Annotated in this window: 98 protein-coding genes, 3 tRNA genes and 2 pseudogenes (1 of these 103 cut by a window edge); 54 read left to right on the top strand and 49 right to left on the bottom strand. The window is 44.6% G+C overall.

Annotated features, from left to right (window positions below; all coding sequences use genetic code 11):
- Nucleotides 1-194: 194 nt before the first annotated feature.
- Nucleotides 195-434 (bottom strand): DUF2171 domain-containing protein, encoded by a 240-nt coding sequence (locus FTU90_RS02870; protein ID WP_005095591.1) that lies wholly within the window; start codon nucleotides 432-434, stop codon nucleotides 195-197.
- A 690-nt stretch (nucleotides 435-1,124) separates the two neighbouring features.
- Between FTU90_RS02870 and FTU90_RS02865 the strand changes: the two genes are divergently transcribed.
- Nucleotides 1,125-2,651 (top strand): fumarate hydratase, encoded by a 1,527-nt coding sequence (locus tag FTU90_RS02865; RefSeq protein ID WP_180049874.1) that lies wholly within the window; start codon nucleotides 1,125-1,127, stop codon nucleotides 2,649-2,651.
- A gap of 431 nt (nucleotides 2,652-3,082) precedes the next feature.
- Here the strand turns inward: FTU90_RS02865 and FTU90_RS02860 are convergent, their stop codons facing one another.
- The 4 genes from FTU90_RS02860 to tig form a co-directional block, all read right to left on the bottom strand.
- A complete protein-coding gene (locus FTU90_RS02860; RefSeq protein WP_100357538.1) occupies nucleotides 3,083-3,799 on the bottom strand; it encodes a DUF2846 domain-containing protein in 717 nt (238 codons plus the stop codon).
- A 170-nt stretch (nucleotides 3,800-3,969) separates the two neighbouring features.
- Nucleotides 3,970-5,280: an ATP-dependent protease ATP-binding subunit ClpX gene (gene clpX / locus FTU90_RS02855; protein ID WP_005095585.1), complete on the bottom strand. Its 1,311-nt coding sequence runs from the start codon at nucleotides 5,278-5,280 to the stop codon at nucleotides 3,970-3,972.
- 29 nt (nucleotides 5,281-5,309) lie between these two features.
- A complete protein-coding gene (gene clpP, locus FTU90_RS02850; protein ID WP_005095582.1) occupies nucleotides 5,310-5,915 on the bottom strand; it encodes an ATP-dependent Clp endopeptidase proteolytic subunit ClpP in 606 nt (201 codons plus the stop codon).
- 195 nt (nucleotides 5,916-6,110) lie between these two features.
- Nucleotides 6,111-7,442, bottom strand: coding sequence for a trigger factor (tig, locus tag FTU90_RS02845; protein ID WP_005095580.1), 1,332 nt, complete (start codon nucleotides 7,440-7,442; stop codon nucleotides 6,111-6,113).
- Between the two features lie 265 nt (nucleotides 7,443-7,707).
- Between tig and FTU90_RS02840 the strand changes: the two genes are divergently transcribed.
- The 8 genes from FTU90_RS02840 to rdgB all read left to right on the top strand — a co-directional run bounded on the left by FTU90_RS02840 (nucleotide 7,708) and on the right by rdgB (nucleotide 18,667).
- A complete protein-coding gene (locus FTU90_RS02840) occupies nucleotides 7,708-9,957 on the top strand; it encodes a TonB-dependent receptor domain-containing protein (RefSeq protein WP_180071922.1) in 2,250 nt (749 codons plus the stop codon).
- 314 nt (nucleotides 9,958-10,271) lie between these two features.
- Complete coding sequence (locus FTU90_RS02835) at nucleotides 10,272-12,602, top strand: TonB-dependent siderophore receptor (RefSeq protein WP_180049872.1); 2,331 nt, start codon at nucleotides 10,272-10,274, stop codon at nucleotides 12,600-12,602.
- A 72-nt stretch (nucleotides 12,603-12,674) separates the two neighbouring features.
- Entirely contained in the window at nucleotides 12,675-13,358 is a 684-nt protein-coding gene (locus tag FTU90_RS02830) for a Fe2+-dependent dioxygenase (protein WP_100357541.1), read from the top strand.
- A 428-nt stretch (nucleotides 13,359-13,786) separates the two neighbouring features.
- A complete protein-coding gene (gene leuA / locus FTU90_RS02825; protein ID WP_180071921.1) occupies nucleotides 13,787-15,484 on the top strand; it encodes a 2-isopropylmalate synthase in 1,698 nt (565 codons plus the stop codon).
- Between the two features lie 113 nt (nucleotides 15,485-15,597).
- Nucleotides 15,598-16,758 (top strand): homoserine O-acetyltransferase, encoded by a 1,161-nt coding sequence (locus FTU90_RS02820; RefSeq protein ID WP_180071920.1) that lies wholly within the window; start codon nucleotides 15,598-15,600, stop codon nucleotides 16,756-16,758.
- Nucleotides 16,758-17,351: a methionine biosynthesis protein MetW gene (metW, locus tag FTU90_RS02815; protein ID WP_005095565.1), complete on the top strand. Its 594-nt coding sequence runs from the start codon at nucleotides 16,758-16,760 to the stop codon at nucleotides 17,349-17,351. The genes FTU90_RS02820 and metW overlap by 1 nt, the downstream gene beginning before the upstream one ends.
- Nucleotides 17,348-17,938, top strand: a complete 591-nt coding sequence (locus tag FTU90_RS02810; RefSeq protein WP_100534625.1) for a tetratricopeptide repeat protein — start codon at nucleotides 17,348-17,350, stop codon at nucleotides 17,936-17,938. Before metW ends, FTU90_RS02810 begins: the two co-directional genes overlap by 4 nt.
- 102 nt (nucleotides 17,939-18,040) lie before the next feature.
- Nucleotides 18,041-18,667, top strand: a complete 627-nt coding sequence (rdgB, locus tag FTU90_RS02805) for an RdgB/HAM1 family non-canonical purine NTP pyrophosphatase (protein ID WP_180001633.1) — start codon at nucleotides 18,041-18,043, stop codon at nucleotides 18,665-18,667.
- Between the two features lie 141 nt (nucleotides 18,668-18,808).
- Here rdgB and FTU90_RS02800 read toward each other — a convergent pair whose 3' ends face one another.
- Nucleotides 18,809-19,690 (bottom strand): permease, encoded by an 882-nt coding sequence (locus tag FTU90_RS02800; RefSeq protein WP_180071919.1) that lies wholly within the window; start codon nucleotides 19,688-19,690, stop codon nucleotides 18,809-18,811.
- Between the two features lie 185 nt (nucleotides 19,691-19,875).
- Between FTU90_RS02800 and tatA the strand changes: the two genes are divergently transcribed.
- The 4 genes from tatA to FTU90_RS02780 all read left to right on the top strand — a co-directional run bounded on the left by tatA (nucleotide 19,876) and on the right by FTU90_RS02780 (nucleotide 23,746).
- The gene (gene tatA, locus FTU90_RS02795; protein ID WP_100355649.1) at nucleotides 19,876-20,094 is read left to right on the top strand and encodes a Sec-independent protein translocase subunit TatA; all 219 of its coding nucleotides are present in this window, start codon (nucleotides 19,876-19,878) and stop codon (nucleotides 20,092-20,094) included.
- Nucleotides 20,095-20,103: 9 nt separating this feature from the next.
- A complete protein-coding gene (gene tatB, locus FTU90_RS02790; protein WP_180071918.1) occupies nucleotides 20,104-20,526 on the top strand; it encodes a Sec-independent protein translocase protein TatB in 423 nt (140 codons plus the stop codon).
- Nucleotides 20,523-21,299: a twin-arginine translocase subunit TatC gene (tatC, locus tag FTU90_RS02785; RefSeq protein ID WP_100355647.1), complete on the top strand. Its 777-nt coding sequence runs from the start codon at nucleotides 20,523-20,525 to the stop codon at nucleotides 21,297-21,299. The genes tatB and tatC overlap by 4 nt, the downstream gene beginning before the upstream one ends.
- Nucleotides 21,300-21,493: 194 nt before the next feature.
- Nucleotides 21,494-23,746, top strand: coding sequence for a PhoX family phosphatase (locus FTU90_RS02780; RefSeq protein WP_180071917.1), 2,253 nt, complete (start codon nucleotides 21,494-21,496; stop codon nucleotides 23,744-23,746).
- Between the two features lie 50 nt (nucleotides 23,747-23,796).
- Here FTU90_RS02780 and FTU90_RS02775 read toward each other — a convergent pair whose 3' ends face one another.
- Nucleotides 23,797-24,579, bottom strand: coding sequence for an NRDE family protein (locus FTU90_RS02775; RefSeq protein ID WP_180071916.1), 783 nt, complete (start codon nucleotides 24,577-24,579; stop codon nucleotides 23,797-23,799).
- A gap of 93 nt (nucleotides 24,580-24,672) precedes the next feature.
- Between FTU90_RS02775 and lgt the strand changes: the two genes are divergently transcribed.
- From lgt to FTU90_RS02760, 3 genes are all read left to right on the top strand, one after another.
- Nucleotides 24,673-25,482 carry a prolipoprotein diacylglyceryl transferase gene (lgt, locus tag FTU90_RS02770; RefSeq protein WP_005095548.1) on the top strand — a complete coding sequence of 270 codons (810 nt, stop codon included), beginning with the start codon at nucleotides 24,673-24,675 and terminating at the stop codon, nucleotides 25,480-25,482.
- A 90-nt stretch (nucleotides 25,483-25,572) separates the two neighbouring features.
- Nucleotides 25,573-25,965, top strand: coding sequence for a hypothetical protein (locus FTU90_RS02765; RefSeq protein WP_004729514.1), 393 nt, complete (start codon nucleotides 25,573-25,575; stop codon nucleotides 25,963-25,965).
- The gene (locus tag FTU90_RS02760; protein WP_100355644.1) at nucleotides 25,958-26,344 is read left to right on the top strand and encodes a hypothetical protein; all 387 of its coding nucleotides are present in this window, start codon (nucleotides 25,958-25,960) and stop codon (nucleotides 26,342-26,344) included. The genes FTU90_RS02765 and FTU90_RS02760 overlap by 8 nt, the downstream gene beginning before the upstream one ends.
- Nucleotides 26,345-26,362: 18 nt before the next feature.
- On the opposite strand, the gene FTU90_RS02755 is transcribed toward FTU90_RS02760, so the two are convergent.
- The gene (locus FTU90_RS02755; protein WP_005172772.1) at nucleotides 26,363-26,878 is read right to left on the bottom strand and encodes a hypothetical protein; all 516 of its coding nucleotides are present in this window, start codon (nucleotides 26,876-26,878) and stop codon (nucleotides 26,363-26,365) included.
- Between the two features lie 407 nt (nucleotides 26,879-27,285).
- Here FTU90_RS02755 and FTU90_RS02750 point away from each other — a divergent pair.
- The 6 genes and pseudogenes from FTU90_RS02750 (at nucleotide 27,286) to msrA (ending at nucleotide 31,675) form a co-directional block, all read left to right on the top strand.
- Nucleotides 27,286-27,777, top strand: a pseudogene (locus FTU90_RS02750) (lipocalin family protein).
- 182 nt (nucleotides 27,778-27,959) lie between these two features.
- Complete coding sequence (gene thyA, locus FTU90_RS02745; RefSeq protein ID WP_180071915.1) at nucleotides 27,960-28,802, top strand: thymidylate synthase; 843 nt, start codon at nucleotides 27,960-27,962, stop codon at nucleotides 28,800-28,802.
- 97 nt (nucleotides 28,803-28,899) lie between these two features.
- On the top strand, nucleotides 28,900-29,412 hold the full coding sequence (locus tag FTU90_RS02740) for a dihydrofolate reductase (protein WP_005095538.1): 513 nt from the start codon (nucleotides 28,900-28,902) through the stop codon (nucleotides 29,410-29,412).
- 26 nt (nucleotides 29,413-29,438) lie between these two features.
- Nucleotides 29,439-30,485, top strand: a complete 1,047-nt coding sequence (locus tag FTU90_RS02735; protein WP_005095536.1) for a DUF4105 domain-containing protein — start codon at nucleotides 29,439-29,441, stop codon at nucleotides 30,483-30,485.
- Between the two features lie 101 nt (nucleotides 30,486-30,586).
- Nucleotides 30,587-31,048 carry an META domain-containing protein gene (locus FTU90_RS02730; protein WP_180071914.1) on the top strand — a complete coding sequence of 154 codons (462 nt, stop codon included), beginning with the start codon at nucleotides 30,587-30,589 and terminating at the stop codon, nucleotides 31,046-31,048.
- Nucleotides 31,049-31,150: 102 nt separating this feature from the next.
- Nucleotides 31,151-31,675, top strand: a complete 525-nt coding sequence (gene msrA, locus FTU90_RS02725; protein WP_005095533.1) for a peptide-methionine (S)-S-oxide reductase MsrA — start codon at nucleotides 31,151-31,153, stop codon at nucleotides 31,673-31,675.
- 65 nt (nucleotides 31,676-31,740) lie between these two features.
- On the opposite strand, the gene FTU90_RS02720 is transcribed toward msrA, so the two are convergent.
- From FTU90_RS02720 to FTU90_RS02700, 5 genes are all read right to left on the bottom strand, one after another.
- A complete protein-coding gene (locus tag FTU90_RS02720) occupies nucleotides 31,741-32,145 on the bottom strand; it encodes a biopolymer transporter ExbD (protein WP_005172785.1) in 405 nt (134 codons plus the stop codon).
- A complete protein-coding gene (locus tag FTU90_RS02715; protein WP_005095531.1) occupies nucleotides 32,145-32,768 on the bottom strand; it encodes a MotA/TolQ/ExbB proton channel family protein in 624 nt (207 codons plus the stop codon). The genes FTU90_RS02720 and FTU90_RS02715 overlap by 1 nt, the downstream gene beginning before the upstream one ends.
- 25 nt (nucleotides 32,769-32,793) lie before the next feature.
- Nucleotides 32,794-33,561, bottom strand: a complete 768-nt coding sequence (locus tag FTU90_RS02710; RefSeq protein ID WP_180071913.1) for a TonB-dependent receptor — start codon at nucleotides 33,559-33,561, stop codon at nucleotides 32,794-32,796.
- 192 nt (nucleotides 33,562-33,753) lie between these two features.
- The gene (gene purU / locus FTU90_RS02705; protein ID WP_005095527.1) at nucleotides 33,754-34,620 is read right to left on the bottom strand and encodes a formyltetrahydrofolate deformylase; all 867 of its coding nucleotides are present in this window, start codon (nucleotides 34,618-34,620) and stop codon (nucleotides 33,754-33,756) included.
- Nucleotides 34,621-34,668: 48 nt separating this feature from the next.
- Nucleotides 34,669-35,400 carry a TetR/AcrR family transcriptional regulator gene (locus FTU90_RS02700; protein ID WP_034608773.1) on the bottom strand — a complete coding sequence of 244 codons (732 nt, stop codon included), beginning with the start codon at nucleotides 35,398-35,400 and terminating at the stop codon, nucleotides 34,669-34,671.
- Nucleotides 35,401-35,515: 115 nt separating this feature from the next.
- Between FTU90_RS02700 and FTU90_RS02695 the strand changes: the two genes are divergently transcribed.
- The 4 genes from FTU90_RS02695 (at nucleotide 35,516) to FTU90_RS02680 (ending at nucleotide 39,389) form a co-directional block, all read left to right on the top strand.
- A complete protein-coding gene (locus FTU90_RS02695) occupies nucleotides 35,516-36,964 on the top strand; it encodes a coniferyl aldehyde dehydrogenase (protein ID WP_005172791.1) in 1,449 nt (482 codons plus the stop codon).
- Between the two features lie 165 nt (nucleotides 36,965-37,129).
- Nucleotides 37,130-37,366: a 50S ribosomal protein L28 gene (gene rpmB, locus FTU90_RS02690; protein ID WP_004813275.1), complete on the top strand. Its 237-nt coding sequence runs from the start codon at nucleotides 37,130-37,132 to the stop codon at nucleotides 37,364-37,366.
- Between the two features lie 16 nt (nucleotides 37,367-37,382).
- Complete coding sequence (gene rpmG, locus FTU90_RS02685) at nucleotides 37,383-37,538, top strand: 50S ribosomal protein L33 (RefSeq protein ID WP_001205031.1); 156 nt, start codon at nucleotides 37,383-37,385, stop codon at nucleotides 37,536-37,538.
- Between the two features lie 135 nt (nucleotides 37,539-37,673).
- A complete protein-coding gene (locus FTU90_RS02680) occupies nucleotides 37,674-39,389 on the top strand; it encodes a cation:proton antiporter (protein WP_180071912.1) in 1,716 nt (571 codons plus the stop codon).
- A 221-nt stretch (nucleotides 39,390-39,610) separates the two neighbouring features.
- On the opposite strand, the gene FTU90_RS02675 is transcribed toward FTU90_RS02680, so the two are convergent.
- The 10 genes from FTU90_RS02675 to FTU90_RS02630 form a co-directional block, all read right to left on the bottom strand.
- Entirely contained in the window at nucleotides 39,611-39,889 is a 279-nt protein-coding gene (locus FTU90_RS02675) for a hypothetical protein (RefSeq protein WP_004278462.1), read from the bottom strand.
- A 105-nt stretch (nucleotides 39,890-39,994) separates the two neighbouring features.
- A complete protein-coding gene (locus FTU90_RS02670) occupies nucleotides 39,995-40,498 on the bottom strand; it encodes a DUF6586 family protein (RefSeq protein WP_074383987.1) in 504 nt (167 codons plus the stop codon).
- 204 nt (nucleotides 40,499-40,702) lie between these two features.
- On the bottom strand, nucleotides 40,703-40,954 hold the full coding sequence (locus tag FTU90_RS02665) for an RNA-binding protein (protein WP_005095517.1): 252 nt from the start codon (nucleotides 40,952-40,954) through the stop codon (nucleotides 40,703-40,705).
- 83 nt (nucleotides 40,955-41,037) lie between these two features.
- Nucleotides 41,038-43,026, bottom strand: coding sequence for an ATP-dependent helicase (locus tag FTU90_RS02660; RefSeq protein WP_180071911.1), 1,989 nt, complete (start codon nucleotides 43,024-43,026; stop codon nucleotides 41,038-41,040).
- 152 nt (nucleotides 43,027-43,178) lie between these two features.
- Nucleotides 43,179-44,318 (bottom strand): glycerate kinase, encoded by a 1,140-nt coding sequence (locus FTU90_RS02655; RefSeq protein WP_180071910.1) that lies wholly within the window; start codon nucleotides 44,316-44,318, stop codon nucleotides 43,179-43,181.
- Nucleotides 44,319-44,383: 65 nt separating this feature from the next.
- Nucleotides 44,384-45,139, bottom strand: a complete 756-nt coding sequence (locus FTU90_RS02650) for a hypothetical protein (protein WP_005172813.1) — start codon at nucleotides 45,137-45,139, stop codon at nucleotides 44,384-44,386.
- A gap of 97 nt (nucleotides 45,140-45,236) precedes the next feature.
- Nucleotides 45,237-47,879 carry a type I DNA topoisomerase gene (gene topA, locus FTU90_RS02645; protein WP_180071909.1) on the bottom strand — a complete coding sequence of 881 codons (2,643 nt, stop codon included), beginning with the start codon at nucleotides 47,877-47,879 and terminating at the stop codon, nucleotides 45,237-45,239.
- A gap of 30 nt (nucleotides 47,880-47,909) precedes the next feature.
- Nucleotides 47,910-48,359, bottom strand: coding sequence for an ammonium transporter (locus FTU90_RS02640; RefSeq protein WP_005095506.1), 450 nt, complete (start codon nucleotides 48,357-48,359; stop codon nucleotides 47,910-47,912).
- A gap of 70 nt (nucleotides 48,360-48,429) precedes the next feature.
- Nucleotides 48,430-49,428: a hypothetical protein gene (locus FTU90_RS02635; protein ID WP_180071908.1), complete on the bottom strand. Its 999-nt coding sequence runs from the start codon at nucleotides 49,426-49,428 to the stop codon at nucleotides 48,430-48,432.
- A gap of 273 nt (nucleotides 49,429-49,701) precedes the next feature.
- The gene (locus tag FTU90_RS02630) at nucleotides 49,702-49,947 is read right to left on the bottom strand and encodes a SlyX family protein (protein ID WP_005095502.1); all 246 of its coding nucleotides are present in this window, start codon (nucleotides 49,945-49,947) and stop codon (nucleotides 49,702-49,704) included.
- A gap of 33 nt (nucleotides 49,948-49,980) precedes the next feature.
- On the opposite strand from FTU90_RS02630, the gene FTU90_RS02625 reads away from it, so the two are divergent.
- Both FTU90_RS02625 and FTU90_RS02620 read left to right on the top strand, forming a co-directional pair.
- Nucleotides 49,981-51,879: an ATP-binding cassette domain-containing protein gene (locus FTU90_RS02625; protein WP_005095500.1), complete on the top strand. Its 1,899-nt coding sequence runs from the start codon at nucleotides 49,981-49,983 to the stop codon at nucleotides 51,877-51,879.
- A 108-nt stretch (nucleotides 51,880-51,987) separates the two neighbouring features.
- Complete coding sequence (locus FTU90_RS02620) at nucleotides 51,988-52,923, top strand: hypothetical protein (protein WP_005095497.1); 936 nt, start codon at nucleotides 51,988-51,990, stop codon at nucleotides 52,921-52,923.
- 195 nt (nucleotides 52,924-53,118) lie between these two features.
- On the opposite strand, the gene FTU90_RS16030 is transcribed toward FTU90_RS02620, so the two are convergent.
- Both FTU90_RS16030 and FTU90_RS02610 read right to left on the bottom strand, forming a co-directional pair.
- On the bottom strand, nucleotides 53,119-53,298 hold the full coding sequence (locus FTU90_RS16030) for a GNAT family N-acetyltransferase (RefSeq protein WP_228730805.1): 180 nt from the start codon (nucleotides 53,296-53,298) through the stop codon (nucleotides 53,119-53,121).
- A 377-nt stretch (nucleotides 53,299-53,675) separates the two neighbouring features.
- Nucleotides 53,676-54,806, bottom strand: a complete 1,131-nt coding sequence (locus tag FTU90_RS02610) for an endonuclease/exonuclease/phosphatase family protein (RefSeq protein WP_100357555.1) — start codon at nucleotides 54,804-54,806, stop codon at nucleotides 53,676-53,678.
- Between the two features lie 188 nt (nucleotides 54,807-54,994).
- Here FTU90_RS02610 and asd point away from each other — a divergent pair, with 188 nt between their 5' ends.
- The 5 genes from asd to truA all read left to right on the top strand — a co-directional run bounded on the left by asd (nucleotide 54,995) and on the right by truA (nucleotide 61,099).
- Nucleotides 54,995-56,113 carry an aspartate-semialdehyde dehydrogenase gene (gene asd / locus FTU90_RS02605; protein WP_180071907.1) on the top strand — a complete coding sequence of 373 codons (1,119 nt, stop codon included), beginning with the start codon at nucleotides 54,995-54,997 and terminating at the stop codon, nucleotides 56,111-56,113.
- A 120-nt stretch (nucleotides 56,114-56,233) separates the two neighbouring features.
- Nucleotides 56,234-57,820 (top strand): hypothetical protein, encoded by a 1,587-nt coding sequence (locus tag FTU90_RS02600; protein ID WP_180049841.1) that lies wholly within the window; start codon nucleotides 56,234-56,236, stop codon nucleotides 57,818-57,820.
- A gap of 67 nt (nucleotides 57,821-57,887) precedes the next feature.
- Nucleotides 57,888-59,270, top strand: a complete 1,383-nt coding sequence (locus tag FTU90_RS02595) for a fimbrial protein FimV (protein WP_180071906.1) — start codon at nucleotides 57,888-57,890, stop codon at nucleotides 59,268-59,270.
- 47 nt (nucleotides 59,271-59,317) lie between these two features.
- Nucleotides 59,318-60,286, top strand: a complete 969-nt coding sequence (locus FTU90_RS02590) for an asparaginase (RefSeq protein WP_100355814.1) — start codon at nucleotides 59,318-59,320, stop codon at nucleotides 60,284-60,286.
- A gap of 15 nt (nucleotides 60,287-60,301) precedes the next feature.
- A complete protein-coding gene (truA, locus tag FTU90_RS02585) occupies nucleotides 60,302-61,099 on the top strand; it encodes a tRNA pseudouridine(38-40) synthase TruA (RefSeq protein ID WP_180071905.1) in 798 nt (265 codons plus the stop codon).
- Between the two features lie 90 nt (nucleotides 61,100-61,189).
- On the opposite strand, the gene FTU90_RS02580 is transcribed toward truA, so the two are convergent.
- Nucleotides 61,190-62,197, bottom strand: coding sequence for an AraC family transcriptional regulator (locus FTU90_RS02580; RefSeq protein WP_005172840.1), 1,008 nt, complete (start codon nucleotides 62,195-62,197; stop codon nucleotides 61,190-61,192).
- Between the two features lie 231 nt (nucleotides 62,198-62,428).
- Here FTU90_RS02580 and infA point away from each other — a divergent pair, with 231 nt between their 5' ends.
- From infA to FTU90_RS02565, 3 genes are all read left to right on the top strand, one after another.
- Complete coding sequence (gene infA / locus FTU90_RS02575) at nucleotides 62,429-62,650, top strand: translation initiation factor IF-1 (RefSeq protein WP_001284370.1); 222 nt, start codon at nucleotides 62,429-62,431, stop codon at nucleotides 62,648-62,650.
- A gap of 134 nt (nucleotides 62,651-62,784) precedes the next feature.
- The gene (locus FTU90_RS02570) at nucleotides 62,785-63,165 is read left to right on the top strand and encodes a hypothetical protein (protein WP_180049831.1); all 381 of its coding nucleotides are present in this window, start codon (nucleotides 62,785-62,787) and stop codon (nucleotides 63,163-63,165) included.
- A 144-nt stretch (nucleotides 63,166-63,309) separates the two neighbouring features.
- Nucleotides 63,310-63,708: a hypothetical protein gene (locus FTU90_RS02565; protein WP_180071904.1), complete on the top strand. Its 399-nt coding sequence runs from the start codon at nucleotides 63,310-63,312 to the stop codon at nucleotides 63,706-63,708.
- 83 nt (nucleotides 63,709-63,791) lie between these two features.
- Here the strand turns inward: FTU90_RS02565 and leuB are convergent, their stop codons facing one another.
- The 4 genes from leuB to leuC all read right to left on the bottom strand — a co-directional run bounded on the left by leuB (nucleotide 63,792) and on the right by leuC (nucleotide 67,754).
- Nucleotides 63,792-64,871, bottom strand: coding sequence for a 3-isopropylmalate dehydrogenase (gene leuB, locus FTU90_RS02560; RefSeq protein WP_100329280.1), 1,080 nt, complete (start codon nucleotides 64,869-64,871; stop codon nucleotides 63,792-63,794).
- Nucleotides 64,872-64,913: 42 nt separating this feature from the next.
- A complete protein-coding gene (locus FTU90_RS02555; protein WP_180071903.1) occupies nucleotides 64,914-65,477 on the bottom strand; it encodes a hypothetical protein in 564 nt (187 codons plus the stop codon).
- Between the two features lie 87 nt (nucleotides 65,478-65,564).
- Nucleotides 65,565-66,215, bottom strand: a complete 651-nt coding sequence (gene leuD / locus FTU90_RS02550) for a 3-isopropylmalate dehydratase small subunit (protein ID WP_005172848.1) — start codon at nucleotides 66,213-66,215, stop codon at nucleotides 65,565-65,567.
- Between the two features lie 105 nt (nucleotides 66,216-66,320).
- Nucleotides 66,321-67,754, bottom strand: coding sequence for a 3-isopropylmalate dehydratase large subunit (gene leuC / locus FTU90_RS02545; protein WP_100329282.1), 1,434 nt, complete (start codon nucleotides 67,752-67,754; stop codon nucleotides 66,321-66,323).
- A 261-nt stretch (nucleotides 67,755-68,015) separates the two neighbouring features.
- On the opposite strand from leuC, the gene FTU90_RS02540 reads away from it, so the two are divergent.
- The 3 genes from FTU90_RS02540 (at nucleotide 68,016) to ovoA (ending at nucleotide 71,646) form a co-directional block, all read left to right on the top strand.
- Nucleotides 68,016-68,252 carry a DUF2061 domain-containing protein gene (locus FTU90_RS02540; protein WP_005172852.1) on the top strand — a complete coding sequence of 79 codons (237 nt, stop codon included), beginning with the start codon at nucleotides 68,016-68,018 and terminating at the stop codon, nucleotides 68,250-68,252.
- A 194-nt stretch (nucleotides 68,253-68,446) separates the two neighbouring features.
- Entirely contained in the window at nucleotides 68,447-69,322 is an 876-nt protein-coding gene (locus FTU90_RS02535; protein ID WP_005095462.1) for a LysR family transcriptional regulator, read from the top strand.
- A 149-nt stretch (nucleotides 69,323-69,471) separates the two neighbouring features.
- Nucleotides 69,472-71,646 carry a 5-histidylcysteine sulfoxide synthase gene (ovoA, locus tag FTU90_RS02530; protein WP_180071902.1) on the top strand — a complete coding sequence of 725 codons (2,175 nt, stop codon included), beginning with the start codon at nucleotides 69,472-69,474 and terminating at the stop codon, nucleotides 71,644-71,646.
- Between the two features lie 43 nt (nucleotides 71,647-71,689).
- Here the strand turns inward: ovoA and FTU90_RS02525 are convergent, their stop codons facing one another.
- Together FTU90_RS02525 and FTU90_RS02520 are read right to left on the bottom strand one after the other, a co-directional pair.
- Nucleotides 71,690-71,938, bottom strand: a complete 249-nt coding sequence (locus FTU90_RS02525) for a DUF2789 family protein (protein ID WP_005095458.1) — start codon at nucleotides 71,936-71,938, stop codon at nucleotides 71,690-71,692.
- Nucleotides 71,939-72,107: 169 nt separating this feature from the next.
- Nucleotides 72,108-72,758, bottom strand: a complete 651-nt coding sequence (locus tag FTU90_RS02520) for an HAD family phosphatase (protein WP_005095456.1) — start codon at nucleotides 72,756-72,758, stop codon at nucleotides 72,108-72,110.
- A gap of 182 nt (nucleotides 72,759-72,940) precedes the next feature.
- Between FTU90_RS02520 and FTU90_RS02515 the strand changes: the two genes are divergently transcribed.
- From FTU90_RS02515 to FTU90_RS02505, 3 genes are all read left to right on the top strand, one after another.
- Nucleotides 72,941-73,423, top strand: a complete 483-nt coding sequence (locus FTU90_RS02515) for an RNA pyrophosphohydrolase (protein WP_005095455.1) — start codon at nucleotides 72,941-72,943, stop codon at nucleotides 73,421-73,423.
- Nucleotides 73,424-73,511: 88 nt separating this feature from the next.
- Nucleotides 73,512-75,809 carry a phosphoenolpyruvate--protein phosphotransferase gene (gene ptsP / locus FTU90_RS02510; RefSeq protein WP_005172856.1) on the top strand — a complete coding sequence of 766 codons (2,298 nt, stop codon included), beginning with the start codon at nucleotides 73,512-73,514 and terminating at the stop codon, nucleotides 75,807-75,809.
- A 41-nt stretch (nucleotides 75,810-75,850) separates the two neighbouring features.
- Entirely contained in the window at nucleotides 75,851-76,339 is a 489-nt protein-coding gene (locus tag FTU90_RS02505) for a hypothetical protein (protein WP_005095451.1), read from the top strand.
- On the opposite strand, the gene FTU90_RS02500 is transcribed toward FTU90_RS02505, so the two are convergent.
- Complete coding sequence (locus tag FTU90_RS02500; protein ID WP_005095450.1) at nucleotides 76,336-76,515, bottom strand: hypothetical protein; 180 nt, start codon at nucleotides 76,513-76,515, stop codon at nucleotides 76,336-76,338. The genes FTU90_RS02505 and FTU90_RS02500 overlap by 4 nt on opposite strands.
- A gap of 642 nt (nucleotides 76,516-77,157) precedes the next feature.
- Between FTU90_RS02500 and FTU90_RS02495 the strand changes: the two genes are divergently transcribed.
- The 3 genes and pseudogenes from FTU90_RS02495 to FTU90_RS16230 form a co-directional block, all read left to right on the top strand.
- On the top strand, nucleotides 77,158-78,678 hold the full coding sequence (locus FTU90_RS02495) for a catalase (RefSeq protein ID WP_180071901.1): 1,521 nt from the start codon (nucleotides 77,158-77,160) through the stop codon (nucleotides 78,676-78,678).
- A gap of 96 nt (nucleotides 78,679-78,774) precedes the next feature.
- Nucleotides 78,775-79,218 carry a thiol-disulfide oxidoreductase DCC family protein gene (locus tag FTU90_RS02490; RefSeq protein ID WP_180071900.1) on the top strand — a complete coding sequence of 148 codons (444 nt, stop codon included), beginning with the start codon at nucleotides 78,775-78,777 and terminating at the stop codon, nucleotides 79,216-79,218.
- Nucleotides 79,208-79,408, top strand: a pseudogene (locus FTU90_RS16230) (DoxX-like family protein); the annotation flags it as partial. The gene FTU90_RS02490 and the pseudogene FTU90_RS16230, both read left to right, overlap by 11 nt.
- Nucleotides 79,409-79,462: 54 nt before the next feature.
- Here the strand turns inward: FTU90_RS16230 and FTU90_RS02480 are convergent.
- The 8 genes from FTU90_RS02480 to hcaE form a co-directional block, all read right to left on the bottom strand.
- The gene (locus FTU90_RS02480) at nucleotides 79,463-80,518 is read right to left on the bottom strand and encodes an MBL fold metallo-hydrolase (RefSeq protein ID WP_074383975.1); all 1,056 of its coding nucleotides are present in this window, start codon (nucleotides 80,516-80,518) and stop codon (nucleotides 79,463-79,465) included.
- Nucleotides 80,519-81,017: 499 nt separating this feature from the next.
- Nucleotides 81,018-81,926 (bottom strand): DMT family transporter, encoded by a 909-nt coding sequence (locus tag FTU90_RS02475; protein ID WP_100534656.1) that lies wholly within the window; start codon nucleotides 81,924-81,926, stop codon nucleotides 81,018-81,020.
- A 311-nt stretch (nucleotides 81,927-82,237) separates the two neighbouring features.
- Nucleotides 82,238-83,464 carry a 3-phenylpropionate/cinnamic acid dioxygenase ferredoxin--NAD(+) reductase subunit gene (gene hcaD, locus FTU90_RS02470; protein ID WP_005172868.1) on the bottom strand — a complete coding sequence of 409 codons (1,227 nt, stop codon included), beginning with the start codon at nucleotides 83,462-83,464 and terminating at the stop codon, nucleotides 82,238-82,240.
- Between the two features lie 5 nt (nucleotides 83,465-83,469).
- Nucleotides 83,470-84,435: a 3-carboxyethylcatechol 2,3-dioxygenase gene (locus FTU90_RS02465; protein ID WP_074383973.1), complete on the bottom strand. Its 966-nt coding sequence runs from the start codon at nucleotides 84,433-84,435 to the stop codon at nucleotides 83,470-83,472.
- Nucleotides 84,436-84,548: 113 nt separating this feature from the next.
- Entirely contained in the window at nucleotides 84,549-85,364 is an 816-nt protein-coding gene (hcaB, locus tag FTU90_RS02460) for a 3-phenylpropionate-dihydrodiol/cinnamic acid-dihydrodiol dehydrogenase (RefSeq protein WP_005095434.1), read from the bottom strand.
- A gap of 2 nt (nucleotides 85,365-85,366) precedes the next feature.
- The gene (gene hcaC, locus FTU90_RS02455; protein WP_005095433.1) at nucleotides 85,367-85,693 is read right to left on the bottom strand and encodes a 3-phenylpropionate/cinnamic acid dioxygenase ferredoxin subunit; all 327 of its coding nucleotides are present in this window, start codon (nucleotides 85,691-85,693) and stop codon (nucleotides 85,367-85,369) included.
- A complete protein-coding gene (hcaF, locus tag FTU90_RS02450) occupies nucleotides 85,693-86,211 on the bottom strand; it encodes a 3-phenylpropionate/cinnamic acid dioxygenase subunit beta (RefSeq protein ID WP_180071899.1) in 519 nt (172 codons plus the stop codon). The genes hcaC and hcaF overlap by 1 nt, the downstream gene beginning before the upstream one ends.
- Entirely contained in the window at nucleotides 86,208-87,575 is a 1,368-nt protein-coding gene (gene hcaE, locus FTU90_RS02445) for a 3-phenylpropionate/cinnamic acid dioxygenase subunit alpha (RefSeq protein WP_005095430.1), read from the bottom strand. The genes hcaF and hcaE overlap by 4 nt, the downstream gene beginning before the upstream one ends.
- A gap of 280 nt (nucleotides 87,576-87,855) precedes the next feature.
- Here hcaE and hcaR point away from each other — a divergent pair, with 280 nt between their 5' ends.
- Nucleotides 87,856-88,764 (top strand): DNA-binding transcriptional regulator HcaR, encoded by a 909-nt coding sequence (gene hcaR, locus FTU90_RS02440; protein WP_005172878.1) that lies wholly within the window; start codon nucleotides 87,856-87,858, stop codon nucleotides 88,762-88,764.
- Nucleotides 88,765-89,143: 379 nt separating this feature from the next.
- Here the strand turns inward: hcaR and FTU90_RS02435 are convergent, their stop codons facing one another.
- The 7 genes from FTU90_RS02435 to FTU90_RS02405 form a co-directional block, all read right to left on the bottom strand.
- Nucleotides 89,144-90,004, bottom strand: a complete 861-nt coding sequence (locus tag FTU90_RS02435) for an alpha/beta fold hydrolase (RefSeq protein ID WP_005095425.1) — start codon at nucleotides 90,002-90,004, stop codon at nucleotides 89,144-89,146.
- Between the two features lie 284 nt (nucleotides 90,005-90,288).
- On the bottom strand, nucleotides 90,289-91,548 hold the full coding sequence (locus tag FTU90_RS02430; RefSeq protein WP_180071923.1) for an OprD family outer membrane porin: 1,260 nt from the start codon (nucleotides 91,546-91,548) through the stop codon (nucleotides 90,289-90,291).
- Between the two features lie 429 nt (nucleotides 91,549-91,977).
- A complete protein-coding gene (dmpG, locus tag FTU90_RS02425) occupies nucleotides 91,978-92,997 on the bottom strand; it encodes a 4-hydroxy-2-oxovalerate aldolase (protein WP_004278525.1) in 1,020 nt (339 codons plus the stop codon).
- An 11-nt stretch (nucleotides 92,998-93,008) separates the two neighbouring features.
- Nucleotides 93,009-93,902: an acetaldehyde dehydrogenase (acetylating) gene (locus FTU90_RS02420; RefSeq protein ID WP_004278526.1), complete on the bottom strand. Its 894-nt coding sequence runs from the start codon at nucleotides 93,900-93,902 to the stop codon at nucleotides 93,009-93,011.
- Nucleotides 93,903-93,926: 24 nt separating this feature from the next.
- Nucleotides 93,927-94,724, bottom strand: a complete 798-nt coding sequence (locus FTU90_RS02415) for a 2-keto-4-pentenoate hydratase (protein ID WP_005095421.1) — start codon at nucleotides 94,722-94,724, stop codon at nucleotides 93,927-93,929.
- Between the two features lie 406 nt (nucleotides 94,725-95,130).
- Complete coding sequence (locus FTU90_RS02410) at nucleotides 95,131-95,799, bottom strand: HAD-IA family hydrolase (RefSeq protein ID WP_180071898.1); 669 nt, start codon at nucleotides 95,797-95,799, stop codon at nucleotides 95,131-95,133.
- Nucleotides 95,800-95,994: 195 nt separating this feature from the next.
- Nucleotides 95,995-96,951 (bottom strand): RluA family pseudouridine synthase, encoded by a 957-nt coding sequence (locus tag FTU90_RS02405; RefSeq protein WP_005095416.1) that lies wholly within the window; start codon nucleotides 96,949-96,951, stop codon nucleotides 95,995-95,997.
- A 766-nt stretch (nucleotides 96,952-97,717) separates the two neighbouring features.
- Here FTU90_RS02405 and FTU90_RS02400 point away from each other — a divergent pair.
- From FTU90_RS02400 to FTU90_RS02380, 5 genes are all read left to right on the top strand, one after another.
- Nucleotides 97,718-101,203 (top strand): Rne/Rng family ribonuclease, encoded by a 3,486-nt coding sequence (locus tag FTU90_RS02400; protein WP_180071897.1) that lies wholly within the window; start codon nucleotides 97,718-97,720, stop codon nucleotides 101,201-101,203.
- Between the two features lie 173 nt (nucleotides 101,204-101,376).
- Nucleotides 101,377-103,218, top strand: coding sequence for a long-chain-acyl-CoA synthetase (locus tag FTU90_RS02395; RefSeq protein WP_180071896.1), 1,842 nt, complete (start codon nucleotides 101,377-101,379; stop codon nucleotides 103,216-103,218).
- A gap of 195 nt (nucleotides 103,219-103,413) precedes the next feature.
- Nucleotides 103,414-103,489: transfer RNA gene (locus FTU90_RS02390), tRNA-Lys, on the top strand.
- A gap of 20 nt (nucleotides 103,490-103,509) precedes the next feature.
- A tRNA-Lys gene (locus FTU90_RS02385) sits at nucleotides 103,510-103,585 on the top strand.
- A gap of 58 nt (nucleotides 103,586-103,643) precedes the next feature.
- Nucleotides 103,644-103,719, top strand: a tRNA-Lys gene (locus tag FTU90_RS02380).
- Nucleotides 103,720-103,899: 180 nt separating this feature from the next.
- Here FTU90_RS02380 and FTU90_RS02375 read toward each other — a convergent pair.
- Entirely contained in the window at nucleotides 103,900-104,592 is a 693-nt protein-coding gene (locus FTU90_RS02375; RefSeq protein ID WP_180049814.1) for a hypothetical protein, read from the bottom strand.
- 243 nt (nucleotides 104,593-104,835) lie between these two features.
- Between FTU90_RS02375 and FTU90_RS02370 the strand changes: the two genes are divergently transcribed.
- The 3 genes from FTU90_RS02370 to FTU90_RS02360 form a co-directional block, all read left to right on the top strand.
- Nucleotides 104,836-105,111, top strand: coding sequence for a PspC domain-containing protein (locus FTU90_RS02370; protein ID WP_005172901.1), 276 nt, complete (start codon nucleotides 104,836-104,838; stop codon nucleotides 105,109-105,111).
- Nucleotides 105,112-105,327: 216 nt separating this feature from the next.
- Nucleotides 105,328-106,113 (top strand): sulfite exporter TauE/SafE family protein, encoded by a 786-nt coding sequence (locus FTU90_RS02365; protein ID WP_100329294.1) that lies wholly within the window; start codon nucleotides 105,328-105,330, stop codon nucleotides 106,111-106,113.
- Nucleotides 106,114-106,196: 83 nt separating this feature from the next.
- A protein-coding gene (locus tag FTU90_RS02360; RefSeq protein ID WP_005172903.1) for a DASS family sodium-coupled anion symporter crosses the window boundary here: on the top strand, nucleotides 106,197-106,310 show its beginning. The gene runs 1,299 nt beyond the window's last position; the window shows 114 of its 1,413 coding nt (coding positions 1-114); the start codon lies at nucleotides 106,197-106,199; its stop codon lies off the right edge, out of view.

Below are 106,310 nucleotides of genomic sequence, written 5' to 3'. Positions count from 1 at the left end.
CTTGAATTTGCTGCCAGATATCATCGGTGAGAAGAGTACGTGCCATTGAAAAAATATAGAAATCAAAAGAGCTTAAAGGAGGATTTTAAGTATTTAAAACCAATTTTTCAAATGAGGACACGCCCTAATAAAGTCTGTGACATAAAAAATTAAGCTGAGACAGCCCTGCTTTTCAGTCCATTGACTTTAATTTTTTATAAGGTGGTCCACTCTTTACGCACATCTTCTGCTGTTTTATTGAGCACTACGCTATCGTCTTTGATTTCGCTTACCCAACTCAAGGGAATCAGATGATGCTCATTATTTTCATCATCACTTCTTGTCAATTTAATTGAATCCTGACCTTCTAAATGGTCTACCTTCCCGACTTGAGTACCACATGAAGCAATGACTGAAGCATGTTCTTTAATATCACTTGCATTAAAATTGTTCATTCTATTTGCCTGTTTCTAGAAGTTGAGAGGAACAGTCTAAGCAATAAAAAACGCCACATGTGTAAGGGTTTTCAGGCTTTGGGTTTTGAAGGGTTAAGAATGTAAACGCTTAGCACGGTTTAACCCACTACATAACAAAAATGCTTTTTGAAGTTGAGTATTCAGATATTTTTATAGCTTGATGAATTGGATGTGAAGATGTGAAGATGTGAAGATGTGAAGATGTGAAGAAAGGTTAATTATTTAATGCCTGAAAATAAAGAAAGAAGATGAAGCTTAGGCTTGATCTTCTTTCTGACCATACATCCAAGTTGCAGCGATATATACACAAAAACCACTTGCCATTAAAATACCTGTAACCATTGTTAAGATCTCCCGTTTCAATATCTGCATTATGTAAAAGTTTTATGACAGTTATATGACAATCCGGTTTTTTATTAATTTTTAAATAATAATTAAAATTCAACTACTTAATCAAAAATAATAATAAATATGACTATTTTTAGTCTGAAATATGACACTAAATATGACCAATTACTGTCATATTTGACCCGTTGAGCAGCTAAAGTCCTCCTTTAAATTGCCTAAACTATAAACTTTCGGCCAATGCTCGCCCAAAATGCCCACAACCCGATTCTTTTGTCTTATAATTTAGCCCGCTAGCTATCAGCCCGCTCAAGAGATATTTGTATGACAACTATTATCAAGCAAGATGACTTAATCACATCGGTTAAAGATGCGCTTCAGTTCATTTCTTACTATCACCCACAAGACTTTATCCAAGCGATGAGCCGTGCGTATGATCGTGAAGAGAACAAAGCTGCTAAAGATGCGATCGCGCAAATCTTAATTAACTCACGCATGTGTGCAGAAGGCCACCGCCCAATCTGTCAAGATACCGGTATCGTCAACGTATTTGTTGAAGTGGGCATGGATGTTAAATTCGATTTAACCATGGGCCTGGATGATGCAATCAATGAAGGCGTACGTCAGGGTTATTTAGAAAACTCCAACGTGCTTCGTGCATCAGTTCTGGCCGATCCTGCTTTTGGTCGTAAGAATACCAAAGACAACACTCCTGCCGTGATTTACCACAAGCTTGTGCCTGGTAATAAAGTAGATATCACTGTAGCAGCCAAAGGTGGCGGTTCAGAAAATAAATCTAAACTCGCAATGTTGAACCCATCTGATTCAATCGTAGATTGGGTACTGAAAACTGTTCCAACGATGGGTGCAGGCTGGTGTCCACCAGGTATGCTAGGGATTGGGATCGGTGGTACTGCTGAAAAAGCCATGATGCTTGCCAAAGAAGCTTTGATGGAAGAGATCAACATGGACGAATTACTTCGTCGTGGTCCACAATCTAAACTTGAAGAACTTCGTATCGAAATCTTCGAAAAAGTGAATGCTTTGGGTATTGGTGCACAAGGTCTTGGCGGTTTAACCACTGTACTTGATATTAAAATCAAAGATTATCCTTGTCATGCTGCAGGTAAACCAGTCGGTATGATCCCGAACTGTGCTGCGACTCGTCATGCACACTTCACACTTGATGGTTCAGGTGTTGCACATATTCAGGCACCAAAACTTGAAGACTACCCATCTGTGACTTGGGATTCTTCAACGTCTAAACGCGTTGATCTGGACAACATCACGCAAGAAGAAATGAACTCTTGGAAACCAGGCGATACGCTGCTTCTTAACGGTACAATTTACACTGGCCGTGACGCTGCGCACAAACGCATGGTGGACATGCTGAACAATGGTGAAGAACTTCCTGTTGATCTTAAAGGCAAGTTCATCTACTACGTAGGTCCAGTCGATCCAGTTGGTGATGAAGTCGTTGGTCCTGCAGGTCCTACCACTGCAACGCGTATGGACAAATTCACACGTCAAGTTCTTGAAGCGACCGGCATGTTTGGCATGATCGGTAAAGCGGATCGTGGTCCTGCTGCCGTTGAAGCAATCAAAGACAATAAAGCGACTTATTTAATGGCTGTAGGTGGCGCTGCGTACCTCGTGTCTAAAGCGATCCGTGAAGCTGAAGTGGTTGCCTTTGCTGACCTGGGTATGGAAGCGATCTACAAGTTTGTGGTGAAAGATATGCCGGTCTCTGTCGCGGTTGATGTGAATGGTACTTCTATTCACGCGACTGCACCGAAAATCTGGCAAGCTAAAATTGGCAAGATTCCAGTCGTGGACGCTGCTGCAGGCTAATTTTGACTGCAATAACAAAGCACCCTCTATCGGTAATGCCAGTCAGTTAAGGAATTGACTGGCATTTTCTTCTTGAAATTCATGATTATATCTGATAGATAGAAAAGTCATCTGCAACTGTTTGAGGCATGAGGTGTATTGCACCGCAAGATTTAAAAATGATTGTTTCTGCGACAAACTTACTAGTCGATGGTGGCTGACGAGTTTTGCGGATGAGGAGTGTTGCTCCGCAAGATGCCTTCCTTGCGAAGCTTCGCTTCTCATTTGGGCGAAACCAAAGTAACAAATAATTTACAAGAATTTGATTTATAAAATTAATACTCCGCTGTGAATGACTAAAAAATTAAAGAGTCTATTTCTAAACTCCTTAACTGATCAACATTACCCTCTATCGGTGCTTTTTTATTATATTTATTCTGGGAAATGTTCCATTACCAAGTACGCGGATCCCAAAGTTTAAAAGGTGCCTTCAACTGTACATCTAATGATGGATCATAAGCAGTTGGTTCAATTTTCTGGGCTTTTTTGCGAATCTGGCCAGTTTCCTGATCTTGCGCCACAAAGTTAAAACTGTGAGATTTAAGCTGAGTAAAAGCAATTTCATTCAGACCGACCTTTTCCGGCATGAGCATGAAGGGCCCCGAGACACTACGCCGCGTGCTGATATTTTCTTCATCATATTTAATAAAATAGGATTGTCCTGCTTCCACACTAAAATCCAGATATTTAGGCTTCTGAAAATGCAAAGCACCCAACGGTCGACTGGTACTTAAACGATATGTTCCTGTAGGAACTTCAATCCAGTAATAATGATTATGCAAAAGACTTGGAATATGTTCTTGATTGATAAACAGGCTGGCAGCGACAATTTCCTGACGGTTCCATCTGGAATCAGGACGGTATAAATACACGATGGCGGCTTGATCATGTTGTGGTTTCACCGTTTGAAACTGATTGCCCTGCTTTTGATTGACCCAGCCACCAATAGTAAACATACCAATACGATGCTGTTCCACAAAGCCCGGTTTTTTTTCAAGATCAATATTTTTTAGAGTGCTGAGTGACTGTGTAGGCTCAACGACGGCTTTCTTACCATGACACCCCAGCAATGCCAAACTGCTGATGAGTACAATTGCGACTCCACGCATGCTTATCCCTCACTGCGTCTTTATTCTTTTATATGCAAGTGCTTTGCGATTTATTTTTTATAAGTTTTAGGCATCCACGCCTAGTCAATCAGATTAACATCCAGCTTTATTTTTGGAAATAAAAAACCTGCGAAAACACGGAGTTTTCGCAGGTTTCGGATGAATAGCAGTTAAGCAGATTTGCTATTCACCACTTTTAAATCTATTTTTGTCGCTGTCTCTTGCTGCTCATGCGGTTGACGCTCGGCACGATATTCTGGCTCTGCTTCACCTTTAATCACCGCTTCATTGACGACTACTGTACCGACATCGCTGCGGCTTGGCAGGTCATACATAGTTTCGAGTAATGAATTTTCCAGGATCGAACGTAGACCACGCGCACCAGTATTACGCTCAACCGCTTTTTTTGCCACGGCACGTAATGCGGATTCTTCAAAGACCAGATCCACGTCTTCCATATCAAACAAATGTTGATACTGACGGGTTAATGCATTCTTCGGTTCAGTCAGAATCTGCATCAATGCTTCTTCATCTAACTCATCCAAAGTAGCAATCACCGGCAAACGACCAATAAATTCTGGAATCAAACCAAATTTTACCAGGTCAGTTGCTTCAACTTGACGGAACAGATCAGACAGCTTCTTGGTTTCATCTTTTTTACGCACTTCTGCGGTAAATCCGATGCCACCTTTTTCCTGACGCTGCTGCACAATTTTCTCAAGTCCAGAGAATGCACCACCACAGATAAACAGAATGTTGGATGTATCAATCTGAATGAATTCTTGCTGCGGATGCTTACGGCCACCTTGGGGCGGAATCGAAGCAACCGTACCTTCGATCATTTTCAATAAAGCCTGCTGTACGCCTTCACCCGATACATCACGCGTAATCGATGGATTTTCAGACTTGCGGGTAATCTTGTCGATCTCGTCGATATAGATAATGCCCTTCTGTGCTTTCTCGACATCATAATCGGCTTTTTGCAAAAGCTTCTGTACAATATTTTCTACATCTTCACCCACATAACCTGCTTCGGTCAGTGTGGTTGCATCTGCCATGGCAAAGGGTACATCAAGAAGGCGCGCAAGCGTTTGTGCAAGCAAGGTTTTGCCTGAGCCCGTCGGGCCGACCAGCATGATATTACTTTTTGAAAGTTCAACTGAATCGTCAGCTTTTTTGCCATTATTCTGCACTTTCAGGCGCTTGTAATGGTTATACACTGCAACCGACAAGGTCTTTTTTGCGATATCCTGACCAATGACATATTGATCCAAGGCCGCACGGATTTCCTGTGGTTTCGGCAAAGGACGATTGGCCCAGTCATTGGTTTCCACCTGTTGACTGGTTTGAACCAAATCTAAGCATACGTCCACACATTCGTTACAAATGTATGCGTCCTCGCCTGCAATCAGCTTCCCGACTTCAGACTGCGTTTTACCGCAAAATGAACAATGCTTTTGTCCTTGAGGATGTTCGGACATATTTACTCCACTATCTGAATCTTTAAAACTTATGGACGTTTAGTTAAAACTTCGTCCACAAGACCGTATTCTTTCGCTTGCTGAGCAGTCATAAAGTTATCACGGTCTGTATCGCGTGCTACTTTCTCGTATTCCTGACCGCTGTGTTCAGCCATTAAACGATTTAAACGTTCTTTAATAAATAGAATTTCACGGGCATGAATTTCAATATCCGAAGCCTGACCACGGAAACCACCGAGTGGCTGATGAATCATAACACGGGCATTTTCTAAGCAGTAACGCTTACCTTTAGTTCCGGCATTGAGCAGGAAGGCACCCATAGATGCTGCCTGCCCCATACAATAGGTCACCACGTCAGGTTTGATAAACTGCATGGTGTCATAAATTGCCATACCTGCAGTCACTGAACCACCTGGCGAGTTGATATATAAATGAATATCTTTATCTGGATTTTCAGCCTCTAAAAACAACATTTGCGCAACGATAAGGTTCGCCATATTGTCTTCAACTTCGCCCGTCATAAAAATTACACGTTCACGCAAAAGGCGTGAATAAATATCAAAAGAACGCTCACCACGAGAGGATTGTTCTACCACCATTGGCACTAAAGCGTTTTCAATCGTTGGAACATACATACGTTTATTTATTCCTAAATTTTTTGTGACCTGACCCATAATCACAATATGAGGGATAATCACTGAAATTGCAAAAAATTCGCCAATAAATCCATCATATTTTTTGCATTAGTTTTGTGAAAATCAGAAATGCTTTTTTCAGGCATCAATATGAAAAAAAGGCGCATCAAGCGCCTTTTTTATGGAAAGCTAAAATTAAGCTTGTTGACGAGCTTGCTGCTCTTTCAATAAGTCTTCATAGCTTACAGTCGCATCAGTTACTTTAGCAGAAGCCAAAATGTAATCAACAACTTGGTCTTCTAGTACAACAGCTTCGATTTGTTGACGTTGTTGCGCATCGTTTTTGAAGTATTCGATCACTTCGTTTGGATCTTCATAAGAAGACGCCATGTCTTGGATATACGCTTCAACACGTGCAGCATCTACTTCGATTTTCGCATCAGCTAAAACACGGCTAACCAATACGCCAAGTTTTACAGATTTTTCAGCTTGTTCTTTGAATAATTCGTCTGGAAGCATGCTTGAATCAAATGCTTGCGCACCTTGAGCACCAAACTGTTGAGTGAACTGCTGAATCATTTGTTGACGTTGACGGTCAATTTCTTGAGCAAGCATAGCCGCTGGAAGTTCAACTTCGTTTGCAGCAACAAGCGCATCAAAAGTCGCACCTTTTACCTGGTTACGCAGGCCGTTTTTCACTTCACGTTCCATGTTTTTACGAACGTCAGCTTTCAACTTCTCAACGCCTTCTTCTTCAGACACACCGAAGATTTCCAGAAATTCAGCATCAATTTCTGGAAGTTTTTGTTTTTCAACAAGCTTCACAGTGATTTTGAATTGAGCTTGTTTACCAGCAAGGTTTTCAGCTTGGTAATCTTCAGGGAAAGTTACATCAATCACTTTCTCTTCGCCTTTCTTCATACCAACGATGCCGTCTTCGAAGCCAGGAATCATACGGCCAGAACCGAGTACAAGCTTGAAGTCTTCAGCAGCGCCGCCTTCAAATTTCTCGCCATCAACCGTACCTTCAAAATCGAAAGTCACTTGCATGTCTTTTTTAGCCATGCCTTTGGTTTCAGCCCAAGCAGCACGTTGTTTTTGAAGATTTTCGATCATCTTCTCAACGTCTTTATCGTTGACTTCAGTTGCTTTACGTTCAACTTCCAGACCTTCGAATTTCACTTCAACTTCTGGATAAACTTCAACAGTCGCTGTATATACCAGCGCGTCGTCTTTCATTTCAGTTTTTTCGATGTTTGGCATGCCCACAGCATTAATTTTCTCTTGCTGGATTGCTTCGAAAACTGTGTCACGAATAATATCGTTTACCACTTCTTGGTAGATACCCGCGCCGTATTCACGACGAACTACGTTTACAGGCACTTTACCTGGACGGAAGCCGTTGATCTTCGCAGTTTTAGCAGTGCGTTTTAAACGAGCTTCAAATTGCTCATTAATACGGCTCGTCGGTACAGAAACATTTAAACGACGGGCAACGCCCGAAACCGCTTCAGAAGTTACTTGCATGGCTTCCTCTATATATTAGGTTATAACAGGTTTATAAAAATGTGCCACATTATATGACAACATTTAAGGATATACAAAAAATACGCGCGAGTTCCAGTTTTTAAACCCTTTTTTTACTTGAATTGGCATCTTTTCAAATATTCAGGCGATTAAATTGAAATGAAGGAATTGTATATTTTTATTGCAAATGATAAATATTATCACTAGTATTCACTTTCAAATTTGATACAAAACTCTGAACTCTCTCCATATTGGAATTTTGGTTATGCGTGATTTTAATCTTCGACCTTTAGCTGTGGCTATTCTTGGGGTTACAACAGCTGCTGCACATGCTGAAACAACAAGCACAACATCTGTTCCGACAACTCAACTTTCCACGATTGTGGTGTCAGCGACTGGCTTTGAACAAGAATTAAAAAATGCACCTGCCTCTATTAGTGTGGTCACTGCTGAAGACCTAAAGAAAAAGGGCATTACCAGCATTGCTGATGCACTTACAGAAGTTCCTGGTGTTGACGTACGTAATGGTCAAGGTAAAACAGGCGGCCTTAATATCCAAATGCGTGGTTTAAATCAAAGCTACACCCTTATTTTAATTGATGGTCAACGTCAAAATACCTCTGGCTCAATTGGCCCAAACGGTTTTGGTGAATTCTCTACCAGTTTTATGCCACCTTTAGCTTCTATTGAACGTATTGAAGTGATTCGTGGTCCAATGTCTACACTATATGGCTCAGATGCAATGGGCGGTATTATCAACATCATTACCAAAAAGGTCTCTTCTGAGTGGAATGGTAATGTTTCTGTTGAGCAAAATATTCAAGAAAATTCTGAGATTGGCAATAACTGGAAAACTAGCGCAGTCGTAAATGGTCCATTGATTCAAGATAAGCTTGGCATTCAAGTACGCGGTGAGTTTTTCCATCGTGACGAATCAGATCGACTTGTGACACCTGCAAAAACTATTGATGAAGGTAGTCAAGGACGAGATCCTCGTACTGTAGAAGCAAATAATTATGCTGTTGGTACGAAATTGACCTATAATCTGAATGATAATGTGTCTACTTGGGTTGATTTCGATCATTCTGAACAACGTTTCAATAATAGCGATGCTCGCTTAGGCGAACTTTACGAATTCAACCGCACGACAGGTTTACCATCTGGCCCAGGCTCATATAAAGATGAAATCAAATTTTTAAGAGATCGTATTTCTGCTGGTGTCGATACTGAGTTAAATTTCGGTCAATGGAAAACGTTTGCAAGCTATGTAACTTCTGAACAAGAAGGTCGTCGCTTACCTAAAGGTAATGTTCCTGAATACAACTATTTCTCTGATGGTACCCAAGATCGTATCTTAGAAAATAAAGACTTAACTGTTGATTCTCGTATAATTTCAACGCTTGGCAATCATAAAGTTACTGCTGGTGTTGAATATAAAGATGGTGAAACCATTGACAATTCAGCAGGTAATAGTGTTGCATTTGAGCAAGACTCTTGGTCTATATTTGCTGAAGATGAATGGAATCTAACTGATTCACTTGCGCTCACTTTCGGTGGTCGCTACGAAGACCATAGCGCTTTTGGTGGCCACTTCACACCTCGTGCTTACTTAGTTTGGAATACGAATGATCAATGGACATTAAAAGGTGGCGTGAGCACAGGCTATAAAGTTCCAACAGCCAATGATCTCCATAGCGGCATTAACGGATTTAGCTCTCAAGGTCGAAACGTGACCTTGGGTAATCCAGATCTTAAGCCTGAAGAAACCACAAACTATGAGCTTGGTTTCGTTTACGATAACTTATCTAATTTCTCTTTAACGGCTACGGCATTCTTTACTCAATTTAAAGACATTATTGTCAGCGATGCACGTGTGTTTGAAAACTGTTTATGGGCAGGTCGCCCAGCAGGACAAGCGCCTGCGAGTGACTGTATGACTGTAGGTAGTTTCGATAATCAACAAAACTTCGGCTTTAAAGGTAATGCTGATAAAGCTGAAAGCTATGGTGTTGAGCTAAGTGCAAAATACGATATCTCTCCAAGCTTTGATGTAAAAGCAAACTATACGTGGTTAGAATCTGAAATTACCGAAGGTGAAAACAAAGGTAATCCTATTGAAAATACACCTCGTCATGCTTTGAACTTCACAGGAACTTGGTATGTTAATGATAAGTTCACCACATGGTTAGAAGCTGAATATAAATCTGATCGTGTTCGCTTCACGAATCCTAATCTTAATGATGTAAATATAAGTCGCGAGATTGATGCCGTTGGTAATAAATTAAAAGCATATGAGTTATTCAATTTAGGTGCTTCTTATAAAGTAAGTAACCAAGTGACGGTTTCAGGTCGAGTGAATAACTTATTGAACAAAGACTTTGGCGACTACAAAACGTTCATCAACAGTGATAATGATGTAGAAAATGCCTTTCTTTATACTAAAACTACAAGTGGTTTAGCAGGAACATATATTCCTGATCGCAACTACTGGTTATCTCTGTCTTATGACTTCTAAAACTTAAAGTAATTGCAATAAAAAACCCTGCCCTAGCAGGGTTTTTTATTGTCGCTAGACCAGCACCTTCCGAAACCTTTTTAATTCATGCCCTTCCATATACATCACTATTATCAATAAAAATTTAACAATCCAATTTATTTTTCAATATTAATTAAAAACAAATACTTAAATAACTATTGTTACATCATTACATTTAAGAACTCATTTAACATTTTCTTAAAGATCATGAATTCCCATGATAAAAAGATCAAAGTAAAAACAAGAATCATTATTATTCGCATACATTTTCAAATTCATTTCTTAGGTTTAACATGACCTTTATTAAAACACGTAAAAAAATCGTTTCCTCTGCAATTGTTTCGTCTTTATCAATTGTCGGAACACATGCAATTGCTGAAGAAAATGTAGTTCGACTTGACACCATTCATCAAGAAGTCAAAGCTGAACAAGCACCCAGCTTAAAAGTAGATCAATCTGCAAACAGCAAATTTGTTGCTCCTTTACTCGACACACCAAAATCAGTATCCGTTATTTCAAAACAGCTGATTGCAGATACGCAAGTGACGACTTTAAGTGATGCTTTACGTACTGTGCCGGGTATTACCCTAGGTGCAGGTGAAGGGGGCAATCCAAACGGCGATCGTCCGTTTATTCGTGGTTATAACTCTGAAAGCTCCATGTATGTAGACGGCGTTCGTAATGCCACTTCACAAAACCGTGAAATGTTTGCTGTCGAACAGGTCGAAGTGACTAAAGGTTCTGCGTCTGCCATGGGCGGCGCAGGAGCGACCGGTGGTAGCATCAACATGATTTCTAAAGTTGCGAAGAAAGGTGACTTTTTAGAAGGCTCGGTCGCTGGCGGCACAGATAACTATCAACGTATTACTTTAGATGGCAATAAAGATTTCGGAAATGGTATCGCAGCACGTGTTGCGGTAATGGGCCATCATAATGAAAAAGCTGGCCAGAAAGATGGTGCGGAATATAAACGTGCCGGTATTGCGCCAAGTATTAGCTTTGGTCTGGACACCCCTACTCGCGCGACTTTGGGCTATTACTACTTAAAGTCTGATGATACGCCTGATGCTGGTGTACCTTACGGGACACTTGGAACTGCTGATACTATTGGTAAACCCATTGATGTAAAACAAGGCATTTACTACGGATGGCTTAATCGTGACTTCCAAAAACAAGAAAATCAAATTGGTACATTTAAGTTAGAACATGATTTAAATGAAAATTTAACACTTTCTAACATTGCAAGTTATACCCGATCAAAAAATGATTATGTATGGACTCAACCTGACGATAGTCAAAAAAATATTGCCAATGATGAAGTTTGGCGCCGTGCCAATACGCGTATTACCGACACAGAAGGCTATAGCGATCAGCTAAGCTTACGCGGCAAGTTTAATACAGGTGCTTTACAACATAGCTTTAACATCGGTGCTGAATATAGTTATCTAGAATCAGATAAAGGCAATTATACAGTTAACAATTCTGGCAATGTTGAACCTGTTCAAACAGTTGATGCTGCTGGCAACCCAGTCTTTGATAAAGATGGTAAACCTGTAATGACCAACCCAATTGGAGGTAACCCTGCATCTGGTGCATGTTCTACAAATTACGGTTATGGACAAGGTGCTGCATCTGAATACTGGTGTACTTCTGCTCTCAACCCTAATTCACGAGATCCATGGTTAGGCAGTATTACTGTAAATAAAGCCGTCACCACAACAACTGCAGAAACAACATCTATCTATTTATTAGACAGCATCGAAATCAATCCTCAATGGATAGTCGATCTAGGTGCACGTTGGGATAAATTCGATACGGAACTTAAAACCAATGCAACCGGTGTAAAAATTGAAAACAATACGGACTTTTTCTCATATCAAGCAGGCTTAACATTTAAACCTGTAGAAAATGGTTCGATCTATGCGAGTTATTCGACTTCTGCAAACCCAGTAGGGATTGATGCAGGTGATGGCTCTGAAGGAACAGTCAATGCCAACAATAAAGACCTTGACCCTGAAGAAGCTCGTACTTTTGAAATCGGAACAAAATGGGACTTATTAAATGAAAAACTGAATTTAACTGCTGCCATTTTCCGAACAGAAAAACAAAATACGCGGATTCAACTGGATGCTAGTACATATACTAATGGCGGTGAAACCCAAGTTGATGGTATCGAATTGGGCTTAAACGGTAACATTACCGATAAATGGGCAGTTTCAGCTGGCTATACTTATCTAGACAGCGAAACTGTGAATCCAGGCCCATCTTGTAACCGTCAAGGCGTGTGTACACCGGATAACCCTGCCAAAGGTAAACAAATGCAGAATGTGCCTAAAAACTCTGCAACCCTGTGGACAACTTATGCAATAACTCCAGCTTTAACTTTAGGTGCGGGTGCTGTGGCAATGGATAAAGTCTATGGCGATGCTGCGAATACAAAATATGTTCCGGGCTATGTACGTTACGACGCGATGGCACGTTATAACGTAAATAAAAATGTTGATTTACAATTGAACGTCAACAACCTGTCTGATGAACGTTACTTTACCAAAGCTTATGCATCTCACTATGCCACTGAAGCAGAAGGCCGTAGCGCAGTATTGGCAATCAACTTTAAATATTAATTCAATGTAAGCGCATAGCCTCCTTATGGGGGCTATGCTATTTTCAATATAAAATATTCAGGAAAAGTCTTCGTGCTGCATCATATTCCAAACGTACTGAGCAAAGAACAAGTGCAATATTTCCGTGAGGAGATGAATAAAATCGAGTGGGTGAATGGCAAGGTTACGGCTGGTACGCTCTCTGCAACGGTGAAACAGAATCAGCAATTGCCTGAAGATCATCCCCTGACCCATCATTTAAGTCATATTATTCTTGAATCATTGGGTCAACATCCGCTATTTCTATCGGCTGCGATTCCACTCGATATCATTCCCCCACTGTTCAACCGTTATGAAAATAACGAAGCTTTTGGCTTTCATGTCGACAACTCCATTCGCCGTATTCGTGGCACGAATGAACGTCTCAGAACCGACTTATCCTGTACGGTTTTTTTGAGTGAACCTGAAGAATATGCCGGTGGTGAACTGGTGGTTGAAGACACCTATGGCTATCACGAAGTAAAACTGCCTGCCGGGGATATGATTCTGTATCCATCCACCAGTTTGCATGAAGTCACCCCAATCACCTCAGGTTGCCGAATTGCCTCATTTTTCTGGGTACAAAGCATGATTCGTGATGATGCTGAACGGCATATGCTGTTTAATCTGGATCAAAGCATTCAAAACTTGAGAATGCAATTGGGCGATCAGCATGCAGAAGTTATGAAACTGACCAATTTGTATCACAACCTCATGCGCAAATGGGCCGAGCTTTAAAATTTTGCCCGGATTAAATGCCTTTAGCCATCTAGGGCTATCTTTTCTAAAAATATAGGCTGATATGGCATGATTGGGTGTAAAAAATAACGGCTTATTTCAAAATCAAGAAAATATAAAACACTATACTTAAAATATATGGGAATATTTTTCAAAACTTAAAGCTTATAAGAAAATCTTTATTAAGATACGACTAAAATCTATTAAAAAAGCAAAAACTTTTCGGTTTAACTGGATTAAACTTAAAGTTATAAGTTGATCATGCAGGTTTTTTGATTAAAACTAAATCCCAAATATTCCAGAAGATTTTTAGTTTTAATGCTGGTTCCAATCTGTATGTAGACGATTATAGACACAATCTATTCGGTAACCTTTGCCAGTGCTTCAACCAAGCGCAGACTCTATCAGGTTACACAAGGAGCTCTCTCATGATGTTGGCTGATCCAAGTAAAAAATACCGTCGCATGTATCAACGTGTGGACTTACCAGACCGTCAATGGCCGAACAATGAAATCAACAAAGCGCCAATCTGGATGAGTACTGACCTGCGTGATGGTAACCAGGCGATCTTCGAGCCAATGAACATGGAGCAAAAATTCAAGATGTTCCAGATGTTGGTGAAAATCGGTTTCAAGCATATTGAAATTGGTTTCCCTTCAGCATCGCAAATTGACTTTGATTTCACTCGTAAATTGATTGAAGAAGATCATATTCCTGAAGATGTTTATATCGAAGTTTTGGTTCAAGCTCGTGATCATTTAATTGCTCGTACCTTTGAATCTTTACAGGGTGCAAAACGTGCCATTGTGCATATCTACAACTCCAATTCACCGACTTTCCGCGAGAAAGTCTTAAATGTAGATGTAGCGGGCGCAAAACAATTAGCCGTCAATGCAGCACAAAAAGTCAAAGAATATGCCGCAAAACAGCCTGAAACTGAATTTGTCTTCCAGTACAGCCCGGAATGTTTCACTGCGACTGAATTAGAAGTTGCAAAAGATGTCTGTGATGCTGTGACTGAAATCTGGGAAGCATCACCGACCAATAAAGTGATCTTGAACTTGCCAGCAACGGTAGAAGTTTCAGGTCCACATATCTATGCCGATCAAATCGAATGGATGCACCGCAATATTCAGCGTCGTGATGGTGTAATCATTTCAGTGCACTGTCATAATGACCGTGGTTGCGGCATCGCGGCATCTGAATTGGCGATTATGGCTGGTGCCGATCGTGTTGAAGGTTGTGTGTTTGGGAACGGTGAACGTACCGGTAATGTCGATGTGGCAGCAATCGCATTGAACATGTATACCCAAGGTGTTGCGCCAAACCTGGATTTCTCCAATATCAATGAAATTATCGCGACTGTAGAAGAATGTACCGGTTTGCCAGTACATCCACGTCATCCATACGCAGGTGATTTGGTCTTTACTGCATTCTCCGGCTCACATCAGGATGCGATCAAAAAAGGTTTCGAATTCCAGAAAGACCAAGAAATGTGGGATATGCCATATTTACCAATCGATCCAAAAGACTTGGGCCGTGACTATGATGCGGTGATTCGCGTTAACTCACAGTCAGGTAAAGGCGGTATCGCCTACTTGTTAGAATCGAATTACAACGTGACTTTACCACGTCGTTTACAAATCGAGTTCTCGCAAATTGTACAAAAACGTACCGATGAACAAGGCACTGAAATTTCTGCAACCGAGATCTGGAAGTTGTTTAAAGAGACTTATGTCGATGTTAAACATGTACATTACTCGACCAAGAACTACAAGTTATCGGATGACAATGGCAATCAGGTGATTGAGCTGGATCTTGAAGTTGAGGGTCTGTCCCGCCGTGTTCGCGGTGAAGGCAATGGTCCAATTTCTGCAATCTTGGATGCACTTCAGTTACCGATTGATGTGGTGAACTATGAAGAGCGCAGCATCAGTTCAGGTGCGCATGCCAAAGCCTTGGCCTTGATTGAACTGCAAGTCAAAGGCACTGGCAAGTCTGCCTTTGGTGCGGGTGTGCATGACAACATCGTGACCTCTTCGATCGAAGCAATTCTTGCATCGACCAACCGTCTGATTGATCAAGGTGTATTAAGCACTGATCAGGTAATCGCTGCTGCGGTCTAACCGGCTGTATTAGAATTAGCGATAATTCATAGCACTAAAATGACTTTAGAAGGATATCCGCTAGTGGTATCCTTTTATTATTCATACTCAAGATTTTAAGGCGAATCCTCCCCGTGTCTTTTCCAGCTGACTCAGTGGGCATTGTTGTCCCACAAAAGTTCCAATTTGAAGAGCCGTTAGAGCTTGAATGCGGTCGCATCCTCCCACGTTTTGAACTGATGCTTGAAACTTACGGCAGTTTAAATGCCGATAAGTCGAATGCCATCCTGATTTGTCATGCCCTTTCTGGCCATCACCATGCCGCAGGTTATCATCATGAAGATGACAAAAAAGCCGGCTGGTGGGACGCCTGTATTGGTCCCGGCAAAGCCATCGATACCTCAAAATTCTTTGTGGTGTCTTTAAATAATATTGGGGGTTGTAACGGCTCTACCGGCCCGACTTCACCCAATCCTGAAAATGAAAACCGTCCTTATGGTCCGGATTTTCCGCTGGTCACGGTCCGCGACTGGGTTAAAACTCAGGCTTTATTGTCCGATCGTTTAGGCATTCAGACTTGGGATGCCATCATTGGCGGTTCTCTGGGTGGCATGCAGGCCTTGCAATGGTCAGTGGATTATCCCGACCGTTTAAGAAAATGCGTGATCATTGCCAGCGCTCCCAAACTTTCGGCCCAGAATATTGCCTTTAACGAAGTGGCACGACAGTCGATTTTGTCAGACCCGGATTTCCATAATGGCCGTTATCTGGAAAATGACAGCTATCCCAAACGTGGCCTGATCCTGGCGCGTATGGTCGGTCATATTACCTACCTGTCCGAAGAAGCCATGAAGCAGAAATTTGGCCGTGATCTGAAATCTGGCAAATTTATGTATGGTTTTGATGTCGAATTCCAGGTCGAAAGTTATTTGCGTTATCAGGGTGAACAGTTCAGCCGTAACTTTGATGCCAATACCTATCTGATCATGACCAAAGCACTGGATTATTTTGATCCGTCACGTGAATATGAGCAGTCACTGAAAAAAGCCATGGCCCATACCCAGTGCAAATTTTTGGTGGTGTCCTTCACGACTGACTGGCGTTTTACCCCTGCCCGCTCGCAGGAAATTGTGGATGCATTAATTAGCAACCATAAACCGGTGAGCTATTTAGATATTGATGCCGAACAGGGTCATGATTCCTTCCTGTTCCCGATTCCCCTGTATGTAAAATCTTTGCGTGCATTCCTGGGTGGTGAAGAACACCTGAAAGCCACACCGAAGGAGGCCGTATAATGCGTATCGATCAACAACTCGCTGAAAAGTGGATTAAGCCCGGTTCTAGCGTACTTGACCTGGGTTGTGGCGATGGTGAACTGCTGGCACAAATGAGTAAAAAACACGATATTCGCGCATACGGATTAGAAATTGATCAGGAAAAGATTGCAATTGCGGTCAGTCGCGGGTTAAATATCATCCAACAAGACTTAAACCTCGGTTTAAGCCGCTTTGCCGATCAGTCTTTTGACAATGTGGTCATGGCACAAGCTTTGCAGGCTGTAGATGCACCTGACGTATTATTGCGTGATATGGTGCGTGTAGGGAAACAGGCCATTATTACCTTTCCGAACTTTGCCCACTGGAAGACCCGTTCTTTCTTGGCAATTAAAGGAAAAATGCCGGTTTCTGAAGCCTTGCCTTATATGTGGTATAACACCCCGAATATCCACTTATGTACATTCCGTGACTTTGAAGCACTCTGTGCGGAAAATAACATCAAAATTATTAATCGACTCGCTGTGAACGGGAATCAAGAAGATAGTTTGCTGAGCAAACATCTCCCTAATCTATTTGGTGAAGTCGCAATTTATCGAGTGAGCGCGCTATGAAAAAATTATTATTAGGTACGACGCTACTGGCTGGACTTTTTGGCATGCAAGCCCATGCCGACTATGTTGCTCCAAGTCCTTCTGTTGCCAGTCAAGCGGCTCAGTATTCAGTAATGGATATCAACAGTCTGATCAAAGCAGCTAAAGCAGGTCAGGCCGGTGCACAGTTTTATCTGGCCACCAAATACCAGTATGGCAAAGACATTCAAAAAGATGAACGACAGGCCTTTGCCTGGTACAAAGCTGCTGCCGATCAAGGTTTAGCCGTGGCGCAGTTAAATGTCGGCCGTATGCTGGCAGATGGCATGGGCACCCGAAAAGATGAAGCGCTGGCACGTCAGTATTTTGAAAAAGCAGCCAGCCGTGGTGATAACCGTGCCAGCTTTAACCTGGCCATGATGGAAGAGAAAAAGAAAAACTACATGGGTGCTTATCAGTGGTATGAACTGTCTACCCGTGATGGCATGCTCGACAATAAAGTGATTACCCTTTCTGAAGGCAAGAAAACAGCATTGGCGGCAAACTTGACCCAGGAACAGATCCGTCAGGCGCGTGACCGTGCCGACAGATGGATTCAGGCACAATAAAGCTGAATGGTATAAATAGCACCTTCGGGTGCTTTTTTATTGCCTACAAACCCGCAATGGCAGTTAAAATAGCACGATTGATATTTAGAGAATGAGTGACACATGGCTTCTACAGATTGGTTATCCCAAGGCACACTGGTATTGGCAAGTAATAACAAAGGTAAAATTGCCGAGTTTGAGAAAATGTTTGCTGAATTACAATTACCTGTTGAAGTCGTGGCGCAAGGTAAATTGAATATCGAAGATGCCATCGAAGATGGCTTAAGCTTTGTTGAAAATGCCATTATCAAGGCACGTCATGCCTCTAAAATCTCAGGTAAACCTGCGATTGCCGATGACTCAGGCATTTGTGTGCCAGTTCTTGGCGGAGCTCCTGGGATCTACTCAGCACGTTATGCCGGTGAACATGGCAATGATGCCGCCAACAATAAGAAACTGCTGGCAGATTTGAAACCATTGCGTAAAGATAGCGAAGCGATTGAAGGCATGTTTGTCTGTGTACTGGCACTGGTTCAACATGCTGAAGATCCACTGCCACAAATTTTCCAGGGCATCTGGACGGGTGAAATTTTAGAAGCAGCACGCGGTGAAAATGGCTTCGGTTATGACCCGCTGTTCTGGTTGCCGGAACTCGGTATTTCCAGTGCAGAAATGAGCAAAGAAGAAAAGAATAAAATCAGTCATCGTGGTCAGGCCATGCAGCTGTTTAAAGCCAGTTTGGCGAAATAATTTGTTTTACCCCTCCCTTTTCCAAAGGGAGGTCGGGAGGGATTCAAATTTACCTCTTATCAAGAATCCCCCTAAATCCCCATTTTTCAAAGGGGGGGGACTTTATAACTCTTTCTAGCCTTCTCTCCAAAAAAGGAAACTTTATAGCGTAGGCATCACCGCATGCAACACCAGCCCATAGACCCCAATCAAAATTGCACTCGCAATCGTCCCCGAAGCAATATATTTGGCAGAATGCCCTGTGCCCTGATAATGGGTTTCTAAAGCCACGATGTTCGCTGCCGGTGGCAATAAGAAATACATCATCATTACACTATAAGTCAGGAGCTGATGTGGAATCGGCAAGAATATATAGGCAATACCAGCCAAGCCTAATGCAAAAATAAAGCGCCCGCTGATCAGCACCAGACTGCGCTTTAAATCCCTCAGCTGAATACGGACATGACGAAGCCACATGCCCAAAATGCACATTCCTGCAAAAGTGACTAAAAATTTATTGGCTGCATATGCCCATTGAAGGGTGGGATGAAACTCATAATGACTAAAGTCCCAAAATGATAAAACCCCTGCAATACTGAGTGCGATCACCGGTGGCGATTGCAGGATATTTTTCAGAATAAATGTCCAATCTTGGCGAGTTTGGCTCACGGCAATGACAGCACTGACATTCCCAAATAATGAGCCACCAATATAAAGTGCAATCATGGTCGACATTGCGTCAGTGCCAAACACTGCTAAGGCAAATGGCAGACCGAGCCATACGCCATTCAAATAGCTAAAACACAGCGCACGCAATTTATCTTTGGCAAAATAATAAAACAGGCTAAACAGCACAATTGAACTAAAAATACTAAAGCCCATCAGCCACAGACTGCCCGCTTTATAAAACACCATATTGTAAATAATCAGCACAGGAATCAGAACACGTGCCAGTAAAGCCGCCAAGACAGGTCGAACCGGTTTTAAATATTGCACGCCCCAATAACCAATCAAAAAAGACAGCAGGGGAAGAATCAAGGCCATGACAGTGCTGCTGAGATTTCCATATCAGGTTATATGCTAGCACAGCATCCTTTTCATCTAATGATAGATTTTTCATATGAATTACTCATTACCCTGCTGCCGTGTCGGCAAACTGTCATTAAAGCGTCACTGCATTGTCATACAAGCCTGCTGAGATAGGGGCATGAAATATAGAGGATAAAATAATGGCAGGATTATCAATTTGGCATGTGCTGATTTTTGCAATTGTGGTGATTTTATTGTTTGGTACATCGAAGCTGAAAAACCTGGGTAAAGATGTCGGCGGTGCAATTAAAGACTTTAAAAAATCAGTCAAAGATGAAGAAGCAGAAATGGCCAAGCTGCAAGAACCGCGAACGATTGATGCACAAGTCAAAACCCCTGAAACCTCGATCAAGAGTTAAGAGTCCGCTATGCTCAATATCGGAATGACCGAGCTGCTGATTTTCGGGATTATTGCACTTCTGGTGCTTGGGCCAGACAAGTTGCCTGAGGCAGTCCGTTTTGTCGGAACATGGTATGGCAAGATCAAGCGCATGGTCAGCAATGTTCAGAACGATCTGGATCGTGAATTACGCTTGTCCGAACTGCGAGAACAGATGCAGGCCGAAATGCAGCGGATCCAGCAACTGGAAGCCAAGATGCAGGCACAAATGGCAGATTTGCAGCAGCCGATTGCAACTGATGAATTAAAAATAAAGCCTCAGGCTGCCCAGCCCGTGCTTCGCTATCAGCCTATGGTACAGCCCGTATCAGCGGTGTATTTACCTCAGCCTGCACAAACTCAAGCAGTGATTTCCCAACAACGCTATACAGAAATGAAGGTGGCCGTATGACGTCTTTACCGACCACACCTGCCTCAAATGATGCTGCAGCGCTGAACCTTGAAGAGATGCCGATTACCCAGCATTTGGTGGTGTTAAGAAAACATCTGTTTAAAGTGGTTGCTGTCCTGATTGGCCTGTTTTTCTGTTTGCTGCCCTTTGCCAATCAGACCTATCAATGGTTATCTGAACCTTTACGGGCACAATTGCCTGCCAGCTCGACCATGATTGCCACGGATGTGACGGCAACATTCATGGCTCCGTTCAAGCTGAATTTCTTTGTGGCGCTGATGATCACAATGCCGTTTATTCTGTATCAGCTCTGGACATTTGTTAAACCGGCGTTATATGCCAAAGAAAAGAGTCTGGCACTGCCGCTTTTGATCGGCAGTATTGTGCTGTTTTATACCGGGATCAGCTTTGCCTACTTTGTGGCCTTACCTTCGATCCTGCATTTTTTTATCAGTGTCTCGCCGGAAACTGTGGCACCGATGACCGACATTAACAGTTATCTTAGCTTCTGTTTAAAGCTGTTTCTGGTCTTTGGTTTTACCTTTGAAATCCCGATTATTACCTTGGTTTTAATCCTGATTGGGGCAGTTTCAACACAAACCCTGGTGGAGAAACGGCGCTTTATTATTGTCGGCTGTTTCTTTGTCGCGATGTTCGTGACACCACCAGATGCACTGTCGATGATCATGTTGGCTGTACCGATGTGGTTGCTGTTTGAACTGGGTTTGCTGGCCGGAAAACTGATCGAAAAACGGCGTTTAAAAGCGCAATAAGAACAATCAGCCAAAACAAAAATCATGCTTTAACTCAGGCAGCTCCGGCTGTCTTTTTATTTTCAAAATATTATCAAAATACTGATTTATTTAACTTTAATGCAACATTTCCTTAAGATTAGTGTCATATCCCAAGCTTAAGGTATTGAAAACTTCTACACCACCAAGCACTTATTTTTACTTGAGACTTTAAAATGAAAAACGAAGACATGATACCTTGCCAGGATCTGGTTGAAGACAGTAATAATTCAAACAATAGCCACTTTCAAACAATTCTGGATCAATACACCAGTCGCCGTAGTTTTATTGCAAAAACCACCAGTGGGGCAATGGCCTTAGCCTTTGCAGCAACAGTAAGTGGTTGTTCAGATGATGATAATGATTCTGGCACGCCTGACACTAACCCCACCACACCACCAGACACCACGAACCCAGATCAACATACATGGAGTGACCTGAAAGCGCGCCCGAATAAATTGACCTTTGAGCCGGTTCGCAAAAATACGCAAAACTTCTTTAGCGTGCCTGAAGGCTATGAACTGAAAGTGCTATATGCGGTCGGTGATCCAATTAACCCTGCATATTCAGAAAAGACAGATGTAACATTAGCTTCAGGTGCTTCTTATCAGTTCCGTGCAGGCGATAACCATGACGGCATGAGCTTTTTCGGTATGCATCCAAGCAACAAAAACTATGCGGCCAAAGAGTCCACCCAAGGTTTACTGGTTTTAAATCACGAATACCTGCAACAAGCTCAACTCCATACGCCAGAAGGCCCGATTACGATCGACGGTGTACGTCCAGAAGATCAGGTCCTTCGTGAAGTGAATGCGCATGGGGTTTCGGTAATTGAGATTAGCAAAGATGCCAATACACAAGAGGTTAAAATTAACTTAAATTCTAAGTTTAACCGTCGTATCACGGCAGCAACCGAGATGGAAATTCATGGACCGGCTCGCGGTTCTGACTTGGTCAAAACGATTTTCTCACCCGATGGAACGTTGACGCGCGGCACCTTTGCCAACTGTGGTAATGGGTATACACCTTGGGGCACTTACTTAACCGCGGAAGAAAACTGGAGTGGTTATTTTGCCCGTCAAGCCAATGACACCCGCGCGATTGCAAAAGAAGAAATTGCCTTGTCACGTTATGGTCGTGGCGGTAGTGAGGCCCGTTCATCTCAATACCGCTGGAATACTCCGGTTGCTGAATTAACCGGTGATAAAGGACTGTATGATCGTTGGGATATTTCAGTAAAAGGCGCCAGTGCTTTAGCTGATTATCGTAATGTCATGAATACCTGCGGATTCATTGTCGAGATTGATCCATTTAGCGCGAACACACGTCCGGTTAAACGTACTGCATTGGGCCGCTTTGCCCATGAAGACTGCCGCTGTAGTAATCCGATTCCGGGTCAGCCATTAGCCTTCTATATGGGGGATGATGCAACAGGCGAATATATCTATAAATTTGTTTCTGATGCAGTCTGGGATCCGAAAGATGTCAATGGGGGTTATACCGCTGGTGATAAATACATGGATAAAGGCACATTATATGTCGCTAAATTCAATGATGATGGTACTGGTGAATGGTTAGAACTTAGCTATGGTAAAAATGGTTTAACTGCTGCCAACGAAATTTATCCATTTGCAGGCCAAGATGATATCGTCATTAATCTCCGTCTTGCTGCCGACCATGTCGGCGCGACCAAAATGGACCGTCCGGAATGGGTTGCCGTCAATCCGGAAAATGGTGAAGTCTATGTCACTCTCACCAATAACGGTAACCGCGGACGCGCCTACCCGACCGATGCAGCAAACCCACGTAGCTATATCGACTTCAAAGATTCAAATGCCAGTAATTCAGGCAATATGAATGGTCACATTATCCGTTTTAGTGAAAATGAGAATAATGTCAAAGCAACGACATTTGCCTGGGATATCTTCCTGTTCGGTGCAGAAGCACGAGCTGCCTCTAACATCAACCTGTCAGGTCTGGATGATTTAAATGACTTCTCTAGCCCGGACGGGATGTGGTTCGATCCACGTGGAATTTTGTGGATCCAGACGGATGATGGCCAGTACACCGATGAAACCAACTGCATGATGCTGGCAGCCCTGCCAGGTACAGTCGGTGATGGCAGAAAAGCATTGGCAGCCAGTACCAAAGCTGAAGGACAGGAAACCTTTGTCGGCGCCAAGCTGAATAATGATCGGGTTCGCCGCTTCCTCACAGGTCCATCGGGCTGTGAAATTACCGGTGTGACGATTACGCCGGACTACAAAGCAATTTTCGTCAATGTGCAGCATCCAGGCGGTGCATGGCCAGCCAATCAAAGCGAGCGTTATAGCCGTTTAGGCAAAGTGCCTCGCTCTGCTACTGTGGTCATTACCCGTAAAGACGGTGGTGCGATTGCCGGTGAAGCCTTGGAACAAGCGACAGCATAAAAATCAGTGACTCAAAAATGCCGGCAGATGTCGGCATTTTTTATCTGGGATTATTGTTGTAGCATCATGATTTTCTCGACCAATTGCCCTGCAGTCACACCTTGTTGTGACTTCTCGATCCAGTGCCATTGTCCTCGCTGCATTCTTAGAAAATTCGAGCAACGGGTGCCGTAAGTCGGGCTTTGAATAAAAGTCGAGGACAGCAGATGTTCCATTTCAACCGAGATCCCTGTTTCCGGCAGCAGTTCAGGAATCACCTTGCGTTCATCTTCCAGAATATCCCAAACCGCATGACACAGATCAGTTTCTGGCATGGCTGGTTGTTGCAGCATGGGTAAAAATTCCTGGGTAAAGCGTTTACGCAAATGCCGGGTCTTGTACCAGTCTTCGCTCATCAGGCCGTTGGAGACTACATAGACACCTTGTGCCAGCACTTGCGGTGCTTCGCCGCGATTGCTCATATACACCGCCTGCTGTTGGTCTCCAACGAACAGGTTAAAACCGGCATAGTCACACTGCCGTTGTTCCAGATCTTGTGCGAAACGAATCGGCGTTAAGTCCGAATTTAAAAAATCCTGGATGATATGACCACGTGAAGTCGGATAATCTGTCCGATCTTGCCCGTTGCGAAAATTGGTAATCACTGCCCAGCGACCTGAGGCCGTGATACCCATCCAGGTGCCGCCCGACTGCAAATCCTGCCCGGCAATAATCGGACTATTTTCACATTCATGTAATGCCTGTGTAGGCCGCTGATAGAATTCATCCCGATTTGAAATCAGACATAATGGGGTCTCATCTACAACCCGCCAAGCCAGTGCCACGATACACATAATTTACGCTCTCGATCTTTACACATTGAATGTACAACATTTTTCTTTGCTTTCAGCTAAAATCTGTGCAAAACAGAATCACAAGGAACAGGAATGCTCACCTATCCCAATATTGATCCCGTCGCGATTTCGCTCGGGCCCCTGCAAGTCCACTGGTATGGACTGATGTACTTACTGGCATTTTTATTTGCCTGGGGATTGGCAACGTTTCGAGCCAAACAACGCGGCTGGACGCCAGATATGGTCTCTGACCTGATTTTCTTCGGTGCGCTTGGTGTCATCATCGGTGGCCGTGTCGGTTATGTCTTGTTCTATGGTTTTTCTCAGTTCCTCGCAGATCCTTTATGGTTATTCCAGATCTGGACCGGTGGTATGAGCTTCCACGGTGGTTTCCTCGGTGTCATTCTGGCCATGCTGTGGTGGTGCCGGAAATACAAGATGACCTGGTTCCAGACCCTGGATTTTATCGCACCCTGCGTACCAACGGGGCTGATGTTTGGCCGGATTGGTAATTTTATTGGCGGTGAATTGTATGGCCGTCAGGTGACCGATCCCAACTTTGCCTGGGGCATGATTTTCCCGACCGATCCTTTGCAGCTGGTGCGTCATCCATCACAATTGTATCAGGCGCTGTGTGAAGGCCTGATTCTGTTTATTGTATTGTGGTGGTTCAGTTCCAAGCCGCGTCCACGTATGGCGGTCTCTGCACTGTTCCTGATCGGTTATGGTCTGGCACGCTTCGTGGTCGAGTTCTTCCGTGAGCCGGACAATGGTCAGCTGTTTATTGGCTGGATGAGCAAGGGCCAATTCCTGAGCCTGCCAATGATCCTGATTGGCTTGTGGATGATGTGGTATGCCTACCAAAAGAAAATCTATGACTGGGGGCCACAGAAAAACAGTTAAAACCAGCTTAATTGAGCGAGGCACAGGCCTCGCTTTTTTATAGCCAAAATATGCTAAAGTGCCGATTATCTTTTCGATTTCTTCATCATTATGCTTGAGTTCTGGTTTAATCCGCAGGTATCTGTTCTCAAAAAACTGTTGATCTTTATTGTGATTGCAGCAACAGCTGCAGGCTTGTACTGGATGGAACCACTGCCCTTAGATTCAATTTTGATGTTTGTCGGTACCGGCATTGTTTTTCTGATCTGCCGTTACTGCAAAATCCACTTTGCCAACAAAAACCCGACCGGTTTGCTGTATAGATTACTGACCTGGATTCCAATTGCCTTATTGATTGCTTTAGTTTTTATGAACATGCAACAGGGCGAAATCCTGATTCCGGGTGCACAAGGTATTGCCTTTATGGCACTGGCGATTTGCCTGTTTTCACCATTGTCGCTGCTCAATCAGAACAAATCAGATGCGGGTTCACCCCATGCTTGAGTTCTGGTATTCCGAACGTTGTAGCCGTCAAAACAAGCTGATGGTCATCATCGTGACCTGTATTTTGATTTATGCAGCATCGACTGTGGCCCAGTTAGATCCGGTATTTGTTGGGGTGAGTTTAGCGATTGGGATTGTCGTGCATTTACTGCACCATTTCCGCCTGAAAATTTCGAAATCCAATCCCTATGCAAATGGCTTTAGCGCCTTGAGCCGGGTGATTCCCATCATTGCCTTAATTACCCTGTTTGGCTATTTGCCTGAACAGCACCAACAATGGGGCAAATTTGCCTGGGGTCTGCAATGTCTTGGCTTTGCCGCGATTGGATTATTTATCGTTTCAATCTATGAAAGCCGTGCGAAGCGTTTTGAGGACTGATCACTTCGCAGTATTTTCTTAGAAGTAAGTTTCCAGACGATAGTAACTATAAGTCACGTTTTTATTGCGATAAACCGCATGATCTCGCTGTTTGAAATCCGATACCCAGGCACTACCTGAATAAGCCGCGATATGTCCATATTTATGTCCCTGAGTACGGTCAATAATATAGATATCGCCTTTTTTCGGCCGATCAAAAGAAGCATTAATTTTCTTATAACCCAGTTGCATCAGGGTATTTCCCCAATCCGCTGCAGCCACGGGATGATTGACAATTTTCGCACCCGAAGATTGCAGACCGACACGAATACTGCGCGCACATTTCTGTGTACTGGTATTTCGGGTAATGCCTTGCAGATAACTGGTAAATTTCTCGATATTAATACGCTGACCATTGCCTGCGCCTGAAGCATTACGGACAGTGGCTTTTTGCGTTGGCTTTTTAGGTCTTTGCTCCGATTGGGAACGCACCATGATATTCGCTTGCACAGGAGCATAAACTTCGCTCATGTTCACCTGATGATCATAGATCATGCCTTACCAACCGCTCCTCGCCTGCAACTTAGGCTTTCATATTGTTAACAAGCGAAGGATACTAGCCGGATAAATGTTATTTTTCACATAAAAAATGTAAACAAATTTGTCTATTTTTACAGCATTTAAATTAAGCCTTTCATTCTACTGTAATTACAAAAATAATCATCTTTATAAAAAAATTGTAAAGCAAATAAGACTCAAACAACCAATAAAGTCTGAGCATGCCTGAATAAGCATTCTCTTCATCTATTTTTTCGGCAATCTGGTAGGCATATTTAATGCATTGCAAAGCACTATTCCAAGATAACATTTCACTACAGGACTACATCATTTTTAGCCGCAAATCTCGTATTAAACTAATTCGGTAGTTTTAATATTGAATTGAGATTAACGGAGAAGAAAAAATGACTCAGGATTTAGCCACTGTTTCAAATTTTAATTTAGAACAATATTTAGGTACCTAGTATGAAATTGCACGTTTGCCAATGAAACACCAGCCCGAAGACAGCACTGATATTTCTGCGGTATATAGCTTGAATGAAAATGGTAAAGTTCGGGTGCAGAACCGCTGTCTGGATGGCGATGGCAAGCTCGATGAAGCCATTGCTGAAGCCAGCATCGTTGATGCAGAACATGCCAAGCTTGAAGTCAGCTTTTTACCCGAAGGCCTGCGTTGGATCCCGTTTACCAAGGGCGATTACTGGGTATTAAAAATCGATCCGGATTATCAGACGGCGCTTGTAGGCGAACCGAATAAAGAATATTTATGGCTATTGCATCGCGGTACCAGTCTGGACGCAGCGACTCAACGTGAATATTTAAGTTATGCAGAATCCTTGGGATATGATCTGTCTGATCTGATTCATACAGTTCATACTGGCCATAAAACCGCTTAAACTGCAATCAAAAGACCTCCATCAGGAGGTCTTTTTTATTCTCAATTTGGGCGATGAAAGCTCATCAAAAAATGCTATGATGTGCGCAATTTAAATTGTCCCTTTCGATAGAAAATTGATTATAAAATAATCCGTTCTGCTGTTAAAACGGCAATTTTCAACAGATTCAAATAGAGAGAACTATGCGCCAATATCTTGACCTTTTACAACATATCCTCGACAACGGCGGCGATAAAGGCGACCGTACCGGTACAGGTACACGTTCGGTATTTGGTCATCAGATGCGCTTCGATCTTTCCCAGGGTTTTCCTTTACTGACCACCAAAAAAGTTCACTTCCGCTCTATCGTGATTGAATTGTTGTGGTTCTTAAAAGGCGATACCAATGTTCAATATTTAAAAGATCATAAAGTTTCGATTTGGGATGAGTGGGCAACCGCCGAACAGACCGCACGTTTTGGCCGCCCTGAAGGTGAACTGGGGCCAGTTTACGGTCACCAGTGGCGTAATTTTGGTGCCAGCAAAAATGCAGATAATAGCTATAATCAGGATGGTTTTGACCAGATCAAATGGTTGATTAATGAAATTAAAACCAATCCGAATTCGCGCCGTCTGATTGTATCTGGCTGGAATCCGAATGAAGCGGGCCAAGTGGCATTACCGCCTTGCCATACCCTGTTCCAGTTCTTTGTCCACAATGGCAAATTGTCTTGTCAGCTGTATCAGCGTAGCGCCGATGTTTTTCTCGGTGTTCCATTTAATATCGCCAGCTATGCCCTGTTGACACATATGATCGCGCAAGTCTGTGAGCTGGAGGTCGGTGATTTTGTCTGGACCGGTGGCGATACACACCTGTATAGTAATCACTTCGAGCAAGCGCAATTACAACTCAGCCGTGAGCCCTTGGGCCTGTGCCAACTTAAATTGAATCCTGAAATCAAAAACCTGTTCGACTTCAAATTTGAAGATATTGAAATTATTGGTTATGAATCACATCCGGGGATTAAGGCACCCGTTGCAGTGTAAATGTTCCCAAACCAAAGAAAATCAAAATCCCACTTTGCTTAAAGTGGGATTTTGCATTTTAATAGGAGCAAATTTTTATTTGTTTTTGAGTGTAGGTATGGCATTTCAGGATTTAGAAGTCGTTCATGTCGTTGCAATGGATCAGCAGCGCTGTATTGGTAAGGACAATGACCTGCCTTGGCATATCTCAGCCGATCTCAAGCATTTTAAAGAAATCACTCAGGGCGGTGTAATTGTCATGGGCCGCAAGACCCTTGAGTCGATGGGGCGTGTGCTCCCTAAACGCGTGAACTGGGTCATTACCCGTGATCCTGACTGGTCTTTTCAAGGCACTAAAGTTGCTCATAACATTGAAGATGCGCTTATTCAGGCAGTTACTGATGTGCAAAACTCAGAAAAACCGACGTCTATTTTCATTATTGGTGGCGGTGAAATCTTTAAACAGACCATGGACATTGCCGACCGTCTGGAACTGACCCATGTCGACCTGGATGTACAAGGTCATGCCTATTATCCTGAAATTCCGGCAGAATTCAAAAAAGTCGCGACCGAGCAACATATTGACGACAAAACCGGGATTGCTTTTGAGTTTGCAACCTACAGAAAATAAAGCCTATTTCTCATGAAAAAGTGACTATGCAGGGACGCGAATATATTTCCAAGCACTGGAGTCTGTGGCTGCTGGGTAGCCTGTTTACCCTCTTTGTCATTCTGTCGAGTCTGTGGCTCAGCCTGATGCTCTGGGTTCAGCAACCTCTCGGCAAGATTGGCAGCTTGATCCTGATTGGTGTTTGGTTAACGTTTTCCCTGCTGGTACTCGGGATCTACTTCACCCGGCACCTGATCTCGCGTAAAGTCGATAGCATTCTATATCTTCTGGTCTTTCTGTTTTGTCTGCTGGGCTATTTTAGTCTGCAAGCGCGTCAGGATCGGGAGTGGAATCCTGAAGTGGCTCAGTTGTTGCACTATGAACAACAAGGCGATCAGGTCACCCTGCACAATATCCGGAACTTTGACTGGCAAGCTGATGGTCGTTATATCGAACGTTGGGAAAGCCGCAGTTTTGACCTGAACCAGATTAGCGGGGTGAATATCATTACCTCCTACTGGATGGGTCCGAAAATTGCCCACACGTTGGTCAGCTTCGATTTTGCCAATCAAAAACCTCTCACTTTCTCGATTGAAATCCGCAAGGAAAAACATGAAGAGTTTTCTGCAATTGGTGGGTTTTTCCGTAAATATGAATTGAGTCTGGTGGCATCGGACGAAAAAGATATTGTGTATACACGTAGTAATATTCGCGGGGAGCAGGTGTATTTCTTTCCGGTAAATATGCCACAAGCTCAGGCCAAAGCCTTATTCAAAGAATATCTGGCCCAGGCCGATGAATTGGCCAGAGAACCCAAGTGGTATAACACCCTGACCAGTAATTGCACCACTCTGGTCTTTGATATGGTTCAGGCAGTATCGCAACAACAATTGCCTTCAGATTATCGACTGTTAGCGTCCGGCTATTTACCGAATTATCTCTATGATCTGAAAGTGCTGGATCAATCCTGGGATATGCACACCTGGTACCAACGGGCGCATGTGAATCCACGAGTCAAACAGAGCGCCGATCTGTCCAGCCAGGAATATTCGCAGCGACTTCGTCAAGGCCTGCCTGCACCTCAGACGCATTAACTGGCGTTTTATTACTGTAAATAAAGATACAAAACCGACTGGAACCCGGATCATTTTTTTGTTTATATACAAATAGCTAGTCAATAATCAGAGTATCTTTCATGCTAAAAAAATTAACTGCAATCGCCCTATTGGGTTCAGTATTGGCTGTAATGGGCTGCGAAACCGTACCGAATACCGCCACCACACAAACCACGAATCATTTACAACTTTTGCAAAATCGTACCTGGATTGCCACACAGATTGGCAATACTGAAATCAAGACCGCAGCTACTGCACCTCATCTTCCAAGTCTGCAATTTGATGCCAGTACCCAGCGTGTTTCCGGTTCAGATGGCTGTAACCGGGTTATGGGCAGCTATACCGCAGGCAAAGACAGCCTGCATTTAAGCCAGATGGCAACAACACGCATGGCCTGTATGCATAATGATCAGCTTGATCAGAAATTTAATGAAGCTTTAGCCAAGGTGACGCATTATCAGGTATTTGGTAAAACCCTAAAACTATTGGATCGTCATGGTAATGTGTTAATTCAGCTGGAAAGTGCAGTTCAGCCACGTTAAGACTTCCCTACAAAAAGCCTGTATTGGCGGGCTTTTTTATCTTTCATACTGATGGGCCAGGATTCAACCATCAGCCCAGTTCAATCGAATGAGGAATCAGCCATGCAACAAGCACTTTTTGGTGGTGGATGCTTTTGGTGTACCGAAGCGGTATTTTTACAAATTCAGGGCGTTCAGCAAGTCCTGAGTGGCTATGCCGGCGGTCATACCCCTGAGCCAAATTATGAGGCCGTGTGCGGCGGTGAAACCGGCCATGCTGAAGTTATTCTGGTTGATTTCGACGAAAACCAGATCAGCTATGCCCAGCTCCTTGAGGTGTTTTTTGCGACGCATGATCCAACCACTTTGAACCGTCAGGGCAATGACGTCGGCACCCAATATCGTTCCGTGATTTATTATCTGAATGCTGAACAAAAAACTCAGGCAGAAGCAGCCATGGATGCTTTAAAAAATGAAGGCCTGAATATTGTGACTGAACTCAGCCCGATGCCGACCTTCTATCCTGCTGAGGAATATCACCAAAATTTCTTTGCGAAAAACCCAAACCAAGGTTACTGCAATTTTGCCATTCCGCCAAAACTGAATAAATTACGCAGTAAATTTATGACTTTGTTAAAAACCCATTAATTTGCATAAAAAATGGGGATAAAAAAAGCGACTGAAATCAGTCGCTTTTTTTTGTTAGCTGAATCTTAGTTATCGGTTGCAAAGGCAATATCGCTGAGTCCGGCTCCACTCGCACGCGACATGACTTGAGCTACCGTGTCATAACGGGATTCTTTATCTGCTTTCAGCACAATCGTCGGCTGACGTTCAGTCTGACCTGCTTCATTAAAACGGGTCTGCAATTCGTCTAAGGTCAGGACATTGCCATTCCAGGCAATCTCACCTTCCGCATTGATGCTGATTGTGACATTTTCAGGCGGCAGATCAATAATCTCCGCAGTGGTTTGTGGCAAGGTTAATGGAATTGATGGGTTCGCAACGGTCGCTGTCACCAAGAAGATGATCATCAATACCAACATAATGTCGATGAGGGGAATGAGATTCATCTCATTCATACCTACATCGTTGTCTTCACCCAGTTGAAAAGCCATTAAGCTTGACCTCCCACTAAACTCTGTTGTGTTACTTTTTCATCAGACTTTTTTGCAGCAGATTCCTGTTGCAACATGGTGTCAATCAACAAGCCATGTGCCTGATCTTGTAACTCATGCGCCAAACCACGATTGAAACGCACACAGATGTTATAAGCCAGTACCGCAGGAATCGCGACGGCCAAGCCTAGACCCGTCATGATCAAGGCTTCACCGACTGGGGTTGCCACTTGTGCCAGACCAGCCTGACCGCTTTTACCCACTGCAACCAGCGCATGGAAAATACCCCACACGGTACCAAACAAACCGACAAATGGTGAAATCGAAGCAATCGTACCGAGGACGGATACCCCTTTTTCAGCATTGGCTTTTTCGGCTGAAATCTGACGTAACAATGCCTGTTCTGCCACTGCCTTACGCTGTTCAAAGCCCAAAGGAGCCAATTTGGTTTTCAGTTGCTCCAATGCTTGAGACAGCTGGGTATAAGCAACTTGTTTAAGCTGGCGAGTGCCCATTAAACGCAGCACAAAAATGGTCCATGTCGCAATCGACATTGCCAATAACACGAAGTACAGCGTTTTACTGACTGCATCAGCGTGTTGCCAATAAACTGAAAAGTTCATCTTCGAACTCCTAATGGGTTAGCCGTTATTTGGTAATTTGAAAATCGAAAGGCTGCTCAACCCGGGTTGGATAAGCCACACCATTTTCCACATATTTGGTTAGTTGCGCGCGGCGTACCGCTGCTTCAACTTTACGGTTCACTGCCGAGCTACAATCCGAATTACGTGCAGTCGCAGAAACCACTTTACCCTGCTCATTTGCCGCCACATCGACTACCATCGAACAAGTCGCTCTTAACTCACCTGAAGACAAGGAAACTTTCGGTGCGCGCTGCCAGCTCACCCCCCCCCCAATCGAGACACTTTTTGGTGATGGCGGCGCAGCAGGTGCTGGCGGTGCTACAGGCGCAGGTGGCGCGACTGGAGCTGGTGCCGGTTGCACTTTGGTTTCGGTGACCACTGTCGGTACCACCGGACTTGGGGTTGGTTTAGCTTCAACGGGTGGTGCTTTCACGACTTTAGGTGCTTCTGCCTTCTTCACCTGTTCTATTTTTTCAACTTTTTTCGGTGGTGGCAGCGGTTTATCTACAATTTTGACTTCTTTGGGCTTAGGCGGCTCTTTTTGTGGCTCGGCCTTCGGCTTTGGCGGTAAAGGTTTGGGTGCTTCCTGCAATTTTACAAAGCGCACTTTAAGCGGCTCTTTCTCTACAGGCTTGAGCTCCGGTGCGTCCATCTGGCTCACTGCCCACAATAGGCCCACATGTCCGACGAACACGGCCGCCAGAATCGAGATGACTTTCTTTTTCATCTTGTTGGGCGGTGTAGGTGGCATGGGAGCAGCAACTTGACTCATTAAATCTATTACCTTGAGGAGATGATGTGAAACAAACAATCAAGCTCATCGGTTAGCACAATTAAAGTACGCCAATAATAAATGAGAAGTGTTTTCATTTGCAACTACTAATCATGCCTTTCACTGACTTTTTTTGCATCAAAACAAAAAAGGCACACTAAAAGTATGCCTTTTTAAATAGGGATGCAAGTTTTATTGGAACACCACAGTTTTATTGCCATCGACAATAATACGGTCTTCCAGATGCCATTTCACTGCACGTGCCAGTACATTACGTTCTACGTCCTGACCGAGTTCACGCAACTGTTCAACGGTAAAGTCATGATTGACACGTTCTACGTCCTGCTCGATGATCGGGCCCTGATCCAGATCGGCAGTGACATAGTGTGCAGTCGCACCGATCAGCTTGACACCTTTTTCATGCGCCTGTTTATACGGATTTGCACCGACAAATGCGGGCAGGAATGAATGGTGAATATTGATCACTTTCATTTCCCACTTGCTTACAAATTCTTCATCTAGAATCTGCATATAGCGCGCCAATACCAACAGGTCATTGCCCTGCATTAACTGGTCAATTTCTGCATAGGCTTCAGGCTTGTTGTCTTTGGTCACCGGCACCACTTCAAATGGAATCCCAAAGTTTTCAACCGCTTCGCGTAAAGTCTCGTGATTCGATACCACCTTGGTAATTTCACATGGCAACCCACCACGGGCATGACGCCATAACAGCTCAAGCAAGGCATGATCGACCTTAGACACCAAAATACCGACTTTCTTCACATCGCTGACCAGAGCCAGACGCCATTGCATGCCGTAACGCTCTGCGACATTTACCGCAAAAGTCTGGGTAATGCTTTCTTTACGGCTTTGCAGATGATCCAGTTCAAATTCAACGCGCATGAAGTAACGGCCGCCCTGCGCTGCTGTCGCATATTGGTCAAGCGCAGTAATATTGGCACCTTGATGATACAAGAAGCTCGAAACAGCCTGCACGATGCCCGGCTTGTCTTCACAAGTAATCAATAAACGTGCGGTGTTAGCAGTCGTCATATTCATGTTGGTTTAAGTCACTAATCAGTTAAATTAAAAAATAAGCCGAGTATTCTAGCGCGTTTCCGAGATATTCTGAATAGGCGACTCGACTTCTGTGTTTTTTGCAGATGACAGGCTGGCAAAAAGTTCCGAAGAACCCAGACTATTTAGCAAACCTTCATAAGTTTGACGGCTTTCACCGCGTAAATAGGCCCCTTCCAGGAACACCATTTGACGGAGTGCCTGCCAGACCCATTTTTCTTCCAGCGTATTGGAATCGGTCAGATGACCTGACATATATAGGAAGTTGGTCCAGTTGGTCAGTACAATCCACAGGTTAATGATCAGTGCTTCAATTTCTGAATCGGTCATGTCCATCAAGCCAGCATTCACAAAAGCCTTATAGATTTTCTGACCTTGCTGCATCACTTCGCCGGCAAAGCGTGGATACATCTTGCGGAAATCTTCGTTATTTTCGACCAGATGATAGACATCGCGATGCAGGAAACGATAAGCCCACAGCTGACTGCTCAGTACCTGAAAATAATGAATCTTGTCATTGGCATCCAGAGCACGATCATCCGGCAGCGCCAGCATTTCCAGAGTTTGCTGCTGGTACTCCTCCATCAATTCTTTAATAATTTCATTCTTATTACGGAAATGATAATACAGGTTACCAGGGCTCATCCCGAGTTCAGCCGCAATATGATTGGTGGTCACAGAGCGTTCGCCACGCTCATTGAACAGCTGCAAACTGAGCTGCAAGATACGCTCTTTAGTTTTTAAGGTTTTGGTTTGGGACATCCTAAAATAACCATTCAGTTCGTGCATTAGCAGGCTAACACACAAAGTCACTTGACTAATTAGAGTATTTGCTCTAAAAATTAATTAATCGATTTTTGAATAATGGTAGTGCGGCATGAACAGTCACACAAAAACAATATCAATGACACCACATTTTTTTGATGGCCAATACTTAAATGAGCTTTTGGCACAACAAAAACATGCTTACTTAAACTATCCTTTGCCGACGGCAAAGGAACGCATCGATCGTTTAGCTCGACTTAAGCGTATCTTAGTTAAGTATCAAGATCAATTTGCAGAGGCAATTAATCAGGATTATGGTAACCGCTCGATTGGGGAAACCAAAATTGGTGAACTACTCACCTGTCTGGAACATATCAAATATTATAGCAAAAACTTGACCCGATGGATGAAACCCTCCAAGCGTCATGTCGGCATTATTCATCAACCGGCCAAAGCTTGGGTGCAATATCAGCCTTTGGGCGTGATTGGGATTATTGCACCGTGGAACTATCCGCTGTTGTTGTCGATTGGTCCTCTGATTTGCGCATTGGCTGCCGGCAACCACGCCATGATCAAGATTTCTAGTGCATCGGCTGCGTTTGGTGAAGTGCTTGAAAAAGCCTTGGCAGAAGCCTTTCCAAAAGAACTGGTCGCAGTGGTCAATGGTGGCGGTGTGATCTCAGATGCTTTCTGTCGTCTAGCCTTCGACAAAATGATTTTTACCGGCTCGACTGCTGTGGGTAAAACCGTGATGGCAGCCGCAGCAGAAAATCTGGTTCCGGTGATTCTGGAACTGGGAGGTAAATCGCCAGTGCTGGTGCATCCATCGATTGATCTGCGTGATGTCGCGCAGCGGATTGCGGTGGGCAAACTCTGGAATGCCGGTCAAACCTGTGTCGCACCGGACTATATGTTCCTGCCTCGTGGCAAGACGGCAGAATTTATTGATCATTTTAAAGCCTGCGTAGAAAGTATGTATCCGGATATCACCCATAATCAGGATTACACCTCGATTGTGAATGACAAACAGTACAACCGTCTGCAAGGCTATCTGGATGATGCACGTGAACAGGGTGCTCATGTTATTGAAATCAATCCGCGCCATGAAAATTCCGCTGATCTGCGTAAAATTGCCCCCACCATTGTGACCAATGTCACACCAAGCATGCAAATCATGCAGCATGAAATCTTTGGTCCACTGCTGCCAATCATGGAATATGATCAAATTGATGAAGTTATCGACTTTATTAATAGCCGTCCACGCCCACTTGCTTTATACTACTTCGACTTTGATCAAGCGCGTGCCGATTATGTCGCACAGCGTACCCATTCAGGGCATTTCGGGCAAAATACGGTATTAACCCATGTTGCACAAGACGATCTACCATTTGGGGGTGTCGGTGCATCAGGTATGGGGAAATATCACGGTCCAGAAGGCTTCTTCAGTTTGTCGCATGAACGCTCGGTAATGTCGAATCCCAAGCTGTATAGCTTGAAATACATTCTGCCGCCGTTCAATAAACCGATTCACAAGCTGATTTCGAAGACACTTCTCCGTTAAATGATCAAGGCATGAGCTATCGATATAGCTCGTGCTGCGTTTTGACGAAAATCGCTTGTCTTTTAAGCGCATTTTTGATATAAAACGCCCCTTGAATGATTTCAATCCGTTTATTTTTGACTGGCCATACAGATTTGCTGTTGGCTAAATCAATGGAGTTACACCATGTCTAAGGTTTGCCAAGTTACCGGCAAGCGTCCAGTCGTTGGTAACAACGTCTCACACGCCAACAACAAAACTAAGCGCCGGTTCGAGCCGAACCTGCACCAACACCGCTTCTGGTTAGAAAGCGAAAAACGTTTCGTACGTCTTCGTCTTACTACTAAAGGTATGCGTATTATCGATAAATTGGGCATTGAAAAGGTTGTTGCTGACCTACGTGCTCAAGGTCAAAAGATCTAAGTAAGGAGTCAGGACAATGCGTGATAAGATTCGCTTAGTTTCTTCAGCTGGTACAGGTTATTTCTATACCACGACTAAGAACAAACGTACTATGCCGGAAAAAATGGAAATCAAAAAATTTGATCCAAAAATCCGTCAACACGTAATCTTCAAAGAAGCTAAAATCAAATAATTTTGGCTTTTTTAAAAAAACGACCCTTTCAGGTCGTTTTTTTTTGCATTTTTTTTACCCCACTTGATAAACTTTCTACATGTTTTGGCACTTTTTGTGCTTATTTCCCAGCAAACCTAACTAAAGGAGTATTTAGTGCCACATGACGTAGAACTCATTATATTATTGGCTGTTGGTTTTGGCTTAGCCCTGGTTTTTGGCTATATCGCTGCACGTCTGCGCCTCCCTCCACTTATCGGCTATCTGGTGGCCGGCATTCTGATTAGCCCCAATACACCCGGTGTGGTCGGCGATATTCATCTGGCCAACCAGCTGGCAGAATTAGGTGTCATGTTCCTGATGTTCGGGGTCGGGATGCATTTCTCGCTAAGTGATCTGATGCAGGTGCGGCGGATTGCATTGCCTGGTGCGATTTTGCAAATTGCAGTCGCCACTCTGCTCGGAGTGGGAGTCTCGATGTTATGGGGCTGGAGCTTTGGCTCTGCGCTCGTATTCGGTTTAAGCCTGTCCTGTGCCAGTACGGTGGTTCTACTCAAAGCACTCGGTGATCGTGGTCTGCTCGATTCAATTAATGGCCGGATTGCCGTCGGTTGGCTTTTGGTCGAAGATCTGGTCATGGTCTTGGCCTTGGTGTTATTGCCGGCCACTGCCTTACTTCTAGGCGGACAAGCACTTGAAGGTGCGAGCGATGACAATATCTGGGCCACTTTAGGCATTACCCTGCTGAAAGTCGCAGGCTTTATTGCCTTTATGCTGATTATTGGTAAACGTCTGGTGCCGATGATCATCCAAGTCGTGGCACGTCTGGGTTCTCGTGAGCTGTTTACCCTGACTGTGGTCGCTGCGGCCATCTCGATTGCCTTTGGGGCCTATAAGGTTTTTGGGGTATCTATGGCGCTGGGGGCTTTCTTTGCCGGGATGGTGGTGAAAGAGTCAGATTTCAGTCATCGCGCGGAACAAGAAACCTTGCCGCTGCGTGAAATCTTCTCAATCTTATTCTTTGTTTCTGTCGGAATGCTGTTTGATCCGCGTATTTTACTGGAACAGCCACTCCATGTGCTGACAGTCGTCGGCATTATTCTGATTGGTAAAACTCTGGCGGCAATGGCACTGGTATTGTTCTTCCGCTATCCAATCAATACCGCGTTGACTGTTGGCGCTTCGCTGGCACAGATTGGTGAATTTTCATTTATTTTGGCAGCACTTGGGGTGTCACTGAATCTGCTTTCACTAGAAGGTCAAAACCTGATTCTGGCGGGCGCATTGGTCTCGATCACTCTCAACTCCTTTATCTTCTCCGCGATTGAACCGGTACAAAAATGGATTCGGGAACGCTCGACCCTGGCACGTTTACTGGAACGCAGTGGTGATCCCTTGGCGATGTTACCCGATGAAGTTTCACAGGATTACTTGCGTGATCAGGTGGTGCTGATTGGTCATGGTGAAGTGGGGCGTCGTATTACCCGCTCATTAATGGAAGAAAATATCAAGGTGGTTATTGCAGAAGAAAACCGCGATATTGTCGAAAATCTGCGTGAAAAAGGCATTGCCGCGGTTTCAGGCGCTGCGACTGAAGCTGGTGTTTTGATCCAGGCACATATTCAACATGCGCGCTTACTGGTCATTTCCCCTATGGATATCATCGATATTCATAGAATTGTAGATATTGCCAAGACCTTGAATCCGAAAATTCAGGTATTGGTCTGTGCCGAAAGCAAGGAAGAAGCTGAAGCGATCCGTCGTGATAATATCGGCGCGGTGTATTATGCCAAAGAAGAAATGGCGAAAAATATGAGTAATCATATTTTAAACCAGATCGAGATTGCGCATCAGCATCCCCCTTCTCATTAAATTTCTTTGCATAAAAAAAGTTGCCCAATGTGGCAACTTTTTATGCATAATCACAAGATTTTTTGTAATAAGCTGACTTCAAATCATCAGGATTTAAATCAAAGAAACGAGGTTTTCATTTCTTGAAATTAACCTTGAGCTCGTACCTAAAATCTAACTCACCCCCAACCCTTTAAAATCAAAAAGCACACCGATAGTGTGCTTTTGAATACATTGTAATCTTAACTCATATACTTCGGCTCTTCATCTACCACTTCTGCCTGCCATTCATTGACCTGCTGTTCCAGCAAGCCATACAGGGCCGCCTGAATCATCTGTTGCGCAATCACAGGCGTCTGCTCTCCGAGTAGAGCCTTCACCTCGTCATTAAACTGAATCATGACCAAAGGCTGTTTATGCGAACCTGCATTGCGTAAAGCCAAGGCACCACCTTCAAGTTGAACGAGTTCTAAAATCGCGTCTTGATTACCAAATAAGTCTTTCAACTGTTCTATAGACATATATCCTCCATGTTCAACATGGTGGCAAAGAGCCGGGTGCACTTTGCATCATTAGAGTAATTAATATAGGGTTAAAAATTCTAATTTCAAGTACGGTCGATCCGATTAAAATTCAATCATCTCATTGCGAAAACCATCGATGAGTTGTGTCAAGTCACGATGCCATTCTCTTAATATAGCAGGATCAGGTAACCATGCTTGTGGAGACTGTGTGACTTTAATGATGAGATTTGAGGAGGTTTCGTCTTCGGGTTCCGGTGTACTCGGTTCAGGCGCATACTGGCACAGACGATAGGCACGTTTCAGTTCAGCAATGAAACCGCTCTTGGATAAGTGTTGTAATACGGCTACTTCGGGTGAAATCTGGCCTTTGGCTGCCATTAGTTCTTCGATCGATTTCAGCGTCGGATTGGCATCATTCAGGCGATAGTAACGCACCAGTTCCTGCAAAAATGCCAATAAAGCGCCATGTAAATGAAATACAGTCGCCTCACGTTGTGCCTGAGCCTGTTGCACATGCTCGGTTTGCTCTGCCTGCTGGCAGGCAAGACGGGCAAAATACAGTTTTTGATTGGTACGGTCCGCATGATAGCGAGCAACACGGGTCATTGATATTTCCTAAGGTTTTAAACAAATTTTGGCTTTTATAAAGTAAAAGGTTCGCTTTCATTTCGCAATCAAAACATGTTTAAACTGAATCCATCCAGTACTGAAATCCAGAAAATCTAACTGCCTGCACGAGTACAACCATGAGCACAACAAGGTTAAATTTCAGCCATAAAAAAGGAGCATATCAAGTGCTCCTTTTCCAGTTTAAGCCTCGGGCTTATCTTCTGCTTGTTTTACCCGGATTCCATGTCCGTGCAAGCGCAAAGTATTCAGGCCTTTAATGGCTTTGATGGCTTCACGTGCATGCGGCATTTCTACAAAGGCAAAACCTTTTGATTTCCCGGTTGCCGCATCGAGCACCAAAGTACAAGTATTCACTGTGCCATATTCCTGGAACAACTTCAGCAACTCGGCTTCTGTGACCGTACGTTCTAAATTACGAACTAAAATTTTCATCTGATAACCTTAAGAAGATAGGCAAAAAATATCAAAAAGCACGCGCCTACTCTACTTTTTGTATGCAACAACTTTGCTATAGTTTAATCGAGATCAATGCCAAAATCTAAATTAATCGATTGACGTTCAATTAAGGCACTTTTCACGGTCTGCTGCCGGGTTTTGTAATGGGTTTCCGTGGTGCATAAATGCCGGGTGAGATCATTCAAGAAATAACTTGCGACTTTACGTCCCTGCGCATCGACCGTTTCCCGCGCCCAGTGATTCAGATTTTGTTTGGTTAGAATCAATTCATTTTTGGCTCGGGTCAGCGCCACATACAGCACACGACGTTCTTCTTCAACATCATCAAAGTCGCCTTGGGCGCGTGCATGCGGATAATTTCCCGGCGTGACATTGGCCACATAACAGACATTCTGTTCGGTGCCTTTTGCTGAATGAATGGTAATCAGGGTCACCACATCATGATCGGACTGGCGTTCAATTTCCGAAATCGACACTGGATCGAGCACATATTCCTCTAAAAATTCACTTAGTTGTGAATGCTTGGAGGCCAGTTGTTTCACCAGTTCAAAATCACCCTGACGACGTGGCCAGTCTTTTTTATAGTTCTCTGCCAGTTGTGTTTCAATTGCCTGAATCGCAAGACTGACACAGGCCTGCACTTCGCCTTTCAGCGCGCTCATCTGCTTCATGATCAGAATCGCATTTAGAGGTATCTTGCCAAATTTCTCCAGTTTATCGGAGATTTTATCGATTTCAGGTTCCAGCAAAATGTGTTGCGCCAACTTGCTTGCACCGACATCACCGACACCATTCCACAGGGTCAAGAAACGCATCCAGGCGATATCATCCAGCGGATTGGCGACCACACGCAGCATGCTGAGCAAATCTTTGACATGTGCCGTTTCCAGCAGCTTCATACCGCCAATAAATCGATACGGTACATTGGCCGCGATACAGGCCGCTTCAATATGCCGCGCGGCAAAACTGGAACGCACCAGTACCATATGTTCGCCCCATTTGCTGCCCTGTAAATAATGACGCTCTTTAATATCAATTGCGATCCATTTGGCTTCATCAAACTCATTCGGAAATATATGCATGCGCGGCTTTAGGCCCTCGCCACGATAAGCTTCCAGACGTTTGTCATATTTGATTTCAGACTGATCCAGCAGCCAGTTGGACAGATCCAGAATTTCCTGGGTCGAGCGGTAGTTTTTTTCCAGTTTAAAAATTTGCGCATCTGGTACCCGTTCTTTGAAATGATGAATATTTTCAAAGTCTGCGCCACGGAAACCATAAATCGACTGGGCATCATCGCCGACACAAAATAGGCTGATCCGGTCTTTCAGCGGCTCCAGCAAGGCCCATTGCAGTGGATTGGTATCCTGCATTTCATCGACCAGCATATGCCGACAGATTGAAGCCACATAATCGACTAAGCCTTCTGATTGTGCCAAAGCTGTCGCCACCACCGCCAGAATATCGTCATAATCCAGAAAACTGCGTGCTTGCTTACGTGCTTCATATTCTTTCATGATTTCGGCAATCTGGTCCTTTAAGGCCAGATATTCCGGCATCTGTTTTTCTAATGCCAGACTGAGTTTTTGTCGGGTATTGCGTGCAAAAGAATATAGATCACATAGTTCCTGAGGCTTAGGCAGATGGTTGGGATTTTTCTTGTCATCACGACCGCGAATCAGGCGGAACATCATCAGCTGATCATCACGATCAATAATCGAAAACTGTTCCAGACCAAAAACTTTCGGAATACGGCGCAGCAGATACATACAGAAGGTATGAAAGGTCGAGGCCCGCAGTCCCTTGGCTTCTTCACCAAGTGCCAGTTCGACACGCGCCACAATTTCACTGGCAGCCCGGCGGGTAAAGGTCAGAATTTGAATCTGGTTGGCAGGCACACCCTGCTCAATCAAGTAAGCTGCGCGTGCCACGATAGTCTTGGTTTTGCCACAACCTGCCCCGGCCAGCACCAAACTGTGTTTTGCTTCTGTGGTCGCTGCTTGCTTTTGTTGGGGGTTTAATTCATCAATCAGGGTGGCTAAACTCATTTTCACTCATCATTTTGTGGATGTATGTAGTTTAACAGATCGCTTCCAGAATTATGGCTTTTCAGTTGTCCTGAAACTGTCTCCAATTTTATTTCCTGATTTGATATTAGCTAATGACAGGGCGTGCTGGATTGCAGGAGAGAGAAATACTTTCACTCTGTCAAAAGATTTTTAACTATCTCAGCGACAGCTTTCTCCAAGTTCATTTCTGCATTTTTTAAGGCTTCTTCTAAAGGACAATCTGGTGGATTAATACCAATAATCTGGCTAAATCCTGACTCAAACAGATCCTCAATTCCTTCACCGATTAGACCAGCAAAAGCGATTACCGGTTTATTAAATTTCCTGGCGAGCTGTGCTACCCCAAAAGGGGTCTTGCCCAAAGATGTTTGACTATCAATTTTACCTTCACCGGTCAGGACATAATCTGCTTGCGCTATTTTCTCACTCAGTTGAACCTGTTCAATCATCAGTTCCACCCCGGACCGAATAGAGGCAGCGGTGAATGCCATTAAACCAAAACCCAGCCCACCGGCTGCACCCGCACCTGCCACATGACGATAATCACAACCAATCTGCCCAGCGACTACATCGGCAAAATGCCCGAGATTTTGATCCAGCTGCTTGACCATTTCCGGCGTTGCACCTTTCTGTGGCCCAAAGATTATCGATGCACCATGTGGTCCACACAGCGGATTATTGACATCCGATGCAATGATTATTTCAGTATCTGCTAAACGTGGATCCAGTCCAGATAAATCCATTGATTTGACCAGATCTAAGTTTCCACCACAGACCTGAATTGACTCACTCTTATAATTTAGAAACCGCACACCCAGTGCTTGCGCCATACCTGCACCTGCATCATTGGTAATACTACCTCCCAGTCCAATGATGATTTTTTTCACACTCAAGTCCAATGCCTGTTTGATCATTTCTCCTGTGCCATAAGTTGAAGTGAGCATCGGATTACGCTGAGCAGGATCAAGTAAATGCATACCATTGGCTTTGGCCATTTCAATCACGGCAGTCTGGCCTGCATCAACCAAACCCCAATAGGTCTGAATACGTTGCTCAGGTAATGGCCCGGTCACGTCACATACAATGCTTTGTCCCTTTAAACTTGAAATCAGTGCATCGACCGTGCCTTCACCGCCATCAGCCATTGGTACATGAATGATGTGGACATCCGGAATGACGTTCTGGATACCGCGTTGCATGGCCTGACAAGCCTGCGCAGCAGACATGCTTTCTTTAAACGAGTCAGGAGCGAGCACAAAGGTGAACGGCATGGTGTGATCTTTTATCCACAAACGAAGTCTAAATTGTGGATAAATCCAGCACTATCCACAAGTCTTTATTTCCAGCCCAACTCAATTGCTGTGATCTCATTAATCAGGGTCTGATCCAGAGATCCCGGCATTTTACTCGTGGTTTCGGACAGCGGGATATGTCCTGCCATCAGTTCTGCCTTGGCTTGTGGGAACACAGGTTGCTGATCTGGAAATGCATAACCTATTGGATAAATCGGCTGACCTGTGGCCAGATCATATTTATCACTGGCACCAAAGGCATGCAGTAACTCATGTACCAAAACAATTTTATTTTGTTCAGACTGCTTTTGAGAGGCAAACAGGTTGACCGAACCAATCCGGCCTTTTTGCAAGGCAGTTGAATGCTTTAATTGCCGGGTTTGTGCCGGATCATAATAATTTAAAAACAGGGTCAGACTGGCAGAAGGGTCCGAACTTTGTTGCTGTTTCCAGGCATAAAATCGAAACTTTAAACTCCATACAACAGTATCGAAAATTGAGGCCTGCTCAGGGACTTTAGGCGGTAAAACTTTAAGCTCACGACCCAAATTAAAATAAAAATAAGTGGGTTGATTACGATATTGCTGTGCTGATTTTTGTAGAAAGTCTCTTGCCGTTTCTAGATCCTGAACTGACAGTTGCTGGATGTATTGCTGTGTGGTCGGTAATCCATCTGCATTAATTGGATGCAACAGAACCATGACCGGCTTTGACCAGTTCTGATTTTGATCACGATAGGCATTGACTGCAACGATCAATAAAATACTTAATAAAATCAGAATCCGAATCTTTTTCCACATATCCCCAAGCAACCTTATTTATTTTTTTAAAATATCGACACATCATAAATAAAAAATGCCGACTTTCGTCAGCATTTTTTTCAAGTTTAAACTTTATTTAGGCTTCAACCCATTTTCCATCCTGGTAAACCAGAGACCATTTGGTTTGCTTGCCTTCCGCATTTTCAGAGCCAATATATTGCGACTGGTTCTTGCGACTGAATTTCACCAAAGTTGGGTTACCTTCCGGATCTGTATCAGGTGCTTGCAAGATAAACTGATATTTCGGATCCAGCTGTTCAGCCACAGAGCGAATCTCGGCAACTTTCGGTGCCCGTGTTTCACGCACTTTCGGGAACTTGCTGGCCGCCAAGAATAAACCGGCCGCACCATCACGCAGCACAAAGAAGTCATCGTGCTTGGTCGAGCGCAAATGTTCCATCTTGATCGGATCGACACGCGGAGGTGCCGGCTGACCACTCTTTAATACTTTACGGGTATTGTCACAACTGTTGCAGGCGAAGTATGGACCAAAACGACCCGTTTTAAGCTGCATTTCGCCATCACATTTGTCGCATGGAATGGTTGGGCCATCATAACCTTTGATCTTGAACTCTCCTTCTTCGAGTTCATAACCATCACAGTCCGGGTTATTGCCACAAACATGCAGTTTACGACCGCCATCAATCACATAGCTATCCATTGCCGTTTCACACACCGGACAACGTTTCTTCGACATCAGGTCAGCGGTTTCGGCCGCATCATCATCAGACAGTGCAGCCAGAGACTCAACTGGGGTCAGGTTCAAGGTTCCCTTGCAACGTTCTTTCGGTGGCAGGTTATAACCAGAACAGCCCAGGAAAACGCCTGTGGTTCCGGTACGAATCTGCATTGGACGCTCACATTCTTTACAATGTACCGCATCCACTTCCACTGGCTGATTACGGCGCATACCGTTCTCGCCTTGTGCCGTAGTCAAACGCTGCTTGAAATCGCCGTAGAAGCTGTCTAACAGCTCTTTCCAATTACGTTCACCATCTGCCACCTTATCCAGCTGACCTTCAAGATCTGCAGTAAAGGCGTAGTTCATCAGGTTATTGAAGTTTTCATCCAGACGGTCGGTGACGATCTCACCCATCTTCTCGGCAAAGAGACGACGGTTATCGAGCTTCACATAACCACGATCCTGAATGGTCGAGATAATTGCAGCATAGGTCGATGGACGGCCAATGCCTTTTTTCTCGAGTTCTTTGACCAGTGAGGCTTCAGTAAAACGAGCTGGTGGCTTGGTGAAATGTTGAGATGGATCAAGCTTCTCAAGTTTCAGCACTTCACCGACTTTCACTGCCGGTAACAGAATATCGTCATCCGCTTTGTTGGCACCACGCACCCGGGTAAAACCATCAAAGACCAGCGTCCGGCCTTTGGCTTTCAGTTCTACGCCATTGGCATTGACTAAAATCGTTGAAGACAGGTATTCAGCCGGTGTCATCTGACAGGCAACAAACTGGCGCCAGATCAAGTCATACAGACGCTGTGCATCACGCTCAACACCCACCAGGCTGTCGCCTTTTAAGCCAACCATGGATGGACGAATGGCTTCATGCGCTTCTTGCGCACCGGCTTTATTGCCATAACGGTTTGGTTTGGCAGGCAAATACTTCTCGCCAAATTCAGATTCGATATGCCCACGCACCATATTCACCGCATCATCACTCAAGAATGTTGAGTCGGTACGCATATAGGTAATGAAACCGGCTTCATACAGGCGCTGCGCCAGCATCATGGTTTTCTTCACAGAAAAACCGAGACGGGTACTGGCTGCCTGTTGTAGCGTTGAGGTGATATAGGGTGCGCTTGGATTAACCTTGGTTGGCTTATCTTCACGTGCAGAAACCGTATAATCCGCATCTTTGATCAGGTTTAATAGTGCATCAGTTTCGTCTTTGTTGCGTAGCTTGAGCGTCTTGCCATTTTGCTTGACCGCTTCGAGACGAATATCATCTTTTTTCGATTTGGTATCGGCAAACACCTGCCAGTATTCTTCAGGAATGAAGGCCCGAATTTCACGTTCGCGTTCAACCACCAGTTTCACCGCAACCGACTGTACACGACCGGCTGACAGGCCACGGGCAATCTTTTCCCACAAGAGTGGTGAAATCATGAAGCCGACCACGCGGTCCAGGAAACGGCGTGCCTGCTGCGCATTGACTTTATTGGTGTCCAGACGTGACGGATGCTTAAAGGCATCCTGAATCGCGTTTTTGGTAATTTCGTTAAAGACCACACGCTGATAACGCGAATCATCACCGCCAATGACTTCTTTTAAATGCCAGGCAATCGCTTCTCCTTCCCTGTCCATATCCGTTGCCAGATAGACTTCATCGACTTGCGATGCGAGTTTTTTCAGTTCGGCAACCACATGTTCTTTGCCAGGAAGGACTTCGTATTTGGCTTTCCAGTCATGTTCCGGATCGACACCCATGCGGTTAATCAACGCATTCTGTGATTTTTCAGCTTTCTGTTCATCTGTCAGTTTGGTGCGTGTCGCCGGCTTTTTCTCTGTCGATTTGGCAGAGCCGCCTGTTGGCAAGTCACGGACATGACCGACTGATGATTTTACGATGTAGTTTGGACCAAGGTACTTATTGATTGTTTTCGCTTTTGCAGGCGACTCCACAATCACTAAGGCACGCTTACTTCCAGCGTCGGGAGACTTTGCTGTGCTGCTTTTTGATGTGGACCGAGGAGCGTTCGCCATAATTAACCGTTAATCCTGTTTATTTCTAAATTAAAGTTCAGCCAAAGCGTGTAATAGTGCTTTGATATCGTCGAGTTGGGCTGCTCTTAAATCAGCATGTTCATCCCAATACAATCCGACACAGTTGGCCTGCATATCAATAGCATAAATGCCTTTTAATGCAATGGGAAAATCTTTAAATTTCTCATCACCCTGCACAATTTCGAGTTTATTATCGACAACACGGGCACGCATCAAGGGTAAACGCGCATCTGGCATGAGTACGCTGTAGTACGCAACCATACTGGCACGACTTTCAGTGGCCTTTGGAATTTTGGTCCAGTCGGGTGCAACCACCAAACGTGGATGCAGACCCATTTTGCGGGCTTTGTCACGCATGATGCCAAGCGCTTTTTCTCTTGGGCTGACACGTAAGCCAAAAATTGACCCCATGACAAAAATGATGATGATCACCGCTACCCAAATTCCAGTGTTTTCCATAGTTCAACCTTTATGTTCTATTATTAGAGTTGCATAAGCACAATATAAAACGCAAGTTTGCACGATAAAATTAATTCAAGAACATTTCATGACTATATAAAACTTCGTGACCATTCCAGTAAATATAACCCTTCTCAATTAGCTCTTTCAGCAGCAGACGGATATCCGATTGAGGAAAGAGCTGCTCTAGCAAATCACGTAATTCATAAATATCCTTGGGTTTGTCGCCCTGAAGTTCGCGCAGTTTACGTGCGACTTCCAGTTGCACCGGATCAATCCGGTTAAAGTTTTTAAACAGGTCTTGCTGGGCTGACTGGATCGGAGTTTGCAATGATTCAACTGGAGCATCATCCACTTTGAGCCGGGACAGGACCTGATCCAGTTTTGGATTTTCAAGCGGATCTTGTTCATCCAGATTGAGCTGTAGCCACTGTTTCAGGACTTTTTTACGGAAGCTGATCTGCTCATCATAGCGTTTGACGATTTTCAGGTTAATCAGCATGCCGACCACATGCTGGGCCTTCACGGGCATGACGTGCAGAATATTGGCAACTGAATTTTTTAAGGTTTCCAAGGTATTTGGCTTACCACTCATTTTCCCTAGAGCATCACAGTACTTTTTCACCAGTTGCAAGGCCGGTTTGTTGCGGATCGCCTCCAGACTAGGCAGGTAATTTTTAACATGCTCTGCTGGGATAGAGACTTCATCGGGCTGAATCTGAATCAGGCTACATTTAATATCAGAGGCTTGCAGCATCTGCTGCAACATCTCGCTGCGGTCCATCGCCGAGATCAACTCGACTTCGGTTTCCGGCTCCAACAGCGCCATCAGCTGACCGACAATGACCGCATATTCATATTCTTTCTGGGGCGATTCAGGTGTATCCAGAATGATGATCTGTCCACTCGCAATCCAGCCGGCCAGCTCGGTTAAATCTTCTAATGAAAATTCAAATGTTCCGGCACAATTAAACAGATACAGGCTGGAATAATGCGTCACAATTTCACGCAGTAACTTGGCCGTCGGAAAATTATTTTCGAGGTCGAGTAGAACAACTTTTGGATGCATGGGACAAGCTTCTGAAATGTACCTGAAAGCCAGTATTAGAGTAGGAAGTGAGTGAAAGGTCAAATAATTTCATGGTGAATATTCGGGTTGCAGCGGATTTACCAGATTCCAACCGAGTGGAAGATTACATATTTGATCTTGCTGCAAGCAGGTCAGAAATCGCTAGATTCCAGGCTGAGAGCTGATTAAATGAATCGAATCATCGGTGAAATAGCAGCTGCAATAAAAAACCCTTATCAAATATAAGGGTTTTATTAAATGATTGCTTGCAAATTAATAATGTGGCGGACGATCAGCAACTGGATCAAAATCCGCAATTCCTTCAGAGCGGTCTGAGGACTCAACACGTTGATATAACAGGCTCATTTGCTTTTTCAGATCGGCAATTTCCAGAGTCTGTTTAGCCACCTGATCATTCAACTGTTCAACTAAATCGTCTAAAAATGCAATTCGCACTTGCAAATCTTCAATGGGTGCGGAAAATGACGCCTGATCATTTAGATTTTGTTGTTTAGTCATTTAAAGTCCTCATTGGGGATTTCAGGAAACATTATGGCCTATATTACCCTTAGGGATGTCCAACTTGCGTTTGGTGGACCCGCCCTGCTCAACGGCGCGAATTTTAACTTGGAGCGCGGCGAACGAGTGTGTTTGATTGGCCGTAATGGTGAGGGTAAGTCTACCTTACTTAAGCTGATTGAAGGAAGTTTACTGCCGGATAGCGGCGAAGTTTCATTACAAAATGGCATCACGATTTCGATGCTGGCGCAAGATGTACCGATGGACTCAGGCCGAGTGGCGGATATCGTGGCTGACGGTGCCGGTGAAGCGTCGGAAGTTTTGCGTGCCTACCATGCAGCCAGTGAAGCCTGTGTACTGGGCGATATGGACGCTTGTGACCGCATGGGCAATCTGCAACACAAAATGGATCAGCTGGATGGCTGGGCGCTGGAAACCAAGGTCAATTCGATTTTAAGCAAAATGGGTCTGGACCCAGATGCAGATCTTGCCGATTTGTCGGGTGGTCGTAAGCGTCGTGTCCTATTGGCACGTGCCTTGCTGACTCAGCCAGATGTCTTATTACTGGATGAACCGACCAACCATTTAGATGTTGAAAGTATCGAGTGGCTGGAAAAATTCCTGCTCGATCAAAACAATTTAACTCTGTTGTTCATTTCGCATGACCGTGCCTTTGTCGATAGCATCGCCACCCGTATTGTGGAACTGGATCGTGGTCAATTGCGCAGTTATGAAGGTAACTATTCACGTTACTTAGAACTCAAAGCCATGCAAATGGAAGCTGAAGAAAAGCAGAATGCGCTGTTTGATAAAAAGCTGGCGGAAGAAGAAGTCTGGATCCGTCAGGGCATCAAAGCACGCCGTACCCGTAACGAAGGTCGTGTTCGCGCTCTAAAAGCACTGCGTGAAGAATCCAAAGCGCGCCGTTCGCAACAAGGTAAAGTGGCGATGGCGACTCAGGATGCCAACCGTTCCGGCAAACTGGTCTTTGAGATTGAGAACCTGAGTGTGAAATTCGGTGACAATGCACCGATCATTAACAACTTCTCGGCACTGGTTTTACGCGGTGACCGTATCGGTCTGGTCGGTGATAACGGTGTCGGTAAAACCACACTGATTAAAGCCATTCTGGGCGAGCTTGAGCATGGCGGCACGGTGAAAACCGGTACACAGCTGGAAGTAGCCTATTTCGACCAACTGCGTAATGCACTGGATCTGGAAAAGTCGGTCAAAGATAACGTTTCTGAAGGCTCTGACCACGTGGATGTGAATGGTAACCGTCGTCATATCTATAGCTATTTACAAGACTTCCTGTTCTCGCCAGAACGTGCACGTACCCCAGTCAAAGCGTTGTCTGGTGGTGAACGCAACCGTATCTTGCTGGCGAAACTGTTGCTGAAACCATCGAATCTGATTGTGATGGATGAACCAACCAACGATCTGGATATGGTGACCCTAGAGTTACTGGAAGAAATGCTCGGTGGCTACAAAGGCACCTTGTTATTGATCTCGCATGACCGTGCCTTTATGGACAACGTGGTGACCTCAACTTGGGTCTTTGATGGTAAAGGCAATATCGACGAATATGTCGGTGGTTATCAGGATTATCTTGAACAGCGTCCGGATCAAACCGTGGTCGATCAAAAAAGTGCCGTGAAAAAAGCCATGGCCAAAGCTGAAGCCGCACCCGTTGCTGCCAAAAAAGTCAAACTCAGCTACAAAGATCAACGCGCGCTCGAGCAACTTCCGGCTGAAATGGAAGCGCTGGAAAAAGAGCAAGCCGAGATCAATACACAACTGGCTGATGGCTCTTTATTTGTCAGTGATTCCGATAAAGCCATGCAACTGTCTCAGCGTTTATCAGAAATTGATGAACTGTTACTGGAAAAATTAGAACGTTGGGAAGAGCTGGATAACCTTAGCAACGGCTAAATATTCCACGAGTATTTGCTCAAGCATCTGTATTCGTACAGATGCTTTTTTTATTTCAAGAATCTTCTCTGTTAGACTGCACTTAATCTTTTAGCCCTATATTGTTCTATGAGTACCCAGCCTGCATATCAACCCGGCGAATTTCAATGGTCATTCCTGTTACCTCGATACTGGGGCAATTGGCTGGGTATTATTTTCCTGATGATTTTGGCGATTTTACCATGGGCCATTCAGTATCGTCTGGCCTATCTGCTGGGCCATCTGTCTTTTAAGTATCTGCCCTCACGTCGCGACACCACACTGCGCAATCTGGAAGTCTGTTTTCCTGAATGGTCTGCCGAGCAAATACAGGACAATGCGCGTCAGGTTTTTATCGATCAAATGCTGGGGGTTTTTGAAACCTTAAATGCCTGGTACAGTCCGAAATGGTTTCAGGATCGCGTCAGTATTGAAGGACTGGAACATATTCAGAATGCTCAAGCCGAAGGCCGGGGTATGCTGTTACTAGGCACGCATTCGACCTTACTGGATGCTGGTGGATATCTGTGTGCACAATATTTTGAACCGGATGTGGTGTATCGCCCACAGAATAATCCACTTTTGGACATGCTGATTTACCGTTGTCGCGCCACGATTTATGCCCATCAGATTGATCATGATGATATGCGCGGTCTGGTACGTAATCTGAAAAAAGGCCATGCAATCTGGTACAGTCCGGATCAGGATTATGGTTTAAAACAAGGGGTGATGGCACCTTTCTTTGGTGTACCGGCGGCAACCGTCACCGCGCACCGTCGTTTGTTAAAAATGACCAAAGCTGCTGCGATTCCTTTATATTTCTATCGTCATGGCGATATCAAAAATCCACGCTACCATGTACTGATTGAACCGGCACTGGAGAATTTTCCTAGTGAGAATGAAGTCGAAGATGCTACTCGCGTGAATCTGATAATTGAACAGCAGCTACGCATCGCACCGACCCAATATATGTGGTTCCACCGCCGTTTTAAAACTCGCCCGGAGGGTTATAAGGAAATTTACTAAATCTGTTTGATCCCGGACTTTAAATCGCTACAGCTCCTATAGTTTAAAATCCTGTTGATGATCTGTACCTTGATAGATCTACATAGCTTTCGTTAGTCCCGCACGCATGAAGCCTAAGACCTGATAAAATCCTATTGTCTGCTGATCGGCCACTAAAATCTGCTGATGAAATCCTGAATAACATTACCACATATTTTACATGATCCGCCGACCAATGCCTTGTCGTTGCCAGTCCGGATCAATCAATAAGTGTGGGAAATACACCCCCAGAGAGCCATCTGAAATCGCATTCGCCAGTCCGACCAGCTGACCATTTATACGTGCAGTGACCAGACCATGGATTGGCACGATAGAGCTGAAGTATTTCTGATCCATTCACTGAGTCATCACTGGCAATAACATTTTCCATTCTGCACTGTAAAAATATAGCTTTAAACCTAAAATTATCTTTAATAATCAATTAAATATTTAAAAAAATTCACTCTGAAAATAATTTAACCCGGGTTCTACATCCTGTAAAACCCGGGTTAATGAGGTTGTGCTTTCATCTATTATAATTGGTTCTATTTTTTGTGATTTCCCTTTCAGCATCATATCCATGATGTTTTCATTCAGCTTCGTCTTCCTTATGAGAATATCCTTTCTCGACTCCCTGTGCTGATAAACCTAGAATACCTGGATTGCTCATGATTGCCCATCCGCAAGAAGCGCAAACTGATGTAAGCAATCTCTTACACTTTTCTCTTAAAAAGTTAAGAGATTTTGCCGCCATCTTTATAAGCCATGGCAATTTCATCGGTCACTATTTTTTCCTCTTTCTCTGCTTTCTGAATCCCCTCTTCTATGGCCTCTTGTGCTTCCTGCTCATCTTCATCGGTTTGCTCCAATTCTTCCTGAATATGCTCAAAGACCCGACCGGTTTGTAAAACCAGAAAAACCGGAAAATGATCAGAACCGATATGGGGCAGACGCTCCATATGGACCAGAGCAAAATCGGTACTGTGAAATACGTGATCGAGCGACCAGCGAAAAAAAGGATAATCTGCATGAAAGGTGTTTACATAATGACGTCCGACGCGTGGATCCAGCAGTCCGCTAATGCGCTGAAACAGCCGCGTAGTACGAGACCAGGCCACATCATTCAGATCCCCCATGACGATGCAACTTTCATCTAAATCTTTGATCTGATCCCCGACAATTAACAATTCCGCATCACGTAAAGTAGAATCCTTGGCTTCAGTTGGGCTCGGTGGTTTCGGGTGCAGGCAGTACAGCTGCACCGGCTGTCCTGAGCCTAAAATCACTGTGGTATGAATGGACGGAATCTCGTCGCTTAAAATAAACTTGACCTGGGTATTGCGAAGTTCCAGTTTACTATACAGGTGCATGCCATACAGGTTATCCAAAGGCACAGGCACACGATAAGGATAATCTGCTTCAATCACCGACAGTTCATTTTGCCAGGTTTGATCCGTTTCCAGCGTTAACACCAAGTCTGGCTGATGGGTCTGGATCTGTTCAATCAGTCGATGATATTGAGTATTGGTGGTCAGTACGTTCGAAACAATCAGGGAAATTTGCCGCTGCGGATCCAGTTGATCCTGTTTGACCTGCTTGACCTGTTTTTTCCAGATAAAGGTATAGGGCAATACCATTTTTAGCTGATAAGCCAAAGCCGCAATCAGGGCCACAAAAATCAGCTGATTCAAGACAGTCCAGGGATGCTCCACCACCAAAAACAGCACAAAGGCAATAAAGCCCAAGACCAGAATTTGTAAGCGTGGAAAATCCGCACCTCGAATCCACCATTCATCGCGTGGGATCAGTGACCAGAAACTTAACCAAATGACAATGATTGCCACAATTTGGATAACCCATATCATAAAGCGTGCTCTTAATTAAGTTATTATTTTTTCTGAAAGAAAAATGACGTTATCAATTTTGTATGTATCATAAAGCAGATATTTCGCTCAAGAATATTGATGTTTTGATTGTGTAGCACTTGCAGTTGAGTCCCTTTTTGATACACTCGAATCCCTTTAGAATTTTTAACGCACCGAGGCAAAGTGACATGAGAGTAGGTCTGGTCGGTTGGCGCGGGATGGTCGGTTCCGTCCTAATGCAACGTATGGTTGAAGAGAATGATTTTGCTCATTTTGAGCCATTTTATTTCTCTACCAGTAATGCAGGCGGTGAAGCGCCGGCATTTGGCGGTAAGACTGCCCCAGCACTTATGGATGCATCAGATATTAACAGTCTGAAGCAGATGGATGTCATTATTACCTGTCAAGGTGGCGACTATACCTCTGAGGTTTTCCCGAAACTGAAAGCTGAAGGCTGGAATGGTTACTGGATTGATGCAGCATCGACCTTACGTATGGATGATGAAGCCATCATCGTACTTGATCCGGTCAATATGCATGTGATCAAAGACGGTTTGGTAAAAGGCACCAAAACTTTTGTTGGCGGTAACTGTACGGTTTCCTTGATGTTGATGGGTCTAGGTGGTCTGTTCCAGAACAATCTGGTGGAATGGGCAACGTCTATGACCTATCAGGCAGCGTCTGGTGCGGGTGCGCAAAACATGCGTGAACTGATCAGCGGTATGGGTTATTTATACAATAACACCAAAGAATTACTCGATGATCCACGCTCTCCAATTCTGGATATCGATTCGAGAATTGCTGAATTACAACGCGGTGAAGGCTTCCCATCCAGTAACTTCGGTGTGCCTTTGGCTGGTTCACTCATTCCTTATATCGACAAGCAACTGGAAAGCGGCCAGTCGAAAGAAGAATGGAAAGGTCAGGTTGAAACCAACAAGATTCTGGGCAACCAGCAGATCGTGCCAATTGATGGTCACTGTGTGCGTATTGGTGCCATGCGTTGTCACTCTCAGGCATTAACCCTGAAATTGAAAAAAGATGTACCTTTGGATGAAATTGAAGACATCATTGCACGTGCCAATGACTGGTCTAAAGTGATTCCAAATACTCGTGAAGCATCAATGACTGATCTGACGCCTGTTGCTGTAACAGGTACTTTAAGCGTTCCAGTCGGCCGCCTGCGCAAGCTGAACATGGGTAAAGAATATCTGGGTGCATTCACTGTAGGTGACCAGTTGCTTTGGGGTGCTGCCGAGCCGTTACGCCGTATGCTACGTATTCTGATTGATTATAAAAATGCCTAATATCCTGTGGATATAAAGCCAAAAGCCGATCTTTATTGATCGGCTTTTTTATGTAACTATTGCGTAAGTATTTTACAAAAAACAAACATCCCGTTAATCTATAATTTTCGCTATGCGATAATGACTGAGCTCACGATTAAGATGACTGTATATAACAAATTAAAGCTTGCCATTTTAGCCATTGTCGCTTCACAAAATATTTATGCGATTAATGTAGATCCGGTTCAGATTCAGTCTGCCCCTGGGGAATTACTCTATGCAGAAATGACTTTTCGGCAGTCTGATATCAATTTGCCGATTGAAGTCAGTCTGGCTTCACCTGAAGATTTAATGTCAATTGGTGCATCGCATCAGCCACCTGGTCATCTGAACTTTTTTACCCGGCGCAGCAATAACGGCACCGGGGTCATTACTATTACTTCTTCTCGCCCCATGACAGAACGCGAGCTGAATATTATTGTCAAAATCAAGGAAGGCAGTGCTGCACGTCTGCAACATATCCGTACGCCCTTACAAGCTAAAACCGATTTATTAAAAGCCAGTCTCAAACAGAATGAACGCCCGCTTGCACCAGTTGTCGTCGTCAGTGAAAAAGATATTGCACTTAACTTACCCGTAAGTAGCCATTACAGTACAGCAGCTTCCGCAGCCTTAAACAAGCCAGCGGTTTTAGAAAAGCCGTTGGCATTGCAACACACAGCACCACCTACATTATCGAACACTTCCATTCCTAAAACTGCATTTGCGCCAGCTGTAATGACATCAAGTCCAGCGATTCAGACGCAAGCGATCGCTCCTGTACTGAAAAGTGAATCTGTAACTGCGCCCGATACTCAAGCCCCAGTTAAAACTGCAGCGGTGCTTTCAGATTCAGTAAAGACCTCACAAGCAACTCTTGCATCGCCAGCTCCTGCAGCAGCCTCGACTACAAACAAACCAACCAGTACGATACCAGCAAATCAAAGTGCATCAGCACCAAATAAAGCAAATATGCAGAAAGCTGTAGAGTCCCATTCTGATCATCAAACTGCTTCCAGTGATCCATTGGTGAAAAAATTTGCTGAGGAACAAGCCAGAAAATCAACTGGATCAACTAATCCGGTGAAAACTCCAGCTCCAGTTAATACAAAAGCTTCACCAGTCAAAGCAACTCCGAATCAGACTCAACCTACTTATGTAGTTCAATCCAATGAGTCACTGTGGGGAATTGCCTCACGAATTGCTCAACAGCAGCAGCGCCCGGTCAATGAAGTCATGCAACAAATTAAAAAAGACAATGAGCATGCTTTTATTGGAGGAAATGCCAATCGTCTACGTAAAGGTGCTGCATTGAACTTAAATACGACTCATCCTACACCTGCGCCTATTAAAGTCACTGCGGCAAAGCAAACCGAGCTACCGTCTAAGCCTACTGGCAAGACTAAATACCGCCTGAATCAGGCAGAAATGAGCCTAGTGGCTGAGAACCAGCGCGATTCCGGGCAAGTTTCTGCAAACCAGAACACAGAACGCAATCAAACATCAAAGGAATTGTCATTAAAAGTTATGACAGCCCGAGAAAAAACCGTTAAATTACAGAGAAACGTAACTGAATTAGAATTGGCACTCAATCAGAAGGATCACAGAATTCAATTATTAAATGCGCGTCTGGCCCAGCTGCAACAACAGCTTAAAGCCCAACAAGCAGATAAGAAGCCAGTTAATTAAAAGTTACACATGACGATTTATTGGGATGAGTGAACATTGAATACACTCTATCCTCAAGGGGTAAAACATGCTGATTTATGTGATTCCATTAGTGATATTGATCATCGTATTAATTGTCGTCAAAAAACGACAGGATGCTCAAGAATCAGATAAAGCAAAAACTAAAACGCTGAAGTCCCAAAAACCAAGCACGGCTACCAAAGTTACCCCGCAAAAGACCAAAGTGGTTCAATCAAGCGGTGTTGAAAACAAAGCTGTAGTTCCACTGTCTCCTGAAACTCGCAAAAAAATTGAAGGCCTGATTCAGGAAAGCAATTTCTTCGCGGCTGAGGCCCAGATTAACCAGGCACTGAATCGCGACAATTCCCAGCATGAGCTCTATCTTTTGCTATTAGATATTCATATCTTACAAAAAGATGATTTTGCCATTACACAGCTGATCAATCATATTCGGGCGCTGAGTATTGACGATATACTCGCTCAGGCTGAAGAGAAGAGAACTGTTTACGAAAAGATAAAAGAGACTGAGACCAAGCAAGCCTCTCTACCTGCAACCCCTACATCTGATACAACTGATTTTGATGCTCTGACACAGTCTGTACGCTCTGAAGATACAAAATCTGATTTGATCTTTGAGCAGTTACAGCAAGAAATTACACCGGTAAAAGAAGAACAGGCGCCTCTTGAGTTCAATTTTACACCTGGCACTCGATCTGCATCTCCAATAGAGAAAAAGACGAGTCTCGAAGAGAGCAATAGCTTTGATTTCAATTCTACGAGTAGCTTTACTAAAGACACCCCTACTGAGCCAGCATCAAAAGCTAGCAATGAAGTTCAGTTTGACTTTGAATCTCTTAAAGTTGAGACAGCAACACCAGAGGTTGTTTCTTCTATCACACCGAATAGTCCAGAAACAGATTTTAATACCCAGATTGGCAAGAGCCAAATTCCTAATTTCGATCTCAAATTAGAGGTCAATAATGAACAGTTACCAACCACCACTGAAGAAATTACACCTCTGGATTTCTCATTTTCTATAGAAACTCCAGCGCCTGTCGCCGAAAAAACCTCAGAACCAGCAATTGAGTTTGATCTGTCTAGTCTTTCTGCTGCTGCACCTGTGAGTGAATCTGCGACACAGACAGACCTTTCATCAGGCTTAGACTTTAAATTAGATCATACAGAAACTAAACCTGCTGCAACAGGTGTTACTTTCGACATTCCTGCTACACCAGTTCAAACAGCAACAGACCAGCATGATCCACTGGTACAATCTTTCCCGGAATTACTGGACGTCAATGAGGCCAGTCTGAATCTGGATCTTGCGCAGCAATATATTCAGCTCGGTGCCTATGTTGCCGCACGTGAGATCATTGCAGAGCGAGAAGCTGAATATACGGCCGAGCAACAGCAACGCGCAGAGCAATTACTGAATCAAATCGCATCTTGATGCATTTCGATTTACACTAAAGCAGTCAAGGGTTGGCTGCTTTTTTTATGATGAAAAATATTGCATTAATTTATATGGGTGGCACATTCGGCTGTGTCGGCGATCCACTTGCCCCGATGTCTGCGGATTTATTTATTCCCAAGCTCGAACAGATACTCGCAGACCAATATTTCGTTGAATGCCACCGCGCACCAGCCATTAAAGACAGTAGTGCCTGCACAGCCGCGGACTGGCTGCAATTGGTGCAGTTTATTCAAAAACTGCAATCTCGAAAGATCCAATATTTTGTGATTATTCACGGTACAGATACGCTGAGTTATGCCAGTGCAGTCCTGGCACATTTTCTCGGCAACTCGGCACATGTGGTACTGACTGGTAGTCAATATCCGCTGCTGAATGCTCAGGGCAATGAGCAGCGCGAATTTAGTGATGCGCTGGATAATCTGAGGTTCGCCCTGGATTCTGTCAGCATGTGTACCGCAGGGGTCTATCTGGCTTTTCATCATCAACTAATGCATGCCCAGACGGCACTCAAACAGCATACCACCGAGTTAAATGCCTTCTCAGGTCTTGAGGCCAATATTACAATCCAGGCCAGTCAGCAGTGTTATCAAGTCAAAGCTGAAGATATTAGGAAAGCCGCTGGATTTAACTGCATGAGTATCATGATGCAACCGATTGATCTGGCCCAGCAACTGAACAACCTGCACAGCTTATTAGCCAGACCACCGCATTTTTTATTTCTGCAAGGTTTTGGCACGGGTAATCTCGCTGTCAATGAGGCTCTGATCGCACTCATTGATCAACTGTATGACCAAGGCTGTCTCTCTGTACTGACCACCCAAGTGCCTTTTGGCGCGACAGATCAGCGCTATGCCATTGCAGAATGGGTCAATCACTGCAAAATTCTGCTGAATGAAAGTTATGGCCATGCGGATCTGTATGCAAAAGCACTGAAAATGTATTTACAATACGACACTGTAGAGCAATGGCATCGTCATTGGTACGATCAATAAGGTTTTGAGGTCATTATGCAGCGTTTTGCGGTGGGGATTGAGTTTTGTGGGATGCATTATCGGGGATGGCAGACTCAACAGCCGGGTGTTGCAAGTGTGCAGGAAACCATTGAAAAGGTACTGAGCCGGGTTGCCGATCAACCGATTAGCCTACATGGTGCCGGACGTACCGATGCGGGGGTACATGCGACCAATATGGTGGCACATTTTGATAGCAATGCCATTCGTTCTGAACGTGGCTGGCTGATGGGTTGCAATAGCCAGTTGCCCAAAGATATCTCGATTCAGTGGATCAAAGAGATGGATCACAGCTTCCATGCCCGCTTTAAGGCTCAGGCACGCCGTTACCGCTATGTGGTCTATAATCATCCTGTGCGCCCGGCATTGCTGCATAAACAGGTCACCCATGTCTATGCCCCACTTGATGTTGAACAGATGATGCGGGCTGCGAAAAAGTTTGAAGGTACACATAATTTTGAAAGCTTCCGTGCTGCAGCCTGCCAATCCAATCAACCGGTACGCCATGTCAGCCATTGCCGTCTGATTCAGCATGGTCAATATCTGGTACTGGATATTCAAGCCGATGGCTTTCTGCATCATATGGTGCGTAATATCATGGGCTGCCTACTGGAAATTGGTCAGGGCATGTATGCTGCCGATCATATTGATAGTATTTTCGCGGCTGAAGACCGCAAAGCTGCTGGCGTGACTGCGCCTGCCGATGGTTTATATTTTATTCATGCCGACTATCCGGAGCAGTTTGAATTGCCTAAATTACCGTTGGGGCCGCATTGGCTGAATCTGCCGGAATAATTTTTAAATTTTTTAGAATATTTACCTCCCCTAACTCCTTCTGAAAGGAGGGGAATTCCTCCCTTTTTAAAGGGAGGTTAGGAGGGATTTTTAACGCTGCTTGCGTTTCCGATATTCCACTGGCGTTTCATTGGTCCAGCGTTTAAAGGCACGATAAAACGTACTTGGTTCCGAGAATCCGGTCAGATAGACAATTCTTTCAACACTTTCAGTGGTACTCGCCAGCAAACGCTTGGCCAGACGACAACGATAATCCGACAGAATCTGTTGAAAGCTGGTATGTGCTTCACTCAGTTGTGTTCTTAAGCGACGTGGCGTGATGTTTAGCTGTGCAGCTACAGTTTCCAGTGTGGTTTCGCCACTTTCCAAAGTAGAGCCAATCGCTCGACGAACTTCACCGACCAGATCATAACGCGCCAGTTCCTGCAGTTTTTCAATTGCCAGCTGCTCATGTAATTGTAAAAGCTCTGGTTCAGCCTGCCACAGTGGAAACTCTAGAATACTTGGGTCGAAATAAAGTCGGGTTTCTTTTTGACCTAAGCTGACCGGACACTCATAAACCCGGAAATATTCCTCGTCAGGAGCACCTTTGGAAAAATTAAAATCGATATAAATCGGTTCAAAACGTCCTTCGGTAATAAATTTAAAGAAACGCAGTACACCCGACATGGCACACTCGGTAAAATGACGATTGACCAGACTTTCAGCAAAAGGCTGCTCGCCATTGGTTAAATAGCAGCGATCATCTTCAATCACCAACTTGGCAGCAAAGGCATCGCTGATCAGTCGTTGATAGGCCAAGGCACGTTTCAGTCCCTCACCAAAATTTTCAGATGAAACAAACAGGTGTTCAATCACCTGACCACGATACAGTGGTAAATGTTCGCCCAGATGCAAACCAATATCCGGGTCCTTACTGACTTCTTCAGCTGCCACCCAAAAGGCATACTGGGCACTCAGCGGCGTACGGTCATTGGCCTCGACCTGATTTAAAGCAACTCCTGCTTTGGTCAAAAGTTCTTCTGTCGGCAAACCCGCACGACGAATCGCCTGATAGCCCAAACGCAATACGACTGATGCATCCGTTAGCTGACTCACTCAAAAGCCTTCCTTGTATGTACTTCATTTATACTTAAAAAGATTAATTTTAGATTAACTGTGATTGACCAAACTGACAACAGAAACAGGTGTCTTTTTAGTTAAAAAAATTATCGTGACAGTTCGCCTATTTTACTGGCAGATGATCAGTCTAACGCCCGTTTCGTCTTGTATTTTGCAAAAAAATTGACTATAATTTGCGCCTTTCCAATTTATTCATTCAGGTAGGCTATGGCCAATAAAGAGGAACTCATCGAGTTCGAAGGCGTTGTCACCGAGACGCTTCCTAATACTATGTTCCGTGTACGTTTAGAGAACGGTCACGAAGTGATTGCCCACATCTCTGGTAAAATGCGTAAACACTATATCCGTATTTTAACGGGCGACAGTGTGAAGGTTGAAATGACACCTTATGATTTGACTAAAGGTCGTATCACATATCGTGCACGCTAAGTTTTAGCGCAAGCAAGAGCCACTTTTAGTGGCTTTTTTATTACTTGAATTATTTATCAATCAGTAAAATAATTTGACACAGGTCTATAAATTCACGACTATTCATTGAATTAAAAACAATATGTATAAAAACAATGAATATGAAATGCTTGTACCTACTTTCCAGCTGGTTTCTCGTTGCATACGCTACCGGCGGCAATCAGTATCTGCATCAGTCTCTACAACCTTATGTGGGTCAAACTGCCGCACAGGTTCGTAGCCAGCTGGATCTTCGTGCCATGGGATTCAAGACCTCCCAGCAACCGATTCAAACCACAGAATTTCTCAGCTACACTATTTTTCGGGACATGAATATTCCGATGGGCACACCGAATATTAGTCAGAGCATCTCGATCGGTGCACCAATGCCGATGCCCCCAAATGGTGATTATAACATTGAGATGAAATGCCAAATCTGGTTTGACTTGAAAGCTGAAATTGTTCAGGCGATTCGCTTTATCGGTAGAGCTTGTTAAGCTGTACTCATCGAGTTCAAAGCCTGGATCGGATTAAATCAGGGATCAATCTCAATACGCTAAACTTCTACCGTGTATCAAATCACAACAGTATTTTTGCATGGAATGCGCTTACACTCATTTTATTTGGTGTGAGGACAGCTCATGAAGTTCACACTGATTTTAGTATACTGTACAGCATTGAGTTTGCTTAGTGCATGCAGCACCACCTCCTCAACGACTGCTGCACAGCGTGATACCTATTTACAACAGTTCATTGGACAAAGCAGCCAGCTGATCGATCAAACTCTGGATCTGAAACGTTTAGGTTATCAGCAGGTCAGTGGGCCTGAACTCAGTGCCCAGCAATTAAGCTATGTGGTACAGCGCCCTGTTGCAATTCCTTTGCCTGTAGCACAGTTTCCGGCAGCAGGCGGTGCTGTACCTATTCCGGTTCCTGTGAGTCCTTCAGGTGGCTATGACGTCAATCTGCAATGTAAGATCACCTTCTTACTCAAAGATAATATTGCAACCGCAGTTCGTACTACAGGTCGAACCTGCTAACCTGAGCTAGATACGAGAAATCTGACATAAAAAAACGCAGCCCAAGGCTGCGTTTTTTAATCATTTTTTTAATCAAAACAGACTTAGTTCAATGCAGCAACCACTGCCTGACCCATTTCAACTGTACCGACTTTGTGCATGCCTTCAGACATAATATCTGCTGTACGCAAGCCTTGATCCAAAACATTGCCTACGGCATCTTCAATCGCTTTGGCTGCAGCTTCTTCACGGAAAGTGTAGCGTAGCATCATCGCAACAGACAAAATTGTGGCCAATGGGTTCGCCAGGTTTTGACCCGCAATATCAGGGGCTGAACCATGACAAGGCTCATACATGCCTTTAGCATTTTCATCTAGCGAGGCTGATGGCAACATGCCGATTGAACCGGTAAGCATCGCTGCTTCGTCAGACAAGATATCACCGAACAGGTTAGAGGTGACAATCACGTCAAACTGTTTTGGCGCGCGCACCAGTTGCATCGCAGCATTGTCGACATACATATGTGACAAGTTAATTTCTGGATACTGTTCTTCTTTCAACGCAGTAACGGTTTGTTTCCACAACTCAGTGACTTCAAGTACGTTGGCTTTATCCACTGAACAGACCTTGGCACCGCGCAGCTTCGCCATTTCAAAGGCAACTTTGGCAATGCGTTTGATTTCAGATTCTGAATACACATCCGTGTTATAACCTTGCTTCTCGCCGTTTTCCAGTTCACGGATCCCACGTGGCTGACCGAAATAAATACCGCCCGTCAATTCACGCACGATCAGGATATCCAGACCTGCCACGATTTCAGGTTTCAGGCTTGAAGCATCAGCCAATTGTGGATAGAGAATCGCTGGGCGCAAGTTGGCAAACAGGTTCAGTTCGCTACGTAATTTTAATAAACCGCGTTCCGGACGGATTGAGCGCTCGATCGTATCCCATTTTGGCCCGCCGACGGCGCCCAATAAAATTGCATCGGCTTTTTTGGCCTGTTCTGAGGTCACTTCAGGATATGGTGAACCGTGGGCATCAATTGCCGCACCACCGAGTAAACCCTGTTCCCATGTCAAATCGAGATTAAATTTTTCATTTACACGATCCAGTACCTGCTCTGCCGCTTTGACAATTTCAGGACCGATGCCATCACCAGCTAAAATCAAAATTTGTTTAGACATGAGATTTTCCGTTTAAAGCGTCAGATTCAGACCTGACAAAGGTTAAATTTTCTTTTCTACAAACTCTGCAATGCCGTTGACCACATTATAAGGTTTGCAAAAACGACGAATGGTTTTTTGCTCTTGCAATAAATCCACGCAAAGCGGATCAGGTGCAGAGGCATTTAATAAACTGCTGCTACGCGCACTACGGTCGCGGAACATTTTCAAGGTATAAGTTTTGTTGGCCTGAAAGCGATGAAACACATGTAAAATTTCCGCTTTATCCTTACTGATTGGATAAAAACGGACGACTAATTCATGCTGTCCTGCGGGTACTGACAAGTAAATCGGATTGGCCTGATTCAAATTCTTAGCCTGCAAACGTACCAGTTTTTGCTTTCGCGCCTCATTACTGAGGCGGCCATTGTCGTTATTGACAATGATGGTCTGGTTTAAGCGCTCGAACTGGCAATCCGATGTTCCTTTACAGTAAATCAACGCATTGTTTTTGCTTTCGGCATTTTCTTTGGCATGTTTGAGCTTCATGGTATCGGTGCTTTGACATGCAGTCATCAGCACCGACACCGTACTTAAAGCAAGCCACTGTTTCCAATAATTCGCCATAATGTCTGTCTTACCCAATCAAAAAACCCAATAATCTTCCGATATTAGCAAGGGCATCGCAGTCATGCTATGACAATTTTCGCTGATTTAGCCCTGAATTTCGGCAAATACCCATGGACGTGATTGTTTGGTTTTTTCCTCATAAGCACGAATGTCATCCGCAGCTTGTAAAGTTAAACCAATATCATCCAGACCATTTAACAGGCAATGCTTACGAAATGGATCGACTTCAAATTGAAAGCTTTCACCATTTGGTGTGCGTACTTCTTGTGCGTCCAAATCGATGGTGAGTTGATAACCTTCAGTTGCAAAGCATTCTTTGAATAACTGATCAACAATCTCTTCAGACAAAATCACAGGCAACATGCCATTCTTAAAGCTGTTGTTATAGAAAATGTCGGCATAGCTTGGTGCAATCACGGTACGGAAACCGTATTCTTCCAATGCCCATGGCGCATGTTCACGACTAGAACCACAACCAAAGTTCGCGCGTGAAATCAAAATGCTCGCGCCTTGATAACGAGGTTGGTTTAATGCAAAATCCTTGTTTAAAGGACGTTTTGAGTTGTCTTGACCCAAATAGCCTTCATCCAGATAACGCAATTCATCAAATAAATTCGCACCGAAACCACTACGTTTGATCGATTTCAAAAACTGTTTTGGAATAATTAAATCGGTATCGACATTGGCCCGGTCTAATGGTGCAACGATACCTTGTTCAACGGTATATTTTTTCATTGTCTTTATTCCTAAAGAATGTCATCACTTTAAATCTCCCCTAACTCCCTCTTTATTAAAGAGGGGAACTTTCCCCTTTTCTAAAAGGGGGACTGAGGGGGATTTTTAGAAACTACGCACGTCAACAAAGTGACCGGCAATTGCCGCGGCGGCTGCCATTGCAGGGCTGACCAGATGCGTACGACCGCCATTGCCCTGACGACCCTCAAAGTTACGGTTAGACGTCGATGCACAATGCTCGCCCGGTTGTAACTTGTCAGCATTCATTGCCAGACACATTGAACAACCTGGTTCACGCCATTCAAAGCCGGCTTCTACAAACACTTTATCCAGGCCTTCAGCTTCTGCCTGGGCCTTGACCAGACCCGAACCCGGAACCACCATCGCCTGCTTGATGCTTGCCGCGACTTTACGACCTTTGATCACTTCAGCCGCAGCACGGATATCTTCAATACGCGAGTTGGTGCATGAGCCAATAAAGACACGGTCTAATTGAATTTCAGCCAAGGCCTGACCGGCATTTAAACCCATATATTGATAAGCACGGTTCCAGTCATTGCGTTGTACTTCGTCTTTGGCTTGTTGCAAAGTTGGTACTGCCTGAGACACTGGAATCACCATTTCAGGAGAGGTTCCCCAAGACACTTGCGGCTCGATCTCTTCGCCTTGCAAGACCACAACTGTATCAAAGTGTGCATCTTCATCCGAATGTAAGGTATTCCAATACACTACGGCCTGATCCCACTGTTCTGCAGTCGGTGCATAAGGACGGCCTTTAACATATTCGATGGTTTTGTCATCGACAGCGACCATACCTACGCGTGCACCGGCTTCGATTGCCATATTACACACGGTCATACGACCTTCAATCGACATGTCACGGAACACCTGACCGCCAAATTCAATCGCATGACCAGTACCCCCTGCTGTACCAATCTTGCCGATAATCGCCAAGACCACATCTTTCGGTGTCACGCCCTGACCCAACTGACCGTCAACGCGTACCAACATGTTTTTCATCTTCTTTTGAACCAGGCATTGGGTCGCCAATACATGTTCAACTTCTGAAGTACCGATACCATGCGCCAAACAACCGAAAGCACCATGGGTCGCAGTATGTGAATCACCACAGACCACGGTCATGCCCGGCAAGGTTAAACCTTGCTCAGGCCCAACCACATGCGCAATCCCCTGACGGATATCATTAATGTCAAATTCAACAATATTAAAGGTCTTGCAGTTGTCGTCCAAGGTTTGTACCTGAATGCGCGAAGTTTCATCTTCAATGCCGGCAACACCCTGTTCACGCTCTTTTTTCGAGGTGGGTACGTTATGATCCGGTGTAGCAATGTTTGCGCTTAAACGCCATGGCTTGCGCCCGGCGAGTTGTAAACCTTCAAATGCCTGTGGCGACGTTACTTCATGTAATAAGTGACGGTCGATGTACAGTAAGGCAGAACCATCATCACGTTGTGTTACTAAATGGTCATCCCACAATTTATCATATAATGTTTTTGCTGTTTGGGTTGCGCCTGCCATGTCGATGTACTCCACTGGACTGGGTAAATTCTTGCTCTGATTTTGATTATATCGCTGCTGTCACATAAATCTAATTTATCATTTTTATTAGTTAAAAAACTTTTTGGAATCTTTCAAAAGCTGAATAAAATCATGCTTTCGCTGCATTCCTATAAATCTACTTTTCCGATCAATTTATTAAAAATATTCGTTTTTACAAATCAAATGAGAATTATTATTATTCCTGCATAGACAGAGATTTATATTTTGAGGAACTTCGACATGGCACATATCCAACGTTTTGTAGACAATAATCAGCGTATGTTTAAAAAGACCTTCAGCTATTACATTATGCACATCACGGTGGCGATGATTGTCGGTTATTTGGTGACTGGCAGTTTGGCCATGGCAATTGCCTTAAGTTTATTGGAACCCACAGTACAGGCAGTTGCGTTCTTCTTCCACGAAAAAATTTGGGAGCGCAATATCGAACAGCAGAATGAGGACATCACCGCCTGATCTTTTCTGTCGATGTTCCTGACCAAAGACCATCTCACCCAATAGGGTCTTTTTTTACGCTATTTAAATCCCAAGGCTTTGAAAATGTTTAGTAATGCAGCAATGCAATAGAAACAAGCGAATTATGCTTTGATTTATTCTTAAAAAATAACAATAATATAATTACACATAAAAATTCTTTATAGGTGATTAAGATGAATCTCGCAGCTTTTGAAGCCTTCGTAAAAGTCATGGAAACTGGTTCGATTTCTCTGGCCGCAGATCAGCTTTTTATTACCCAGCCTGCCGTCACCAAACGTATTCACAGTCTGGAAGAATATTTTGGGGTCAAACTGTTTGAATCCGCCGGACGTGGTGTACAAGCCACCCATGCCGCGCATTCGCTATTGCCTAAAGTGAAAAACTGGCTGAATGAACTCGGTGATATTCATTATACCTTGAGCCATGAACAGGGTCAGGTACAGGGAAAATTGAAAATCGGCACCAGTCATCATATTGGCCTGCATCATCTTCCGAGTCATTTGCGCCGTTATGTACAGGAATATCCGGATGTAAGGCTGGATGTACATTTTGTCGATTCCGAGCAGGCGCACGAACAAGTCATTGCCGGCGATCTGGAACTGGCATTTTTAACCTTGCCGCCACGGGGCGATGCACGTCTGAATTATGTCACCATCTGGAATGATCCTCTGGTCTTTGTAGTTGCACCCTTTCATCCACTGGCCCAGCAAAAAAATCTGTGCCTGGAAGATTTGCTGAATTACCCGAGCCTGCTACCGTCTTCACAAACCTATACCTCACAGATTACTTTGGCCGAGTTTGAAAAACAGGGCATTAAACCAAAAGTCAGCATGAGCAATAATCCGCTGGAATCAATCCGCATGCTGGTATCCATTGGTCTCGGCTGGTCTGTGCTGCCAAAAACTCTGGTCAATCACGATCTGCATCAGCTGGATATCAATCTGGAAATGAACCGCCGGCTAGGCATGGTCTGGCATCCGGGTCGTACTCAGTCCAAAGCGGCGCAAGCTCTGGTTCAACTTATGCAAAGTAGTTCCCTGCCTCTTTAATTCATTTCTAAAAATGCTGCATTCAAAACAGTGCAGCATTTTGTTACCTAAATACACCCATCTGGGGATTTCTTTCGCGTATTTTTAAGATAAATCTATTCTTTTGCGATGCAGAGGAATACTTAAAATTATTCGATGGAGCCTGACGGATGCAGCTCGATTCTCCCCTAAAACCCCTCTCTCAAGATAAAACAAATGCCAGCAGCCTATGGCTTTCGGCCAAACCGATGCTGTTGCCTACACCTGCGCTTGATTTTGCCGACGAACAGACAGCGCGACACAGCCTACGTGATTACTTCCTGAATACCTTTGATACCTATGAGCAGTTATTTGAATGCCTCAAGCATGAAGATGCTTTTTTTATCAAGCCAATTAATTTGCGTCATCCGCTGATTTTTTATTTTGGTCATACCGCGACTTTTTTTGTCAATAAACTGCTGCTGAGCAAACTCATTACTGAACGTCTGAATCCGCATTTTGAAAGTATTTTTGCGATCGGGGTTGATGAAATGAGTTGGGATGATCTGGATGAAGTGCATTATGACTGGCCGACTGTGCAGGCAGTCCGGGATTATCGACATCAGGTACGCGCGCTGATTCTGAACATTGTTGAGCATGCCCCGCTGAATCTGCCCTTAAACTGGCACAATCCGTGGTGGACGCTGATTATGGGCATCGAACATGAACGGATTCATCTGGAAACGTCATCGGTGCTGATTCGTCAGCATGCTTTAGAACATGTACACCAGCATCCGCAGTGGCGTGCCAATATCATTACCGGCATTGCCCCGGAAAATAGTTTGATTGCTGTGCCTGAAGGCCAGGTACATCTACAGAAAGATTTTAACCATCCTTTTTATGGCTGGGACAATGAATACGGCCAGCATGAAGCCGAAGTTGCAGCCTTTGAAGCTGCAAAATATCTGGTGTCGAATCAGGAGTTTCTGGCCTTTGTCGAAGCAGATGGCTACCAGACCGGACACTACTGGAGTGAAGAAGGCTTAGGCTGGCTACAATTTTCACAAGCGACTCATCCGTGTTTTTGGCGCAAGACTGAACTCGGCTGGTCATTGCGCCTGATGCTGGAAGAAGTCCCCATGCCCTGGGATTGGCCGGTAGACGTAAATTATCATGAAGCCAAAGCCTTTTGTCAGTGGAAATCGCAACAGCTTGAAAAAACCATTCGTTTACCGACTGAGGATGAATGGTATCGCCTGTATGCGGTTTCAGACCTGGATCCAGATTTACCCAGTCCTGAACAGGCCAATATCGAATTGAAATATGGCACCAGTTCCTGCCCGGTCGATCATTTTCGGCAGGGCGATTTCTATGATATTCAGGGCAATGTCTGGCAATGGACTGAAACGCCAATCTATCCGTTTCAGGGCTTTCAGGTGCATCCTCTTTATGATGATTTTAGCACCCCGACCTTTGATGGACGGCATAATATTATTAAAGGTGGCTCCTGGATTTCAGCAGGCAATGAAGCCCTGCACAGCGCACGTTATGCTTTTAGACGGCATTTCTTTCAACACGCTGGCTTCCGCTATGTCGCCTCTGATCAAGCCTTGCAACAGTTTCCTTCACAGTATGAAAGTGACCAGTTGGTGTCTCAATATCTGGAGTTTCAGTACGGCGCCGAATACTTTGGCATCGCCAATTTTGCCAAAACATTGGTGCAGCTGGCACAGCCGTATTTCCGGGAAACTGCATGTAAAAGTGCTCTGGATATTGGCTGTGCTACTGGCCGCGCCAGCTTTGAACTGACACACTATTTTGATCAGGTCACCGGTCTGGATTTTTCTGCACGCTTTATTCAGCAAGCCGTCTTTCTGGCCCAAGGTCACCGAATCCGTTATCAGCTCCCCGTAGAAGGTGAATTAAGCGAAGAGAAAATCTGCTCGCTTGAGGATTTCGCTTTGGATCGGCTTGCCTCTAAAGTGGAATTTTTTCAGGCCGATGCCTGTAATCTGAAAGCACATTTTAGTGGCTATGATTTTATTCTGGCGGCCAATCTGATTGACCGGCTGCATCATCCCAAAGACTTTTTGACGCAGATCCATCAACGGATAAATATGGGTGGAATTTTACTGCTTAGTTCGCCTTATACCTGGCTGGAAGAACATACTGCACGTGATGAATGGCTGGGCGGCTTCAAGCAGGCAGACAGAGAGGTCACTACACTGGAGGGTATCTCGGAAATATTAAAGGCTCATTTTGAGCTGGTGACCCAGCCTCAGGATGTGCCTTTTGTTATTCGTGAAACCGCCAGAAAATATCAACATAGCTTGTCGCAAGTCAGCATCTGGCGACGCACTCACTAAAGCCTTCAAGCTAAAAAAGCCAATCATTCGATTGGCTTTTATTTCATCCTTCACTGGTTGAGTTTTCATGCAGGGATTCATTGAGTTGATCCACCACAATGGCCCATGAACCATCAGATGCAATTTTTTCGGTTAGAAACTGACGTTGTGCTTCTGACCAGTACGGTGCATCGAGTAAAGTCAGATCTTTATGCAGTTGATGTTCGTGAATAAACTTTTCAATGCCTTCCTGAGTGGCATCCAAGCCAAGCTGCTGAAACAGATGTGTCATACGCGGTCGAACGTGAGTCATAGCATTACACCTCAAACTTTTCCATTATTTTCATGTCCTGTTTTTTGAGCATAACATGTCCGAGGCAAGCGGACTGTGAAAAAACATTAACACTTACATTGAATTCGGGCAGATAAAAAAGCACAACCGAAGTTGTGCTGGATCAATCAGATGGATAAAAGGCAATCAGTTAAATCGACCAGTCCTGTATGTTCCAGCCCTGCGCTTTGGCTAAAACTTCAAGGCGGTCATCCGGATTCACCGCAATGGCATGATCGGCATATTCCAGCAAGAAACGGTCATTAATCGAATCTGAATAGGCCCAAGACTCGGTCACATCGCGACCTTGCAGCCACTGTTCCAGACGCACCAGCTTGCCTTGTTGATAACACGCGGTATTGATCACTTTTCCGGTATATTTGCCATCGAGTACTTCAGCATTGGTGGCAATAATTTCAGTAATGCCGAATTCACGAAAAATTGGTGCAGTAATAAAATCCGAAGTCGCGGTAATTCCGACCAGAGCATGACCGGCGTCTTTATGCCGTTGAATGGCCTTAAAACCTTCTGGACGCATTTGCGGGCGAATCACCTTTTGCATAAACAGCTGGTGCAACTCGGTTAAATAAGCATGCTCATGTTGGGTCAGAAACTGGAACACAAATTCATTATAGGCATAGGGGTCTAACTGACCTTTTTTATAGTCGTCATAGAACTTGTCATTCATGGCACGATGCTGCACCGGATCGACCAGGCCCTCGCTGACCAGAAACTCTCCCCAAGAATGATCCGAATCCGTGTTTAACAAGGTGTGATCGAGATCAAATAGCGCCAATTTCATGAAAATACTCGTAAAAACTGAAATTTAAGAAAAAAATTGTAAATCTATCTCCGCTAGTCGATAGAAATTCGTTAAGATCATAGCAATTTTAACATTTTTAAACTTTGCTTTTTTCGAGTTGGATAAAGAAATAACGCTCCCCGATGGCAAAGGTATAAATTAAACAATTTTTAGGTAGCCAAATGATCGACTCTGAGGGTTTCCGACCAAATGTCGGGATCATTTTGGCAAACGATGCTGGACAAGTTTTATGGGCAAAACGCATTGGTCATAATGCATGGCAATTTCCACAAGGAGGTATCCAATATGGAGAAACCCCTGAGCAGGCACTCTATCGTGAGCTGAGAGAAGAAGTTGGCTTATTGCCCGAACACGTCCAGATCATCGCGCAAACCAAAGGCTGGTTGCGCTATCGTTTGCCGCATCGATACATACGACCGGACTCCGATCCGGTGTGCATCGGTCAAAAACAAAAGTGGTTTTTACTCAAACTTACGGCCCCCGTTCAGCATATTCAGTTGAATCTGTCTGATCCGCCGGAATTTGATCAATGGCAATGGGTCAGTTACTGGTATCCATTAGGTCAAGTCGTGAATTTCAAACGTGATGTTTATCGCAAAGCCCTGGTGGAGTTGTGTCAGCAGCTGCCCCAGCAAAAACCTTAAAAAATCGCATAAATCATGCAGATTTTTTGGTCGGCTATTGTTATAAATAAACGTATCACTGAAATTCTGAATAGACGGAGCAGACCTTATGTCGAATATGCAACTGGACACGTTGAGACGTATTGTTCAAGAGATCAATGCATCTGCCAGTTTGCATGAATCCCTCGATATCATGGTCAAGCATGTCGCAGACGCCATGCATGTCGATGTCTGCTCTATTTACCTTCTGGATGAACGTAACCAGCGTTATCTGCTGATGGCTTCCAAGGGCCTGAAGGCTGAGTCCGTAGGTCACGTATCGTTACAGACTGGCGAAGGTTTGGTGGGTCTGGTCGGCCAGCGTGAAGAAATTGTCAATCTGGACAATGCACCCAAACATGAACGCTTCCTGTTCCTGCCTGAAACCGGTGAAGAGCTGTATAACTCTTTTCTGGGCGTCCCGGTGATGTACCGCCGTAAGGTCATGGGTGTGCTGGTGGTTCAGAATAAAGAATCTCAGGATTTCTCTGAAGCCGCCGAATCATTTCTGGTCACACTGTGCGCGCAGCTCTCTGGCGTGATTGCCCATGCCCATGCGGTGGGCAATATTGATGTCTTCCGCAAGCCAAATAACCTGCCTGCCTATAAAACCTTTCAGGGTGTGTCCGGTTCAGGCGGGATTGCCCTGGGTCGTGCCGTGATTCTCTACCCGCCAGCAGATCTGGCCGCCGTTCCCGATCGTGAAGCCGATGACATCAGCGAAGAACTACAATTATTAGACAGCGCCCTCAACTCCGTCCGTGAAGAAATCCAGTCGCTCGATGACAAGATGCAGGATGCGCTGATGGCCGAAGAACGCGCCCTCTTTAGCGTATTCTTGCGGATGCTGGATGAAAATGCCCTGCCGGCAGAAATCAAGGCGCTCATTCGCGAAGGCCATTGGGCACAGGGTGCAGTGCGCATCGTGATTGATAGTCATGTGGCACAGTTTGCCCAGATGCAGGATGATTATTTACGTGAACGGGTGGCAGACTTAAAAGACTTGGGCCGCCGTATTCTGGCGCGTTTACAGGAAGCTGATGCCAGTCATCGTGAGCTGACCGATGAGAGTATTCTGATAGGGGAAGAGATTTCCACTGCAGCTCTGGTTGAACTGCCAGTGGATAAAATTGCTGCGATTGTCACCACTGAAGGTGCCATGAACTCGCATATGGTAATTGTGGCACGTGCCCTCGGCATTCCGACTGTGGTCGGTGTGACTGAACTGCCAATTAATACCCTGGATGATGTAGAAATGATCGTTGATGCGCATCAAGGCCGGGTCTTCATCAATCCGCCACGGCGTTTGCGCAGTCGCTATAAAGAAATTCAAAAAGAAGAAGAACAGATCGCCAAAGATCTGCGTCAGTACGAAACCAAAGATGCGATTACCCCGGATGGGGTAGCGGTAAAACTGTACGTCAACACCGGCCTGATGATCGATGTGGTCCGTGGCGTGCAACGTGGTGCCAAAGGCGTTGGTTTATACCGTTCTGAAATTCCATTTATGCTACGCGACCGCTTCCCGGGCGAAGAAGAACAGCGCGCGATTTATCGCCAGCAACTCACTCATTTTGCCAATAAACCGGTAGTGATGCGTACCCTGGACATTGGGGCAGACAAAGACCTGCCGTATTTTTCGATTGAAGAAGAAAATTCGGCACTGGGCTGGCGTGGCATTCGTTTTACCCTGGATCATCCGGAAATTTTTTCTTCACAAATTCGCGCCATGCTTAAAGCCAGTATCGGACTGAATAACCTGCATATTCTGTTGCCGATGGTGACCAGTGTCAGTGAGGTTGAAGAAGCACTCTATTTACTGGAACGTGATCATGCGGCGATTCAGGAAGAAGAGCAGGTCAAAGTGAACAAGCCAAAACTTGGCATCATGGTAGAAGTGCCTAGTGTGCTGCATCAGATTGATGAGTTTTCCGAACTGGTCGATTTCTTCTCGGTTGGCTCTAACGATTTGACTCAATATCTTTTGGCGGTCGATCGCAATAATCCGCGGGTTGCCAATGTCTATTCACATTTACATCCTGCCGTACTGCGTGCCCTGACCCGTCTGGTGCAGGACTGTCATCGTAATGAAAAACCGGTCAGTATCTGCGGTGAAATGGCAGGTGATCCGCTGTCTGCGGTTTTGCTCATGGCCATGGGCTTTAATACCCTGTCGATGAGTTCGAGTAATATCCTGAAGGTACGTAAAACCATTTGTCACGTGCCGATGAGTGATGCACAGGAATTGCTACAGCATGTGTTAAAAATGGACAATCCACTGATGGTAAAAAGCTGGCTGGAATATTATTTCAGAACCCATGGTTTGGGTGATATGGTGAAATCAGCCACGCGTATGGTGAGTGCCTAATCCGGGACTTTTCCAGTCCCTCGACGAGTGTAGAGGTGGTTATGGAATTTCTGGTTATCCTGTTCATGCTCATTGCGGTGTTCTATATTGTTATTATTGCACCTGCCTTGCGGGCCCGGAAAAATGCGGATTATTCCGGTTCATCTTATACACGTCCTGCCAGCGGCTATGCCGATCGGCCTAAAATGTCCCCTCTATTGGGCATCGAAATTTCAGCATCCCAGCGACGGCGTTTAGGCCGAAATGATCCCTCTGTGATAGCGGCCAAACTCTATCGTCAGCAAAAAGATCAATTTGCCAGTTTTCAGCAGGCCAGAACTGAACCTCACCCTGCACATTATGGACAGCCAAATCAGGGAAGACTGAATAAATTATTTAATGATTTTATACGAGATGAGCCAACAAATTCATCGCGGCGCTCCACTCAAAATACACAAAATCGTAGCAACCGCCCCGTTGCCCCGCTCTCTCCACTTGGAACCAACCCCAAACAGCCAACGCGTCATCCTCAACCACCTTACAGATCTTAAGCTGCCATTAAAAAAGGGCGATCTTCCATAGAATATCGCCCTTGTCTGTGCTTGTTGTAGCCACGTTTTGCATTTTTCTTTCGGTCTACAAAAACCTGACTTTTGTTGACTTCATGCATGTGTTTTGCCACAAAATTATGGATCACCACATGCTCGACTGTTTTCTTCTTGGCCATGTTGTACTTTCGCCTTTTAACTAGATTTTAGTGAGTTTCCACGCGAGTGGGAAAATAATGATACGCCATTTTGGACAATTTTCAAGCATATTTGCCAATGCTTTTTTTAAAAATAAAGACTATTTAAGCAGGATATTCTGTATTACAAAAATGAGCGCTATGGCCGGAAAACATGCTGATTACATTCAGCATTTCATGATGTTTTTCACACAGACAAAACCTGATCAAAAAAGCATTTAAAATAAATCAGTTATAATATTTATTTTAAACAGCACGATTCATCTATTAGTTTGATCCTTGGATAAAAACATATGAGGGACTTGAAGATTGTTATTTTCGTTTAATCCGATTCATTATTTGAGTTATCTAAAATATAGAGAATTTGATATTGTCAAAGAGTAGAAAACCGGCTACTTTTAAAAAGTAACCATTTAATTTTCAATATTTTAGACTTTATTAACTTTAAAAATATTTTTTGAGTGATATCACTCAATTATATCCTGTGAATTCCACTTTGTGCGCTAACAGTATTTATATCAAGATATTGAAAATAGAGTAAAACCTGATGCCCTTCGCAGATAACTCAATATTTTATAAATACTGGATAAACGCTACAAGATATTCAAAACTTGGAGAGGAAAAATGAGCCAAGATTTTAAAAAATGCCCTGTTACCCACCTGACCACTGAAGCGGGTGCGCCTGTGGTCGACAACCAGAACAGTATGACCGCAGGTGCACGTGGTCCATTACTTGCTCAGGATTTATGGCTGAATGAAAAACTGGCTAACTTTGTTCGCGAAGTGATTCCTGAGCGCCGTATGCATGCCAAAGGTTCAGGTGCTTTTGGTACATTTACCGTGACCCATGACATTAGCCAATATACCCGCGCTAAAATCTTCTCTGAAGTGGGCAAAAAAACTGAAATGTTTGCGCGTTTCTCTACCGTTGCCGGTGAACGTGGTGCTGCCGATGCAGAACGTGATATCCGTGGTTTTGCCCTAAAATTCTATACTGAAGAAGGCAACTGGGATCTGGTCGGCAATAACACCCCGGTATTTTTCCTGCGGGATGCGCGCAAGTTTCCAGATCTGAACAAAGCCGTTAAGCGCGACCCGAAAACCAACAAGCGCAGTGCCACCAATAACTGGGATTTCTGGACATTATTGCCTGAAGCCTTGCATCAGGTTACGATTGTCATGTCGGATCGTGGTATTCCAGACGGTTATCGTCACATGCATGGTTTTGGCAGCCATACCTTTAGCTTTATCAATGCCAATAATGAACGCTTCTGGGTGAAATTCCATATGCGCACCCAGCAAGGCATCCAGAACCTCACCGATGCTGAAGCTGAAGCATTAATCGCTAAAGACCGTGAAAGCAGCCAGACTGACCTGTTTGATGCCATCGAACGTGGTGATTATCCAAAATGGAAAATGTATGTCCAGGTGATGCCGGAACTGGAAGCTGAAACCGTTCCTTATCATCCATTTGACCTGACCAAAGTCTGGCCGAAAGGTGATTATCCACTGATTGAAGTCGGTGAGTTCGAACTGAACCGCAATCCGGAAAACTATTTCCAGGATGTGGAACAGGCGGCTTTTGCACCCAGCAATCTGGTACCGGGCATCAGCTACTCGCCGGACCGGATGTTACAAGCACGTTTATTTAACTATGCCGATGCCGCGCGTTACCGTGTCGGCGTGAATCACTCACAGGTTCCGGTCAATGCTGCACGCTGTCCGGTCAATTCTAACCGTCGTGATGGTCAGGGTCGTATGGATGGCAACTACGGTTCCTTGCCACATTATGAGCCGAACAGTTTCAGCCAATGGCAGGAGCAACCGGAATTCAGAGAGCCACCACTAAAAATCACCGGTGCTGCCGATTTCTGGGATTTCCGTGAAGATGATAACGATTACTTCAGCCAGCCACGTGCCCTGTTCAACCTGATGAATGATGAACAAAAGCAGGCCTTGTTTAATAACACGGCTGGCGCGATGGGTGATGCACTAGATTTCATTAAATACCGTCACATCCGCAATTGTTATAGTTGCGATCCGGCCTATGGCGAAGGCGTAGCACAAGCACTCGGCATGACAGTGGCAGATGCACAGGCTGCTCGTGAAACCGATCCAGCCAAAGGCTTAGCCAGCTTGCTTTAAGCTGCCTTAGCGATATATAAAAAACCACCCTCGGGTGGTTTTTTAGTGTGATATCAAGCAGTATACAAATAATACGTCACTAGAAAAAATATAACGATGAGCAAAGATATTGAAGACATCATTCAACAACACGACATCATTTTATTTGATGCTGTTTGTGTGATCTGTAATGGCTGGGCACGATTTTTGATTCAATACGATAACAAGATACAGTTTAAACTGGTCTCTGCCCAATCCCCTTTAGGTGTTGCCCTGCTCGAGCATTACCAGATGTCCACTGCACATTACAGCACGATGCTCGTCATCCAAGCTGGCACACTTTATACCGAATCCACTGCCCTGTTAAAAGTCATGCAGCATCTCGGTTTTCCGTTGAATTTAATGAGTACAGGCTATTTAATGCCGCGTTTTATCCGCGACTTTCTGTATCGTGGGATTGCTTTAAAGCGCTATCAGCTATTTGGTAAAACTGATTATTGCCTGATTCCATCTAGCGAAAATAAACACCATTTTCTGGAAAATGCTATTCGTGAATTCTGAGCCCGTTTTCACCCAAGCGCTTCGCACCATTCAGCTAAGCTTGGCAATACGCTGATTCTATCAAGGACTGATTCCAAAAATACTGTTTCAGTCCCCTGCTGAAATCACAATCTGGCAAAATCTGGGCTTTGAGCGGGTACTGGCCAAAGTCTTGGTTGGATTTTCTGGCATAGGTGAAATGCTGTTTGGCTGATGCTTTCTGTGCTTGCCATTCAACTCATCAAGCAAGAACAGCGTGAAGCCATTAGACAATAATCCGTTTGCCTTCATGTACGCAGTAAAACGGATTAATCAGCTTGGAAGAATGTTTGATAATTTCATGCAATTCATGCTCTGGCGCATCCCGATCTTCATCAGTGAGCTGGAAAGTACGGTAATGAATCGCCAGTGAGCATTTGGCCTGCAAGTCCTGATGTGCATGAAATGCATCTTCCGGATTCATATGAATCGCACGCATCAGTGCACGCGGCTCATAGGCACCGATGGGCAGCAAGGCAATTCGGGGCGCACCCAGACGCTTGCGAACCTCTTTAAAATGCGAGGCATAACCACTATCTCCGGCAAAGAAACAATGTTCCTGACCATGCAATAAGGAAAAGCCACCCCACAAAGCACAATTCTGATCACGCATACCGCGCCCCGAGGCATGCTGTGCCGGCGTATAGACAATGCGGATTTCTTCAAAAAATGCATTTTCCCACCAGTCCATCTCATGCACGGTATAGTGCTTTGGCAAATACCAGGCATTGCCCAGTCCGGTATAAATTGGCATTTCAAATGTGCTATGCAACCATTCCAGTGTGGCCAGATCCATATGATCATAGTGGTTATGGCTGAGCAACACAGCATCAATATGTGGCAGTTCATCTAGCGCAATACCGGCAGGAATGACCCGCTGCGGGCCAGTGGATGCAGAAGGACTGGCATATTCAGCCCAGACCGGATCGGTCAGGAAATTATAAGGCCCGATTTGAATGAGCACAGTGGCGTGACCAATAAACCAGATTTGCCAGTCATCTAAAGGCGCATCGGGACGCTGCTGTGGCAATGCACGCGGTCGCGCAAAAAACTCGGCACGTTCTGCATCGAGATTGATATTCCAGTTTTTGGATTTTCGGGTAATGAGCCATTTATATAAGTCAAAACGACTGTGCGCCCGAGCAGGATGCTCGAGATTACGAAACTGTTGTCCATTGAAATGATCTGAATGCAGATACTCAAATACCGGCTTAGACCAGAGATGTTTCCAGCTGGACTCCGTGGTTAACTGAAATTTTTTAGTTTTGAGAAGATCTTGCATAAACATCCACTATTTATTATTCGCTATATGCAAGACAGCAACCGCTTGAAATGGTCAGGCGACGCATCTTTTAATGAGCATACAAACTAAAAACAGGCGCACTTGAGTATAGTATGAAATCCATCACAGACAATCATGTATGTTTTTGTTATTTTAGCAAAAAAATAGCGCTCTGATAGCCTGCTGGCTGGCCGGACTAGGGGTACTATCGAGAAAGACATGATGCATGCAGTTTTTTAAAAAATACAAAATCATACCAAGCCCTACTCTGCTGATTTCAGCCAAAATTTTATCCTCATAATGTGCTGATTTGATCGTGCATGCCTGAGTTATGCAACGATTGAGAGTGCGGACGATGACATCTACTATTTTTAACATTTGGCCAATCTGCTAAATAAACTTGCTTAAACTCTTGTGAACGGATGTAGCCATAGACTTCTTTCATCTAAAAAATTTAAAGCATAAAAAAGGGCTTTCGCCCTTTTGATTTGCTACAGATTTAGCGCTTGGAAAAGTATTGCTCACGCCACTCTTTCCAAAAGTACATAATGATGCCGAACATCACCACGGCAATTCCTGCAAAGGCATGACTGCTGATGATTTCATGATTCAGAGTCGCACCAAGTACCAGTGCGATGACTGGCGTCATGACATTACTCAAAGATACTGTTGAAGCATTTAAACGCCGAATCAGCCAGAAATAACACAGCATCGCCACAATCGAGGACATGATCATGGTAAATACAAACCCGATCAGCGCCTGTGTGCCAGGCAACTGGGTCGGCATATGCTGCCAGATAAATGGAATCAAGAGCAGTGAACCGGCTGCTGATAGCAGCAATGAACCTGTCGCTTGTGACATTGGGCTTAAAGGTGCGTTGATCTGTTTGACCCAGAAGATTGAACTGATATAGGACACCATACTGATCAGCATCAGCACCACACCCCAAGGATTCACCTTGCTGTCTGCCGAATCTAAAAATACAAAACTCAGTCCGGCAATGGCAACAGCCATACCCGACCATTGCAGCCACACTAACTGATGAGTTTTTAAGATCACATGCCCGATCAGACCGGCAATCAGCGGCGAAAAACCAAAAATCAGGGCCATCAGACCTGAGGTCAGATAATTGGCTGCCAGATAAATAAACAGCTGTGCACCGATTAAATTCAGACTGCCGGCCAGATAGCTTTTCATTGAGGTGCTGTCAAAAGGCAAAGGATCACGCATGATTTTTAGCAGGAATAGCGCAATAATCGATGCGCCAAAATAGCGAATGATCAGTACCCACATCGGGTGAATCTCGGCCACGCTCCAGACAATCGCCAAAGGCGTTGCGGCCCAAATCAGCACCAGTAAAGCATAAATACTTGCCGTCACCAGCATGGGAGATGAATTTGAATTCATAAAAGACTCAATTAAAGTTAATCAGAAAGAGTTGAACTAACTTCTCGTTCAAATCCACAATCGACAATACTGATTGCGGCATGGATGCCGCCGCTAAACTGGGATATATGGACATATCCTCAGTTTAGAAAAAGATTTTTGTCACCTTGCGCCATGTATGGCTCATCTCTCAAAAGTGAGGCATTACCTACGCAAAGTAATACAAACCAAAACTGAAACTTGAGGTAGTGATCATATAGAGAGTATTCGATAAACATAAAAAAACAGACCTATGCAAAACATAGGTCTGTTCCAAGATATCTCAATACAACTTAAGCAATTTTGCGTAAGTCTTGTGCCAGATCCAAATGTTTTTCAGCTTCAAAAGCCGTATTCTTGCTGATCATTTTTTTCAGATGACGCATTTCTTTGGCCGCATTGACGGTAATACCGGCAACGATTTGACCATCTGTCACACCATACATCACAAATGAATTGTCTGCGCCTTTGGCTGCATCCATGTCGCCACGAACCAGCCATTGGGTCGCTGCCATATCACCGACAAACTGGAAGTTGATATTGAGCTGATCGGTCCAGAACCAGGCCGGATTGGCTTTTGGATGTTCGACACCCATGACATGACGCGCAAAAATGCCTGCCTGAAGATTGGCATTTTCCCAAGTCTCGACACGGCGGAATTCGCCGTCTTCACGAAGTTGTGTCGCGACATCGCCTGCTGCATAAATATCGGCATTTGAAGTCTGGCAATTTTCATTGACCTTGATCGCTAGATCAGCATCTAAACCGGCTGCAATGGCAAGCTGTGCGTTTGGCACAATTCCGATTCCATAAACTACAGCATCAGCACGTAACTCTTCGCCATCAGCTAAAGTCACCACAATTTCTTCACCATCTAAACGGCAAGCTGCAACTTGAGTATTTAAGCGAACATCTACGCCTGCCAGACGATGTTGTTCAAGCAGAAACTCACTTAAAATACGCGGTGAACAACGACCCATCACCATTGGTCCCTGCTCAAGCACAGTCACCTGACAGTCTTTGTAACGCGCAGAGGATGCCAGTTCAAGACCGATCACACCGCCACCGATCAGCAGAATACGTTGACCTGCTTGCAATACAGGAACCAATGCCTGTGAGTCTTCAAGGTTACGCAAGGTATAAACATGTTTGCCTAACGCATCGAAGTTTGGCAGACGGCGCGCGGCACCGCCTGTTGCGAGAAGCAATTTGTCATAAGCAACAACATCACCATTTTGAAGTTCAACCGTTTTCGCGGTCGCGTTGATTTGAGTCACGCCATTGCCACGAATGGTGGTCACGCCAAGATCAGCCAGTTTTTCTGCTGACAGAATTTCAATCTTGGTGTCCTCAGGTTTTAGAATCACATCTTTCGACAGTGGCGGACGCTCATAAGGAAGATGCGTTTCATCACCAATCAGAATGATTTTACCTGCGTACTTGTTGCCACGAAGTTCTAAAATCGCGCTTGCACCTGCCTGGCCAGCCCCTACAATTACGATGGTTTCGATGTTGCTCATGTCAATTAACCTTTTAACTCTGCAGATACGATGCCGAAGCCCGCAATCCATTCACTGATATCTTCATAGCAGTGTGTTGTCATGTCGTATTCGCCCATTTCGCTTAAGGCTGCAAATGCGGCCATCCAGGAACGGACTTCCTGACCACCACGACCGCCGTCACGACGAATTTCATCTTCTGTCATGGCTTCTAAGGTCGCAAAATCAGCGTTCTTGAAGGTTTCAAGCAGTGCACGATCCCATTCAGCATTTAAAGGAACTGCAACCGAAGTATCGCCTGCTGCCAGTTTCTGACCGACTGCAATGACTTTGCCCTGACGTGCTTCACGTGCTTCAGGCGTTGGATTACGACCTGCAATCAGGAATTCTTCTACTTGTGGTGGAACCGAACCCATTTGCGGTGTGGGTGGATCATGCGACAGACCACCTGTACCTAAAACAAGGACACGCTCATTTTCAAGGTTTAAAGATTTAATAAACTGACCTACAGCACGGCCCAAAGCAATGGTACGCTTGGGGGTTGGCATCGGTGCTGCAGCGCCATTAATAAAAATTGGAATCGTTGGATAACGATCGAGTTTGCCGTCACACAGGAAGTGCAATGGCTGAGTCACCCCATGATCCGCCTGCATACGGTAAGAATATGCAACGTCGACACCTTCATCGAGTACACGTCGAACCAAACCTAATGCTTTGTCTTCAGGTACATCAATGTGATCATTGTCTTTACCATAATCCCAGTCACCCGCAGCTTTGGCACGAATACCGACACAGAAACTTGGCATCAGGTCATAGAAGAAACCATTAAAATGGTCAGGACCAAAGGTGATGATCAGGGTTGGGTCGTAAGCTTTTACTTCAGCAGAGAGTTTTTCAAAAGCATCACGAACGGCTTGTTCTTTACGCTTTTCCTGTGGTGAAGCAAATTCCATTAACGGACTGTGCGATGCACAAATAAGTTTAACGGCCATGAGAGACTCCAAAAAGGAAGACTTAAATCCTCCCCATCCTTCCTTTAAAAAGGAGGGAGATTTTCTCCCTCTTTTATAAAGAGGGGGAAGGGGAGATTTTTAAAAGCAGATTTTTATTCGTCAAAGAAACCGGCACGGGGCTGACGTAAGCCACGAATCCCCAGACCGCATTCTGCATTGATCAGAACGCCAGTCAAAGGACGGTTATTTTGACGAGATGCCAAGAGTACGTATGAACCTGTCATATCTTCCGGTTCAGGCAAGAAATTCAGTGGCATACCACGTGCAATTTTCTCAGGATCACGTGCATCGAGCAGGCCAACATTTTCCTGACCGAGCGACGCTGCGCCTTTGATATTCACATTCATACCTGACGGTGCAACCGCATTCACTCGTACTTTAGGCGCAAGCTCATAGGCCAATTCTTTCATAATACCCACCCCTGCATGCTTAGATGCAGTATATACAGGGCCTCCGCCAGCGGAGTACAGTGCCGAATTAGACAAAGTAAATATGATAGAACCTTCAGAAGCGATCAATGCATCCAGTGCAGCCTTCGCGCCGAGAATGAGCGACTTGGTATTAATCCCCATAATCTCGTCAAAGGCTTTTTCCAGCTGCTCACCAGAGGTATTGACGATATCGGCATAATGATCCCAGATCCCGGCATTGCCGACGAAACAGTCGAGTTTGCCGAAACGCTCTACAGTGGCATTCACTGCACGAACGTTGTCTGCATAGCTGGCTACATCGCCTTCAATCGCAAGAACTTTACCGCCAAAGTGTTCGTTTAATGCCTCCACTTTTGCTTTTGAACGTTGAAGAACGGCAACTTGTGCACCTTCTTCCAGGAAACGTTCCACTAGCGCCCAGCCTAAGCCTGAACCACCACCGGTAATAAGTGCAACTTCGCCTTGTAGCCAACCCATGATTACTCTCCTGCCATCTCTACATATAATGCGCCGTCTTCAACCACTACCGGGAATGTTTGAATTGGATCAGTTGCTGGCAAGCAAAGTGCCTCACCTGTTTTCAAACAGAAACGTGCAGCATGAAGTGGACATTCCACTGTACCGTCGTCTTCCAGATAACCTTCAGACATAGACGCATTGCCGTGTGAACAGCGGTCGTTCATTGCGAAGAACTCACCACCGTTATTGAATACTGCCAATGCATCAATACCATTCACGCCGCAATCTACTTTTAGCGCTTCGCCTTCGTCTAATTCGTCAACTTGGCAAACAAAAATCTTATTCATTAGAAGAATACACTCAGGTTATGTGAGCTATAGGTCGCTTGATCCAGCATGATCCTACGGTTGAAGATCTGGAAGCCGAGGCCGCCTTCAACTTTACGGATCTTGTCATGGCGTTTACCGCAGTAAATGACAATGTCTTTCTCTTTTTGCGTACGATATAGCAAATAGGTTACATATACGTCGTATTCGCCTTCAACTTCAGCTGGCTCTACGATCACGTTGCTCACCATGTGAGTGGTACGTGATGGAGGCTCTTCAGCCCAGGCCATACCGGTTTCAAGACGTGCGACACGACGCTCTAAAAGGTCTTTGGTATCGTTGAATACCCAAGTCGTCGGTGGCTCAACTGAACGGCGACGGTCACGGGTTTGCGCGTTTGGTGTGGTACGTAGCGTATAAGAAATATCTTCAGCCAAGGTATCCAACCAATCGCGGAATTTCCAGTCGTCCAGCAATTTTGCTTCGCGATACAGGAACTGACTGATTTGATGATGAAGTTCTAAACTCACTTGACTCATTTCATAAGCTCCTTCTCGTATGCGTCAGCTGCTGCTTCAACGTCTTCCCATTTTTCATGGATCAATAAATCTGCCCAGCGGCGGTACATGCCACGTGCTGCAGTTTCAGAGAAAATATAGTTGGTGATCCCCGGAATACCGTCTTCACGGATTTTCTCGTTGCCTTTACCCATTTCCATAATGAGTTTGTTTTGACGGGCTTTATAACCACGTAAAACTTTTTGGATTTCGATCCAGTTTTCAGAGTCATCTTGCTCTAGGAAACCAGCAGGACCGAAAGCACGCGTTGCAGAACGTTCAAATGCTTCTTTGACTTCTTGCGATGCTTCAGCATCCGCAATACAGAATGCCCATACTTCAGTTTTGTTTGGACCACGTGGGTGCCATACACGAAGCGTTGCCGTACCGTTCAACCAAGACAAGGTCGGGAACATGGTGTTATGACCTGCAAGACGCAGGGCACGGACTTCACCTAAACGCTCTTTTACTTCTTCATAAGTTTCGCGGAAGTAGTTGGCTACTTCACCGTCGACCCATACGTTTGCATCTGGTTTTTCTGTAAAGAAGAAGCCTGAACCGTGACCACGTGAACCGTACTGAAGTGCATCTTTAGCCGTTTCCCAGACTGGACGAGCCGTTTGTGCAGCACCAAGTTTTTTCGATGCTTCATCATCTGGTTTTGCGCCAAGGACTTGGATCGCAGATGCATGAGAGAACAAGGCATGATATTGGTCAGATGCAAACTGTTCCGCTGCAAATTTCCAGTTACACTCGATTTCCCATTTGTGTACACCACCGATAATTTCTGTACCACCTGGACGACGGTCAAGTACACCATCTAGATACCAGGCGATATCGCCCATGTATTCTTCAAGATCAGGTGTGGTTTCATCCCAACAAGCGAATACCAGACCTTTGTAAGACTTGACACGATTCACTTCGACCAAGCCCCATTGCTCTTTACATGCACCTTGTGGGTAAGCACGTTCTTCAAGCGGAATGTCTTTTAAAGAACCGTCAATGCCATAAGACCAGCCGTGGTATGGGCAAGTGAATGCACGGGTATTACCACAGTCTGCGAAACTCACACGCATAGAGCGGTGACGGCACTGGTTTAAGAATGCTTTGATTGAGCCATCTTTTTGACGTGCCACGATGATCGGATCTTCACCCATATAGGTATTGAAGAAGTCACCCGCCTTTGGAATCTGGCTTTCATGACAAAGGAACAACCAAGTACGGCCAAAAACGCGTTCAAGTTCTAATTCGTAAATATCTGGATCTGTATAGATAGATGGAGTGATACGCCCATTTTGTGCATCGACTAAAGCGTCGATTTCACGCACATCAATTTTTCCACTCATGAAAAGCTCTCCTGTGACCCATCAAGGCACAAAGTAAATAGACTCAATTCGAATGGATAATGGATTTTGGATTGATTTTGGGGAAATATTTTTTTTGTTTCAATTAATAGCTTTAAGCAATTATTCCACGTGCTTGTTCTGATATTAAAACATTAATAAATATCTCAAGAGTATTTACTTTCTAAATATCAAAATAACCTTCACGACATAGTTGTTTATAGATTATACTTCTATGAAATTATAGTAAGACATTTTTTGGATTACTCTTCGGGCTGATGACATGGAATTACGACACCTTCGCTACTTTATCACCGTTGCTGAAGAACTGAACTTTAGTAAGGCAGCACTTAAACTTTATACGGCTCAACCCTCACTTAGCCAGCAAATCAAAGACCTGGAAGAAGATGTCGGCGTCAAGCTACTCAACCGAACCAAACGTAAAGTGGAGCTGACCGAAGAAGGTGCCGTATTTCTGGAACAGGCGCGCCTGACCCTGGCACAAGCAGACAAGGCCGTTGCCATGGCACGTCAGGTGTCACAAGCCAAGCAGCAAATGCTACGGATTGGTTTTGTTCCGGTGGCCGAGATGAAAATCTTCCCGTATATCTTGCCAAATCTGCGTGTGCAAAATCCGGATTTAAAAATTGAATTGCTCAGCCTGAACAATAATGAACAAATGCGTCTGTTGAAAAAAGGCGATCTGGATCTGACTTTTACCCGTCATAACTTCAATAGTGATGAAATTGAAAGCCAGTTTGTGATTCGTGAGCCTTTGATTTTTATATTACCTAAAGATCACCCATTGGCAAAATACGAGAGAATTCCAGTTAAAGCATTGAATGGTATTGATTTTATTATTCCATCAGCAGAGCAGTCACATACTTTGCATCATGCCATTCTGGACTTTGCCAAAGCCAATAATGTTGAGCTCAACATCGTACAGAAAGCGGATAACATCCTGTTCAATATCAACTCGATTGGTATTGGCTTGGGCTGCACCATATTACCGGGCTATATTGTACCGCTGACCATGGACAATACCGTAATTCGCCCTCTGGACGTGGAACTGCCATATCTGGATCTGTATGTCAGTTACCACAAAAACAACAAATCCTATGCGGTAACCAAATTCCTTGAGCTATTAACTCGGGTGTTTTATCTGGACATTAACCGCGACGAACAGGACTAATCCCGCTCCATCCCCGATCAAGCATATGCCATTCAACTTTTGAGTAGCATGTGCTTTTTTGTTTTATCATTTTTTGCTAAAAAATTTATTTTAAATTCTATTTTTTGATAAAGGATCAATCTGTAGCTCCTTAATTGGTCGCCTGATCTAGGCTAATACTGCCTGTTTTTCACCCTAAACTCCCTTCATTTACAACTTAAGTCTAATAAAAGTTAAGTCAGTTTTTTCTCGGCTTAAATTTAATAACTTGCTAAAAATAATTAGATTTTTACATCAACCTATACAAATGAGAATCATATGCACTTAAATACATTCTGTTCAATATTTTGCCCACAAAAAAAGGATGACCGAAGCCATCCCTTTTTAAAACACGGTAAAATTATTTTACGCCGTGAACAGCAAGATAGTTTTTGATCACAGTATTGAATTCGTCTGCTTTCTCAACTTGAGACCAGTGACCACATTGGCTGAAGATGTGCGCATCAGCATTTGGAACCACATTCAGGATGTCCCAAGTACGTGATACTGGAATGACCACGTCTTGCGTACCATGAATCAATAACACTGGCACAGTAATATCTTTCATTTTTTCGAAATCAAGCGGGAATTCGAAACGGTCACGGTCACGTGCGCCAACTACATCCATCAAACGATTTGATGCATAGTCATTTGCAGCAGAAGCAAAGCGAACTTTAACCAGTTCATCCGTGATCAAGTCTTTATTTACCACAAACATTGACAAGGTTTTCTTGATGCCTTCTTCAGTCAACACCGGGTTTGCATGCGCTTTAAGTGCAGCAGTCTGTTTCGCACCGCCCGTACCCATAGACACGATACCCAAAACGCGCTCTGGATAATCCAGTGCCAACTGGAATGCCAACCAGCCACCTAAAGAGTTACCCACTAACCAGGTTTTTTCGATACCCAAAGCATCTAGCGTACGGATCGCATGGTCTACCCAGGCACGAATACCATATTCAGTGTTTGGCGCAACCACAGTTTGGCCATAACCAATGGTATCAATCGCGATGCAACGTGCTTGCTCACCAATTTGTGGCAGGTTTAACCACCAGTTTGCCGCAGCAGATACACCTGTGCCTGAACCGTGTAAAAATAGAATAGGCGTACCTTCACCAATTTCGTGGTAATGGGTCAGCTCACCTTCAGCAGTTTCAATCCATTTGTCTTCCAAGCCAAAGAACGGATCTGTTTGATAGTCAGGGATTTGAACAGTGCTCATATTACTTCCTCTTACAGTCTTTCGCTTGCGTGTCCCTCTCTTTTCAAGAATTCGACGTCAAGTTGACTCATTAAAATGACTTTTTTACATCCTTATCTTAACCGCTCAAGACGGGTCAACTGATACAAAATTACGATTGCACACTACAAAATAAATATAATTTAAGTTTATGTTTTATATGGTTATTTTAATATCAAAATCCTTATTTATTTTCAGGATTTAGTTTATGTGCAGATAGAAAAACAGCGCTACACCGGATAGCGCTCTTGATCAAGGCAGCAGAATTAGAACTTATAGGTATAAGTGGTTGCTACACGGTATTCCTGAAGGTCTGGTTTTGCTGGATTTGCAAAATTCACATCAATATACATGCCCTGTACGCCTAAACCTTTTAATTTACCTTCTGGCACAGTGTAATTGACGATTGCATTCACTTCATCCGTATTGAAGTTCTGACCTTGATATGCTCCGGTACCTTGCTGATCATAGCCTTTGAAATAAATCGCTGTTGCATTTAGTCCCTTCAAGCCGACTTCAGAAAAGTCATAACCATAAGACACATGCCATGACTTTTCTTCCGGCGCTGTGAAAGTTGCGACTCCCCAGTTTGCCAAATAAGGCTGTGGCACCCAGCCTCCCAATGTCGGGAATGCACTGTCACCAAACATTTGCTGATAACCCACACCGACCGTATGCGTACCATGATTGATTTTTGCAGCTACCGATAATGCCTGGTTGTCGATCTCACCATATAATTTATCGCCAGATTCGGAGTTATTGAAATAACGCACATGACTATCTAATTTGGTTTTTTCACCTAACCCGATTTTGTAACTCACACCCAGATAATGCTGCTGGTAAATGTCTTGAACATCGGCATACCAATAACTTGCACCCAACTCTTTTGTCAGCTGGTGATCTATACCGGCAATCCACATCCCATCCGCTTCTGCACCATTATCAAATTGTGGTGGATTAAATTTGGTTAAATCACGGAACTGGTTGTCATAACGGTTGTTAATCCCGTCAATATAAGCCAGTGTAAGCTTAGTATCTTTAAGCTCTTTCGACTCTAACCATGCACCGCTATAAGTTGTTAACAACTGACGCGATGGATCAAACACTAAAACTGGCGACACTGGGCGTAATTCACCAACTTTTAATTCGGTTTCTGAAACCTTGGCTTTTAAGGTTGCACCGACTTTACCGAAATGGTCTTTTGATTGCTTGCCATCATGCGGTAAAACCCAATCCGGATTCTTATCACGACCTTTGAATTTAACTGCATGTTGAACTAGCACATCAGCACCGACCTTTATCCCACCGCCAATATCGTGATAACCCGACTTGGCATCCAGAGTCACCCCTTGTGACCAAGAACCCCAGTTACGTGATGAAGCATCATCTTGATACTGGCGATCTAAATAGAAATTTTTAAATTTTAATTGCACATTACTGTCGTCAATAAAATCTGCATTCGCTGCAGTTGTTCCTAAAGTTGCTATCGCAGCAAACATTGCTATCCATAAGTTTTGACGACGCATCATGAGTTCCCCATTTAACAGATAAAATCTATGTCGCCATCATGCGCAAGTCGATTTAAATAAAAAATCCGACCACAGTATTAAGATTTTCTGCTTTCATCGGCCGATATTTCAGACCTCTCCTCAAGCAACCAATCGCTTAGATTTTAAAACGATTAATTAAAATAAAAAATTGACCAGATATTTAATTCAAACTTTTGTTTCTTCTATTAATAAGAGTAAATTTTTTAAAATCTTTCAGCAGCCATTTTTTATTTATCGTTTTTATGTTTAAGGAAAATATAAAGCCAAAATAATCGCCCTACAATATTATCACTAAAACATCTCACCCCAGAGTTTTAATATATTAATCAGTCTCATTTAAAATAAAAAAGCACCCAATTTGGATGCTTTTTTATCAAACTTATTTTAATACTGAGCGATTAAAAGTTAAGCTTGTAACTCACGCGCTTTAGACATGGTTAATGCTAAATCTTCAATCATGTCTTCCTGACCACCGACCGTACCACGACGACCAAGCTCCATCAGGATTTCACGTGCAGAAACGCCATATTTTGCTTCAGCGCGTTTAGCAAACAGCAGGAATGAAGAATACACACCCGCATAACCCAAAGTTGCTGCATCACGATCGGCACGGATCGGGTTGTGCATCATTGGAATGACCAGATCTTCAGCAACGTCTTGTACTTTGAACAAGTCAACGCCAGTGTCCATGCCCATACGGTTTGCAACCGCAATGAACAACTCAAGTGGTGTATTACCCGCACCCGCACCCAAACCTGCAGATGCCAAGTCAACACGTACTGCACCGGCTTGTACCGCAGCAACCGTATTCGATACACCCATACCCAAGTTATGGTGACCGTGGAAACCGAGCTCAATGCTTGGGTCCAAGTGTTGACGTAAATGACCAACACGATCGATGACATCTTGAGGAAGCATATAGCCTGCTGAGTCAGTGACATAGATACAGTTTGCACCGTAAGACACCATCTTGTTTGCTTCTTCAAGCAGTTTTTCAGGAGTCGCCATGTGAGCAAGCATTAGGAAGCCCACTGTGTCCATGTCTAACTTACGCGCAGCAGTGATGTGCTGTTCTGAGCAATCCGCTTCTGTACAGTGCGTTGCAACACGAATAGTAGAAACACCAATTTCATGCGCCATTTTTAAATGGTCAACCGTACCGATACCAGGTAGAAGTAATGCAGAAATTTTTGCATTCTTCATACGTGGTACAACAGCTGTTAAATATTCTTCGTCAGTCGCAGCAGCAAAACCGTAGTTGACGGATGAACCGCCAAGGCCGTCACCGTGCGTGACTTCAATTAAAGGTACGCCTGCATCATCAAGTGCTGTTGAAATCGCAATCATTTGCTCAACAGTGGTTTGATGGCGCTGTGGGTGCATACCATCACGCAAAGTCATATCATGAACAATAATCTTAGACATGTGGTTGCTCCTTAAGCGTCTTTATTGAATACGTGTTCTGCAAACATCTCTGCAGTACGTGCTGCAGCAGCAGTCATGATGTCAAGGTTACCCGCATATTTCGGCAGGAAATCACCAAGCCCTTCAACTTCTAAGTAAATTGACACGCGGTTGCCATCAAAAACTGGACCATTGACAAGCTTGTAACCCGGTACATATTTTTGAACTTCTTTAATCATTGCGTGTACAGATTCAGTGATCGCCGCTTGATCCGGTTCACCTTCTACCAGACAGTGAACCGTGTCACGCATCATCAGTGGTGGCTCAGCCGGGTTGATGATGATAATCGCTTTACCCTGTTTCGCGCCGCCCACTTTCTCAATGGCACCGGCAGTGGTACGGGTAAATTCATCAATGTTTTTACGTGTACCTGGACCTACTGATTTAGTCGATACCGTTGCAATGATCTCACCATATTCAACCGGTTGAACGCGAGAAACTGCAGCAACCATCGGAATCGTTGCCTGACCACCACAGGTGACCATGTTTACGTTTGGTACTTCGCCACCCGCAAGCAATGCTTCAAGGTTGACCGGTGGTACACAGAATGGACCGATCGCAGCAGGCGTTAAGTCAATCATCAGTACGCCAAGTTCATTGAGCTTGCGGCTGTTTTCAGCATGTACATAAGCAGACGTTGCATCGAATGCAATTTTAATATCATCTGCAATCACGTGAGGCAGAAGACCATCCACACCTTCAGCGGTGGTTTTTAAACCCATTTTTGCAGCACGTGCCAGACCTTCAGAGGTCGGGTCAATCCCCACCATCCACACTGGCTCTAACCATTCGCTGCGTTGTAACTTGTAAAGCAAATCCGTACCAATATTACCTGGACCGATCATTGCACATTTAATCTTTTTCATGAATGTACTCTCTTGGAATCTCGATTATTCAGCAGCAAATGCAGCTGTAACAGAACCGAAGCCTTCAATTTCAACTTTGAATTCATCGCCTGGTTGAGCCACAACCATAGGCCCTAAGGCACCTGTTAAGATAATGTCGCCTGCAAGTAATGGACGACCACGGCGTACCATTTCATCTGCCAGCCAAACTGCAGCATTGAGTGGATTGGCCAGACATGCTTTACCCACACCTTGAGACACAACTTCGTCACCACGGGTCATGACCATTTTGCAGTTCACCAGATCAAGGTTTTCAAGTTTTACAGGTTGAGAACCTAAAACGAATGCTGCGGAAGATGCATTATCTGCAACTGTATCAATTAAACTGATTTTCCAGTTTTCGATCCGGCTATCGACCACTTCAACTGCAGGCAGGGCATACTCAGTCGCGCTGATGATGTCAGCATAGGTATGTTTTTCTTTGGTCAAATCCTGGTTAATCACCAATGCGATTTCCGCTTCAACCTTAGGTTGAATCAGCAGACCTGCAGGAATTACTTCACCATCGCCATAGGCCATGTCAGCAAACAACATACCGAAGTCAGGCTGATCTACGCCGAGTTGCGCTTGAACCACTTTAGAGGTTAAACCAATTTTACGGCCGACCAGACGGCGACCTTCAGACAAAGCGCGCTCGGTATTCACTTCTTGAACGGCATAGGCAATATCTACGTCAGCACTTTCACCACCCAGTTCTGGGCGAATCGGCGCGATCGCAGTTTGTGATAATTCAGCGCTACGAAGGGCTTGTGCAACTGATTCAACAACAGCAGAATTCGACATCAATGTTTCCTTAAACTGCAAAAATTAGGCTTATGCTGAGATCTAAGATGGACAGAAAATATGGACATGATCAGGCCGATAATCCGTCAGGATTACCTTTCTCAGAGCGAGCATAGGAATAAACAGTTTTAGAATGGGAAAAATACGGCTTTTATGCCAATAGTTATTTTATTTTTTGCTATAGCTATTATCTATAAAGAAAATCCATAAAAACCAAGACAAAACAAAATGTTAGTATTTAAAATACATCATTATTTAGCAGAAAAACTCTGCTAATCCGACCGAATAAAATCAACATAATTGTGACTTTAGACTAAAAGATAAGAGCAAATGCTTAAATCTGTAGCGCTCCCCGGCAGTTTTAAACCGGGGAAATACCATTTTTTACTGTAACCAAGATAATAGATTAAATCACTTGTTTCCATTGGACTTTAGCCAACAATGCCGCATGTAAAGCGGTCACATCATCCACGATACAGACCGGATTGAATTGCGCCAAAAGCTCAGGTTCATGCACGCCATAGCTGACACCGACACTTGGCATGGCCATATTTTGTGCCATTTCCAGATCATAAGAAGTGTCACCGACCATAAGCGCATGTTTGGCCTGCACACCTGTTTCTGCCAGTATTTCTTCTAACATGAGTGGATCCGGTTTGGAACGGGTTTCACTGGCAGCACGCGTGGTCACAAACAGCTGCTCACTGTTGGTCTGCTTCAAGACACGATCCAGACCTTTACGGCTTTTACCCGTCGCCACTGCCAGCTTCACACCGTGTTGCTGCAAATCTGCAAGCATATGTGCCACCCCTTCAAACCAGGAATCTCCGGAAGAGTTTGCCACATAGTGTTCGGAATAACTTTGTAAAATATTGGCATGCAATTCAGGCACATTCGGAAATAAACGCTGTGCCACTTCAGGCAAACCTAAGCCAATAATGCTTTTCGCGTCTTCATCGCTTAAGGGCTGCTGAAACTGCTGTGCTGCAAACTGCAAACTCGCCACGATTTGACTGATCGAATCAAATAACGTGCCATCCCAATCAAAAATGACCAGTTTTACAGGTGTGTTCATAAGGTTTCCTAAATTTGATTCAAGGTTAGGTAGCTTTACCACCTCTCTCTAGCCCTCTCCTTGTAGAAGAGGGCTAGAGAGAGGTTTAATGCCTAAAATCTCCCCTAGCCCCTCTTTAAGAAAGAGGGGAATTCCCTCCTTTTTCAAAGGAGGGTTAGGGTGGATTGAATTTATTAAAAGAAAAAAAATAAGTCTTTACTGAGCCGTCGGCTTATCCGCTTTCTGTGCTCTTAACTGCGCCACCAGACTCTGCATATCTTCCGGCAAAGGTGCTTCAATCATGGCATAACCCGGAATCTCCAGACGCATGGCATGCAGACACAAGCGGCGCGGTTTCGGCCCGTTATAACCAGTTTCATGACCATATTTTTCATCGCCTACTAGCGGATGCCCAATACTCAAACCATGTACACGAATCTGATGGGTACGACCCGAAAGTGGAGAGGCATAGACCAGTGTGGCATGCATAAAGCGTTCCTGCACATTCCACTGCGTCTTCGACTCTTTACCTTCTTTCGGCGATACACAGACACGACGCTCGCCATTGGCCAGCTCATAGCGATGTAAAGGCGCATCAATCAACTGACGGTCAAGTGCTACGTTACCTTTGACCACAGCAGCATAGGTTTTTTTAATTTTATGTTCACGCAGCATGTCCTGTAAGCTTTTCAGTACGCTACGTTTTTTCGAGATCATCACCAGACCAGACGTGTCACGGTCAATACGATGAATCAGTTCCAGATATTTTTTCCCAGTCGCTGCACGTAAGCCTTCGATCAGACCATATGCGACACCACTACCGCCATGTACCGCGATGCCCGAAGGTTTATTCACCACCATCAGACCTTCATCTTCATAGATCACGCGGGCCAACAAACCATTGGCAACCTTGTCAGAGATGGGCGCAGCAGATTCATCTTTTTGCTCATAACGGATCGGTGCAACACGAATCTGATCAGCAATCGCCAGTTTGGTTTCTGCCTTGATGCGTTTTTTATTGACGCGCACCTGGCCTTCACGAATCAGGCGATAGATACGGCTTTTTGGCACACCTTTCAAACGACTAAACAGGAAATTATCGATGCGTTGTCCATCTTGATGTTCATCCACTTCAAACCAAGTGACGTTTTGCCATTGTTGCGTAGAATTCATACAGTTACTATGACCCAAAAAATACTAAAATTGATTAAAAACTGATCACTTAGGTTATGCTTTACACAAGAAACATAAGCTTAGCCCATAGGCAGATGATGCAAGGTTTGATATAGTCAGCGCACGGAAACCATCGTTTGTGGGTAAAAGTTGAATCATTTCAGATTTTTCTGAACTTGATTGTTCAATTAAAGACTCACATGATACGGGAAGGTCCCCAAAGAATTATGCCGACGCCGAAGGCTTATTATATCGGCAAACAAAGCAAACTGTTGCGTTTAATTGTACCTCAGGTACATAAATCAGTTTGTCTTAAAAAATATGTCGCCAACTTTCGTTGGTTTTTAAACGTAAACTGATACACATCAGATTAGTCGCACCCTGAAGACGACTTCAGGCTACAGCGTCGATGCATTGGATCTGCACAGTTTGTAAAGATACGACGACAATTCCGTATCAAGACACTTTCTATAAAGAAGGGATGATCTTCGAGCAATGTGACAGTGAAAGTTACATACATCCAATGCACCGCTCGTCCGCCAGTGAAGCGTTCAGGTGACTTTAATCCGTTTAAAGATTGAAGCCGTATTGCCATCATCAATACGTGAATCAAAACCGAAGCCTATCTATACAAGTAGAAGCCGGTAAGAAAAGACTCAGACCACAATGAAATTCATTGCAGATTTGAGCCATTGATCCGTGATGTGTGATGTTCGCTACGTGTATAGCGATTTTTTGCTGTGTATCACTATAAGGTGTTACACCCATGAAACGTATGTTGATTAATGCAACACATGCCGAAGAAATTCGCGTTGCACTTGTCACTGGTCAGCGTCTTTACGATTTTGATTTAGAGAATCGTACCCGTGAACAAAAAAAATCCAATATCTATAAAGGTCACGTGACTCGCGTTGAGCCTTCTTTAGAAGCTGTATTCGTCGAATATGGTGCAGGTCGTCAAGGCTTCCTGTCGATGCGTGAAATCGCAAACTCATATTACAAAGCCGATCCACGCCAGACCTCAAATATCCGTGAACTGATCACGGAAGGCACCGAGCTTTTGGTTCAGGTGGAAAAAGAAGAGCGTGGCAATAAAGGTGCTGCCCTGTCTACGTTTATTTCACTTGCTGGCCGTTACCTGGTTTTAATGCCAAACAACCCGAAAGGTGGTGGTATCAGCCGTCAAATTTCTGGTGCTGTGCGTGAAGAACTGAAAGAAATGCTGGCGACGCTTAACGTACCACGTGGCATGAGCGTGATTGTGCGTACTGCCGGCATCGGCCGTTCACAAGAAGAGCTGCAACTTGATCTGCAACATCTGCTTGACCTTTGGGCACAAATCCAGAAAACAGCAAGTTCTGGCCCATCTCCAATGTTGGTGCATCAGGAAGCGGGTGTGGTGACACGTGCCATTCGTGACTACCTGCGTGATGATGTTGCGGAAATTCTGATTGACTCTGAGCAAGCCTATAACGAAGCTTATAACTTCGTAAAAGCAGTGATGCCACGTCAACTCGACAAACTAAAAACCTATACCTTAAATGAGCCTTTATTTGCTCATTTCGCGATTGAAAGCCAGATTCAGACTGCCTATGAACGTGAAGTAAAACTGCCTTCTGGCGGTTCGATCGTCATCGATCAAACTGAAGCTTTGGTGTCGATCGATATCAACTCAGCAAAATCGACCCGCGGTAGTGATGTTGAAGATACTGCGCTGAACACCAATATTGAAGCTGCAGAAGAAATTGCGCGTCAATTGCGTTTACGCGATATCGGCGGCCTGGTGGTGATCGACTTTATCGACATGACCAAAGATCGCAACCAGCGTATGGTGGAAGCGAAACTTCGTGAAGCGACCCAGAGTGACCGTGCCCGTATTCAATTCGGTCAATTGTCACGTTTTGGCCTGATGGAAATGAGCCGTCAGCGTCTACGTCCTTCTCTTGAAGAAGCGACTGGCTATGTCTGCCCACGCTGTCATGGTACCGGCATGGTGCGTGACTTGCGTTCACTTTCACTTTCAATCATGCGTAAAGTGGAAGAGATTGCGCTGCGTGAACGTCAAGGTGAAGTTCAGGTCGAAGTTCCGGTCGAAATTGCTGCATTCATGTTGAATGAAAAGCGTCATACCTTGGTATATCTGGAACAGACCTCGAATGTACGTGTGACAGTATTGCCGCATCCGCATCTAGAAACACCGCATTATGAAATTACCTATAATGCCGAAGGCTTTGCCCCAACCAGCTATGAACGTACCGAAGCGACCCGTTCAAGTGAAAAAGAATTGGGCTATGAGTCTTCTGAATGGCATCTAGAAGAAGAGCAGCATGCGCAACACGCAGCACCAGCGCCTTCACAGCCGCAACAAAACAACGGCCGTAATAACAATAAACGCCGCAATCCACAAAACCAGCCGGCTCAACCGCAAGTGGCACAGCAAACACCTGTACAGGCAGTAGCTCCAGTAGCTTCAAGCAGCCCATGTGCATGGTTAGAAAACCTGTTTGTACAAAAACAGGCAGCGACTGTTGATCCATCACGTACTGCCAATAATGCTGCAGCAGCGATTGAACAAATGATCAATGGCGGTGCGGTAAGTCGTGGCCAGTTCGGTCAGGTGGCTGCACCGGTTGCACAGCCAGCACCACAGCACGTAGCACAACCTGCTGCTGTATCAAGCAACAATAATGCTTACCTGGCACCATCGACTGTTGCACAAAAACAGGAACGTGATGCGGCAGAAAAACCGGCAGAGCGTGAAGAAAGGGCACCACGTCACAACAAGAAACCGCGCAACCCGAACCCGAAGCACAAAGAACCGCGCGAGCAGGTTCAGTCTGAAGCTCCTGCACCTCAGCAACATCAAGTGCATGAAGAAGTGGTTCAGGTGTCTCGTCAAGAACAACGCCATGAAGCACGTGAAAACAAGCGTCATTCTCGCCGTCAGCATCACAACGAGCCAGCGCAGCAAAATGATGTTCAGAACAATGAACAACAGCCACAACAGGCAATGCCGCGCCGTGACCGCCGCAACCAGCAACGTCCGGAACGCCCAAATCGCCACCGCGATCCAAGTGTTCTGAACGAACAAGCGCCTCAGGCAGCTCCTGCAGTTGTTGAAGCGCCGGCCGTCAATGACAAGCAGCTTCGTGTTGAATTGGTCGATGCACCCCGTACGGATGTGATGCCAACAGCAATGGTCGTAAATATTGACCAGGCAAAAAGCGAAATCGTGGCATTGAATGACAATGCTACAGTTGCAACGCCAGCAGTTGAAGCCACTGCACCGGTAGATGCGCCAGTTGAAGCGGCTGCAGCTGAAAATGTGGTTGAAGCCACCTTGACAGCTCCTGTGGAAGAAATTGTAGCGACTGAAGCAACGTCTGAAAAAACACGGGCCAGCAACGATCCGCGTCAGCGTCGTCGCCAGCAGCGTGCAGCACAGTCGCAACAACCTGCAGCTCAGCAGTTAACACCGTCACAAGTGCCAACTTTGGGCCAGTTCACCATTGGTAGCCTGATTCGTCATGTCTATGGTGAAGACTGCTCAGTGCTGATTGAACAGTTTGGTTTATTACCAACCTTCAACCGTGCTTTAGAAAAGTTCACGAAAGAGTACAACGCGAGTCTGGTGGCTGCCGCAGCGCCTGCTGCTGCTGCAGAGAAAAAACCGGTCACCCGTGATGTTGAAGTAACGGTAGCCAAGGTTGAAGCAGAGCCTGCTCCAGTCCTGGACCTGAACCCACCAAAACCGGTCTCAGACAAGCGTGTTGCCAACGATCCACGTGAGCGTCGCCGTTTGGCTAAACAGGCTGCGGAGCAGGCTTTGCAACAAGCCAAACAGCAGGCAAAAGTGGAAGCCGCGCCGGCAGTTGAAGCTGCGCCAGAACCTGTAGCAGTAGAAGCACCAGCTGAACCTGTTGAAGCAGCTGTAACTGAAGCACCTATAGCATCGGAAGCAGTGATTGAAACGACAGAAAATACTCAGCCGACGGAACCAGCAACTGAAACCGCAGCACCAGTAGAAGTGACCACTGAAGTTGCACCAGCTGAAGTTCAGGTCGAAGAAGCTGCTCCAGCTGAAGCAAGTGCTGAAACAGAAGCGCCTGTGGCAAAAAGCAAAGATGTGGCAGAAGCGACCCTAGAGGAAGCTGAAGCCAGCGAAGCGGAAAAAGCCGAGAAGCAAGCTGCTCGCCCGCGTCGTCCACGTGGCCGTCCACCGAAAAAAGCCAATACTGCAACTGAGTCATAATTTGCCCAATTGCAGTCACATAAAAAAACCTAGTCATTTCGATGACTAGGTTTTTTTTGCTAGATTTGGTCAAAATAGGTAGATTGCACTAGCTTTTTAACGTTAAAAGATGGATAGCTTGTCTACTGTATATAAATTAAACCTATCGGATACGAAAAACAAATAGGATTCTCATGACCCAAATGAAACCGCACGATCTTATTGGTATTGCAGATGTCGCTGCCAAAATCCCGGCCTTCTTAATCAAAGTGCCTAATTTGCTGACTGGGCTAAGACAGGCTTATTTACGTACTCCGAATACACCGGCCGGTCTGGGTCTGGCTTTTGAAAAAGCTTCACAGCGTAATCCGGAAGGTATCGCTTTGCGTTTCGAAGATCAAAGCTATAGTTATACCGCTCTTAATGCCTGGGCCAACCAGATTGCACATTTTTATCTTTCCTTGGGTGCCAAAAAAGGTGATGTCGTGGCGCTGATGGTCGAGAACCGCCCTGAACTGATTGCCAGCGTGCTCGGTCTGGCCAAACTCGGTGTCACCACGGCACTGGTCAATACCTCGCAAGTGGGTAAGGTGCTGACCCACAGTATCAACCTGGTCAAACCAATTGCGGTGATTGTCGGTGAAGAGTGCCGGAACGCGGTCAACGAGATTCGTGATGACCTCAATATTAGCAGTGATCGCCTGCATTGGTTTGCCGATCAAAATACTCAAGCCGATCCGGGTCAGGCGCCTGCGGGCTTTATCAATCTGGCTGAAAAAATCGATCTCTCCCCGAAATTCAATCCACCGACCACCCATTCGGTGCAAGGCAAAGATGGGCTGTTCTACATTTATACGTCGGGCACCACCGGCCTGCCTAAGGCAGTCATCTTTACCAACGGGCGCTGGACGCTGGCTTATGGCACCTATGGCCATGTGCTAAACCTCAAAAAAAATGATGTGATGTACTGCACCCTGCCGCTTTATCATGCCACAGGCATGGTGGTGTGCTGGTGTGGTGTGATTGCAGGTGCAGGAACGCTTGCGATTCGACGTAAATTCTCGACCTCCTCCTTCTGGAAAGATGTAAAGAAATTTGATGCTTCTGCAATTGGCTATGTCGGTGAGTTGTGCCGCTATCTGATGGATGCCCCTCCCTCTGAACTGGAAAAAGACCATCGGGTCACCCGAATGATTGGAAATGGCATGCGCCCGAATATCTGGGACAAGTTCAAATCCCGTTTTGGGATTCAGGAAGTGCTGGAATTGTATGCGTCCAGTGAAGGCAATGTCGGTTTTAGCAATATTTTCAATTTTGACAATACCGTCGGTTTCTCCCCGACACCCTATGCCATTATTGCCTTTGATAAAGATAAAAATGAACCGGTTCGGGATAACAAGGGTCACTGCAAACGGGTGAAAAAAGGTGAAACAGGTTTACTGATTGGTAAAATTACCCGCCGCTCACCCTTTGATGGTTATACCGACTCGGAAAAAAACAAGTCCGTGATCATGCAGGATGTATTTGGCAAAGGTGATGCTTATTTCAATACGGGCGATCTGGTACGTAATATCGGCTTTCGTCATGCCCAGTTTGTCGACCGCTTAGGTGATACTTTCCGCTGGAAAGGTGAAAATGTCTCGACCACCGAAGTCGAAAATATGCTCACCGAGTATGACAAAATTGTTGAAGCCGTGGTCTATGGCGTAGAAATTCCCAATACCAATGGTCGTGCCGGTATGGCCGCGATTACCCTGCAACCCGATGTAAAATTGGATGATGCAGATTTAGCAGCCATGGCCGCTTGCTTTAAAAAATGCTTGCCTGCTTATGCCGTTCCGGTGTTTTTACGTATCCAGCAGCAAGTCGAAACGACAGGCACCTTTAAATACCAGAAAAACAGGTTGAAAGAGCAAGCATTCGATCCGAATAAAACCGATGAACGCCTGTTGGTTCTATTACCAGGTGCAACGGCCTATTCTGAGCTCACAGCAGAGATTTTTGCCAACATTCAGGCCTACCAATATCGCTTCTAAGTACTGAAGTTGCCTATTTTTTGTTTAGATAAAGCACAATTGTTCTATTTATAATCAAACATGGGCAACTTTGTTATTTTTTGCTTGCGCTGAAATGAGATCTTGCTACAATACGCTCCATCAAACAAAGTGGTGCTTTAAGCTATTTAGCTTGACTTGCACTATACATTCAAACCTAGTTTGAATGCCGGTTCAGGGCCGTTAGCTCAGTTGGTAGAGCAGTGGACTTTTAATCCATTGGTCCCGCGTTCGAGTCGCGGACGGCCCACCATTTCTTTGATATCCCTTGATGGGCCGTTAGCTCAGTTGGTAGAGCAGTGGACTTTTAATCCATTGGTCCCGCGTTCGAGTCGCGGACGGCCCACCATCATTCTAAAACATCAGTTTTAGAAATCTCAATCAAAGTCATTTTGATTACCCAGAATGGGCCGTTAGCTCAGTTGGTAGAGCAGTGGACTTTTAATCCATTGGTCCCGCGTTCGAGTCGCGGACGGCCCACCATTCTTTACTTAGAATGTCTTCTGAAACATCCCCTACACTATTTTCATTTGCTTTCTATCAGCTGCTATTATATGTTCACGCTTGGATTTTAGGCTGATTTGTCTTCAAAACTTGTTTTGATTTTTAAATAGTTTTCTTTAATCCAATTCTAAAAAAAGAGCAGCGCCGTTTCTTATCGCATTATTTTCTAATATCAAATGTGGTGTCTTTTACCAGCTCATAAGCTTTAGAGGGTGCAGGATAGCCGCGATCAAATAATTCACGATTGATTCTTTCCTTTTCACTATAGATTTTGTCCAGATTCATCACCAGATGGTTCGAATCCTTAATCGTATAATAAAAGCTCGCCCCTTCTTTACGACTCACCACCACCTCGGTACGCTCCGGATTGATAAACCAACGGTCTTTGCGATAGGTGATATTGCTGGCAGTGCTACTTTTGGCATTATCAATAAACACTTTGCCATACTGCAAAATGCTGCGATGCACCGTACCATCCGGCATTAAGGTCAAAATAAATTCTGCCTTACCCTCATTGCAGGGCGCAAAGTTACCATCACAGTCGATCTCGGTATAATAGCGGCCGATAAAATCTTTGGCATAATCTGGTACGACGGCCAGATTTGACTCGGTTTCTGCCCGAAGGGTAGCTTGCCCTGCTACCTGAGTTAAAGATTTTGCACTCACCGGAACGACATCTGGCTGTGCATTCGCAGCGGAAATTTTCACCCCCTCCTGCCCTGATTCTGCCTGAAGCTCCTGCTCAGGCTTGACTTGATGGCGATCACAAGCCTGTAGCATGCCCATTCCCCCCAACATTAGGCCGAATTTAAAAAAACTGCTTAATGTACAACTTGATACATCCAATTTCATTTTAAAGCATACCTAAATTAGGAAACACAGCACGTACAGAGCACATTGCAAGCCAATGAACTTTACACAAGAGTTCAATAGAATTTTCACTATGTTAGTGGCTCTTAGAGCTGGATTTAATCTTTATTAACATTACTTAACGAATTTATTTGCAATCAGCACTTTAAAAATTTTGATCCAACTCCATTTTTGAAGTATGGATCTGTTTTAGGATTCAACCCTATTTTTAATCAGGAGATTTTAATGGCCAATGTTGGTTTATATCGCTCTAACCGCTCAAACATGATTGCAGGTGTGATGGGTGGTATTGCTGAACGTTTTGGTTGGAACGCAAATTTATTACGCCTTATCTTTGTGGTGATTTCGGTCATGAGTGCTGCATTTCCGGGTATTCTGGTCTATCTGGTTCTGTGGTTAATCATGCCAAAAAAGCAGTACAGCATTGAACAGGACAAGGTTCAGCAAGTTCAGGACTATCAAAATCCTGTGCGCACCGTCAATCAGGATAAACGCTATTAATCTGCATTCTAATTTATAGCAAGATGTATTGAAGTGCTTCCTCCTTCACCCAGTCTAATGGGGTGAGATTTTGATGCCACGATAATTCCCCTAGATTATCGTGGCTTTTTTTTGCCTATATTTTTGTTATTTCTATGCTGTATGACAGCTTTTTACTTTATCTTTTAGCTCAATTAGCGATAAATTCAATATTCCAATGTTTGAAATGGATGTCAGATGACTCAGGCAGAATGGATGATGCTGTGGCTCTGTGCCGTAGCAGCCCTGCTGCATGGTTTAAGCGGCTTTGGCTTTCCCATGATGAGTACGGCTGTTCTGTCCAGCGCATATCCGCTTAGCATCGCGGTTACCCTTGTCATTCTGCCCTGTTTGCTGCTGAATCTGATCATGCTGAATGCCGATCCTGCACATAGTCTGTTGAATAGTATTGGCTATTATATAAAACGCTATTGGCCATTAATGCTTAGTAGCCTGATCGGCAGTGTACTCGGGGTCAAGCTGTTACTTTGGCTAAATGAGGCTTATTTAAAACTGTTATTGGGTCTGGTAATTGTATTTTATGTCTTGGACCAGTTACGGGCACGACCCTTACAAGTTAGTCCGCATATTTCCAGCATGCTCTGTTTTGGTTTACTGGCCGGCATTATTGGAGGTGCGACCAATGCTATGGCACCTTTTCTGATGATGTATCTGATGAGTTGCCAGCTCTCAAAGATAGATATTGTTATTATCAGTAATCTCAATTTTATTGCCGGTAAACTGATCCAGCTGATTTTACTATTTCCAATTCTGATCACACTGGAAACCCATCAACAGCATATTCTGATCGGGATCAGCTTATTCGCCCTTGCTGGTGTCTGGATCGGAGGCAAAATACGCCATCGTTTATCTCAGCAGCACTTCAAATGGATTGTCCTGGCTTTACTTTTTGGCTTGGGCCTGTATGCCCTCTGGCAAAGTGCTGGATTATTGCAACAATCTGGTTATAGTATCTTTAAATAGGGTATTTTTTAAACAAAGCAAAATTACAAATTCAAAGCTGATATAAAAAAATGACGTAAATAAAAACCTTGCAAGGAGAGCATATGACTCAGACCAATCTAGCCACCCCAACCAATGCGATGCCTAAAGGGCTGCTCAAAGGCTGGATCCTTATTGTTGTTGCAGCTATTGTGGCCTATAGCCTCTATCTTTATCTG

This window comes from Acinetobacter sp. YH12200 (assembly GCF_013418175.1).
Taxonomy (GTDB): Bacteria; Pseudomonadota; Gammaproteobacteria; order Pseudomonadales; family Moraxellaceae; genus Acinetobacter; species Acinetobacter pseudolwoffii.
Note: the sequence above shows the minus strand (reverse complement) of the source record. Positions and strands in the feature narration are given on the sequence as shown.

Coding starts and splice junctions, on each gene's coding strand:
- FTU90_RS02720 (WP_005172785.1), bottom strand. CDS start 32,145: ATGGCTTTTCAACTGGGTGAAGACAACGATGTAGGTATGAATGAGATG.
- FTU90_RS02525 (WP_005095458.1), bottom strand. CDS start 71,938: ATGACTCACGTTCGACCGCGTATGACACATCTGTTTCAGCAGCTTGGC.
- thyA (WP_180071915.1), top strand. CDS start 27,960: ATGCGCCAATATCTTGACCTTTTACAACATATCCTCGACAACGGCGGC.
- FTU90_RS02500 (WP_005095450.1), bottom strand. CDS start 76,515: ATGGCCAAGAAGAAAACAGTCGAGCATGTGGTGATCCATAATTTTGTG.
- tatC (WP_100355647.1), top strand. CDS start 20,523: ATGACGTCTTTACCGACCACACCTGCCTCAAATGATGCTGCAGCGCTG.
- hcaC (WP_005095433.1), bottom strand. CDS start 85,693: ATGAATAAGATTTTTGTTTGCCAAGTTGACGAATTAGACGAAGGCGAA.
- metW (WP_005095565.1), top strand. CDS start 16,758: ATGCGTATCGATCAACAACTCGCTGAAAAGTGGATTAAGCCCGGTTCT.
- FTU90_RS16030 (WP_228730805.1), bottom strand. CDS start 53,298: ATGGATCAGAAATACTTCAGCTCTATCGTGCCAATCCATGGTCTGGTC.
- FTU90_RS02865 (WP_180049874.1), top strand. CDS start 1,125: ATGACAACTATTATCAAGCAAGATGACTTAATCACATCGGTTAAAGAT.
- infA (WP_001284370.1), top strand. CDS start 62,429: ATGGCCAATAAAGAGGAACTCATCGAGTTCGAAGGCGTTGTCACCGAG.
- purU (WP_005095527.1), bottom strand. CDS start 34,620: ATGAATATGACGACTGCTAACACCGCACGTTTATTGATTACTTGTGAA.
- FTU90_RS02700 (WP_034608773.1), bottom strand. CDS start 35,400: ATGTCCCAAACCAAAACCTTAAAAACTAAAGAGCGTATCTTGCAGCTC.
- FTU90_RS02835 (WP_180049872.1), top strand. CDS start 10,272: ATGACCTTTATTAAAACACGTAAAAAAATCGTTTCCTCTGCAATTGTT.
- FTU90_RS02635 (WP_180071908.1), bottom strand. CDS start 49,428: ATGCATCCAAAAGTTGTTCTACTCGACCTCGAAAATAATTTTCCGACG.
- FTU90_RS02395 (WP_180071896.1), top strand. CDS start 101,377: ATGACCCAAATGAAACCGCACGATCTTATTGGTATTGCAGATGTCGCT.
- FTU90_RS02640 (WP_005095506.1), bottom strand. CDS start 48,359: ATGGAAAACACTGGAATTTGGGTAGCGGTGATCATCATCATTTTTGTC.
- hcaR (WP_005172878.1), top strand. CDS start 87,856: ATGGAATTACGACACCTTCGCTACTTTATCACCGTTGCTGAAGAACTG.
- FTU90_RS02365 (WP_100329294.1), top strand. CDS start 105,328: ATGACTCAGGCAGAATGGATGATGCTGTGGCTCTGTGCCGTAGCAGCC.
- hcaE (WP_005095430.1), bottom strand. CDS start 87,575: ATGAGTGGAAAAATTGATGTGCGTGAAATCGACGCTTTAGTCGATGCA.
- FTU90_RS02435 (WP_005095425.1), bottom strand. CDS start 90,004: ATGAGCACTGTTCAAATCCCTGACTATCAAACAGATCCGTTCTTTGGC.
- FTU90_RS02540 (WP_005172852.1), top strand. CDS start 68,016: ATGGCACATATCCAACGTTTTGTAGACAATAATCAGCGTATGTTTAAA.
- FTU90_RS02765 (WP_004729514.1), top strand. CDS start 25,573: ATGCTTGAGTTCTGGTTTAATCCGCAGGTATCTGTTCTCAAAAAACTG.
- FTU90_RS02535 (WP_005095462.1), top strand. CDS start 68,447: ATGAATCTCGCAGCTTTTGAAGCCTTCGTAAAAGTCATGGAAACTGGT.
- FTU90_RS02810 (WP_100534625.1), top strand. CDS start 17,348: ATGAAAAAATTATTATTAGGTACGACGCTACTGGCTGGACTTTTTGGC.
- FTU90_RS02870 (WP_005095591.1), bottom strand. CDS start 434: ATGAACAATTTTAATGCAAGTGATATTAAAGAACATGCTTCAGTCATT.
- FTU90_RS02520 (WP_005095456.1), bottom strand. CDS start 72,758: ATGAAATTGGCGCTATTTGATCTCGATCACACCTTGTTAAACACGGAT.
- tatA (WP_100355649.1), top strand. CDS start 19,876: ATGGCAGGATTATCAATTTGGCATGTGCTGATTTTTGCAATTGTGGTG.
- leuA (WP_180071921.1), top strand. CDS start 13,787: ATGATGTTGGCTGATCCAAGTAAAAAATACCGTCGCATGTATCAACGT.
- rpmG (WP_001205031.1), top strand. CDS start 37,383: ATGCGTGATAAGATTCGCTTAGTTTCTTCAGCTGGTACAGGTTATTTC.
- lgt (WP_005095548.1), top strand. CDS start 24,673: ATGCTCACCTATCCCAATATTGATCCCGTCGCGATTTCGCTCGGGCCC.
- FTU90_RS02665 (WP_005095517.1), bottom strand. CDS start 40,954: ATGAAAATTTTAGTTCGTAATTTAGAACGTACGGTCACAGAAGCCGAG.
- FTU90_RS02780 (WP_180071917.1), top strand. CDS start 21,494: ATGAAAAACGAAGACATGATACCTTGCCAGGATCTGGTTGAAGACAGT.
- FTU90_RS02465 (WP_074383973.1), bottom strand. CDS start 84,435: ATGGCCGTTAAACTTATTTGTGCATCGCACAGTCCGTTAATGGAATTT.
- FTU90_RS02650 (WP_005172813.1), bottom strand. CDS start 45,139: ATGTGGAAAAAGATTCGGATTCTGATTTTATTAAGTATTTTATTGATC.
- FTU90_RS02655 (WP_180071910.1), bottom strand. CDS start 44,318: ATGCCGTTCACCTTTGTGCTCGCTCCTGACTCGTTTAAAGAAAGCATG.
- FTU90_RS02670 (WP_074383987.1), bottom strand. CDS start 40,498: ATGACCCGTGTTGCTCGCTATCATGCGGACCGTACCAATCAAAAACTG.
- FTU90_RS02555 (WP_180071903.1), bottom strand. CDS start 65,477: ATGGCGAATTATTGGAAACAGTGGCTTGCTTTAAGTACGGTGTCGGTG.
- FTU90_RS02740 (WP_005095538.1), top strand. CDS start 28,900: ATGGCATTTCAGGATTTAGAAGTCGTTCATGTCGTTGCAATGGATCAG.
- FTU90_RS02715 (WP_005095531.1), bottom strand. CDS start 32,768: ATGAACTTTTCAGTTTATTGGCAACACGCTGATGCAGTCAGTAAAACG.
- FTU90_RS02760 (WP_100355644.1), top strand. CDS start 25,958: ATGCTTGAGTTCTGGTATTCCGAACGTTGTAGCCGTCAAAACAAGCTG.
- FTU90_RS02480 (WP_074383975.1), bottom strand. CDS start 80,518: ATGCAAGATCTTCTCAAAACTAAAAAATTTCAGTTAACCACGGAGTCC.
- FTU90_RS02595 (WP_180071906.1), top strand. CDS start 57,888: ATGCTGATTTATGTGATTCCATTAGTGATATTGATCATCGTATTAATT.
- FTU90_RS02735 (WP_005095536.1), top strand. CDS start 29,439: ATGCAGGGACGCGAATATATTTCCAAGCACTGGAGTCTGTGGCTGCTG.
- FTU90_RS02625 (WP_005095500.1), top strand. CDS start 49,981: ATGGCCTATATTACCCTTAGGGATGTCCAACTTGCGTTTGGTGGACCC.
- leuD (WP_005172848.1), bottom strand. CDS start 66,215: ATGAAAAAATATACCGTTGAACAAGGTATCGTTGCACCATTAGACCGG.
- FTU90_RS02730 (WP_180071914.1), top strand. CDS start 30,587: ATGCTAAAAAAATTAACTGCAATCGCCCTATTGGGTTCAGTATTGGCT.
- ptsP (WP_005172856.1), top strand. CDS start 73,512: ATGTCGAATATGCAACTGGACACGTTGAGACGTATTGTTCAAGAGATC.
- FTU90_RS02775 (WP_180071916.1), bottom strand. CDS start 24,579: ATGTGTATCGTGGCACTGGCTTGGCGGGTTGTAGATGAGACCCCATTA.
- clpX (WP_005095585.1), bottom strand. CDS start 5,280: ATGTCCGAACATCCTCAAGGACAAAAGCATTGTTCATTTTGCGGTAAA.
- asd (WP_180071907.1), top strand. CDS start 54,995: ATGAGAGTAGGTCTGGTCGGTTGGCGCGGGATGGTCGGTTCCGTCCTA.
- FTU90_RS02415 (WP_005095421.1), bottom strand. CDS start 94,724: ATGTCGAATTCTGCTGTTGTTGAATCAGTTGCACAAGCCCTTCGTAGC.
- ovoA (WP_180071902.1), top strand. CDS start 69,472: ATGCAGCTCGATTCTCCCCTAAAACCCCTCTCTCAAGATAAAACAAAT.
- rdgB (WP_180001633.1), top strand. CDS start 18,041: ATGGCTTCTACAGATTGGTTATCCCAAGGCACACTGGTATTGGCAAGT.
- FTU90_RS02430 (WP_180071923.1), bottom strand. CDS start 91,548: ATGCGTCGTCAAAACTTATGGATAGCAATGTTTGCTGCGATAGCAACT.
- FTU90_RS02405 (WP_005095416.1), bottom strand. CDS start 96,951: ATGAATTCTACGCAACAATGGCAAAACGTCACTTGGTTTGAAGTGGAT.
- FTU90_RS02840 (WP_180071922.1), top strand. CDS start 7,708: ATGCGTGATTTTAATCTTCGACCTTTAGCTGTGGCTATTCTTGGGGTT.
- FTU90_RS02675 (WP_004278462.1), bottom strand. CDS start 39,889: ATGTCTATAGAACAGTTGAAAGACTTATTTGGTAATCAAGACGCGATT.
- FTU90_RS02660 (WP_180071911.1), bottom strand. CDS start 43,026: ATGAGTTTAGCCACCCTGATTGATGAATTAAACCCCCAACAAAAGCAA.
- hcaF (WP_180071899.1), bottom strand. CDS start 86,211: ATGAGTCAAGTGAGTTTAGAACTTCATCATCAAATCAGTCAGTTCCTG.
- FTU90_RS02475 (WP_100534656.1), bottom strand. CDS start 81,926: ATGAATTCAAATTCATCTCCCATGCTGGTGACGGCAAGTATTTATGCT.
- FTU90_RS02710 (WP_180071913.1), bottom strand. CDS start 33,561: ATGAGTCAAGTTGCTGCTCCCATGCCACCTACACCGCCCAACAAGATG.
- FTU90_RS02505 (WP_005095451.1), top strand. CDS start 75,851: ATGGAATTTCTGGTTATCCTGTTCATGCTCATTGCGGTGTTCTATATT.
- clpP (WP_005095582.1), bottom strand. CDS start 5,915: ATGTATGTTCCAACGATTGAAAACGCTTTAGTGCCAATGGTGGTAGAA.
- FTU90_RS02610 (WP_100357555.1), bottom strand. CDS start 54,806: ATGATATGGGTTATCCAAATTGTGGCAATCATTGTCATTTGGTTAAGT.
- FTU90_RS02400 (WP_180071897.1), top strand. CDS start 97,718: ATGAAACGTATGTTGATTAATGCAACACATGCCGAAGAAATTCGCGTT.
- FTU90_RS02695 (WP_005172791.1), top strand. CDS start 35,516: ATGAACAGTCACACAAAAACAATATCAATGACACCACATTTTTTTGAT.
- leuB (WP_100329280.1), bottom strand. CDS start 64,871: ATGTCTAAACAAATTTTGATTTTAGCTGGTGATGGCATCGGTCCTGAA.
- msrA (WP_005095533.1), top strand. CDS start 31,151: ATGCAACAAGCACTTTTTGGTGGTGGATGCTTTTGGTGTACCGAAGCG.
- tatB (WP_180071918.1), top strand. CDS start 20,104: ATGCTCAATATCGGAATGACCGAGCTGCTGATTTTCGGGATTATTGCA.
- leuC (WP_100329282.1), bottom strand. CDS start 67,754: ATGGCAGGCGCAACCCAAACAGCAAAAACATTATATGATAAATTGTGG.
- hcaD (WP_005172868.1), bottom strand. CDS start 83,464: ATGAGCAACATCGAAACCATCGTAATTGTAGGGGCTGGCCAGGCAGGT.
- rpmB (WP_004813275.1), top strand. CDS start 37,130: ATGTCTAAGGTTTGCCAAGTTACCGGCAAGCGTCCAGTCGTTGGTAAC.
- dmpG (WP_004278525.1), bottom strand. CDS start 92,997: ATGTCTAAGATTATTGTTCATGATATGACTTTGCGTGATGGTATGCAC.
- hcaB (WP_005095434.1), bottom strand. CDS start 85,364: ATGGGTTGGCTACAAGGCGAAGTTGCACTTATTACCGGTGGTGGTTCA.
- FTU90_RS02755 (WP_005172772.1), bottom strand. CDS start 26,878: ATGATCTATGATCATCAGGTGAACATGAGCGAAGTTTATGCTCCTGTG.
- topA (WP_180071909.1), bottom strand. CDS start 47,879: ATGGCGAACGCTCCTCGGTCCACATCAAAAAGCAGCACAGCAAAGTCT.
- FTU90_RS02420 (WP_004278526.1), bottom strand. CDS start 93,902: ATGAAAAAGATTAAATGTGCAATGATCGGTCCAGGTAATATTGGTACG.
- FTU90_RS02860 (WP_100357538.1), bottom strand. CDS start 3,799: ATGCGTGGAGTCGCAATTGTACTCATCAGCAGTTTGGCATTGCTGGGG.
- FTU90_RS02515 (WP_005095455.1), top strand. CDS start 72,941: ATGATCGACTCTGAGGGTTTCCGACCAAATGTCGGGATCATTTTGGCA.
- FTU90_RS02570 (WP_180049831.1), top strand. CDS start 62,785: ATGAATATGAAATGCTTGTACCTACTTTCCAGCTGGTTTCTCGTTGCA.
- FTU90_RS02565 (WP_180071904.1), top strand. CDS start 63,310: ATGAAGTTCACACTGATTTTAGTATACTGTACAGCATTGAGTTTGCTT.
- FTU90_RS02490 (WP_180071900.1), top strand. CDS start 78,775: ATGAGCAAAGATATTGAAGACATCATTCAACAACACGACATCATTTTA.
- truA (WP_180071905.1), top strand. CDS start 60,302: ATGCAGCGTTTTGCGGTGGGGATTGAGTTTTGTGGGATGCATTATCGG.
- FTU90_RS02630 (WP_005095502.1), bottom strand. CDS start 49,947: ATGACTAAACAACAAAATCTAAATGATCAGGCGTCATTTTCCGCACCC.
- FTU90_RS02410 (WP_180071898.1), bottom strand. CDS start 95,799: ATGAACACACCTGTAAAACTGGTCATTTTTGATTGGGATGGCACGTTA.
- FTU90_RS02600 (WP_180049841.1), top strand. CDS start 56,234: ATGACTGAGCTCACGATTAAGATGACTGTATATAACAAATTAAAGCTT.
- FTU90_RS02495 (WP_180071901.1), top strand. CDS start 77,158: ATGAGCCAAGATTTTAAAAAATGCCCTGTTACCCACCTGACCACTGAA.
- FTU90_RS02370 (WP_005172901.1), top strand. CDS start 104,836: ATGGCCAATGTTGGTTTATATCGCTCTAACCGCTCAAACATGATTGCA.
- FTU90_RS02375 (WP_180049814.1), bottom strand. CDS start 104,592: ATGAAATTGGATGTATCAAGTTGTACATTAAGCAGTTTTTTTAAATTC.
- FTU90_RS02620 (WP_005095497.1), top strand. CDS start 51,988: ATGAGTACCCAGCCTGCATATCAACCCGGCGAATTTCAATGGTCATTC.
- tig (WP_005095580.1), bottom strand. CDS start 7,442: ATGCAAGTAACTTCTGAAGCGGTTTCGGGCGTTGCCCGTCGTTTAAAT.
- FTU90_RS02800 (WP_180071919.1), bottom strand. CDS start 19,690: ATGGCCTTGATTCTTCCCCTGCTGTCTTTTTTGATTGGTTATTGGGGC.
- FTU90_RS02590 (WP_100355814.1), top strand. CDS start 59,318: ATGATGAAAAATATTGCATTAATTTATATGGGTGGCACATTCGGCTGT.